This is a genomic window from Photobacterium sp. 1_MG-2023 (assembly GCF_030547945.1).
Taxonomy (GTDB): Bacteria; Pseudomonadota; Gammaproteobacteria; order Enterobacterales; family Vibrionaceae; genus Photobacterium.
The window spans coordinates 115,343-212,530 of record NZ_JAUORR010000006.1; the positions used below are offsets into that span (position 1 = coordinate 115,343).

General features: G+C 49.8%; 78 protein-coding genes and 2 pseudogenes (1 of these 80 running past the window's edge). 26 read left to right on the forward strand and 54 right to left on the reverse strand.

Annotation, left to right across the window (positions count from 1 at the left end; genetic code table 11):
• From Q4579_RS07775 to Q4579_RS07785, 3 genes are all read right to left on the reverse strand, one after another.
• Positions 1-5,319, reverse strand: partial view of a beta-ketoacyl synthase N-terminal-like domain-containing protein gene (locus tag Q4579_RS07775; protein ID WP_303563015.1) — the 5' portion only. The gene continues 708 nt to the left of window position 1, outside the view; only the first 5,319 of its 6,027 coding nucleotides appear in the window; its start codon is at positions 5,317-5,319; the stop codon falls past the left edge of the window.
• Between the two features lie 40 nt (positions 5,320-5,359).
• Complete coding sequence (locus Q4579_RS07780; protein ID WP_303563016.1) at positions 5,360-21,994, reverse strand: SDR family NAD(P)-dependent oxidoreductase; 16,635 nt, start codon at positions 21,992-21,994, stop codon at positions 5,360-5,362.
• A 1,579-nt stretch (positions 21,995-23,573) separates the two neighbouring features.
• A complete protein-coding gene (locus tag Q4579_RS07785) occupies positions 23,574-24,815 on the reverse strand; it encodes an MFS transporter (RefSeq protein WP_303563019.1) in 1,242 nt (413 codons plus the stop codon).
• A gap of 114 nt (positions 24,816-24,929) precedes the next feature.
• Here Q4579_RS07785 and Q4579_RS07790 point away from each other — a divergent pair, with 114 nt between their 5' ends.
• On the forward strand, positions 24,930-25,823 hold the full coding sequence (locus Q4579_RS07790; RefSeq protein WP_303563020.1) for a LysR family transcriptional regulator: 894 nt from the start codon (positions 24,930-24,932) through the stop codon (positions 25,821-25,823).
• Positions 25,824-26,264: 441 nt separating this feature from the next.
• Here the strand turns inward: Q4579_RS07790 and Q4579_RS07795 are convergent, their stop codons facing one another.
• The 5 genes from Q4579_RS07795 to Q4579_RS07815 form a co-directional block, all read right to left on the reverse strand.
• Positions 26,265-27,194: an isoaspartyl peptidase/L-asparaginase family protein gene (locus tag Q4579_RS07795; protein ID WP_303563022.1), complete on the reverse strand. Its 930-nt coding sequence runs from the start codon at positions 27,192-27,194 to the stop codon at positions 26,265-26,267.
• Between the two features lie 8 nt (positions 27,195-27,202).
• Positions 27,203-27,931: an amino acid ABC transporter ATP-binding protein gene (locus tag Q4579_RS07800; RefSeq protein WP_303563143.1), complete on the reverse strand. Its 729-nt coding sequence runs from the start codon at positions 27,929-27,931 to the stop codon at positions 27,203-27,205.
• A gap of 23 nt (positions 27,932-27,954) precedes the next feature.
• Positions 27,955-29,046, reverse strand: coding sequence for an amino acid ABC transporter permease (locus tag Q4579_RS07805; protein WP_303563024.1), 1,092 nt, complete (start codon positions 29,044-29,046; stop codon positions 27,955-27,957).
• Between the two features lie 3 nt (positions 29,047-29,049).
• Positions 29,050-30,198 (reverse strand): amino acid ABC transporter permease, encoded by a 1,149-nt coding sequence (locus Q4579_RS07810; protein WP_303563025.1) that lies wholly within the window; start codon positions 30,196-30,198, stop codon positions 29,050-29,052.
• Positions 30,199-30,271: 73 nt separating this feature from the next.
• Positions 30,272-31,348 (reverse strand): amino acid ABC transporter substrate-binding protein, encoded by a 1,077-nt coding sequence (locus Q4579_RS07815; protein WP_303563027.1) that lies wholly within the window; start codon positions 31,346-31,348, stop codon positions 30,272-30,274.
• 106 nt (positions 31,349-31,454) lie between these two features.
• Here Q4579_RS07815 and Q4579_RS07820 point away from each other — a divergent pair, with 106 nt between their 5' ends.
• Positions 31,455-32,351 carry a LysR family transcriptional regulator gene (locus Q4579_RS07820; protein ID WP_303563029.1) on the forward strand — a complete coding sequence of 299 codons (897 nt, stop codon included), beginning with the start codon at positions 31,455-31,457 and terminating at the stop codon, positions 32,349-32,351.
• Between the two features lie 105 nt (positions 32,352-32,456).
• Here the strand turns inward: Q4579_RS07820 and Q4579_RS07825 are convergent, their stop codons facing one another.
• On the reverse strand, positions 32,457-33,107 hold the full coding sequence (locus Q4579_RS07825) for a hypothetical protein (protein WP_303563031.1): 651 nt from the start codon (positions 33,105-33,107) through the stop codon (positions 32,457-32,459).
• 488 nt (positions 33,108-33,595) lie between these two features.
• Here Q4579_RS07825 and Q4579_RS07830 point away from each other — a divergent pair, with 488 nt between their 5' ends.
• Positions 33,596-35,335, forward strand: coding sequence for an ABC-F family ATP-binding cassette domain-containing protein (locus Q4579_RS07830; RefSeq protein ID WP_303563032.1), 1,740 nt, complete (start codon positions 33,596-33,598; stop codon positions 35,333-35,335).
• An 80-nt stretch (positions 35,336-35,415) separates the two neighbouring features.
• On the opposite strand, the gene Q4579_RS07835 is transcribed toward Q4579_RS07830, so the two are convergent.
• Positions 35,416-36,186: a hypothetical protein gene (locus Q4579_RS07835; RefSeq protein ID WP_303563033.1), complete on the reverse strand. Its 771-nt coding sequence runs from the start codon at positions 36,184-36,186 to the stop codon at positions 35,416-35,418.
• Between the two features lie 289 nt (positions 36,187-36,475).
• On the opposite strand from Q4579_RS07835, the gene Q4579_RS07840 reads away from it, so the two are divergent.
• The 3 genes from Q4579_RS07840 to Q4579_RS07850 all read left to right on the forward strand — a co-directional run bounded on the left by Q4579_RS07840 (position 36,476) and on the right by Q4579_RS07850 (position 40,252).
• Positions 36,476-37,465: a GTP-binding protein gene (locus Q4579_RS07840; RefSeq protein ID WP_303563034.1), complete on the forward strand. Its 990-nt coding sequence runs from the start codon at positions 36,476-36,478 to the stop codon at positions 37,463-37,465.
• A gap of 64 nt (positions 37,466-37,529) precedes the next feature.
• Positions 37,530-38,912, forward strand: a complete 1,383-nt coding sequence (locus tag Q4579_RS07845; RefSeq protein ID WP_303563036.1) for a TldD/PmbA family protein — start codon at positions 37,530-37,532, stop codon at positions 38,910-38,912.
• Entirely contained in the window at positions 38,912-40,252 is a 1,341-nt protein-coding gene (locus tag Q4579_RS07850; RefSeq protein WP_303563037.1) for a TldD/PmbA family protein, read from the forward strand. The genes Q4579_RS07845 and Q4579_RS07850 overlap by 1 nt, the downstream gene beginning before the upstream one ends.
• 148 nt (positions 40,253-40,400) lie before the next feature.
• Here Q4579_RS07850 and Q4579_RS07855 read toward each other — a convergent pair whose 3' ends face one another.
• From Q4579_RS07855 to Q4579_RS07985, 27 genes and pseudogenes are all read right to left on the reverse strand, one after another.
• Complete coding sequence (locus Q4579_RS07855; protein WP_303563039.1) at positions 40,401-41,027, reverse strand: LysE family translocator; 627 nt, start codon at positions 41,025-41,027, stop codon at positions 40,401-40,403.
• 30 nt (positions 41,028-41,057) lie between these two features.
• Positions 41,058-41,249 carry a hypothetical protein gene (locus tag Q4579_RS07860; protein WP_303563040.1) on the reverse strand — a complete coding sequence of 64 codons (192 nt, stop codon included), beginning with the start codon at positions 41,247-41,249 and terminating at the stop codon, positions 41,058-41,060.
• A gap of 33 nt (positions 41,250-41,282) precedes the next feature.
• A pseudogene (locus Q4579_RS07865) lies at positions 41,283-42,047 on the reverse strand (ornithine cyclodeaminase family protein).
• A gap of 457 nt (positions 42,048-42,504) precedes the next feature.
• Positions 42,505-44,868, reverse strand: a complete 2,364-nt coding sequence (locus tag Q4579_RS07870) for a Lon protease family protein (protein ID WP_303563042.1) — start codon at positions 44,866-44,868, stop codon at positions 42,505-42,507.
• Between the two features lie 764 nt (positions 44,869-45,632).
• Positions 45,633-45,806, reverse strand: a complete 174-nt coding sequence (locus Q4579_RS07875; RefSeq protein ID WP_303563044.1) for a hypothetical protein — start codon at positions 45,804-45,806, stop codon at positions 45,633-45,635.
• A 2-nt stretch (positions 45,807-45,808) separates the two neighbouring features.
• The gene (locus Q4579_RS07880; protein WP_303563046.1) at positions 45,809-47,428 is read right to left on the reverse strand and encodes a hypothetical protein; all 1,620 of its coding nucleotides are present in this window, start codon (positions 47,426-47,428) and stop codon (positions 45,809-45,811) included.
• Complete coding sequence (locus Q4579_RS07885) at positions 47,425-47,910, reverse strand: DNA-binding protein (RefSeq protein WP_303563048.1); 486 nt, start codon at positions 47,908-47,910, stop codon at positions 47,425-47,427. Before Q4579_RS07885 ends, Q4579_RS07880 begins: the two co-directional genes overlap by 4 nt.
• Positions 47,904-48,794 carry a hypothetical protein gene (locus Q4579_RS07890; protein ID WP_303563050.1) on the reverse strand — a complete coding sequence of 297 codons (891 nt, stop codon included), beginning with the start codon at positions 48,792-48,794 and terminating at the stop codon, positions 47,904-47,906. Before Q4579_RS07890 ends, Q4579_RS07885 begins: the two co-directional genes overlap by 7 nt.
• Before the next feature lie 6 nt (positions 48,795-48,800).
• On the reverse strand, positions 48,801-49,382 hold the full coding sequence (locus Q4579_RS07895; protein ID WP_303563051.1) for a hypothetical protein: 582 nt from the start codon (positions 49,380-49,382) through the stop codon (positions 48,801-48,803).
• Positions 49,379-51,364, reverse strand: coding sequence for a phage tail protein (locus tag Q4579_RS07900; RefSeq protein WP_303563053.1), 1,986 nt, complete (start codon positions 51,362-51,364; stop codon positions 49,379-49,381). Before Q4579_RS07900 ends, Q4579_RS07895 begins: the two co-directional genes overlap by 4 nt.
• Positions 51,361-51,996 carry a phage tail protein gene (locus Q4579_RS07905; protein ID WP_303563054.1) on the reverse strand — a complete coding sequence of 212 codons (636 nt, stop codon included), beginning with the start codon at positions 51,994-51,996 and terminating at the stop codon, positions 51,361-51,363. Before Q4579_RS07905 ends, Q4579_RS07900 begins: the two co-directional genes overlap by 4 nt.
• On the reverse strand, positions 51,993-53,198 hold the full coding sequence (locus tag Q4579_RS07910) for a baseplate J/gp47 family protein (RefSeq protein ID WP_303563056.1): 1,206 nt from the start codon (positions 53,196-53,198) through the stop codon (positions 51,993-51,995). The genes Q4579_RS07905 and Q4579_RS07910 overlap by 4 nt, the downstream gene beginning before the upstream one ends.
• Complete coding sequence (locus Q4579_RS07915) at positions 53,195-53,533, reverse strand: DUF2590 family protein (RefSeq protein WP_303563058.1); 339 nt, start codon at positions 53,531-53,533, stop codon at positions 53,195-53,197. The genes Q4579_RS07910 and Q4579_RS07915 overlap by 4 nt, the downstream gene beginning before the upstream one ends.
• Positions 53,523-55,391: a phage tail tape measure protein gene (locus Q4579_RS07920; RefSeq protein ID WP_303563060.1), complete on the reverse strand. Its 1,869-nt coding sequence runs from the start codon at positions 55,389-55,391 to the stop codon at positions 53,523-53,525. Before Q4579_RS07920 ends, Q4579_RS07915 begins: the two co-directional genes overlap by 11 nt.
• Positions 55,392-55,572: 181 nt before the next feature.
• Positions 55,573-55,842, reverse strand: coding sequence for a putative phage tail assembly chaperone (locus tag Q4579_RS07925; protein WP_303563062.1), 270 nt, complete (start codon positions 55,840-55,842; stop codon positions 55,573-55,575).
• Positions 55,839-56,123 (reverse strand): hypothetical protein, encoded by a 285-nt coding sequence (locus Q4579_RS07930; protein ID WP_303563063.1) that lies wholly within the window; start codon positions 56,121-56,123, stop codon positions 55,839-55,841. Before Q4579_RS07930 ends, Q4579_RS07925 begins: the two co-directional genes overlap by 4 nt.
• Complete coding sequence (locus Q4579_RS07935; protein WP_303563064.1) at positions 56,124-56,708, reverse strand: 3TM-type holin; 585 nt, start codon at positions 56,706-56,708, stop codon at positions 56,124-56,126.
• A 5-nt stretch (positions 56,709-56,713) separates the two neighbouring features.
• Positions 56,714-57,136, reverse strand: a complete 423-nt coding sequence (locus Q4579_RS07940; protein ID WP_303563066.1) for a DUF5675 family protein — start codon at positions 57,134-57,136, stop codon at positions 56,714-56,716.
• Positions 57,133-57,354 (reverse strand): TraR/DksA C4-type zinc finger protein, encoded by a 222-nt coding sequence (locus Q4579_RS07945; RefSeq protein ID WP_303563144.1) that lies wholly within the window; start codon positions 57,352-57,354, stop codon positions 57,133-57,135. Before Q4579_RS07945 ends, Q4579_RS07940 begins: the two co-directional genes overlap by 4 nt.
• Complete coding sequence (locus tag Q4579_RS07950) at positions 57,351-57,806, reverse strand: phage protein (RefSeq protein ID WP_161455963.1); 456 nt, start codon at positions 57,804-57,806, stop codon at positions 57,351-57,353. The genes Q4579_RS07945 and Q4579_RS07950 overlap by 4 nt, the downstream gene beginning before the upstream one ends.
• A complete protein-coding gene (locus tag Q4579_RS07955; protein WP_303563069.1) occupies positions 57,803-58,915 on the reverse strand; it encodes a DUF2586 domain-containing protein in 1,113 nt (370 codons plus the stop codon). The genes Q4579_RS07950 and Q4579_RS07955 overlap by 4 nt, the downstream gene beginning before the upstream one ends.
• Position 58,916: 1 nt before the next feature.
• On the reverse strand, positions 58,917-59,576 hold the full coding sequence (locus tag Q4579_RS07960; RefSeq protein WP_303563071.1) for a phage virion morphogenesis protein: 660 nt from the start codon (positions 59,574-59,576) through the stop codon (positions 58,917-58,919).
• Positions 59,573-60,055 (reverse strand): phage tail protein, encoded by a 483-nt coding sequence (locus Q4579_RS07965; RefSeq protein ID WP_303563073.1) that lies wholly within the window; start codon positions 60,053-60,055, stop codon positions 59,573-59,575. The genes Q4579_RS07960 and Q4579_RS07965 overlap by 4 nt, the downstream gene beginning before the upstream one ends.
• The gene (locus tag Q4579_RS07970; RefSeq protein ID WP_303563074.1) at positions 60,052-60,513 is read right to left on the reverse strand and encodes a head completion/stabilization protein; all 462 of its coding nucleotides are present in this window, start codon (positions 60,511-60,513) and stop codon (positions 60,052-60,054) included. Before Q4579_RS07970 ends, Q4579_RS07965 begins: the two co-directional genes overlap by 4 nt.
• A gap of 105 nt (positions 60,514-60,618) precedes the next feature.
• Positions 60,619-61,329 (reverse strand): phage terminase small subunit, encoded by a 711-nt coding sequence (gpM, locus tag Q4579_RS07975; protein ID WP_303563075.1) that lies wholly within the window; start codon positions 61,327-61,329, stop codon positions 60,619-60,621.
• Between the two features lie 9 nt (positions 61,330-61,338).
• Complete coding sequence (locus Q4579_RS07980; RefSeq protein WP_303563077.1) at positions 61,339-62,346, reverse strand: phage major capsid protein, P2 family; 1,008 nt, start codon at positions 62,344-62,346, stop codon at positions 61,339-61,341.
• Entirely contained in the window at positions 62,347-63,249 is a 903-nt protein-coding gene (locus tag Q4579_RS07985; protein WP_303563078.1) for a GPO family capsid scaffolding protein, read from the reverse strand.
• Between the two features lie 179 nt (positions 63,250-63,428).
• Here Q4579_RS07985 and Q4579_RS07990 point away from each other — a divergent pair, with 179 nt between their 5' ends.
• Positions 63,429-65,219, forward strand: coding sequence for a terminase family protein (locus Q4579_RS07990; protein ID WP_303563079.1), 1,791 nt, complete (start codon positions 63,429-63,431; stop codon positions 65,217-65,219).
• A complete protein-coding gene (locus Q4579_RS07995) occupies positions 65,216-66,271 on the forward strand; it encodes a phage portal protein (RefSeq protein WP_303563080.1) in 1,056 nt (351 codons plus the stop codon). Before Q4579_RS07990 ends, Q4579_RS07995 begins: the two co-directional genes overlap by 4 nt.
• A 28-nt stretch (positions 66,272-66,299) precedes the next feature.
• Here the strand turns inward: Q4579_RS07995 and Q4579_RS08000 are convergent, their stop codons facing one another.
• The 3 genes from Q4579_RS08000 to Q4579_RS08010 form a co-directional block, all read right to left on the reverse strand.
• Complete coding sequence (locus tag Q4579_RS08000; protein ID WP_303563082.1) at positions 66,300-66,509, reverse strand: hypothetical protein; 210 nt, start codon at positions 66,507-66,509, stop codon at positions 66,300-66,302.
• 363 nt (positions 66,510-66,872) lie between these two features.
• Positions 66,873-67,358: a hypothetical protein gene (locus Q4579_RS08005; RefSeq protein WP_303563084.1), complete on the reverse strand. Its 486-nt coding sequence runs from the start codon at positions 67,356-67,358 to the stop codon at positions 66,873-66,875.
• Entirely contained in the window at positions 67,309-67,647 is a 339-nt protein-coding gene (locus Q4579_RS08010) for a hypothetical protein (RefSeq protein ID WP_303563086.1), read from the reverse strand. Before Q4579_RS08010 ends, Q4579_RS08005 begins: the two co-directional genes overlap by 50 nt.
• 206 nt (positions 67,648-67,853) lie before the next feature.
• Here Q4579_RS08010 and Q4579_RS08015 point away from each other — a divergent pair.
• Positions 67,854-67,988 (forward strand): annotated as a pseudogene (locus tag Q4579_RS08015) (ogr/Delta-like zinc finger family protein); the annotation flags it as partial.
• 69 nt (positions 67,989-68,057) lie between these two features.
• On the forward strand, positions 68,058-68,294 hold the full coding sequence (locus Q4579_RS08020) for an ogr/Delta-like zinc finger family protein (protein ID WP_303563145.1): 237 nt from the start codon (positions 68,058-68,060) through the stop codon (positions 68,292-68,294).
• Here Q4579_RS08020 and Q4579_RS08025 read toward each other — a convergent pair.
• A complete protein-coding gene (locus tag Q4579_RS08025; RefSeq protein ID WP_303563088.1) occupies positions 68,291-68,557 on the reverse strand; it encodes a hypothetical protein in 267 nt (88 codons plus the stop codon). The genes Q4579_RS08020 and Q4579_RS08025 overlap by 4 nt on opposite strands.
• Before the next feature lie 284 nt (positions 68,558-68,841).
• Here Q4579_RS08025 and Q4579_RS08030 point away from each other — a divergent pair, with 284 nt between their 5' ends.
• Entirely contained in the window at positions 68,842-69,186 is a 345-nt protein-coding gene (locus Q4579_RS08030) for a hypothetical protein (RefSeq protein WP_303563090.1), read from the forward strand.
• A 193-nt stretch (positions 69,187-69,379) separates the two neighbouring features.
• On the opposite strand, the gene Q4579_RS08035 is transcribed toward Q4579_RS08030, so the two are convergent.
• The 8 genes from Q4579_RS08035 to Q4579_RS08070 form a co-directional block, all read right to left on the reverse strand.
• A complete protein-coding gene (locus tag Q4579_RS08035; protein WP_303563092.1) occupies positions 69,380-71,893 on the reverse strand; it encodes a replication endonuclease in 2,514 nt (837 codons plus the stop codon).
• Positions 71,893-72,117 carry a hypothetical protein gene (locus Q4579_RS08040; RefSeq protein ID WP_303563094.1) on the reverse strand — a complete coding sequence of 75 codons (225 nt, stop codon included), beginning with the start codon at positions 72,115-72,117 and terminating at the stop codon, positions 71,893-71,895. Before Q4579_RS08040 ends, Q4579_RS08035 begins: the two co-directional genes overlap by 1 nt.
• Positions 72,114-72,656 carry a DNA methyltransferase gene (locus tag Q4579_RS08045; protein WP_303563095.1) on the reverse strand — a complete coding sequence of 181 codons (543 nt, stop codon included), beginning with the start codon at positions 72,654-72,656 and terminating at the stop codon, positions 72,114-72,116. The genes Q4579_RS08040 and Q4579_RS08045 overlap by 4 nt, the downstream gene beginning before the upstream one ends.
• Positions 72,653-73,105, reverse strand: a complete 453-nt coding sequence (locus tag Q4579_RS08050) for a DUF3850 domain-containing protein (RefSeq protein WP_303563097.1) — start codon at positions 73,103-73,105, stop codon at positions 72,653-72,655. The genes Q4579_RS08045 and Q4579_RS08050 overlap by 4 nt, the downstream gene beginning before the upstream one ends.
• Positions 73,102-73,416: a hypothetical protein gene (locus Q4579_RS08055; protein ID WP_303563099.1), complete on the reverse strand. Its 315-nt coding sequence runs from the start codon at positions 73,414-73,416 to the stop codon at positions 73,102-73,104. The genes Q4579_RS08050 and Q4579_RS08055 overlap by 4 nt, the downstream gene beginning before the upstream one ends.
• Before the next feature lie 61 nt (positions 73,417-73,477).
• Positions 73,478-73,879: a hypothetical protein gene (locus Q4579_RS08060; protein ID WP_303563101.1), complete on the reverse strand. Its 402-nt coding sequence runs from the start codon at positions 73,877-73,879 to the stop codon at positions 73,478-73,480.
• Positions 73,880-73,889: 10 nt separating this feature from the next.
• Positions 73,890-74,432, reverse strand: coding sequence for a phage regulatory CII family protein (locus Q4579_RS08065; protein WP_303563103.1), 543 nt, complete (start codon positions 74,430-74,432; stop codon positions 73,890-73,892).
• A 111-nt stretch (positions 74,433-74,543) separates the two neighbouring features.
• Positions 74,544-74,756, reverse strand: a complete 213-nt coding sequence (locus Q4579_RS08070; protein WP_303563105.1) for a hypothetical protein — start codon at positions 74,754-74,756, stop codon at positions 74,544-74,546.
• 152 nt (positions 74,757-74,908) lie between these two features.
• Between Q4579_RS08070 and Q4579_RS08075 the strand changes: the two genes are divergently transcribed.
• The 5 genes from Q4579_RS08075 to Q4579_RS08095 all read left to right on the forward strand — a co-directional run bounded on the left by Q4579_RS08075 (position 74,909) and on the right by Q4579_RS08095 (position 80,899).
• Positions 74,909-75,571, forward strand: coding sequence for a phage repressor protein CI (locus Q4579_RS08075; protein ID WP_303563107.1), 663 nt, complete (start codon positions 74,909-74,911; stop codon positions 75,569-75,571).
• A 174-nt stretch (positions 75,572-75,745) separates the two neighbouring features.
• Positions 75,746-76,645 (forward strand): HNH endonuclease, encoded by a 900-nt coding sequence (locus Q4579_RS08080; protein WP_303563109.1) that lies wholly within the window; start codon positions 75,746-75,748, stop codon positions 76,643-76,645.
• Positions 76,646-76,654: 9 nt separating this feature from the next.
• Positions 76,655-77,932: a hypothetical protein gene (locus Q4579_RS08085; RefSeq protein WP_303563111.1), complete on the forward strand. Its 1,278-nt coding sequence runs from the start codon at positions 76,655-76,657 to the stop codon at positions 77,930-77,932.
• Positions 77,933-77,973: 41 nt separating this feature from the next.
• Positions 77,974-79,398 carry a P-loop NTPase fold protein gene (locus tag Q4579_RS08090; RefSeq protein WP_303563113.1) on the forward strand — a complete coding sequence of 475 codons (1,425 nt, stop codon included), beginning with the start codon at positions 77,974-77,976 and terminating at the stop codon, positions 79,396-79,398.
• 478 nt (positions 79,399-79,876) lie between these two features.
• The gene (locus Q4579_RS08095; RefSeq protein ID WP_303563115.1) at positions 79,877-80,899 is read left to right on the forward strand and encodes a tyrosine-type recombinase/integrase; all 1,023 of its coding nucleotides are present in this window, start codon (positions 79,877-79,879) and stop codon (positions 80,897-80,899) included.
• Positions 80,900-81,015: 116 nt separating this feature from the next.
• On the opposite strand, the gene Q4579_RS08100 is transcribed toward Q4579_RS08095, so the two are convergent.
• Positions 81,016-81,204 carry an AAA family ATPase gene (locus Q4579_RS08100; protein WP_303563116.1) on the reverse strand — a complete coding sequence of 63 codons (189 nt, stop codon included), beginning with the start codon at positions 81,202-81,204 and terminating at the stop codon, positions 81,016-81,018.
• A gap of 216 nt (positions 81,205-81,420) precedes the next feature.
• The gene (locus Q4579_RS08105) at positions 81,421-81,876 is read right to left on the reverse strand and encodes a DUF3850 domain-containing protein (RefSeq protein ID WP_303563117.1); all 456 of its coding nucleotides are present in this window, start codon (positions 81,874-81,876) and stop codon (positions 81,421-81,423) included.
• Between the two features lie 298 nt (positions 81,877-82,174).
• On the opposite strand from Q4579_RS08105, the gene Q4579_RS08110 reads away from it, so the two are divergent.
• The 7 genes from Q4579_RS08110 (at position 82,175) to Q4579_RS08140 (ending at position 89,237) form a co-directional block, all read left to right on the forward strand.
• Positions 82,175-82,861, forward strand: a complete 687-nt coding sequence (locus Q4579_RS08110) for a helix-turn-helix domain-containing protein (RefSeq protein WP_303563118.1) — start codon at positions 82,175-82,177, stop codon at positions 82,859-82,861.
• 415 nt (positions 82,862-83,276) lie between these two features.
• Complete coding sequence (locus Q4579_RS08115) at positions 83,277-84,380, forward strand: ABC transporter substrate-binding protein (protein WP_303563120.1); 1,104 nt, start codon at positions 83,277-83,279, stop codon at positions 84,378-84,380.
• Positions 84,381-84,383: 3 nt separating this feature from the next.
• Positions 84,384-85,451, forward strand: coding sequence for an iron ABC transporter permease (locus tag Q4579_RS08120; protein WP_303563121.1), 1,068 nt, complete (start codon positions 84,384-84,386; stop codon positions 85,449-85,451).
• Positions 85,448-86,221, forward strand: coding sequence for an ABC transporter ATP-binding protein (locus Q4579_RS08125; protein WP_303563123.1), 774 nt, complete (start codon positions 85,448-85,450; stop codon positions 86,219-86,221). The genes Q4579_RS08120 and Q4579_RS08125 overlap by 4 nt, the downstream gene beginning before the upstream one ends.
• Positions 86,218-87,030 (forward strand): nicotianamine synthase family protein, encoded by an 813-nt coding sequence (locus Q4579_RS08130; protein ID WP_303563125.1) that lies wholly within the window; start codon positions 86,218-86,220, stop codon positions 87,028-87,030. The genes Q4579_RS08125 and Q4579_RS08130 overlap by 4 nt, the downstream gene beginning before the upstream one ends.
• A complete protein-coding gene (locus tag Q4579_RS08135) occupies positions 87,020-88,336 on the forward strand; it encodes an opine metallophore biosynthesis dehydrogenase (RefSeq protein ID WP_303563127.1) in 1,317 nt (438 codons plus the stop codon). The genes Q4579_RS08130 and Q4579_RS08135 overlap by 11 nt, the downstream gene beginning before the upstream one ends.
• Positions 88,329-89,237, forward strand: coding sequence for a DMT family transporter (locus Q4579_RS08140; RefSeq protein WP_368501971.1), 909 nt, complete (start codon positions 88,329-88,331; stop codon positions 89,235-89,237). Before Q4579_RS08135 ends, Q4579_RS08140 begins: the two co-directional genes overlap by 8 nt.
• Positions 89,238-89,303: 66 nt before the next feature.
• Here the strand turns inward: Q4579_RS08140 and Q4579_RS08145 are convergent, their stop codons facing one another.
• The 3 genes from Q4579_RS08145 to Q4579_RS08155 form a co-directional block, all read right to left on the reverse strand.
• Positions 89,304-89,672, reverse strand: coding sequence for a GFA family protein (locus tag Q4579_RS08145; RefSeq protein ID WP_303563130.1), 369 nt, complete (start codon positions 89,670-89,672; stop codon positions 89,304-89,306).
• Positions 89,673-89,834: 162 nt separating this feature from the next.
• Entirely contained in the window at positions 89,835-91,412 is a 1,578-nt protein-coding gene (locus tag Q4579_RS08150; protein WP_303563131.1) for an ATP-binding cassette domain-containing protein, read from the reverse strand.
• 342 nt (positions 91,413-91,754) lie between these two features.
• A complete protein-coding gene (locus tag Q4579_RS08155) occupies positions 91,755-91,907 on the reverse strand; it encodes a hypothetical protein (RefSeq protein WP_303563134.1) in 153 nt (50 codons plus the stop codon).
• 161 nt (positions 91,908-92,068) lie between these two features.
• On the opposite strand from Q4579_RS08155, the gene Q4579_RS08160 reads away from it, so the two are divergent.
• From Q4579_RS08160 to lhgO, 3 genes are all read left to right on the forward strand, one after another.
• Positions 92,069-93,082, forward strand: a complete 1,014-nt coding sequence (locus Q4579_RS08160; protein WP_303563136.1) for a TAXI family TRAP transporter solute-binding subunit — start codon at positions 92,069-92,071, stop codon at positions 93,080-93,082.
• Positions 93,083-93,154: 72 nt separating this feature from the next.
• Complete coding sequence (locus tag Q4579_RS08165) at positions 93,155-95,314, forward strand: TRAP transporter permease (RefSeq protein WP_303563138.1); 2,160 nt, start codon at positions 93,155-93,157, stop codon at positions 95,312-95,314.
• Complete coding sequence (gene lhgO, locus Q4579_RS08170) at positions 95,311-96,543, forward strand: L-2-hydroxyglutarate oxidase (protein WP_303563140.1); 1,233 nt, start codon at positions 95,311-95,313, stop codon at positions 96,541-96,543. The genes Q4579_RS08165 and lhgO overlap by 4 nt, the downstream gene beginning before the upstream one ends.
• The last annotated feature ends 645 nt before the right edge of the window (positions 96,544-97,188 follow it).

Sequence of the window (97,188 nt, forward strand, 5' to 3'; positions counted from 1 at the left end):
ATAGAACGGACTATCGTTAAGATTGATATGTTCATTTTCTTCTTCAGCATTCAGAGACGGTGGAATTTGCTGATGAGCAAAACTTAACAATACCTTGATTAGGCTCGTGATCCCGGCAGCCATGGTCGTATGCCCGACATTGCCTTTCACTGACCCAATTGCACAAAAATGACGGCGCGAGGTAAATTCGGCAAATGCTTTGCGCAAAGCATTGATTTCGATCGGGTCACCAAGGGCGGTGCCAGTGCCATGCGCTTCTACCAATGAGATGGTGTCAGGATCAATCCCTGATTTATTGTAAACATCAATTTCCAGCTGCTTTTGAGCATTGACGCTTGGAGCCGTAATGCCGTTGGTCGCCCCATCCTGATTTACGCCGCTTCCTTTAATAACGCCATAAATGTGGTCTTTATCAGCGATTGCCTGAGTCAGTCGTTTCAACAGCACAACGCCCACACCTTCGCTAACTACAATGCCATCGGCACCGGCGCCAAATGGCCTGCACTTTCCTGTCGGTGACAGCATGTTCGACTGGCTTCCCTGAATGTGCATTCGAGGTGAGTGCATCATATACACCCCGCCGGCCAGAGCCATATCGCAGTCGCCGTTAAGAATACTCTGACATCCTGAATGGACTGCCACCGAGGAAGAAGAACACGCAGTATCAATGGCCAGGCAGGGACCTTTAAGGTTCAGATGGTATGCTGTTCTTGCCGCTAATATGGAGGGCGCCAGACCGGTAAAAGCGTGAGAAGTTCGATCCAGTGAAACCGATGTCAGTACCTCGTCATAGTCACTGAAAGTGGCACCTACGTAGACTCCGCAGCGGGAGCCTGCTAAATCCGTGTCGCTGTACCCTGCATCCTCGAAGGTTTTATAAGCTTCCTGTAAGAATAGCCTTTGCTGAGGGTCCATGATTTCACCCTCCAAGGGTGAAATATTAAAGAACTCGTGGTCGAACTGCCCGGGGTTATTGAGAAAACCACCCCATTTGCTATAACTCTGCCCATCTGCGTGAGTGTCTTCATTAAAGGTTTCACGATAGTCCCATCGACTAATCGGTACTTCCGTGATACTGGCTGTACCGGCAGCAAGGTTGCTCCAAAATTCTTCTGTGTTGTTCGCTCCAGGAAACTGGCCCGACATCCCGATAATGGCAATATCATTTGAGTGTTGTTTCGAAACCTGGATTGGGTCAATGGATTGTTCCGAAGATGAAGATTTACCTGTCGGTCTTAGCCTGACCCTTGTCGCCTTCGGAGCCTCGACAAACTGTATCGTATCCCCTTTCTTTCGTTTTTCCCTCAACCGAATAGAGCCGGAGGTGGCGCTTTTCTGCAGCGTCACAATTTCTTTCGCAATATTTTCTTTTTTTGATACCTCATTCTTGATGTCAATATGCAGTGCTTCTTGAATACCTTTCACTTTTACAGGCGGCTCTACAGCGATTTCAGAAGCTACGGATGGCAAGACATCAAGGACGTACTGAGCCAATTTCGAAATACTTGGATAGTCATATAAAGACGTCACCTCCAAATTTGCATTCAGATGTTTATTCAAATCCCGAATGATTTCGACTCCGGAAATTGAGTCTACACCCAGACTAGAGAAATTCTCTTCAAGATCTTCCTGCCGAATGTTTTCATGCAATATTCGACTGACAATTTCCGTGATCTGTTCAGTAAACACATGCAGATCGGCAAGCTTCCGATCAGCTTTAGGTTCTGCGTTACGGTTTTTCTGTTCCAACGCTTCTTTCGAATCGTTTCGTTTTATCGGGGAAAAGGCAGACAATAAATGTTCTGTTAGCTTATCTAGCGTTGGGTAGTCATATAACGCTGTCACCTCCAACTGGGTCTGCAACGTTTTATTGATATCGCGTATGATTTCAACCCCGTTAATGGAGTCCATTCCCAAAGAATGGAAATTCTCATACAAATCGTCGTCACTGATCGAGACCTGAATAATACGTTCGACTATCTCGCCAAGTTGCTTGATCAGATGATCCTTATCTCTCTCGACAAAGACTGTCGGACGTTTTTTTGAGGCGGGTTCCTGATGGGACAATATGTCATGGGGCCGCAACTCAAAGGGGTTGATAGGACTGGCAAGCTCGCCGTTAGAAGAATGGCTATCAGAATTTGAGGCTGACATTGAAGCGCTTAACGGTTGCTGTCTATCTCCCTGGTTAAACTTATTCAAGCTTTCAAAGTGCGCCTGCAGACGGGCTTTTACCTCTGATTGAGAAAAGGTCTTTTGGTGCATTTCAAGTTCATAATCAATCACCTCTGGGAGTTGAGCGTTCATCTCTCTGGTTAAACCCTGCTTCAGTGTTTCCAGAGTTAACTGCGGTTTGTCAGCAATCTGAGCCGCAATCGCTAGCGCTTCAGGCAGCACTTTTTCCGATGAAAAGTACAACAGTTCGGGAGCCATGAACCTTAACTCTTCCCCCCGATAGGCGCTAGCCGTATACATCATCCGGGTTGATAGGTTCTCACCAAATCGCCGTTTCAGAATGAGTGTCGCCCCCATTCCAGGTGTGAAACCGTATTTAGTAAAGTTCGCGCTGTAGACCCCCTGCTCGGCCAGAATCACGATATCGCCATACAAACCGAATGCTAAGCCTCCGCCGGACGCATGCCCTTGCATGGCAGAAATGACCGGTACCTTACAGTCCAGCAGGCCTCGATAGACAAAAGCATTATCTGCAAAGGTGCCTTTATTCTCTGACAAATCGTTGAGCATTTCCGCAGTGCCGCCCATACAAAACACATTATCGTAGCCTGTCAGCACAACCACTTTAACGTTGCTACTTTGATTGATCTGTTGAAATATATGGCGTAATCCCGCCAATAGGTTATCGGTTAGCATGTTGCGATTGGCTCGATCATGCATTTTTACCAAGGCAATACCGTGAGAACTGATCTCTACCGATACCTCATCGCTTTGGAAATCAACCATCAGCTTAGCTGCTTTATTTTCCGACCGTCTCGATGGCCCAGAATGAACGGCATGGGCTTCTGAATTCTCTTCAGAACTTGTTGTGAGCAGTTGATCATACCAGTGACGCTTACGTTCAAAAGGATAAGTCGGTAACGAAATCGTGCATGCCCCCCCTGCCGCATACCAACGATTCCATGCGGTTGAATCGTGGCCCTGCTCAAAACAGGCGGCGAGCCATTGAAGACGGACAATTTCCTCATCATCGCCAGTCTCAGCATTGCCAATCAACAACTGCAGTTCTCTCTCCATAGCAATCTGCACATCCCCACCTTCTTGCGCCCCGCTCGGCAAGATGTCAGAGCGGGATACGAGATCCTGCACAGGGACAGTCAATGGCCCAGACTGAAGAACATCAGATAGCTTCTGCCTAAGTTCGGAAATGCTGCTCACGACCATTCCGAAGCGTTTCTTGAAGTGTTGTCGTCCCACCATCAAGGTATAGGCAATATCGATCAGCCTGTTTTGATCACCATTGCCTTCCAACCATTGATGTAAATTCCTGATGGCTGCCATTAATGCTGTGTCTGTTCTGGCAGACAGCACGATCACCTGCGGTCTATTGACCATGGGGTTGTCTGTTGGCGTTCGGTCCGGTGCTTCATCAATCACCACGTGAGCGTTAGTTCCGCTAAAACCGAAGCTGCTGATAGCTGCCCTCCTCACTGCATTTTTCTGGGGATGCCAGGGGGCCAGTGTGGTATTGACATAGAAAGGCGTTGAGTCAAAATCGATTTCGGGATTCGCGTGCGCAAAGTTCAGGGAAGGGGGCAGCGCTTTATGCTTTAATGCCATCAAGACTTTAAGCACCCCTGCAATTCCAGCAGCGGTTACCGTATGACCGATATTGGTTTTGACTGAACCAATCGGGCATATCCCTGACTGGCCATGCATCCCATAGCTTTGGTTTAATGCATCGATTTCGATGGGATCGCCCAGCTTGGTTCCCGTGCCGTGAGTTTCGATATAGTTGATTGATCCGGGAAAAATATCAAATTGTCGATATAATCCCTTTTGCAGCTCAGCTTGTGATTTTACGCTGGGCGCCGTAATGCCATTGGTTCTGCCATCCTGGTTTGTGGCGGATCCTTTGATGACACCATGGATGTTATCTCTGTCAGCGATAGCCTGCTCCAACGGCTTAAGCATGATCACCCCAACGGCCTCTCCTGGAGTGAACCCATCAGCCCGCGCATCGAACGCATAGCTACCACCGGTCGGCGAAAGCATATTGGCCTTACTGGCATAGATATAAAAGTCTGGTAACGTGCGAATAAATACGCCACCGGCTAATGCATAATCACTTTCGCCACTCCAGATACTCTGGCAGGCTAGGTGCACAGCAACCAAGGAAGACGAACAAGCCGTGTCCACAGCCAGACAGGGGCCTTTCAGGTCCAAGAGGTATGCAACTCTGGAAGCGAGAATAGCATTCTCATTTCCCATAAATGCCTGAGCTGCATGACTTATATCTGCCTGATGCATTTGCCCCTGATAATCACCATGACCAACTCCGGCAAATACTCCGCAGCGGCGATTGCCAATGCGGTGACTGGCATAGCCAGCATCTTCCATGGCTTCCCAGGCCTGCTCAAGAAACAAGCGTTGCTGAGGATCGGTCAGTTTGGCTTCCTTTCCAGAAATATTGAAAAATCGCTCATCAAACTGATCAATCCTGTCGAGAAAAGCGCCCCACCGGCTATAGCTTTTGTTTTCGACACTGTGGTCAGCGTCAAAATATTCTTCTGTATTCCAGCGGACAGAGGGTACTTCTCCGATCATACCGGTTCCAGATGCAAGCATGTCCCAGAATTCATGGACACTATCTGCGCCGGGAAATCGGCCAGACATACCTATGACGGCAATATCACCAGCACGTTGAGAAGCGACGGCGGTTATTGCACTATCTCTTGAAGGCTGTTGAAGACTGGACAGATCAGCCTGATTTGCAACATATGATGCAAGTGTTTCAATAGAGGGGTAGTCGAATAGCCTGTTGGGCTTCAGGTTGACCGAAAATACTTGATTAATGACCTCAACCAATTGGACGAGAATCATAGAATCAACGCCCAACTCGGCAAAGGATTTATCCAATTCCTCTGCCGTTAGCTTTCTTTGCAGAACCTTCTCGAAACAAGCTTTCAGATGATATTTAGCCTGTTCACGCTTGTCTTTTGCGCTTTCTTTATCTTGGCCATCGACTTCTTTGAGTGTTTGTCGTGCCAACGCCTTTAACTGTAAAGCAGCTTGTTGCTGATCAAGTTTCTTTGACTTAACCAGCTTCAGTACATCCTGTGCACTCAGGTGATTGCCAGCCATTCTTCCCTTCCTTTTTATTCCGTAACTTAATTCAACCGACTTAATCAATAACCAATGTGTCGAGCTTAGATAACGCATCCTCTACAGACAGTTCATCGTTACCCAGTTCGGTCAGAAGGCGAATCAATTGAGAATCTTTTGCGGCGAACTCTGGTGAAGTGGCCTCTCCCGCGCGACTTTCTGCCGCAATAAATTCAGGGACTCTGGCTTGCGTAAAAGAACCATCCTGCTCAAAATTACCGCCAGGCCAGTATTCTCTTCCGTTAAATGGGTAGCCGGGCAACACTATTTTTTCAGGTACACCCGCAGAATAAAGTTTGTGCCAGTCAACGGTGGCGCCCTCCAGCCATCGGGTAGCAACCTCGAGAAGGTGCCTTTCTCCCAAATGCATCATGGCATCCTGATTCACCCTTGCCCCCTTAACCATCACGTCACTGTTTTGGCCGTTGACATAAGCAGTGAGTGCTTTCTCCAGCTGATCTGCAGAAGAAACGATCACTGCAATCCTCTCCAGCATCGGCTGACGGTTCACCTGTAGGGTATAAGCCAAGCTATCCAACCAAAATTCCCGCGCATTATCCTTTGCAGAGTGAACATAATTGGCAATGCTTTTCGCCTGTTGCTTCAACTGCATTTGGCTTCTGGCCGACAGGACAATTAAATGCCGAGACCGCGCTTGATATCTGCTTCTTGATTTTGCCTCATACTGCTCCAATACAAGGTGCGCATTACTACCATTGAATCCGAATGCGCTGACTGCCGCTCTTCTGGGGAAGCCGGATTTAGGTTCCCAATCCCTTAACTCTTGATTAACCGAAAATGGACTGTCTGCGAAATCAATAAGCTCACTTGCATCGTTGTAATGTATCGAGGGAGGAAGCTGACGGTGCTCCATTGCCAATAAGACTTTGACGAAACTGGCCATGCCTGCAGCAATGGCTGCATGTCCGATATTGCTTTTTACCGAGCCGATTAAGCAGTTTCCCGGAGGAACATCAGCAAAGGCCGAACTCAGCGCCTCGACTTCCAGAGAATCTCCAAAGCGGGTACCCGCACCATGGGTTTCCACATATCCGATTGTGGCTGGGTTAATATTGTGTCTGGCATAGACTGAGGCCAGCAAGTCGGCCTGAGCTTTAGCGTTCGGCGCCGTTATGCCGTTTGAACGGCCATTCTGATTTAATCCACTGCCCTTGATCACGGCAATAATTCTGTCACCGTCCGCAATCGCCTGCGACTTTCGCTTCAGTACGACAGCACCCACACCCTCACTGGGTACAAAACCATCCGCACTCTTGTCGAACGGACGGCATTTCCCCTGCTTTGACAATAGCCCTGCAGCGTCACACTTTTCATAAAACTCACCAGTATGGGTAAGAAATACACCTCCGGCGATCGACATGTCGCATTGGCCGTTCAGAATACTTTGACAGGCAAGATGAATAGCCGCCAACGAAGAAGCACAAGCCACGTCTATTGCCAAACAGGGACCTGAGAGGTTCAGGTGGTAAGCGATACGAGACGGCGCGACCGATGTCTCGTTCCCCCAGAAAGAGGCGGCTGACATCGATTCTGTTTCGACTTTCAGGAGATCGTCATAATCACCGCCCGTTATCCCTACGAACACGCCGCAGGAAAGAGCCTCTTCAGCTGTCTTGGCATATCCGGCCTGCTCCAGTGCCAGATAAGACTGTTGCAGGAACAGTCTTTGCTGTGGGTCAGTCTGCACTGCATCCTGTGGAGAAAGATTGAAAAAGTCAGCATCGAAAATCGCAGCATTATCAATCAATCCGCCATATCTGACATCGGGAGCAACAAGAGATCCCTGACGCCAACATTTGATCGCACGAACTGAATCAACACCCTCCGCCAGATTTTCCCAAAACTGCTCAGCATCCTGAGCTCCGGGAAACTGGCAAGCGACGCCTATCACCGCGACATCATCGTTGCCTGATACTTCTGAAACACTGGCAGTATCGCTAGACTCAGTCATAAGTTGAGCTGGTACAGGTTGACATCGGACGACCACCTTGCCAATGTTCTCCCTATTTTCAAGATAGTGATATGCCTGTTGAATCTGTTCGAATTCAAACACCCGGCTAATGGTTGGGCTGATCCTGTTCTCCCTCAGATATTGCGACATTTCATTCAGATATCGGGGGATTGAAGCTGAATTCCTAAGCAACATTTTCCGAAGATCGATGCTATGAAATGACTGGTTATCATTCATCTTCGACAAATCAATCGATGTTGCCCCTTTAAGGCCAGTCATAGCGATTTCGACATACCGGCCACCATATGCCAGGCAGTCGATACCCTTCTGAATGGCATCTCCTGCCAAAGTGTTTATGACGATGTCGACCCCTTTCCCATCAGTCATCTCCATCACCTGTTCGGCAAAGTCTGTTTCACGGTAGTGAATCACCCGTGAAACTCCCATTTCTTTGAGATAGTCTAATTTTGCGACCGAGCCAGCAGAGGCAAATACCTCCAGGCCTGCCTGTAACGCGAGCTGTACGGCAATTAAACCGGTACCTCCTGTCGCCGTTTGGATAAGGATTTTCTCTCCTGGATTCATCATCACGGATTTGAATATGTGATGCATGGTTAAAAACACCACAGGGAAAGCACAGGCGTCCTCGAACGGCACTTCTTCCGGTTTAGGGACCACAAGCGAAGCCGGGCAGTTAACGAAGTGAGCGTGTCCACCTAGTTCACTTCCAGTTAACGCGATAACCGCATCGCCAATTGTTACATTGGATACATTTTTGCCAATCTTACGGACCACTCCAGCGACTTCGAAGCCTGGTGTGAAAGGATAATCCGGCATCGTAGGATACAAGCCCCTAACACACAGCAGATCGCCAAAATTCAATGAAAATGCTCTGACTTCTATCTGTACCTCTTGTGGCCCTGGGTCGCCGATGGACAGCCTTGCTAGTGAAATACTGTCGATATTCCCCGGTCGGGCGATCAGAACCCTACTGTTTCCATTCACCGGCAGAAACTTCTCCCCCTGTATTGTTTCAACATCAGCCCGTACCGATGCGTTTTGGGGGATGGCGGAAGCAGTCGCGGCTGCCTGAGCTGCAGTCTGAAGGACCTTCATTGGCCTAGATGTTTCTGGTAGCTTGAGTGGTGTCGTTTCCTCTATGCTTTGCAGGTGGGCAGCCAGTCTACGAATGTCGGGATAATCAAATATTGCGGTGGTTTTTAGGGTTACCCCAAATGCATCATTGACCCGGTTCACCAGCTCGACACCGGTTATTGAATCAACACCATAGTCCGCGAACCCTTTATCTTCCGATACATCTTGTACCGACATTTCCATTGCAGTAGAGACCAGCTCTTTCAGCTTCTGAACTATTGCCTGAGAATCTACCGCCGATAACGCCTTTTCCCCTGCGGTTGCCTCATCAGACAGAGCGAATGTCACAATTTTCTCGGACACCAGAAAATTCGCCAGTCCGCGGATATTGGGGTAATCGAAAATGACTGTGGTCTTCAGGTTGATCCCAAAGGCATCATTGATCTGATTGACTAATTCAACTCCGGTAATTGAATCAACGCCGTAGTCCGCAAACCCCTTGTCATCGGAGAGGTCTCTTTTATTCAACTCCAGCACAGAGGCAGTAACCTGTTTCAATCGAGCAACTACATCGCTCGTGTCAGCTCCGGCGTTGGCCGTTGTAGTACGACCACCAGTTGCAGGTGCTGCGTCCTGGATTGTTGGTCGATCACTGATTGCAATACTCTCGTTTTCAGCAATGATGACGTTTTGGCCAAGATCTTCGCCACCGGTGAAAAATTGCTGCAAGACGACAGAGTCTTTGAAGCCCGCTAACTCAAGTTGAGTTTGCCATCCGGAGCAACTCAATAATGGTGAACCAGGTATCCTCGCCGACTTGTCATCAAACACCCACCAGCCCGGCAAAAGACCGAAAGTTAGGGTATATGGACTTTGTGCTGCGGTGAGTTCATTGAGTATCAGCCAGCCGTCACTCTGCAGTAATGACTTGATATGGCCAAGTGAACGGCCGATATAAGGAGTGGCATGTATCACATTGGTAGCTAAAACCAAGTCTATCGTTCCGAGTTCGATGCCCTGCCCGTCCACCGCTTGATCGACATTAAACAGAGAAAACTCAACAAAGGGATACTGTTCCCCGAATGACTGACGGCCATGTTTGGTAAACGCCAACGAGATATCGGTATAGAGATATTGAATAGACTCTCTAAAGGGCGAAATGGCTTCCAAGACTGGCCCGCTTGTACCACCGGTGCCGGCACCAATTTCCATAATTCTTATTTTTTGCCGATTGTCCTGACTCGCTAACCTGGCTTTCAAATAACGAACGATGGATTCAGCAACCAGGCTATTGCAGTGATCAGCCTGACGATTCCCGTTATAAATTCCCTCGACCAGATGGAGAGATGCATTGGGGAACATGACATCGCTAGCCGATATCTTACCGGATAAAATACTCGGGTATTGTGAAAGGCAATGTTTGAGCAATTTAACGTGCGGGGCCAAGTCTGGATAACGCATCAGAAGCTTATCCAGATCGGTGACATCAACCTTACGAAGGCTACTGTCGGCCACTGAAGCAGAAGTGATGAAACCTCCAGCGTTCTTTTCAAGGTAACCGCCCTGAACAAGTATCTTCAGTAATTCACCGAATAACTGTTCATGTTCAGGTTCAAGTTCCAGCTTCTGTGTTAACTCGACCATTGACCATGCCTCTTCAGCCATCTGGAATACCCCCAGCGACTGAAAAATGCTCAATAATACCGGAGGTAAGGCAGAAGCCAGGGCTCTATCCTGCTCGGTCTGACGTTGCAGAAACAACGTATCAGCCTTGTGTGTCAATAAATCCGGTGACAGTGAACGCAGCAGCGACGGCCCCTTCGATATAATATTTGGCTCCCGAACAGAGACACTGGATACTTCGCCCAAGCCAGTCACTAACGGGCTTAAGAATTTCTCGGTCGCATGAATCGCCACAATCTGGCTGTGCTCGCTAGCCAATACTCTGGCGATGGCTCGAATGCCATCCGGTGTATTGATGGAGAGAATTCCCTGAGCAGCTAATCGATCACGGTATGCCTGGGTGGACACGATTCCCACTTCACCCCAGTATCCCCAATTGATGACTTTGGCGGGATAAGGTTCCAAATCGTTCAGGTAGTCGCTATATGCGTCTTTAAAGGCACACCCAGCCGCATAATTACTCTGCCCGGCATTGCCCCAGAATGACTGGGCGGAAGAAAAGACAAGCATAAAGTCCAACGGATGCGCGGCCAGTGCGTGATGAAGGATCCCCAACCCTTTCACCTTGGGATCCAGAGCTGAAGTGAACTGTTCTTCGTCCATACTGAGCACAGCGCTATCCTGCAAAACAATAGCCGAGTGCACTGCACCATCGATATTCCCAAAACGACCTGTCGCTTTTGCCACAGCAGCTTTCATACTGTGTTCATCACATGCATCAGCCTGTAGATACAGGACCTCTGCACCCAATTTTTCCAACGCCGTAACCGCTTCCTGTTTCGCTCCTGATAAGGAGGAGCGCCCTATCAGTATCAGTCGTGCGGAAAAATGTTGCGCCAAATATCGGCTAAAGGCCAGTCCGATCCCGCCGAGTCCTCCCAAGATCAGGTACACCCCTTTGTGCTTGTAGTGGGGCATCTCACTGGAGTCATCAGGCAGTGGTGATGGAATCAAGTGTTGCTCGAGCTTAGTCCCCTGGCGGATCGCAACAAGTTTTCCTGAGTATGCCTTTTCTTTTTTGACCAAGCGTGCAATGTCTTCTACATCATCCCCCTCCAAATCTGCGTCGATGATGCTGAGGTGCCATCTTGGAAATTCTCGACTTAGGCTACGGGCAAATCCGTGGCAACTCGCACCATAGGGGCTCACACTGGATTCTTCCGCGACTTTCATTGAATTGCCGGTAATCACTTTCAGAGAAAGTGGCATCTGCGAGTAATGCCGTCCCAAATGTCCAGCGATTCTATACAGCATGCGAACGCCGAAGCGCTGGCTCAGTTCAATTTTCTCTACTTCATTCAAAGTCTCTTTCGGACAGTTCCAACACCCGCCCAGAAAATAGATTGTCTCGGGGTTATCGATTTCGCTGAACAGCCGTTTCAAGGCTACTGGATCGTCGACACCCAGTAACCAAGCCTTGTCATCTAAACGACTCGACTGATCTGACAGCTGAATCCTCAATATATTATCGTCTTGATGCTGTCGGGCTATCGATTCCGCGAGGTCTGCAGCATTCTCCGGATAGATAAGCCATACATTTTGGGTCGAGGCAGCCAGGTTCCCGATGTTAGTCGCTTCCGACAGCAGTGCTGCCGGCCTCCATTGCGGGGCATAGAAAAAATTAGTCAACTTGTCTTTGGGTTTTCGTAAACAAATATCAGAAATTCGCACACACAATTGACCATCGTCGTCAAACAGGGAGGCACTGTACTGGCCGCTGTCTTCTTCACGAACATAGCCGATACAGCTTGAATTCAGGGGTTTGAATTGCTCAATACTGCCTATTGAAAATGGCAGTAATGGACCTGTCTGTTGCTCCTGTATACCTGCAATCATCTGGAGAGCACCATCCAGCAAGGATGGCGACAATTGATAATCCAGGGAATGACCTTGTGCATTTGCAGGCACCGCTAATACAGCCAGAGCTTCTTTATCAGAAGAAATAAGGCTTTCAACCGTGGTAAATAACGGTCCGTATTCCACTCCGTTTGAAGCAAACTGCTGATATAAAAGACTTGGTTCCGTCACGTTCGACAGTCTCTCACGAATTTTTTCGATATCAACAGGGGGAGTGTCAGGCACATTGAAGATATTCGTCTGAAGCTTGCCCTGGCTATGCAATACCTTTTCCGCGCCCTCGTAAGCGTATAACTGGAAACTTCCTTCACTGCCGCTGAAGTCCAGCGCGATATGCACGACAGCGTTATCGTCATGAACAACCAGAGGGCGTAACCATATCATCTGGGAAATACGGTACGCCGATGCCATCTCCATCTTGGTTAATGCTTCAGCAACCATCTCGACCTGCGCGGTCCCTGCCAGCATGAACTCACCACCGACACGGTGATCCCGAATGACAGGTAAATCCACTGACAAATACTTATCAAACACGATCCCATGATTCATACTTTGAGTTGGATTCATGCTGTCCAGCAATGGGTATCGAACTTGTCTGACGTTTTCTGCTTCTGGTTGTGACTGGCTAATCCAATAATGGTCACGAGCGAACGGATAGAGCGGCAGAGCGGTTTTCGCATATTGCTTGCCCTGATGCAGAGCACGCCATTCAACAGGCTCACCTATGATCCATTTCTGTGCGATTTCCCACAAGACTGTTTCTTGAGAGGAACGATTGTGCTTGGATAGCCGTGTTGTGCTCCCTCCGATTTTTCCCGCCAAATAGTTCCCGGTATCCTGCAGTGTTCGATTCAGATAGCCGTTAAGCTCAGTCAACAATTGATCCACGCTTTCTGCCACAACTGCCAGGCGGCAATCTAACTCAGGGCGTCCAGACTGAAAGTTATACGCCAGTTGTGCGACCTTTTGCGGAGACGCAAATGCGCCTGCGCTGGCTGTAATAAAGTCACAAATATTCCTGACGTATTCATCAAGCTGAGCCTCCCTTAACGCAGAGAAGACAAATAATTGTGTCGTTGGCAGAAACACCTGACTTTCGAGCTGAATACCAGCTTTCGGGATATATTCTTCGATGATCAAATGGGCATTAGCTCCACCGGCACCAAACGAGCTGATGGCAGCTCTTCTCGGGTAGGAAGAATCAGAAGAGTACCCGCCATTTTGAATCTGTTCTGCAGTATGCCAAGGCCCTAGAACCTGCTGGGGTTTAAATCGGGTTTTCTGCCAGTCAATATTGTTATTCAGTTCTGTAGAGTGGAGAGAAGGAACTATTTTTTTGTGCTTCAGTTGCAACAGCACTTTTGTGAGCGCCGCCATACCGGCAGCAGACTCCAAATGACCAATGTTGGATTTCACCGACCCAATTGGAACAGGTTTTTCTTGTTGATGCGCTTTGCCCTGAGCTTCTCGGGAAAATGCTCTATCCAGCCCATTTATTTCTATTGGATCACCCAGAGCCGTTCCTGTTCCGTGAGCTTCCACATAACTGATGGACGATGCCGGTACGCCCGCCTTGTCCAAAGCGGCAGAAATCAGTTGTCCCTGAGCGACGGGATTCGGCACTGTAAATCCATTGGTCTTACCGCCGTGATTGACTGCACTGCCTTTGATCACAGCGTGTATCTGATCCCGGTCTTCAATCGCTTTTCTTAGGGGCTTTAACAACACCGCACCGACACCCTCACCCGGTACATAACCATCACCTCCTGTGCCGAAACTCCGGCAGCGGCCATCACTGGATATGAATCGGTCTTTGGTCAGTAACTGATATTTCCAGGGATGAAGGGAGAGATTTACACCTCCGGCCAGAGCGATGTCGCAATCCCCCATAGCAATACTATTACAGGCAAGATGAATGGCACTGAGCGAGGACGAACACATACTGTCCAGCGTCATGCTGGGACCACTAAAGTTATAGTGATATGAAACTCGATTAGCGATAGCGGCAAAAAAAGCTCCGCCACGCTGGGATTTTTCATTCTCGAACAACTGATAGTGACTGTACATCGCACCGACGTACACCCCGACCACTTGGTCATTCAGACTTTGTTTTGTATAACCGCTGTCCTGAAGGGTATGCTCTGCTATCTGCAGAAATAACCGCTCCTGAGGGTCTATATAACGGGCTTCCTTGGGCGAAATATTGAAGAAAAGCGGATCAAAACAATCCACGTCATCAATAAATCCGCCCCACTTACAAATACTACGCTGTTGTTGCTCGCTTGGATTATCATAATCCCGCCAGTCCCAACGCTGCCGGGGGATTTCGATGATGGAATCCCGGCCATTACACAAGTTATCCCAAAACTGATCTAAATTTTCTGCATCCGGATAGCGGCCGCTCACACCGATAATAGCGATGTCAGTCAGTTCAGATATATCTGGGGACGCTCCTGATTCGTCGAAATTTACGCTTACCCGAGATACTTCTTGATTGACTTCGAGATGACTGATGTCTTCCTGGCCAGAGTCACTTCCCAAAAGCTTTGCCAATGCATGGTCATGTTTTTTCGTGACATACTCCGCCAATTCCTGCAAGGAACGGTACTCAAAAAACAACGTCTTTGACATCGGTCCAAGATCAGACTCTAGCTGTCGGTTCAAGTCCGTTATCATGATCGAATCGATGCCGTATTCGTCAAAACTGGCATTAACCCTGATACTATCCAAAGGCAGCTTGGTCACACTGGCAAGCTGTTTCTTTAGATATTCCAGTGCGGCACTTCTTAAGGTTTGGCTGGACTTCATCGATTCACTTTCCTTGTTTGTGGCAACGCTGCTATCAGCGTATTCATCGAAGCTATCAGGTAGTAGGGTGTTGACTAATGACCCGTGATCCAAGCTTGTGCTAAAAGCCTTCTGCAGCTTGTTTTCGCTGGCATTGAATAACAAATAATGGCCGGGCTCATGGGTGAGCAAACCACCAAAAGCAGCGAGTCCCTGAGGTGTTGTCAGAGGTGTCATTCCCAACCAATCATCAAGATAAGCGAGAACATTGGTGGCCACTTGCATCCCACCTTCTGCCCACAACGGCCAGCCTATTGAATAGGTTTTGCCCTGACGTTGATCTTTTTGTCTTAGCTGTTCCCGATAAGTGCAGAAATGATCAATAAAATGATTTGCATAGGCGTAATCTGTTTGCCCTGTATTCCCGAGTACGCCAACAAAAGAGGAAAAGCAGATAAAAAATGCCAGCGGATCTTGCTGTGTATGAAAGTCCAGCCACTGTGTACCGGCGATTTTAGGGGCGAGTACTTGTTTTGAATCCTCTCGAGATTTGTTGATCAGAAAAGCATCCCGATTCAATCCAGCCGCATGAACCACGCCTTCAATATCGCCATATTTCTGTCGAACCATCTGCAAGGTTTCGCGAACAGAATCACGGTCTGAAATATCGCAACAACAATATGCGACTCTGATGCCTTGTTTTTGTCGTTCGTCAAGCAGCCGGCTTTTATCTCCTGTTAAAGGAGAACGCCCAAGCAAGACAACTGTTCCTTTCGAACGACCTGAAAAATACTTCAGGAAGATCTGTCCTAAGCCGCCCAGCCCACCAGTCAGGAGGATGACACCGGTGGTAGAAAGCAAACTGCGATCGGATGCAGCGTCATCGCCAATGGATAAAAATGGATGGTTGTCCTCGGTCGTGCCACTGACGGCATGCAAGAAGCTTACTTCTCTCTGAGCTTGACGATATCTTACTTCAAACTCCCACTGTTCCTTGCCTCCAAGTTCAGTTGACAACCATTGCGCGATTCTGCCAGCTCCCACTTCATCCGGGGCAGCAACAGCAACCGTTTTCAACAACTGTCCTGGATTTTCATTGTACAAAGCGCGGCCAAATCCGCTGAGGGAGGAGAAATAGCACGACGCCAAAGATGGACTGTGCTCATACAAAAATAACGTCTTGCAGGTATTTTCTGCAGGATGTGCCAGTCGACTCTTAAACCACAACATGATCGGATAAAAGCTTTGTTCCAATCTGGAAGTGATTGCTTCTTCCCTCAATTCTTGACTGGCAGAGTTTGGTGAAGATGAAGTTATTGACGGGCTGAATATGGCCAGGTCAGGCAATAGACTTGTGTCTCTAAGCTCATCAACCAGTCGGAAAACATGAGACGCATTGCTCATATCAAGTGTAAAACGATCTTCACTGACCCGGATATACTCGTTTCCTGGAACCACCACCACATGACGCTTCACTCTGCTGGCCAGCTCTGCCACGGCATCAAGGAAAGGCTTAGCCGTTGACGGCTCCATAAACGTCAGCAATACCTGACTACCAAGTTCATCGCCATTCATTCCTTCCCCATTTAAGGAGACCTCTCTTTGGCCATGCCACCGGACCTGATGGAAGCTAGATGAGCCTGCTAAAGGCAGCTGATCCTTCGGCATTTCCTTCGGGTTTTCTCTCAGGCAAACGGTAAGACGATTGAGGCTTACCAGAATCCGTCCTTGCCGGTCAGTCATATCAACATCAAACCGCTTCAATCTGGCATTGCCATTGTTTTCCGGTATAAGCCTTATATTGACCAGGCATTCAGCTGAAAGCGGTTGAAAAAGTACAATGTCTTCTATCAGGTATGGGAGGTATTGATCGTTTGTCTGCTGACCTTCAATCAGAAGACAAGCTTGCAAAGCACCATCAATTAACGCAGGAGGAAGACCCATTGAGGGATTGATGCTGAACTGCAAGTCCTCAGGCAAAGTAAGCAGAGCAATGCCCTCCTCGTCTCCAAGTCTTAAATGATCGATAGGACGAAGCTTTTCACCATAAGAAAAGCCTTTCCGTTGTAGTCTTTGATAGCAATCACTGGAAGAAAGGAGCTTCGGGCAGCGCTTGCGGATTGTATCCAGATCAAGGACTTCAAGATCTCTATTGGGAGACTTGTGGAACTCTATCCTTCCCTCAGCAAAGCGGTCTTCCCCATTTGAGAATACAAAATCCAGTGGATTGGGTAAGTCACCGCTAATGTTGAAGTGGAGTATCTGCTGAGCGTTATCCGCGATATAAGGTTTTAGCCACCTGACTCCACGAAGGGAGATCTCGCCAACACCAGACATGATCATTGCCTGTTGAGCAATGATGCTCATGTAAGCCGCTGCCGGAAGCACTTTCCTGCCCGAAACGACATGATCCTTCAGGTAATATTCGGCTCCACTAAATTTCAGTTCATATTGCCTTGTTCGATCTTTATCTGCGCCAATAAACTGAAGCGGCCAGTGTCTGGCTGATGAAGTTTCTGAATCGATTCTATATGTAGGACCTTCGGACTGAGGACCACCGCCCTGGTCTGCCGTAAACCAGTAAGATGATTGATCGAATTGATACTTGGGAATATCTACGAATATCCCACGACCATTCATCAGGGTCTGCCAATTAACATCGACACCAGACTGATAGAACTCCGCTACCAGACTGTACAGTTGCCAGCTCTCAGCATCATCCGGTTGCGACGGGTTATTGCCTGCAAATGTATTAAAAGAGCGTAGCTCATGCAAACGCGGGGGAACGCCTAAAGAAAGACAATGCGTATAAGTCGACGCCGACCAATTCCTTTTTGGATTACTCAGTGTCAGCCATTGCTCTGATGAACTAGCCAGATTCACCCAAAATACCTGCTCTTGAGGATAATCGGCAGTATTCAACTCGATCTGATGTTGATGAAACGAAACCTTATGCAATACCTCTAGATAAGAACAGTTCTCCGATAGCAGCTCGTTGTGATCAAGCATTTCGCCTAACTCGCAGACCAAGTCCAGCGTATCCTCCAAACCGATAACCCCGGCAGCATTAGCCGCTGCGAACCAACCTAAACCTTCCGCCTGAATGCCTTGGGGAATAATTCCCAGTTTCTTGAACAGGGCAAACAATGCCATCTGGACACTGCACCAGGCCGGGAATCGATATGAGTTATCTGACATCAGCGACTGATTGTCGCCCCATAGCGCCTGAGTTAATGGAACCTCAAACCAATCTTTAAGGTATTGTGCACATCGGTCCAGAGACCGTTTGAATTCAGGGTGGTTGTCGTAAAGATTTTTTCCCGGAAACGGTATTGAACGGGATGTCGGGACCGATTCAAAAAAGCATTGAAGTTGTATGATGGAATCCCGGAAATCAACCGAATCAGTTAACTTCAGTTTTGAAATCAGCTCTTCGCGAGAAGAACCATGAAAACAACGGCGATATTCAAAATCAGCCCTGTTAACAGCTGCACTAAAGCAAATATCCGCGAGGTCCATAGACCTGCTCTCTTTTCCGGTGAGAACGACCTGATATTCCTGTATCAACCGATTTAAACTTTTAGGTGTCTTGGCTGACAGTTTAAGGAGATAGCCTCCTGCTGGTCGACTGATCCTATCGTCGCTCTTACGTTTGACTCTAGGCGCTTCCTCTACGATCACGTGTACGTTAGTACCGCTAAACCCAAACGAACTGATACCTGCCATCAACTTCTTTTCCTCCCAGAGACAAGCATCTTTACCCAATATGCTCAGCCCGGTCAGAGGCGAAATCTGTTCATTTCGGGTGTGATAGTGGATCTGAGGGGGGAGCTCCCGATGCTGCATGGCCATAACGACTTTGATTAATCCAGCGAGTCCGGCAACAGCTTCCGTATGACCTATATTGGCTTTAACCGAGCCAATATACATATCTTTGGTTCGACGGGCGCCTTTGGTCTCTCCGTATACCTCGTTCAATGCCTCGATTTCGATGGGATCGCCCAGTCTCGTACCGGTCCCATGCATTTCCACATAGGAAACCTGATGGGGCTCTACCTCGGCAGCGGTCAAAGCAGATTGAATGACTTGTCTTTGGGCAAGGCCATTTGGTGAGGTCAACCCGTTACTTCTACCATCCTGATTCACGGCACTACCGCGAATCACCGCCAAAATATTATCCCCATCCTTTTGGGCCTGGGATAACCTTTTCAGTACAATAACGGCGCAACCTTCGCTACGCACATAACCATCCGCTTGATGATCGAAGACTTTACAGCGACCGTCTTTGGCCAGCATGCCAGCGCTGGCAAAAGCGTTTGTCAGTTCGGGGGACAATATAAGATTGACACCGCTCACCAATGCGACTTCACACTCATCATTTTTAAGGCTTTGGCAGGCTAAATGAACTGCTGTCATGGATGAAGAGCATGCTGTATCCACCGATAGTGTTGGCCCCATAAAACCAAATGTATATGCAATCCGCCCCGCAGCTGTTGAGGAAGAATTCCCGGTCGCGTAATAAATCCCACCTCCGGGATTGCCTGAATAGCGGTTTTGCAACAGCTCATAGTCATGAGTGAAGATGCCTGTAAACACTCCAATGGGGCGTTTTTTAAGATTTTCAGGAACGATGCCCGCATCTTCCAATGCCAGCCATGTCTGTTCCAGTAGCAAGCGTTGCTGAGGATCTAGATATTCAGCTTCCCGTGGCGTCACCTGAAAGAAAGCACCATCAAACAGATCAACCTGATCCAGGAAGCCGCCATGAAGGTTTGTCAGTGTGTTATTTGATATATATCGTCTTGCAACCCCGTCAGGAGCATAACCAATGGCATCCCCACCTTCTGACAGAAGTTGCCATAGCCGTTGAGGGCTATCGACTTGCCCGGGGAAGCGGCAGGACATCCCAATGATTGCGACAGGCTCAGCTTCAGAATCTACCTTTTTTTTGACCGAGCTTTCGGAGGATGAAGCAGATCTGGCAAGGTTTTCTACGATTTCGTCTACGGAACCATGCTTGAAAAAAAATGTCGGAGGAATGTTGCTTCCGATCACTTTGTTGATACGGTTTCTTAGCTGCATCAGAGCCATGGAGTCAATCCCCATATCTTTTAACGGTCTGGAATGGCTGTAGCCAGTGCCGGTCTGATTTCCCGTTAGCGCCAATACCTGAGACTTGATCAATTCAGCTAAAGCTGCAGCATCCAGATTCACGACTTCTTCAGCATACTGAGGGGTGTCTTTTCTGCTCAACGCCAGTAAGTCGTATTCAATGAGGACCCCGATTCCCAAATTCTGCTTATCTTCAGGTCTGAACCCTTTCACGATTCCACGAACTTGCGCGCCGTGTCCCCGGTGAAAGGTGACCAGTGGATCAACACTTTCGCCCTCAGACATGACATAGCGTTCCATTTGTGTTTCGTTACTGCCGGTAAATTCGGTACACCGGGTAACAGCACACACTTTGTCAATCCTGTCATCGGACATGGAAATTAGCAGTGCTCCAGAGAGAAGAGTGTCGCCAATCCCCATTTCCCGATATTGGGGGAGCACATTGAGCGCGATCAATTGAGTTGTCGGTGCCCCGTTGCGATGAATCCTATAGGCATTGATGTAGTCTCCCTGATAAACATCATCCGGAGACTCAATTCTTTGAGAGTACACAACTCCCGCGATTTTATTATCAATTGATAGCAGCCAATTGCCTTCCCTGCAGTAGGAAAGCCTCTGCAACAGATCGTGCCGCGTAACCTGTAAGTGTTCAGCCCAACACAGTTGTTCCAGTTGATACAGTTCATCCAAGTCTTCCAGTGTGGCCAGGCGAACTGCGTAAGGCGCATTGTGGAAATGACAAACGGCCTGCGAGGTTATACGGCTGTCTTCCGGATAACCCCGCCAAATCTCTCTGTCACAAAACATTTGTTGCTGCGCAGCAGTAACAAGAAGATCCCAAGCCGATAATGAATGTTGACGCTCAAGTGCATCAATCGTATTCACTCGACTTAAAACAGACTGCAGCTTGGCGTATTGTAGCGAAGCACTGTCGAGAGTTTGTTTGGCTGAAAAGGATGCGACACAAATTACACCATGGCGCCCCCCGACAGCTTTCCATTGTTCCACCCGTCTCTTGTAGTCAAAACAAACACGGCTATAACCAGGCAAGTGATCGATGAACAGGACCTCGTCTTCCTGATATAGATTTCTTGATTCAAGCGCCTGCTTTATGCTTAATAAGTTGTCTCCTGATGACTTTAGCAGGAGGTGATCAATACCCTGCTGCGTTAGCAAAGCGCCAGCTCTCTCAAGCTCTTCCGGATTATTGTTAACACCAACCAGCAGCGGCAGATTTTCAGATTCTGAACTGTTTTCTTCAAGGACACTTGCAACCCAGGCTAATAATGAGCCGTTGCCACAAAGACAATCAACAATGACTCGCGGGCCCGGAGCTTTTCCGTCTTTTTGGGTTGATCTGAGTGCTTCGCCCAATGCATTTAGTGCATGCTCTGTATTGAAGTGCGGATTCTGTATGTTCTCGGGAAAAATCGGTAGCTGATTCGAGGGCTTGACCTGCCCACTATCATTTTTCAGAAGTTGGTCGATGAAAAGGTATCGGTGAGCAAGCTCAATTTCCTCCTCTCCTGCGGAAATATGTTGATATAGAGCGATACCGGATTCGGTCATTATCAAGTTGTTCTCATCCAGTTTTGCCCACCCCAAGCAGAGAATCAGCCTTTCCAAGAGAGCTTTATATTCAGGTTGAATCGGTCCGATAGATATGTGGTGTATTTGATTATCTGAAACCTGCACCCATTTCCGGCCGATAAAACAAAACAGAGGAAGCAACAGCGCTGCATGACTATAGCCACCATTATCTACTGACTTATTCTCAAGCTCTGTCAAAACTTGCGAAGCAAATGAAAACACGACATCACGGTCATCAGACTGTCTTTGGTCAGATGAAAGTACGGCATCAAAGTCGATACGGTAAAGCGTTATCCAATCCTCAAGTTCAGTGACTCTCTCAGGGCTGAGGCGAAGGATAAGATTGTTATTGTCATCGGATTCAATCAATCCCAGTGTTTTCAGATAGTCGGTCAGTTGATCCAAGCGGAAAAGATCAAGGCCCAGCTCAGTGGCAAGCATGGTCGTCGTATATTTAGCTGAGGATAAAAGATGTTCAATAACCCGCAGACGAAAAAGGGCGCTCACAACGGGGACAACGCCATACCCAACTACATATTCAGACATCTTGTGTTTCATACTTATCATCTCCATCCCTGAATGTCTAAAACCGCCATCTGGCTGTCCGCCCGAGACGAGAACCATCATGATCTGGGCATCCGTTAAACCCCGAACGCTGACAGAACATGCGCTCGATGAACTTCCCGTGCATGGTCCAAGCCTTTTTGCACGATGTGACTCAATTAACTTTCGTCGCTTTTCATCAAGATGTTATTCAGTCTGTTACACTCAATGAAAACGGCAGATAAGCCAAACGATTGCCACTCAAACCAAACTTGATGAACCGCTGTAAAATAGAACCATCTATTGAATAGACATTTTCTGCGCTGCATTCTTAGAAGAGTATTTGGGCACTTGGTAATTGATAAACTACATTTTTAATAAAACATTTTGCGCGATAACAGGCGAACGTAAAATAATACAACCCATGATTCATGGTGATGCCAGAGATTGATTGACTCCCTCAGAGCAATGATTCAAGCGATAAGTATTTATTGGTCTGGCTCAACCTCCCAATGAGTACGCCTATGTAAATGGAACCTGACACAAACAGAATCACAACACTTAACAAGACTTAAAATTCAGTATCTTAACAACAAGATCTCAAGTTCAACATCTCCACACCTCTACACATGGAGGCACTGACTGTGGTGTTTTGAATCTGAATTTCGGACTGAATTTCAAACTTTTTCCTTCATCATTCTGTCACCTAATCTATCAATAGCTGAATTCACGGTAACTATGCTTAAGAGGTCTGATTCACTATGCCATTGCACTAGCCTACGAAGTCATCATCATTTTTCATTATTTAGTGGTTTTTCCGAGTTACATCTCATATAAAAATGCCCACACAACATTAAATTGCAGAGTGAGTTGCATTCATGCAGTTATATTAACGTCAGCTGAACAACATATTTTTATACGAGGCTGACTCCATCGACTAACCGTAAGTTCACTGCACAAGATTCCAAGATGCCTAAAGTCATAGAGAGCAATGAAACTGGCGGTGGACCATGAGAAATCAGAAGTGATTGAGGAAGAGAAGCTCAACATGATATCCCGGACGATGACGTATGGACATTCAATACAAAACAATCGCTGATGGATTATCAACTGATTAATTTATAAAAAATCCAGATTGGGAGTTCAAATGAACTATCACGCTGATTTCCTCAAGAAAGGCCATTTTAAATTAGGGTAAACATTTAAAATTGGCATGCTTTGAAGACTGCTGTAAATATTTCTATCCCCAATTCTTTTATTTCAGGTATCAAAACCCGAATTGCTGCTCCTGATAATGCTCCAATTGACATTCTGGCTACTCTCTCTGCAGAATATTAAGTATCACTCAAATCTTACCGCCTAAGGCTTTAGGCTCAGATTTGAACCATCCCTGATGAGGATGGGGGAGACAACAAAGTGGCCGGCAATCAGGGAAAGTTATTTAGTCAGAGAACAGCAGGCCTCTGCATTGAATAGCCTTGTTCGAAAAATAAACTGGCAGTTTTGAGTTCGTTCCTGGCGCACATACGCTGCTGCTGAGATTCACTCCAAACAAAGCGGGACAGACCCACTGAATGAAAGATATCCCCATAAATCACCGACTCCGCCTCAAAGAAACCACAACCTGAGCCAGCCCCACCAAGACAGCCGATATCAGAAACGTGATCCCAAAGGCGGTTGCCGGTTGATTCTCAGTTGCCGGAAACAGTGTCGATGTGAAAAAGTAGAGCCATCCCATGACCGAAGCGCCAGCCATCAGGCCGAGATTCCGGGAAAACTGAAGTAACGCCGACGTCACCCCTTTTTGCCCTTCCTGAACATCTGTCATCACGGCTGTATTATTGGCCGCCTGAAACATAGCATAGCCCGCGGTCACCAGAATGAGAGCAAAGAGATAAACGGGTACAGAAGTCCACAATGCGCTGGCAGAAATCAGGACGCAACCCAAGAGCATGACCCAGAGGCTGACACGGACCACAGCGCCTGACCCCAGATGATCCGTGAGCTTTCCGGCAGGCGCGCCAGTCAGGGCAGAAACAATCGGTCCAACCGACAAAATAGAGCCAATTTGCGCGGGTGAAAGCTGCAAGCCATCCGTGAAGTAAAAGGGACTCACAACCATGGTTGACATAATGATGGCCGAAACGCAGACATTCGCCGTCAGGCTGCCTGCCAACGCCGGATTTTCAGAGATCTGCGCCAGAAACCGACCTGACTTCGCCGATTTTAGGGGCACAGGCGGATTATCTGGCAACTGCCGGGCCAGTAACAAGAGCGCAAACAGTCCAAAGGGGACGCTGACATAGAACAGCGCATGCCAGTCATAATGCGAGATCAAATAGCCGCCCAAGACCGGCCCGAGTGCCGTCCCGATTGCAGAGGTCGTGCCTAAAACCCCCATCGCTGTCCCGGTTTTGGTCGCAGGAATGAAGTCTCCGACAAAGGTCATCGCCAGGCTGATAAAAATCGCGGCCCCAATCCCCTGAACCAAACGCGCCGCGATGAGCTGTGTCAGGCTTTCCGACACAATACAGGCAATGGTCCCACAGAAAAAGATGCCGATACCAAAAAGAAACAGTCGCTTCCGGCCATAGCGATCCCCCCATATCCCCGCCATTGGCATCAGGCATGTCATCGCCAGCAGATAAACCACAACCAGCCATTGCACCTCAGACATAGACACTGAAAAACTGCTGGCCAGCCTGGGCAAGGCCACATTGACGATACTGATATTGAACGAAGAAAGCAGCACAGCAACGGCTAACCCCAGCAGTGAGAACCAGTTGGTCATCGACAGATTCTCTGCCTTTTCTGCCTGTGAAATTTCCGCTTTCATGAATCACACTCCAATTTGAGACCCGAGATAAAAGCCATCTTAAAATCCGGCCTTGTTTTGCGGAAGACGCATCATCTACACTGATTTAATGCATGAAACGCCATAGGTGGACAAATGAAAGCAATCGACTTGAATCTGATTCCGGCTCTGAATGTCCTGTTAGAAGAACGGAACGTTGCCCGCGCAGCGAAACGGATGAATTTAAGTCAGTCTGCAATGAGCAGAACGCTGGCCCGATTGCGCGTCACCATGGACGATCCGGTATTAGTCCGGGCCGGACGTCATCTGGTTCCTTCTCCCAGAGCACTGGAAATTCAGGCGCAGGTCAGCCAGCTGACCATGGACGCCAGAGCCATTCTGACCCCTGCTGTCCCCGTCAACATTGCCAGCCTGGCGCGAACGTTTACGCTGTTCGCCAGTGATGGATTTGTGGAAAGTCTGGGTGGGGCGCTGGTGAAGCGTATGACAGAAGAAGCACCACGGAGCCGTGTTCGTTTTATCAGCCAGTCTTCACCACAAGGCGCAGGGCTGCGGGATGGCAGCGTCGATATCGAAATCGGAAAACTGAGGGAAACCACCCATCCGGAACTCAAAGTACGTCGATTATTTGAAGATCACTTCATCGGTGTGGTGTCCGCTCAACACCCGCTCAGCCAACATCTGGTGTCCGCTGAGCAATACTTCAGCGCCGACCATATTGGTATCACCAGAGTTGAGGAAGGCAAAAGCCACCTCGAAAGCCTGCTGAGCGAATCCGGACAACGGCTCAACATCCGTGCCTCCGTCGGCAGTTACACCAGTGCTGTCACCTTAGCCAGCGCCACCACCTTAGTGGCCACGGTCCCCGCCAAACACACACAAAGTTTCCGGCTGGGGATGCATTGTTTTCCACTGCCTTTCACCGTGCCGCCGATCCCCATTTCCATGCTCTGGCATCCCAGGATGAATGCCGATCAGGCCCACTGCTGGCTGAGAAAAACCATCGTCGACATCAGTCGTGAACTCTGAATCGAGCACCATCACCACGCTGCCTACACCTCATTCAGATCAAAGCGGTATTTGTACGCCAGAGCCGGCATCCCGGTGCCAGTGGTAGAACAACACAGGCACCCCGTCATGACATAGCCTTTCACTGACGTGCCCAGATCGATTTCTTTCTGATTGTTCTGCAGCTCCTGCTGGACGAATTAGAGTTCAGTCCTGCGACGACAAGGAAGGCATCCGGGCGTTATTGCCATCCAGTATCCTGCTGTCCCCGAAAGTAAGGCTGTTGGTGGCGTTTTGAGTGGCGGAGTTGAGTGAAAGGCCCTGAATTCATGGTGGTTGATTCATTTCATTATTCATGCCCTGGCTAACGGTTTCAGGTGCGCCACCAGCGATCTTATCTGCTTGGTAACTCAGTGCAGGTATCAATTGCTGGTGACGTTGAATCACAAAAGATGAATTTAATCAGGTATAAATTTTTGATTCTGCAGGCTGTTGATCGCTCCCCCACCCCCGATACATTCCCTCGGTATTAAATGGAAGAGTGATGTTTCCTTGATTATCGACTGCAATCAGTCCGCCACTGCCTCCAGTGCTCGGTAAATCTTCAAAAATCACTGCATGAGCGGCTCGCTCAAGCGTTTGCTTGCCCCATTGCATTCGCGCTGAAACATTGTGCGCAACCACATGCCGTAGAAAGTGCTCGCCATGGCCGGTTGCAGAAACGGCACAGGTTACATTATTAGCATAAGTCCCTGCGCCAATGACCGGACTATCACCGATACGGCCATATTGTTTGTTGGTGATTCCACCCGTTGAGGTCGCTGCTGCAACATTACCATACCTATCTTTCGCAACAGCACCGACTGTACCGTATTTAAAATCATTTTGTGTCGGCTCAAGAGTAACACCCTGTCCTTGTTGAGCAGTCTGTAACTGTTGGTAACGCATTGCTGTTGAGAAGTAGTCATTGCTGACTTGTGGTAACTGTTGATCGCGGGCAAAGGCTTCTGCTCCAGCGCCACCCAGATAGACATGGCTTGAATGATCCATCACAGCTCGGGCAAGATGAATCGGATTCGGACTGAAGCGAACGCCGGACACAGCCCCGGCATCCAGAGTTGCACCACACATAATTGAAGCATCCAACTCATGACTGCCCTGATGATTGAAGACAGCTCCTTTACCAGCATTAAACCAAGGACAATCTTCAAGGCGAACGACTGCCTCTTGGACGATGTCTAATGCATTGCCGCCATTCTTAAGGGCCGCAAGGCCTTCCTCTACAATTGATTTCAGCACAGCTGTAATTTCTTCTTCCTGAGCTGAAGTCAGTTTACCCTTCGACATTGCTCCCGCTCCGCCGTGGATCGCAATACTGTATTCGTTAGCCATCTTCGTCCTTAATGTTGAATCAATTGATCTAAAAACTTACGTGTACGCGGCGACTCAGGATTGGAAAAGAAAACCTCTGGGTGGTTCTCTTCAATAATCTGTCCCTGATCCATAAAAATCACCCGGTCTGCAACTTTTCGCGCAAACCCCATTTCATGCGTCACACAAATCATTGTCATGCCTTCACGCGCCAAGTCCGTCATGACATCAAGCACTTCGGCAATCATCTCAGGGTCAAGTGCGGATGTTGGTTCATCAAAAAGCATAATTTTGGGTTTCATACTCAATGCCCGGGCGATTGCAACGCGTTGTTGCTGCCCTCCGGATAATTGGTTTGGATACTTGTTTGCCTGTTCCTGAATTTTGACCTTCTCAAGCAAAGAGAGTGCTGTTTCGATGGCCGCATCTTCACTCATCCCCAAATTTGTGGTTTGTGGCAAAACACAGTTTTCCAGCACAGTTAAATGCGGAAATAGATTAAATGACTGAAAACACATACCGACCTGTTTACGCAACGCCAGCAAAGATTTAGGGGTATCGTCCACCTGTTCACCAAACACCATCAGTGAGCCTGACTGATGTTTTTCCAATTGGTTGATACAGCGAATTAATGTCGATTTACCAGAGCCCGAAGGGCCACAGATGACGATACGTTCACCTTTTTTGACAGTCAGATGAATATCACGTAACGCATGGTAGGAGTCATACCACTTGTTCAACGCCTGAACTTTAATCATTTCCATGTTGTAAAGCCTCCCGATTACGCTTGTTTATGCTGGCGCTCAAGGCGAGCGGCATATTGTGATAAAGAAAAGCAGCAAATAAAAAAGAACAAGGCTAGAAAGGCATACATTTCATGTTCTAAGCCAACCCATTTAGCATCTGAAATAGTACTGGAAGCGATCCCGACAACATCAAGCACACCGACGATCATCACCAGTGTGGTTTCTTTCAAAATGCCAACAAAATGATTCAACAGTGATGGAATCGTATTACGAAGCACCTGCGGCATGATGATTTGCCCCATCATGCGCCAATAGCTAAAACCCAGTGCTTTCGCAGCTTCAAATTGTCCCTTTGGAATCGACTGTAATCCGCCTCGGATCGTCTCAGCCATATATGCCGCCGTAAATAAGGTGAGTACGGCGACGACTCTCAGCAATACATCAAATTCCTGCCCGGGCGGCAAAAACAACTGAATCATTAACGAAGCCATAAAGAGCAGCGTGATCACAGGCACAGAGCGAACTAGCTCAATATAACCGACGCTCAGCCAGTGGATCACCGGTCGCTCAGAGCGACGTCCAAGCGCCAGTAAAATGCCCAGAGGCAACGCAAACACCATGCCAAAAACCGCCAGAAACAATGTCAGCATGATACCGGCGAACTTAGTGGTCGAAATACTCTCCAGCCCCAGAGATCCACCCTTTAGAATCAACCACATCGCAAACGGCAAAATAGTGATATACATCAACATGGTGGCTTTACTAAAGCGCTTCATATAGAGCATCGGAATTGCAAGAGCCGCTAGCCCAAATGCGAAATTGACCCGCCACTGCTCTCCTTCGGGATACATACCATAGATAAAGAGTTCTATCCGGTTGACAACGGGTAACCAACATGCCCCGCCAGAGAGACAATCAGCCTGGCTTTCTCCGATAAAAGTGGCATCAACAATCAGCCAGTTCAGCAGGCTTGGGATCAGCCAGAGCAGGATCAGCACACCACTCAACGTCAGTACTGTATGAAAAACTGATGAGAATAAATTCTCTCTGCACCAGGTCATCCAATCTTTCCTGATAACAGGGGCTGGCCTAGATGCAATCAAGCAAATACTTTGTTCTGCAGACATATTCTATTTCCCTATCGCCACGTGAGCGTTGTACCAGTTCATCAACAAGGAAGTGATTAAGCTAAACGTACAGTAAGTTGCCATGACAATGACGATACATTCGATGGCCTGACCTGTATTGTTCAGGGTTGTTCCTCCGGTTGAAGAAACCAGCTCCATAAAACCGATCACAACGCCAAGAGAAGAGTTTTTAATGATATTGAGATAAACACTCGTGATTTGTGGCACCATTGGATAAACAGCTTGTGGAACAATGATGCTCCACATCAGTCTGGATGCTGGAAAACCCAACGCCTTAGCGGCTTCATGCTGTCCGGTTGGAACGGATTGAATACAACCCCGGACAATCTCAGCGATATAACTCGCACTATAAACAGACAATGCCAACCAGAGCGCTACCAGTTCAGGAATCACGGTAAACCCGCCACGGAAATTAAACCCTTTTAGTTCTGGATAACTGATACTCCCCACATCCTTTACGAGCAGGAAAGTCAGCAGACAAGCTCCGGGAAAAAATACAATCGCCAGCATTCTTGGCCATAAAACCGGATAGAATCCTTTCCACTGTGCACGACCGGATATCACTCGGCGATAAATTAAAGCGATGACAACAGACAGAGCAAATACCACAAATAATGTGGCGCCCCAGCCATTGAATGTGACCTGAGGCAGAGCCAATCCACGATTTGATAAGTAAAAATGTTCGCCAAAACTGATACTTTGTCGTACTGGCGGTAGCGCAAGAAACAGCGCATACCACCATATAAGCTGCACAACCAGTGGCACATTGCGAACTACTTCAACAAAAGCCCGAGTAAGTCGGCTGATTAACCAATTGCTTGAGACTCGTCCAATGCCAATGATGAACCCCAAAACAGTTGCCAATACAATACTCAGAAAAGAAACCAACAGTGTATTCAATACTCCGACCCAATAGGCTCGAAGATAAGTGTCATCCTGGGTGTATTCAATTAACGAAAATGTAATGTCATACCCGGCCCGTTCATGCAAAAAGTCAAATCCGCTTTCAATTCCAAGGCTGGCAATATTATCGGAAGCATTAACGCCAAAATAAAGAAATAAGACAGTGACAGCGGTCAGCAATGAGAGTTGCTGCCCCCAGTCAATCAACTTCCCTTTGGTTATATTCATGGTTTTCTCCTTCCTTTCCTGCAGGGACAGCCTGAGCTCGGCTCTCCCTGCATTTCAACTTCAAACGATTGGATTAACGGAAAGGTGGCGCATACATCAGACCACCGTCACGATGCAATGCATTGACACCTCGTTCAAATTTTAACGAAGAAGCTGAGCCCACATTCCGTGCATACAGCTCGCCATAATTTCCGGTCGCTTGAATTGCTTTGGCAGCCCAATTTGCTGATAGACCAAGTGATTGACCCAGATCGCCTTCAGTCCCCAGCAGGCGCTTGACATTAATATTTTTGGAGTGAGTTGCAAGCTGCGCTGCCGTGTCCTGAGTGACATTTAACTCTTCACCTTCAATCAGTGCATAACCAACCATAGTGACAATGTCTCGCCACTGGTTGTCCCCTTGTTTTACATAAGCACCCAAAGGCTCTTTGGAGATCACTTCCGGCAAGAGCACATGCTGCTCTGGATTCTGGAACAATGTTCGGCGTGCCGCCAGACCGGTGACATCATTAGTCAGGGCATCACATCGCCCCTTTTGGTAAGCGGCATAAAGCTCTTCAGTTTTCTCAAACACAACCGATCGATAACTCAGGCCCAAAGCAGAAAAATAATCTGCCAAGTTGTGTTCTGATGTAGTCCCGGGGTTGAGACAGAATGTCGCACCATCCAGCTCTTTCGCAGAGGTAATGCCTAGTTTTTTATGCGTCATAAAACCCTGACCGTCATAAAACCAAACTGCTGTGAAATCAGCACCCAGCTTCGCATCGCGTCCGACAGTCCAGGTTGTGGAACGGGACAAAATATCAATTTCACCCGAAGCGAGTGAAGTAAATCGGTTTTTAGATGTCGTGACCACATACTCAACTTTAGATGGATCGCCGATCACGGCCGCAGCGACAGCACGACAAAGGTCAACATCCATACCAGCCCACTGTCCATCATCATTGATGTAGGAAAAGCCCATTTTGTTACTGGAAACACCACATTTCAGGGTCCCACGCTTAATCACATCATCCTTAATTCCTGCATAACCATAATTTGAGAAGGTGCCGACCAACAGTGCTGCGAGAACAAACCCGTTCATCTTCATTTTCATAGCGATTCCTTTGCTTGTAAGCATTTGTGGGGTAATGTTACTAAAATGTTTCATGATATTTATTCAGTTTTTCGGCAAAAACTAAAGAAATTCATGTCCTGAATTTTGCATGGCTTATGCAAATATCCGATAGACTAATAAAAACAAAGGGATTGAAAGTGTGAACACACGTTGGTTAAAAGATTTTCTGATTCTGGCAGATTGCCGTAAATTCACTCTGGCGGCTCAGTTGAGTGCCTCATCGCAGGCAGCATTCAGTCGCCGCATCCAACAATTAGAGCAACATCTAAAAAGCGAACTATTTGACCGTACGCAAAGCCCAATCAAATTAACAACCGAAGGAAAACGCTTGTATCCGATTGCAATGGAAATGGTCCAAATTGCTGACCGGTGTGAAGAGATGGTACAGGTCAAACAGAATCCGCTGATGATAGCCTCATTGCATACTCTCGCCTGTAATTTTTTCCCCCGCTGGTATGCTGAAATTCTCCAGAATACAGGGGCTGAGTTAACCACCAGTATTGATTCAGGTGTTCGCTCGGTCTCTGGTTATCAAGCTGCATTGCATTCGCAACGAGCCGACTGCGTCTTATTTTATCAGAGCTCACTGACGCCCCATTATTTTGACAGCGATGAATATGAAGTTCTGAAGCTGGCTAATGATGCATTAATTTGGGTACACGGCCGCGACCTCTTCCCGCAAGCACTTGAACAAGACTCACTGCCTCACCTGGCTTACGCACCTTCGTCCCAATTACTGGAATTATCCAAGCCTTTACTCGATTCAACACCACAAGCCAAGCGGCTGGACATGGTATTTCAGTCAACGATTTCTGAATCATTATTACCAATGGCTGAGCAAGGTATTGGAATCGCCTGTATTCCTCATTCTGTAGCAAAACCCGCCATACAGGCAGGGCGCCTCATTCATCTGTGGCCAGAACATCAGTCTCATCTGGAAGTTGTACTGATCCGGTTGAAGCATGCAAAACATATACATCCCGATCTCACATTACTATTCGAGAATGCAAAACAACTCAGTGAGCAACCAAACTGAAAGGGAAATATCGATCAGATCATTGGTTGCCTACCATCAGCGACGTCAGTGGACTTGGATTTGCAATAGCAGCAGCCGAAACTGCATCCCAAAGCTGACGATGAATCACAAGTTCAGATCAAAGCGGTATTTATACGCCATCACCACATTGTGGCCCTGAAAGTCGTGACTTTTTTCGCTGAGTATCGGGCTGAAGTTATAGAGCTGGAACTGATGCGGCCCCTTGTTGGCTTCCAGATAGACATTGATGGCCATGCCAAAGCCACCGAAGTTCACATCACGGGTTTCACCCCGCTGTTCTGCAACATGAGTGATTTGATAATGACCTTTCAGATCCAGATAGCCTGCGCCAAAACCGATACCAACTTTGGTATTCCAGTCAGCGCCGGCATCCCGGTGCCAGTGGTAGAACAACACAGGCACCGCTGTCATGGCATAGCCTTTCACCGACGTGCCCAGATCAACTTTTTCCCGGCTGTTCTGCAGTTCCTGCTGGCCCGCCTTGAAAAATGACCAATCGAGCTGAAACTGCACGCCAAAGTTTGAGTCTTCCGCAAAATAATACGGCGATGAGACCAGAGAAGCCGTTGGGAGTATATGGAAACCACTGGTCATCACAGCGACATCTTTGTCCCCATGTTCCGGGTCCTGAATTTCAATATTGGTGAAGGTACTTTGTAATCCAACGGCCAGTTCAACTGCCTGGCTGGCAGCAGGAAAAGCAAAGGACAAAATCGGTAAAAGAACGCGATACATCAGCAAATTGAGCCTGTCATCAGAGAAAAACGAATCCTAACAGTGGCTTAGATTTTGAGCAACGAGAATCATCCGACGCCAGATGTTTGCGTTCAAAGCGATGCCCTCATCGAAACAGCACCCGCCTGATACGCTGGGGAAAACTGCCATTTTCTTTGATCAACCCGACGCTTTGCGCATGTGAAGAGTCATTTTTGTGTACAGGACTGCATATCGCTTTAAGATGATGCCACCGATTCACCGAAAGTGAATGCACTTTCCCCAACACAAACAAAGGAGGATATTTATGTCGCAGTGGTGTTCAATCAACCCACGCTTTTTTGGTATTGATGTCCGCTCAAGAGTTTTTGATATCGCGCTGCGATAATCTCGACTTGAGCGAAAGATTCATCTCCGACCAAATGCGTCCACCCGAGTTTTCCTCATGCTCGAAGAATTATTGTCAGCTTTGACAACGGCTTTTTACGCCCAAAATTCTTGAGTTTGATATGAGTACTTTTTTAACTGCACAATCCCTGACACTCTCTTATACGTCTTCGTCTTTGTTCACGGATCTGAACTTTACGATCCATCACGGCGATAAAATTGGCCTGATTGGCCATAACGGCTGTGGCAAAAGTTCTTTGCTGAAACTCTTAGCCGGCCAACTGGAAGCCAGTTCAGGACGTATTGCCAAAGCCCAGTCCTGCCTGATGCGCTATGTTGAGCAATATATTCCGCATGCCTTGCAAAGCACAACCGTGCTGTCCGCACTGGCCGAGACACTGGCTGATGATGAGCGCTGGCGTGCTGAATTACTGCTGGACGAATTAGGGTTCAGTCCGGCGGATCGGCACATGCAGGTTGCCAACTGCAGCGGCGGCCAGCAAATGCGCTTATTACTGGCCCGGGCCATCATCCATCAGCCGGATTTATTGCTGCTGGATGAACCAAGTAACCACCTGGATCTCCCCGCCTTGCTCTGGCTGGAGCAATTTCTGTCGAACTGGAAAGGAGCGTTTGTGCTCGTCTCCCATGACCAGACGTTACTCGATGCGGTGACCAACACGACCTGGATCATGCGCGATCGGGCCCTGCATCATTTTTCACTCCCCTGCAGTGCCGCCCGGCTGGCGCTGCAAGAGAAAGATGAAACCGACCAGCTTCGGCATGCCAGCGAGCAGAAAGAAATCGACCGGATCGAGAAAAGTGCCAAGCGTCTCGCCATCTGGGGCAAAGTGTACGACAACGAAAATCTGGCCCGGAAAGCGAAAACCATGTTCGCCAGAAAGGAACGATTGGAAGAAACACAAACGGAACTGAGTGAAGGTGCTCCCTGGTCACTCACGCTTCAGGGAGAATCCCTGCCAGCGAACCGACTGCTGGAAATCACGCCTTTTTCAGTGAAACCGGCCACACATGCCAGTCCCTTGTTCGAGATGACTGACATGCGTGTCCGAAGCGGTGATCGCATCGCGGTGCTCGGCAGCAACGGCTGCGGCAAATCAACCTTGCTCAACCTGTTGTATCAAACGTACCAGACTTCAGCGCTGCCTGCGGTGACATTTCACGATCGCTGCCGATTGGGCTATTACGATCAGTCTCAGCAGCAACTGCGTGATCAGGATGCCCTGACAGATGCATTACTGTCTTTCGCTTCGATCAGCAGTGAACAGTGTAAACGGGCGCTGATCAGTGCCGGGTTTGAATACGCCAGACACAACCAGCCTGTCGCCTCACTCAGCGGTGGCGAACGGGCCCGGCTGTTATTTGTCGGACTCACACTGGCCCGCTACCACCTTCTGTTTCTGGACGAGCCGACCAACCACCTTGATTTAGACGGCAAAGAAGAGCTCGGGGAAACCCTGAATCGCTTTGAAGGCGCAGCGTTACTGGTCAGCCATGACCGCAGCCTGATTGAGCAAAGCTGTAACCGGTTCTGGTTGATCCACGACGGGAAGATTACGGAACATCTGACGGCGGAAGCTGTGTATGCGCAAATGACGGCTCAGACGGCCCGGCACCTGAATCAATCCGGTTCTGAGGCTGATCTGCTCCCGGACCAGCCAGCCGAAACACACAACCGTTCGGCGCGAAGTGATGACGAACAGCTGCTGGCGCGTTTAATTTCGCTGGAAACCCTACTGGACGACGATCTGAGGCGACGACCGAAGCATCAGAAACCCAGCCTGCAACGCGCATGGCGGGCGGAAATCGCCCAAATTACGGCACAGCTTGAACTCAGTTAATTAACGCTTAGTCCCCGAGGCAGCCGGAGGGTTGTCTCGGGATTCTCCCTGATGACACCATGCATTCGACGCCATAAAACTTAATCCATGCCGTTGCGCAGATCAACCATCGCCTGCTGGCTGACCTTGATCAATCCGCTTTGCGGCCGGTTCAGATCAACCACCAGCGTGACGAGTACCGCGAACGCAAGCAGCAGCGGGATCACCGCAATCAGCCGTCGCTTACCGGAGTAGCCCACCTGCGTGCCCAGCGCAATCATCGCGAGCGCGGTAATGGCCGCCAGCGCAACCCAGATGCTGGCAGGAATCCGGCTCCGCAATGCCCCGGTCACTCTTTTTTCATGCATATCGATCAGATCATTAGTTGCCTGAACCATCAGCGACGTCAGTGGGCTTGGATGGGCAATGGCAGCAGTTGAAACTGCATCCCAAAGCTGGCGATGGATCTCGAGTGACTCCCTCAATGCTTCATTGATATCACCGCCGTTGGCCGCGTCGAGTCGGATATCAACATAAGATTTGAGCAACGCTTTCACCATCCTTTCAGAGGAGGCATCCAGCAGATCTGCCCGCAGATAAGCGGTGCCGATCACGTTCGCTTCTTCAAGCACATTACCCCGTCGAACTTCGTGCTGAGAAGAGGCAATGGAAAACGTAAACGCGAGCACAAACGCCAGCATCCCCAACAACCCGCCCACCATGGATCCAAGCGGTCCGGGAACGTCTTTATCTTTGCGGGCAAAAGCATAACGACCAAACTGAAAGCCAATTTCGCAGAACAGCAACATCAGCAAAGCAATGCCGACAAAGATCAGAGCGATCGGCAGGGATTCAAACAACTCGCCATTCATGGGCCACTCCTGATGCGGGTGCGACTGAATTCCGCAGCCGGGGCAACAGAATCTGCCACCAGCGATTTATCATGATTGATTAAGCATATGCCGCAAATTCAAAAGGCAGCAAAAGGAATTCATCCGGTATCGCTGGCTTACAAACGCACTGAACGACCTGTCATTTTTGCTTCACTGAGCAGACAGGATTGACGCAAGGTATCAGAAACCCGCACAGTTTCCTTCAATTCACGACCTGCCATGCAGTATGATGAGCAGCAACGAAGTATTATGCTAAAACGGATTCTTCATGACCATCAGCAAACCTATCCCAACCAATATCATCACCGGCTTTCTGGGCGCCGGCAAAACAACTGCGATTCTGTCGCTGCTGGCGCGCAAACCCGCCGATGAAAAGTGGGCCATTCTCATCAACGAGTTCGGTAACGTTGGCGTTGATGGCGCTATGCTGGATCAGCAAGGTGCCATCGTCAAAGAAGTACCGGGTGGCTGTATGTGCTGTGTCGCCGGATTGCCCATGTCTGTAGGGATCAATGCCCTGCTTGCCCAGAAGCCGGATCGCCTGTTACTGGAACCAACCGGGCTGGGCCATCCGAAAGAAATCATCCATAAACTGACTTCAGACAGCTACGCGGCCTATATTGACCTGAAAGCAACCATTACGCTGGTTGATCCGCGACAGTTTTCCGACAGCCTGTATACCGACAACCAGAACTTTCAGGATCAAATCGCGCTGGCAGATGTACTGGTCGCTAACAAAATTGATGCCTGTTCTGATTACGATTTGCTGATGTTTGAGCAATACGCCAACGCGTGCGACCCTGCCAAACAAAAGATTGCACAGGTTGAACAGGGCCAACTGGATCTGACCTTACTGGAAGAACCCCGCATTGAACGCAAGGCGGCTCACAGCCACCACCATCATCATTCGGACGACGCGGCCCCCCTGCCTGGCCTGGAGCTGGCACCGGGTGAAACCTTCATCCGCAAGGAAAACCATGGTCAGGGCTATCACAGCTGTGGCTGGTTTTTTTCGACGGATCTCAAGTTCGATTTTTCGCAGCTGTTTACCCTCTTCTCCAACCTGAATGCACAACGGGTTAAAGCTGTGGTCAACACTGAACGCGGCTGTTTTGCGTTTAACGTGGTCAACCGGGTCGTCTCCGTCAATGAACTGACGCTGGAAGGATTCGAATCCCGGGTCGAAGTGATCGATAAAGATCTTCTGCCGTGGGACGAACTGGAAGGCATCCTGCTTTCGTTAGCCCAAACGGCCTGACAACGACTATGATTTATCAATGTTTTGGGAACACTTGCCACCTGAATTTTCGCAAGGAGCAATTATGCTAAACCCATCCACGGCGAAAGCCGTTATCGACCATGCGCTGTTTCTCGGCGCAGATTTTGCCGAGCTGTTCGTGGAACACCATCAGTCCGGTTCTGTTGAATTCAATGCCGGCGACGTCGACAAAATTAACGGCGGGATCGATTTTGGTATCGGAATCCGCTTATTCTTCGGCCACAAGGTACTGTACGGTTACACCAACAGCACGGAAGAAGAAGAACTCAAACGCGTCACCAGTCTGCTGGCCGCCAAAGACAGCCGCGACCAGATTGTGCAGGCGACGGCACTGAACCTGACCCACCAGAACGATCGCCATCCGGTCCGCCAGCCGCTGTCTCTGGATGCCAATCTGGAAGCAAAAATTGCTTTCCTGCGTGCCACCGATCAGGCTGCACGTGCTGAGAACGAGAAAATTGCTCAGTTTATCGGCCGAATTTTGCAGCGTCAGCAACAGGTCGAAATTTTTAACTCCAATGGCCTGCACATCGGCGATACCCGTCATTACACCCGCATTGCGGCAACCGCAGTCGCGCAAGATGGCAGCGAGCAGTCGACCGGCTTTGAAGCACCGGGCGCACTGACTGGCTGGGAATTTAACACCCGCATCGATCCGACCTCACTGGGCCAGCAAGTGGCAAAACAGGCGATGATCAAGCTGACGGCCGATAACTGCCCGTCGGGCGAAATGCCCGTGATTATCGGCAATGGCTTTGGCGGTGTGATTTTCCACGAAGCCTGCGGCCACTTACTGGAAACAACTTCGGTTGCCAAAAAGGCATCCGTCTTCCACGACCAGATGGGCGAGATGATCGCTAACCCGGTTGTGAGTGCGGTCGACGATGGCACCATGGCGAACGAATGGGGCTCCATCAACATTGACGATGAAGGCATGGAAACCCAGCGCACCCAGTTGATCAAAGACGGCAGACTCACCAGCTTTATGGTCGATCAGATGGGCGCGAAGAAAACCGGCTTTGCACCCACGGGCTCCGGCCGTCGCGAATCTTATAAGTATGCGCCCACTTCGCGGATGCGAAACACCTTCATTGAAGCCGGTGACAGCAGCCTCGATGAAATGATCGCCAGCGTCGACAAAGGTATCTTCGCCAAGAAAATGGGCGGCGGCTCAGTCCAGCCCGGCACCGGTGAGTTCAACTTTGCTGTGCAGGAAGCGTATCTGATTGAAAACGGTAAAATTACCCGCCCGCTGAAATCAGCCACCCTGATCAGTACCGGACCAAAAGTCCTGAAAGAAATCAGCATGGTCGGCAAAGACTTTGCACTGGCCGCCGGCATGTGCGGGTCAGTCAGCGGCTCAGTACCAACGACAGTCGGTCAGCCGGCGCTGAAAGTGGACAATATTCTGGTGGGAGGTAACTAATGGCGGATCAACAAACCCTGCAACACGCCATGGAACAGGTGCTGGAAATGGCCAGCGCAGCAGGCGCAGAAGCCGATGTACTTGCCAGCAGCAGCCATAACCTGTCACTCAAAGCCAATCAAGGCGAACTGGACGAATACAAGGTCACGTCGGGCCAGGTCATCGGTGTACGCGTTGTCAAAGACGACAAAGTCGCGACCAGTTATTCGGAATCCCTTCAGGCAGACAGTCTGAAACTCATGGTGGAGCAAGCACTGCAAAGCGCACAATTCACTAAAGCTGATACGCATCAGCGGATTCAGGCAGCAAACAGCCAATTGCGTACCGAGCAGCCTGAAGTGTATCAGGCCGATGACACAACCATTGAAGCCAAAATCGCTCTGGCGCTGTCTTTAGAACAGGGTGCGCTGGATAAAGGCGCGAAAAGTGTGCCTTACAATGGCTTCGGTGAATCCGACAGCCTGAGCATGCTGGCCAATACTCAGGGCAGCCTGTGCGTACATAAGGAACGTTCCACTTATTGCTATGCTTTCGCGCTGATTGATCAGGAGGGTAAACAGGCGATGCATGGCGGTATGTCTTCCGGACGCCGTTTCGCCGAGTTGGATCCGCAATACTGCATCAATCACGGTGTTGAAACCGCGATGGCGCTGCTCGACGGCGGACCGGTGAATACCGGCAAGTACGCGGTGATTTTCAACCTGAGCGAACTCAGCAGCCTGTTCGGTGCGTTTGGCATGTGTCTGTCCGGTCAGTCGGCGATGAAAGGCATCAACCCGTGGCGGGATTCGCTGCATCAATCCGTTGCCAGCCCGCTGCTGACCGTCAGCGATATGGCTTATGTGTCAGGCGGATCCGCCATCAAGGCATTCGACAGCGAAGGTTTTGCCACTCAGGATACGATTCTGATTGGTGAAGGTCAGTTGCAGAGCCTACTGCATAACAGCCACACCGCCAGCTACTTCAACATTGCCAATACCGCGAATGCCTCGCGCTCTGCGAAAGGCGGACTGGGTGTCTCTTCCCGCCATCTGGTGATTGCCGAAGGCCAGAGCAATGATGCCGAAGTCACTGCAGGTGAATACCTGGAACTGGTTGAGCTGCAAGGCGTTCACTCAGGCGCAGATGCCATCAGCGGCGACTTTTCTTTCGGCGCCAGTGGCTTTCTGTGCCGCGACGGCAAGCGTATCCAGCCGGTACGCGGCATCACAGTTGCCGGTAACTTTTACCAGATGATCAAAGCGATTGATGCGGTCGGTAATCAGCTTGAAAATGACTACGAGCGCGATTTCTTCGCACCCAAAATTCGTTTCAGCGGATTGAGTATTGCGGGTAAATAATCAGGCTGGCAAACACCACCTGCATACTCCGGCTTCATCCCTTTCAGCGAAGACAGTGATCGTTTGACAAGCCAGAAACAGTCGCCTTATCAGAATGACCTCATCAGATTGATGGGGTCATTCTTTATGCGCGAACAAGGGCTGCGCTTCAGACCATGCGTGCCGCCATACTGACAGCGGCCAAAAACATAATGACTCCCGCCCCCTTAAACAGCCAGGTCTGTGCCTGAGAGCTGGCGAGAAAACGCCGGATTTTCAGCGCACCAACAATAAATACCGCGCCGACAAAGACAAGAACCAATACAGTCAGCGGCACTAAAAGCAGCCCCCAGGTTTGGAAAGACACCGTGTCCAACGTGATAACCAGCGGCAGAATGGCCAGGTAGAAAGCGATGGTTTTCGGGTTACCCAGAGTAATCGTTAAGCCGGATAGCCAGGCTGCCGTCAATTCCCGCTTGTTCGTCTGTTTATCTATATTGATGGCTTCCGGATTGTGATTCCAGAATTGCCAGGATAACCACGCTAGATAGAGAGAGGCACACCAACTGACTGCAGTGAACAACCCGCTGTAACTATGGGCAACAACAGCAAGGCCAAACACGGCAAAAGACAGGTAAATTAAATCCCCCAGAATTAACCCGCTGAGCATGGTAAATCCGGTCACCGCACCGCCACGTACGCTGTGCGCTACCAAGGCTGTCATGCCGGGGCCAGGGATCGCTGCCGCCAGCATCAGCGCTGACATGTATGCAAGGATTTGCGTTGTCTCTAACATAAAATACCCTTTATAATCAATTTCTTGTGTTTATTCAGTTTCAGATCTCTGCATATCGCGCCTTTCTGGCTGATTTAATTCACGATGTCGGTGCACTACCTCTCGGGCAAAAACCAAATCAAGCACCGCAAGTCCCACCGATTTAAACAGCGTTCTCTGATGAGATGATTTCCAGCCACCATCAACATGAATTTCACCAATTTCTTTACCTGCCTGGTCCAATGCTATTACGCCTTTTTCTCTGGCTTCTCTCAGTCATTGAGATGCGTTCCACGCCGCATCACGGCCATCAAGAAACCAATCGCTGACGGCATACACATCCGGACTCAACTCCTGAAACCCGAGTGCAGAGGCCCCCACAGCATTGATGTGACAGCATTCAGGCAACATATGCGGATATAGAATAGGTGCTCTGGAAGCTGTCACAGTGCACACAATCTCAGCATTCTGAACAGCCTGTGCAGGCGTGGCTGCAACACGGACCAATATACCGGTCTCTTACCGACACCACTTGGCAAACTGCTCCGCATGTTCATGAGCCCGGCTCCAGACTGCGACTTCTTGAATCGGCCGGATATTCAGCATGGCTTGCAAATGACGCCTGGCCTGTACACCAGTCCCTAAAATCGCCAGCTTGCTGGCTGATTCCGGAGCCAGCAAGTGAGTTGCCCAAGCTGAAGCGGCAGCCGTCCGAAGTTCAGTGATGATTCCTGCATCCACACTGACCATGCCGTGATTAACTTTCGAATCATAAAGCAACACACAACCTTCATGTGACTGCCGGTCCGACGCACGTGTGAAATCCACCAGAACGGATTTCACACCAAAACCTTCGTATCGGCCTTCTGAGATAAACGCAGGCATATTACCCATGATCCGGCCGTCATCTGAACGAATGAGATCACGAAGCGATTGCTGCACCTGCCCCGCACTTTGTAACGCAAAAGCCGTCCCGCATAACTCCAGACATAAAGATAAAGGTAATGCACTTTCAACTGACGCCCGATCAAAAAATTGCATCTCAGTACTCCTTGTCTGTCAGGACACGTTCATAAATTCCGGTTCGATCTGTGACCCGCCAGGCTGTTCAACAGCGTAGACATCGTTTTCTGAGATACACCTAAAATGATATCCAACATGTTCTGTTTGGTATAACCTGCCCGCAGAAAATCCATTGCTGCCGACTGCGGGATGATACCCTGAGCCTTCGCCACTACTTGAGTAAAACGGTGAATAGCCCGCAGCTTTTCCGGCAAAGAATCAGGATTCGTTTCCAACTGAGTTAGTGGATCAGATCACACGCAGAACATGCGTCCGCATTCACACTGCCTAAAACCACTACTTTATTCATCACGTTATCCTGGCCAATATTCATCCACTAAAACTCTTGTATTGTCCCTCCCCCTTTTCAAGGGAGAGGTTCGGTGGGGGGGTTATCTGGCACAAATATTACAGCTCATGCCCGACACAGAAATGATCACTTACGCATCGCATTCAACTTGTTTTGCGCAATTCCCAGCACAGACTCCGCAGCATAGCCGCCATCCTGCCACTCCCCGGTATCTTTCCCTGTCAGCAAACTGATCGCTTCGCTAACATGGTCAATCGCCCAGATGTGAAAATCACCTTTCTCAACAGCAGCCAGTACATCTTTCCGCAGCATCAGGTTATGCGCATTAGAGCGAGGGATAATCACCCCCTGCCCGGCTACCCGTCCCTTGATGCTGCAAACGTCGTAGAAGCCTTCGATTTTCTCGTTCACCCCACCAATGGGCTGTGCCTGACCAAACTGATTCATTGAACCGGTAATCGCAATGGACTGATGGATCGGACAACCCGAAAACGCCGAAATAATCGCACACAACTCGGCCATGGAAGCACTATCACCATCAACGCCGCCATAAGACTGTTCAAACGTCAGATGGGTCGTCAGCGGGATCTTGGCACTCTTGCCAAACAGGGAAGAGAGGTACGCCGTCAGAATCATCACGCCTTTGGAGTGGATACGCCCGCCCAGTTTGACACTGCGCTCAATATCCATCACTTCCCCTTCGCCCCACGACGTTGTTGCCGTAATACGGTTGGGAATACCAAATCGGTGATCTGAAGTTGAAATGACCGACAGCGCATTGATCTGCCCGATGACTTCACCTGCCGTATCAATCAGCGTGGTGCCATTTTTGAAGGTGTACAGCATTTGGTCCTGCAATCGGCTCACCCGCTTTTCCTGCCGCTGCAGTGCCTGCTCCACATGTGCCACCCGGATCATAGTCGCATTGGCCGCTTTTGCGGTGTAATTGGTCTCTCGCAACAAATTGGCGATATCGGCAGAATGCAGAGACAGCTTGTTCTGATCTTCCGCCTGACGGGAGCTGTATTCAATAATTCGGGCAATCGCTTTACGGTCACAATGGAGCATGCCATTGTCATGCACAATGCTGGAGATAAAGCGGGCGTACTGTGCTTCTGACTCCTCTGTCCGATCCATCTCATCTTCAAAATCTGCTGTCACCCGAAAGAGTTCACTGAAATCCGGATCATAATTCACCAGCAACTGATAGGTTTGATAATCCCCGAACAAAATAATTTTCACATCCAGTGGGATCGGTTCCGGTTCAAGAGAAATCGTGCCCGAAAGCGTGACTTCCCGCTCCAGAGAGATCAGGTTAAGTTTTCTTGAGCGCAGTGCCCGCTTTAAGCCGTCCCATACATAGGGGCGCTCCAGTACTTTCACGGCATCCATCAGCAACACCCCACCATTGGCGCGATGCAGGCTGCCGGAACGAATCAGTGAGAAGTCGGTAAAAACAGTGCCTTTGTAGGTCGCATTCTCGATATAACCGAAAATGGTGTGATAATTCGGGCTTTCTTCAACGACGATCGGAAAACGCTCACTGCTTTGACTGACCAGCACATTTACCTGATAGCGTCGCGGCATTTTCTTGTCCAGTGCCGCATAAGCCAAAGCAACCTGATCTTCGCTTTCCTCTAGGAAAATATCGAGATTTTCCAGAATATCTTTCTGCATCGCAGTCAGATAATCCTTAATCTCGCTATGCCCGCGATACTCTTTTTTCAAAGGTTTGATGAAGTGCGAAACCACATCCAGCGCCACTTCTTCATTCAGCTTCTGGATTTTGTCGGAAAACTCTTCTTCCCAGTTGGTCAACTGACGCGCAATACCCCGTAGCTTCACTTCCAACGCACTGATCATCGCTTCAAATTTCTCTTGCTCTTCCTGCGGAAGCGCATCGAAGCTTTCTTCGGTATGGGGTTCCTCACCATTCATGGCAATGAGCTGATAGTCCCCTTGCGTCGTCAGGGTCAGGCTGACACTTTGTTCCTTCGCTTCCGTCGTCAGGCTGCCCAGTGCAGACTGCTGCTTTTCCGCCAATTGATTTTTCAGCTGTTCAGCGCGGGAATAATACATTTCATTGTCAAACGCCAGAGGCAAGGCTTTCACCAGCCGCAGCATCAGCTTTTCAATATCTTTTTTGAATGGTGCCCCTGTCCCCGGTTTCAGTTTCAAGACCTTCGGGGTCCTTGGCTCATCGAAATTGGCAACATAACACCAGTCATACAAGGGCGATGCATCACCATTGGGATCATGCCGATTCAGATAGCGCAGCACCATGGTCCGCTTACCGAGCCCGTTCCGGCCAATGGCATAAATGTTGTACCCCTTCTCCTTCATCGACATCGCAAACTCAACCGCCAGCTGGGCACGCTCCTGGCCGACGATTTCGTCCAGAGGCTCCAACCCCTTGGTTGATGAAAATGGAAAATTATCTTGATTTACATATAGATATAAATCTTTAGGATGTAGTTCTTGAACTGCCATAATGCATCCTTTTCATTGTTATTATCATCCAAGCCGCCCCAAAAAAATGACGCTTCAAACATGCCGAATGGCGACAAAGTGGCGACAGGTAAATTTTCAAGCTCAGCTTTGCAGGTTCATACCACAGTGTCTCTCAGCGGTCGCTATGCCAATCTTTTCAGTTCAGTGTAAAGTGCTTATCAATCACAGAATTTGATGAAATCTTGAATTACGTAAATTACGAGAGGATTTATTTTCCTATTCCTCTTTCTGCATTCTCTGTGATCAAAACTGAAAAAACCCATTTATGATAAATAGTTGATTTATCAGAGGTTATCAAGGATATGGAGATCATCCCTAGATCGTAACCTTTCAGCCACCTCACACGCAAAGTGAATCTTTCCATTTAAAAACAATCACTTAACAACCAACAAAGATCCATAAGATCGTATATGTTTTTTCATTTCCCTGAAAAGAATCACACTTTTTGAAATTTCATATACCTATATGAGAGCACCAACTGATGCCATTTATGTTTGACTGAGCCCTGATACTGCGGGCTTCAAACTATGGCGAGTTACAACCTTACTGTACAGAATTTCAGTAATCCAAAACTGCAAAAAAACTACCGCAAAAACCTCGCAGGCGGGTGTAGAGGAGCGCGGATTACGTGCCCCGTTTGTTCCTTTACGTGATCCTCTGGGTGTATGTGTCGCGGCGTACACCAGGCAAAAGAAAACGCACCCGATTGGGTGCGTGGTTTAATGCTGCGTGTTGGTGTGCTGTCAGCTGACCTTAGTGCCGGATACTTCCGCGTTCTGGGTGATTTCGTCCACCACGGCATTGGCGATGGCTTCTGCCATCTTGGCGGCCATAGCAAACTCGCCACTCATCTCAAAGCCTTGGGCCTGCAGTTCGACTTCAAGTCTGACTTTCAATGATTCCTTATTGAGTGCCATGGTTACTTCCCTGCAAATACGGTGGTTGATACATCAACGTGCGGCTTGCCTGTGAACGGGCAGATGGTGGCACCGGTGCAGACACCTTTGCCGCCGTTGAGTTTGATAGTGTCGGCATCCTCGATGATATTTTTCGCCTTGATGATGAGGTCTTTGCTGATGGTCAGTTGGTCATTGCCTTCAATGGTATGGATGCGGTCTTTCATCACCGTCAGTTTGTCATCGAGGGCAATCACCACATCACGTAACTGGCCGATGACCTGAACCAGATCGCCTGCGGTAGCAATTTGCATATTCCCCAAACTGCCGAGCACCAGATCATCCCCGGCCAGCAAGTTTATGGCGCCCAAGGCTTCAATCAGCTTTTTGCCCGTGATTGCTTCGGTGCTGTGTTCATCAATGGTCAGGTGGTGCTGGCCGAACTGGCCCTGAAAGCTTTCCGCCTGGTCATTGAGTTTGAATGCATTGCGGGTGTACTGCTGGTCAGTCCTATCGATGATATTGCCTGCGACATCGATGCGACGATTGACGCCTTCCCGTTGCTGTTGCAGCTGCTCACCAGGCTCAATCTTTGGCAATGCGTAATCCCGGCCATAAATTCCGCGGATGATAGGCCTGTCATTACGGCCATAGGCAAAGGCGATTTCAACAACCGTGCCTTCTAATGGATAAGCCATCAACCCGGATTCATGTCCGTTCATGTGCACCGGCAACGGGACCGAGCGGTAAACGGGCACTGCGCTGTCTGGCTGCATGTTTTCATCCAGCATCTGAACATCAACCGCATAGCGGGGCCGGAATGGGTCTGCGGGCTGTCCGGACTGGCTGTTGTCACGCACCGCCTCCACCCGGCCAAACATCGGCAAATGGTAACCTGCCGCCAGTTCCGGGAACTGGTTCAGGGTCTCGCGCTTTTTCGGCGAAATCGGGCTTTCCGTGGCTTGCCAGTAGGCGGTCATTTCATCCCCGTGCAACTCCAGCCGGGAGATGCGTTTTCCATTCACCCTGGCGCCTGGACGAAACACAGGAAACGGTGAAAACGTTATGCTGTCGGCCATCTGCCGCTGTGACAGCTCCGGCGGTACCGAGAATGCCCGCAGACCAAAATGGCAATCTGCCCAGCTCCCCACATACACGGTGCCATCGGTTTGCTGGTACCAGACAAAATCAGGTACCTCGAATGCTCGCCCCAGGGATGCCATTAACTGATAGCCGTCGCCCTGGCTGACGAAATTGGGGATTTTGCGGTCGGTGTATGCCACATTCTCAGGCAGAGAAAAAATCAGCCCAGTCAGTTGCGTGAGTTTTTCAATGACGTCGCGTAAGCTTGGATGCTCCAGGCTCACCGCCCAGCGTTGACTCAAGATCCCCGCATTTTCCTTCACCATGATTTTGTGATGGCCGTTTTCAGCCGGTTGTACCTTCTCGATATAGCCATCAAACCAGCGACTGAGTTTGCCGTTATAGCCCACATCAAAGGCAACTGGCTGTCGGGCTTCTGGCGGCTGTTCAGCACTGAAGACGAAAATCGCCCGGCCACCCAGTGACAGCTTAAGGCTGACTTTATGATCGGCCAGTTTCACTTCCTGCTGATTGACGAATAGCCGTGTTTGCAGCTTCACTGGTTCACCTCCTCAGATTGCGCCAGCGCCTGCTGGAATTGGGTCTGGTCCGTTTTCGGGGCTTGCGGTTTGCTGCCTGACTGCTGCTTTTCACGTTGCTCCCGTTGTTCGGCCACAGAGTGATGCTCCCGCAGGCTGAAACTGACAATCCATGCCATTTGCGATTCATGTTCACGGGCGCTAATTCGGCCAGAAAATTTGACCTGGCGGATTTTCAGCGCACGGGCGATATCATTGCCAACCCGGTAGATATGACGCTGGCCGTTGTCGTTTTTGGTTCCGGCAAACTGATAAATCTGGGTTAAGGTCAGGGCGTCTTTGAAAGGGACCAACCCGGTAAAGGTGAGCTGCTTGCCCTTGTCTCCCTGCTCGGCGGTGTCGGTCGCTGAGCTTTGCCCGCTCATGTCCTTGTCTTTCAGCTCCATTTGCATTTCAACCCGCATTTCATGCATGCGGATCACCACGCCATCGAGACTCAGCATAATAGTTCCTCAAAAAACGTCAGCGGCTGGTCACTCAGCAACAGGCTGGCAATGGTATACGGATGATTGCCGGGCACGGTGGATGCAGCCAGCATGGTTGCCATGGAATGCGGGTGGCCGGAAAGCGACATGCTCCAGACACTGCCTTGTAATGATTTCAGGGCGTTTAACTGGTCACTCACTCCAGCTAGGCGCTGTGCGCGTTTGGTGGCTAAAGTGGCGAGTTTGCCGATCACCGTCGTCTTATCGTCAGCCAGTGACTCCAGTGTTGCCAACTGAGTTCCCATGGAAGAGGACGCAACCCGTAACGGCTGTGCATTCAGCGCCGCTGCAGGCTTAAACCTGGGCTGAACAATGGCCGCAGGTTGATGCAATTTGGTTTGCTCATTGGTGGTCAGGGCGGTCGTGAACCGGGCCACCTGACACCAGTCAGGTAAATTGAATACACTGGTAAGCTCGGTCAAACGTTGCGCGAATTCTGATAACTGGCTGGCGGTGAGCATCACCGCGATACCATACAATTCACCGTTTGGCCGATGAGCATCAACCTGATCACGCAACTTGCCCGCTAAATGGTTTACCGCCTGCTGTGGGTTCAGGTAACGGCCGGACTGCAGTTCACTGCCAATCTGATGCATGTATTGCGACACCGTCAGCACCGTTCCCGACTGCAGCAATGCATCCAGCTCCGCACGCAAACCGAGCAAGGCTTCTGCTTCAGTACTGAGCGGGTGACGCTGAAAAGTGACTTTCCCGGCGACGGCATCAAGCTGCCCAGCCGCTTGAGCGGCTGCATTACCAACTTCAGCGGTGACCGTTTCTGCCTGAGTTTGAATACTGGCCGCAGAATGCGGCCAGGTAAGTGATGATAGTTGCCACGTCATGGGCGATTACTCGACTAAAGGCGCAGGGGGCCAGGGGTTGTCCTGCTTAATCTTCATGTACCACTCCTGCGCCTGTTGCTCGTTCTTGTCCGCACCGGCATCATCTCCCAACATGCGCTGCATCCGGGCCTCGTTCATCAGTGGATCAACGATTTGGGCATACTGCTGACGACGGAGGTTATTAATGGCCTGCACTTCAGATTCGAACTTGGCTTGCTCGTCGGTTTGCCAGCCGGAGTCGATCCAAATGTCCCAGCGGGAGGTTGGTTTTTCAGTTGTATAGCCGTCGGTGACTTCAGATGCATCATCAAACTGTTTTGACTTGGTGCAGTCTGATTTTAGCCAGGCCGTGATGGGGTGCTGTTCTTTCCTGATTTCCCAGGCACCATCCTGCCAACGCCTCGGCGGCTTACTGTTTTCATCAAGATACGCAAAATATTCCCCATCTTGTAGCCAGGATGGGTCTGGTAATCGATCTGGCGTGTGGTAGCCGGGAATCAGCATCTCTCCCGGATTCATTTGATCAGCCTGAGCATTGGCAGACCGAATATAGCGACCATCGGTTAATGAATACGCGAGCACTATCATGCGGCTTCTCCATGATAAATATAAACATGAGTCATCAGGGTTTTAGGGCGTGTTTCATCATCAAAATTCCCTTTCCGCTGACCTGCTGCCTCTTGTCCGACATCAGCGGTCACCACGGCTATCCCACCGGGCAAGACAAAGTTGTAATGATCCACCGCAACCCATACATTATCTGGGACACCGTATGACACGGCCGTGCTTGTGTTAGATGCTGATGTTGGCAAACCGTGATTATGGTATTCCACTGCAGATTCAAGTGTGGATGCGAACACTTCATCAGCTTCGGCTCCCCGCCGATAATGGCCCAGATGATAGTCAGGGGTTGTGAATGTGGAAACACCATCTCCCGTTCCATAGTGCCCCGCATATAATTGCGGACTGGCATCAATGACGGCTTGTTCAGTCAGATTTGATGCATCCTGAACAACTGCCCACAACTTCGGATAAGCCAGTCGTGACAGCTCTACACGCTGTGCCTTGACGTAACCGGTACGGGGTTTATCTGTAGAAAACTCAACGATGCTGCCGACAAGTGAATCAACAGGTAGTTTTGCGTTCAGCGCTTCAGGCAGGCCATCAATATTACCAACCACAGGCGGAAAATTTTTTGAGTAAAACTGATTTCCCTTTGCGTCCTGCGGATTGTGCGTATTGAGCGGGACGATCGTGTCAAATACTTCTGGGTTAGACGCAGGCGCTGATGGTGTCGACGATGCAAACGAGATGACTTTAAACTGAAGATGTTTATCGTATGTGGGCTCATTTAACTCTCGCTCACCAAGGAATGTGACATGAGCATCTTGAGAATTGAACCATTCCGCATTGGTGTCATATAGAGCCAGCCATTTTTGCCCCTCATATTCCAGGGCACAGAACTCCAGTCGCCACCCCCGGCGATAAACCATCATGGTGAAAGACGTTTCGTTGTAAGAGCTTTTCACTGAAATTTCAAAATCACCCAACCGCTCTGAAAAATCTTTAGAGCCTCGCGCCATCGTCAGACGACCTGTCACAAATGATTCTTCAAACCGTGTAGAAAGCTCCGCATACGGGACCAGTAAGATTGCAATACGCTGAAAATGATTAGAAAAATGAAATTTTTCCTTTTTACCGTATTGGGGGTGCGGATCCACTGCCGTCAAATGTGCAGGCAGGCCGCCAATCTTACGCCTGTCCACCACACTCCCATCAGCAGCTATATCAGCAATCTTCGCGACGTAATGAAAGCGTCCCTGGCTGTCGGTGTAATCAGATTTCGCGGAACCCGATGCGATGATGCTAACGTGGTTTACCCACTTCGACAGTGACGTGCCGTCACGGTACACATCCAGCCAAAGTGCGTTCGGTTTGGTTGAGACGGTTTGTAGAACGTCATTGGCCAGTACGGCACGCAAGCCGCCGACGTAGGCAACGCCAGAAGTGACGCTGTACTTATTGGGATCGGCCTGCTGAATCACATCAAAGCCACGAATAAATCCGACCTGGCCGTAATTATCCAGGCAGGCTAAGCGGTGGTCTTCATCCATACCCAACAATCGGGCTGAGAAGTCAATCTGCCAGGTACCCGCATCGACGGTCACACCTGCCAGTGCCGCAGCGCCGTTGTATTCCATCACCAGAGTGCGGGTCAGGGCGGAGCCGAGTTCTTTGGTTTCCTGCGCCTTGTGAACCACAAAACCGCACGAACCCGCCACCGATTTGTCACGCAGGAAAATGGCATTGAAGGTAAACGCGGGCTGGCTGCCGGAGATCACCACGGAATACGCCAGGGCGTTGTCGCCCATTTTGCCGAGCTGGTCGATATCCTGCCGGTGCACCCACTGACTGGACGGCGGCAGCCCCTGATTTCGGTCAATCGGCTGACTGGCATTCAGCCCCGGAATGTAGGCAAAAATCATCTCGTTCATGTCCGGGCCTTTGCCCGCACTGATCTGGCTTTGCAGGTAACGTTCAAACTCGAACGGTATTGCAGTCTGACTCATGGGTTGTTTCCTATGCTGGCAACAAAGATGTCCTGGCTGTGATTCATCTGGCTAGGGTTCACAGCCACTGTCTGTGTGTATTCATCACGGGCCCGGTACAGCGCGTGACTGTGGCTGAATTCCCCGTGATGGAGGTTGACGATCACGGGGTAACTCACCTCGAACCGGTAGCGGCGGCAGGTGCGGCCGTATTGCTCAATCAGGGTTTGCATCAGTCGTGAGTTCTGCGACATGGCTGAATCGCGCACCTCAATGGTGATAACATCCCACAGGTCCGGATCTTCCCGTTCTTTAAAAGCCACAATGCCAATATCCAGCCGCTCAAAAATGGCTTTGAATCCGGCCACACTGCCGGAGTCTTTGGCGTTAATGGCCGCGAACTTCACCCGCTTGCGGTAAAGTTCCAGCGGCTCCCCATCAAAGCGTTGAATATCCCGGTCCCACGCCATCAGGTTCAACAGGGTCTCTGTGCAGGTCAGCGGGTCGAACTGTTCCAGCGGCCACTGCAACCATTGCTGCACTTTCTGCATGAAGGCGTACACGCCTTGAGTCAGGTAATGCGGCTCTCGCAAGGCTTCGCTGATGGTGCTGCCATCCTGCCACCACGGGATGTTTATTTTGGGCAGCTTCACGAATCCTCCTCTGGTTCAACGGACAATGACGCCAAACGAGGCTGTTCAATGGCCGCGCTAATGTCTTCCTGAACCAATCCATTTACCCAAATTTTCACCGACTCGACCGTGCTCATGGCCTGGTGAATTTCACTGGCCATCCTCGACACACTGAACCGGCTTTGTGGCCGGGCCCGGCTCATCTCAGCATGGGCTTCGGTTTCCCGAAAGGCGGCACGTACCCGGCTTTCCACTTCATCCAGTGTGGTGGCGGTTTGCTCTGGCGTCAGGTTCTTCACCAGAAGCGCTCTGACGGTGATAGTCACAGGCAAATCCGGGATAGCCGTGCAGGTCAGCACATCCCCGTGCCCGTGATAGCCCTGGTTCATGATGTGTTCATTGAGCTGGCTGATCACTGCGGCGGGCGTAGGGCCAACCTCCATCAGAATGTAAGCCGTCGCGGTGCCCGGTTGGATATGCCCGGTGTTCTCAAAGAAAATATTGTCACTGCGAATCCCTGCCACACTGGCAATGATGGAGCGGTACGCATCGTCAATGTGCCAGCTGCCAGAACTGGTAAACGCGTTCTGGCAACGCAGGGCCAGTTCTTCATCGGTTTCTTCATTGGCGCCCAATCGTGTGAGCCAGTCCGGCTCATTCTCTGCCGAAACAATGCCGGGGATTTCCTGCGGCAACAGGTTGTAATACCCGGCAGGTAAATTAAACGCAGCCCCGGCTTCTGATGCCTCAACAGGTACTCGGCCACTGCCTGTGCCTGCGGGGATCACGGTTTCCGCAGTGACCCTCACCTGATACACGGTGCCATCAATGGGCGCGGTCTGAATCACGGCAGCTTGCGCGATTGTGGTCGCATCGTTCGGGTTCGCCTTGGTCAGGGTGATTTCTCCCTGCGCTTTCACCGCGGCTTTCGGCGTCAGGTTCAGTTCCCAGGCTTTCAGTTCCAGCGCCCAGCGCGACGCCGTTGCCACAAACATATTAGGCAGCACATGGGTTGCCAGCAGCACATTGACCAGCCAGTGAACCGGCGTGACCACTGCCGCCCGCACCCAGCGCCAGAAAGGCGACATGTCGGAATCGTTGGAGACCTTGCTGCCCGCGGCAACCACGGCGGTTTTCAGCTCGGCCTCGATGGCCGCTTCTGTGACAGGCAAGCCTTCATCTTCCATCAGGCGGACAAAATCGACTTCAGGACGTTGGTTCATGCCATCACCTCAATCGTGATATCACCGGTGGGGCCATACTCATACGCCTCAGCACTCAGGGTGATGTAGTCCGGGTTGACTTCAGTGGCCGTGGCCGTGCCGGGGATCACCCGAATATCGCGCTCGGCTTCTTGCTCGATGCGGACCAGCACATCGGCCCGCAGTGCCGGGTTGCGCTCGGCCTGCAGTTCACGCGCCAATCCCTTTTCCATAATGGCGTGCTTGATGTCCTGTGCGATGCTGTATAAATCGCTGGTCGCTTCCGGCTGCTGGCCTGCATCCATCTGCCAGCCGCCGTCGATCACTTTGATGTCGATATATCGTTTATCCGGCATTGAGTTCATCCCATTCGGCTAATTGGTCCGGGGTCATTCCGTTCGGCGCATCAATGTACACATCGCCATACTGACGAATGTTGCTGGTCTGCGACGGTGTCGGGCTGGTCATGGTCTGAACCATGCTTGGTGGCACGGATGGCGTGTTTTCCGGGCGCTTGTACTGAATGGCTGTCGGCATATCGTCAGCAGAGACCTGCTCTGGCAATGGGGCTGCCGTCATCGCCGGGTGCTGCGCCTGATAGGTTGCCGCATCTGGCAAAGTTGCAATAGCAGGCGGGGCAGCTTTTTCAACTTGCTCTACCGCTTTCATGGCAGGGGCTTCAGGCATCTCTCCGGCACGCCATTCAATGTCGATACCGGGGATCATATTCAGTTTGTCGATCACCCAGTCGATGGTGTCAGCCAGGAACTTGAACACAGCGGTATCACCAAACGCGGCTTTCAGGTCATCCCACCAGTAAATCATGGCGCCCACAGCCGCCACCAAAGCGACGATTCCGGCAATCACCCAGGTGATCGGGTTGGCCCACAGCGCCGCATTCATCAGCCATGTGGCTGCGGTCATCGCCATCGTATTGATACGCAACAACTTCAGCACCCCGTTCAGGGTGCCCGTTGTGACCGCCCAGCCAGCTGACATCATGCGGGCAATGCCCATCACCAAAGACAGCGAGGCCACTACGCCACCTAGTGCCAGCGCGCCAATCGCCACATAGCCCAATACTTGCGTGAGGAAAGGAAATTCCTCAGTCCAGCCCGTTAGGTAAACCATGCCATCAGCCATGCTGCCCACAACCGCATTGATTGAAGGCAGGATTGCCCCGAACACCGCCGCCCGAACCGCAAACCAGCTGGCCTCCAGCCGTTCCCACTGGTCTGTCATGGCCCCGGCCATTTCCTCGGCTTTGGTCATGCCTTTCACCTGGCCCAGTGCTTCAATACTGCCTGCCAGCCCTTGGGTATCCGCCATCAGCAGCTTGATTAAGCTGACAGCCTCCTCTGAGCCAAACGCTTTTTTCAGCGCATCGGATTCCGTGACTTCCAGGGTGTCGCCAAACTTGCCTTTCAGTTTGTCGAGAATATCGAGCATCGGCAGCATGTTGCCCTGGGCATCGGTAAACTTCAGGTTGAGTTTATCCTGTGCGGTTCCGACCCCGGCCAGAAATGCCTTGTACTTGGTGCCCGCTTCACTGCCGCTCATGGTGGCCTGCAGGGTGCCAAGAATTGCCATCTGCTCAGACATCGCGATCCCTGCCGACGTCGCGTTCGCACCCACACTGGTGAATGCTGCGCTCATCTCGTTACCCGTGGTTTTGAACATCTGCACCGCACTGGCGGTCATGCCTGCAACCTGCTCAACCCATTCGCCTTTGCCCATCTCTTCAGCCTGATTTTTGAAGATGCCGTACATGGTGCCCATGTAACTGGTGATGGTTGAGGTATCGGCTTTGGTGGCCGCAGCCAAGACGCCGGATGCTTTGGTGAACTGGGACAACTCATTGCCATCGAGTCCAGCAATCGCCGACTGGATATCATAGGAAGCCGCCACAAAATCTGTGGCGGATTTGCCATACTCGGATGAAAATTCAAACGCGGTTTGCGTTAACTGCTTCAGGGCATCGTCGGTGACTCCGAGTGATTTCACTTCCCCGATTTTCCGATCCATTTCAATGGCAGGCATCAGCGCTTCCTGAATAGCAAACCCTGATGCCACCAAACCTGCACCACCCACCGCCATATCCTGCATGCCTTGTTTGCCTGCATTCATGGTGGATTGCACCTGTTTAGTGATGCCCTGTAAGGGCTTGGTGATCTGGTCATTCAGACCAATCTGCATCAGGAGTTTTTCAATCATCGGCTAAACAACCTTGCTATCGCTGCCATCACGGCAATTTCTGTGCGTTCTTTTTCGTGCTTATCCAGCCACAGGGCGCGGGCTAAGTTCTGCGGCTCATCACTTTCACCGGGAAAGTACAAACGCCGCAGGGTGAGCGCCTGTTCCAGACCGTTCTGGTCGATGCGCTCCGCCCGCTCGGTCAGTTTTTTAGGGTGATTTTGATGCCGCCTTTTGAGGCTTCATGCACGGTGCCGAACACTTCCATGGTCAGGCCCGGCACGGTGTTCATCAGCTCAACCAGCTCAGCTTTCTGCTCAGGCTTTACGGTGCGTTCCAGATAGGTGCGGGCCGGTTCGACTTTCTTATCCAGGGTGACACTGTTGCTGTAGTTGTTGGCATCGGTCACAGTTGGGGTGAACTCAAAGTCAGTTTCACCAATGGTCACGACGACAGGTTTAGTTTTAGTCATGCGGTTTCTCGCTCTTTGTCTAATTTCGATTCCAGACGGTCGAACCGTCCGTTGATTGATAATTTCAGGTCGTCCACGGCTTCGCGCAGTTCATGCTTCGTGGCGTACTTCTCAGCCACGTCACCGCGCAGCCGTTCTGTTGCCAGCTCGTTAGCATGGATACGGCGGTCGTGATCACGGGCTGTCGCCTGGCCTTTATCTGTTCGTCCGAATATCAAGGCAATCAGGCTGAACACCACGGCCAGCAAAGCCACACCTGCCGATACCCAAGCTGGTTCCATCTAGCCCCCTTTTACGGCTTGCCGGATACCGCCGAGCACACCTACAGGCTTCACTCCGGCAGTGATCTGTTTATCTAATGATCGTTTGTGGATGTTTACCCCCAGAACTGCCAGCGCAATAGAGATAAGCGGGGTCAGTGCGACAATGGCATTGACCACATTCGCCGCTTCCTGGGGCTGGAAAGTCATCACAAAGAACAGGCCAAAGAACATCAGCGCCCAACTCAGGCACAGGGTGTATCCCCAAGTTGGCCGCCATCGGCGCACAAACGGATCGCTGCTAGCCATTTCGGCCTGCATGGTGGCTGCCTGCTGGGTTATCGCGAGCTGGCGCTCTCCACTTTCCAGCTTTGCATGCTGGAACATCAATTCCTGAAGGCGAATGCGCTCATCGGATTCCAGTTGCTTGATTTTCAACAGCGCCTCAGGGTTTACCCTCAGCTCCGCTTCAATTGCAGCAGCCGTGTTTTCAACACCCAGTGCACTGGCGACCAGTCCGCCGACTGCTCCCCCTGCGGGCCCACCAATCAACGTGCCAACCATGGGGGCTGCAGTGCCGATCAGTTTTTTCACTTCTTCCCACATGCTTGCTAATCCTTTTGAATGGTCAGAACAGCAGGCGCGCCGGCCAGCTCATCCATCAGGTTGTGAAATGCTGCCGTTGAGTTCAAAACCGCCCACTCATTACCGACAAAACCAAAATCAACACCGGGAGCCAGACACCCTTGCAGTTGCGACGGGTGGTTTGCCTTATGGATCAGAATGTGCGTCCGCTGGCTTGGCCCGTAACGGGTGACACCCAAACTTTCAGCTTCCAGTGCGTAGCAGTTGCCAAACTTCGGGCTTTGATGCGGATAGAGGGTGTAGGTGCCTTCGGGCACACAAGATTCCCTCTTTTTGTTATTCAGAAAAGGACGCTCGACCATGCAGCAAACCTGGCTGCCATCTTCGCGATGGAGCGTTCCATAGGTGCCGTGTTCAAAGTAACGGCGTTTCAGAATGAAATTCTTCACAGTTTCCCCTTGTCGGCGAGTTCCTGGCATGGGGTGCAGTACTGGCACCCCGGTATGTGTTGGCGGCGTTTTTCCGGGATGGCGTCGCCGCATTCCGTGCACTCTGTCGCGCTGGTCTGGTTGCCCGTCTGACGGGACGCGGCATCCAGCTGTCGGGCCAGCGCCATTTCGGTGAATTGGGTTTCAATGCCACTGGCATGATCTAGCCAGTCCATCAGCTCAGCAGCCCGCGGGTATCGTTTTTATCCAGATACGGCGTGCCGTTGATATTCACGAACAGCGGACTGGTGACAAATCCTTTAATTTTGCGGGTCGACAAATCTGCGCTTTCCGGATCAATCCCGACAATATCGGCCAGCACCCACTTCACGCCGAACAACTCCACTTTGTCTTCATCCACGCCGTTATTGGCATAAAACAGAAGGTCATCTGGCTTGATACCGCGGTAACTGCCTGCACTTTTCGCGGCTTTGTGAATCTTCCTGAACTGGTTTAAATCCAGCTCGATTTCTACATCGCAGCTGACTTTGCCGTCGGTGTATCCATCGGTGACACCTCGGGTAAACGCAGCCGCGGATTCATCGTTGATCGTGGCGGTCGCGTTCTTCACGTGGACGAACTCACCAAATAAGGTGGTATCGAAACTGCGTCCTGAGAAACGTGCTGTCATTGCGTCGCTCCCTGTTTAATCGCAATAGCGATGGTGATTTTGACCGGGCATTCATAGGGCTGAACGGCAAGATAGATTTCAACTTCTTCACGGGTGACCCACTTGATCTGAATGTCGTCTTCTTCCGGCGGCAGAATTTCGCCCGGTACTCCGGTTTGCGCCATGGTGCGCAGGTCCTGGGTAAAGTAGAGCTTGGCCTGGGCCATGCTTCCGGGTGTTGAGTTAAGTGTCCGATCGGCAATGCGGGCAATGGCCCGAATACGCACTTTACGGGCGGCCTTCATGGCGACACGGATATGGCGAATGTCCTGATAATCACCGCCAGGCACATCCAGTGTGCGGCCAGTGGTCCAGTATTGGCCGGGATAATCCGGATACCACATGGGCACGGCCAGGCGGTTTTGCTCCAGCGTTTTCAGGATCGCCAGCTCAAGCGGCTTGCCGTTCTTGTCGGTCAACAGCTCAGTGCTGCCGAGTACGCTGCCCGTTTTCACCCGCGCCGGGGAGTCAGCCAGCGACACTTCCTGATTGGCAAGGCGGCCGCAGTATTTGCCGAGCGTCGAGCCGTCGGCGTGTACCCGTGGCACCACGGTGATGTATTCGCTGGCGACGTCTTTCGGAATCGCCACCGTGCTGGCAAGCCAGCTGGCCCAGTCCTGACCGCTCCCCGAATCATTGTTGATTTCCGGCAGGCAGCACACAGCAAAGACTTCACGGCCCAGACTGCTTTTCAGTTCAGTACGCAGGGCAATGGCACTTTCCAGCAGTGATTTTTCGGTGGCCGGAAAATCGAGCACAAAGGCTTCAAAGCTTGATGTTTCGTTGGCCTTCCTGATGGCATCCTGCCAGTTATCGCCGGGGTCAATCACCATCACCCCGGCAGTCCATTCGCTCTTGCCGTTGAGCTGTGCGGCTTTCACCGTCGCCAGCAGTGAAGCATCTGCCTTGCTCAGGGCTTCATCCAGATCACTGGTTGCATCAACCATCAGCAACTGGCGTTCCGTGCCGGTCACCTGGCCGTAGCCCACGAAAAGAAAGTGGTGCTCAACCCCGGCAATGGGGCCGTTCATCAGGTTCAGAATTTTGATAATAACGGTGGGCCATGCCATGTTATTTGCTCCTGTTTCGCTTCAACTCGCGTTTAATCATCATTGCGGTACGTTTTGGGCTGACACCAATCAGGTGACGTTCCGGCCTGCCAATTTCCCAGCTTCGGGCAGGGACTTTGTTTTCCAGTGACTGGATGGTCTTCGCCGCTTCGCCCACCTTCATGTTGTCCATAATCCACTTGAGGGTCGGTTTCTTGCCTCGTTTCTGCCGCCCCTGCGGCTCAAAGCGATAATCCAGATCACGCAGTGCCTTCGCTTGCTCTCGGGTCGCCGGATCATCCGGTTTCGGCTCTTTCTGTTTCTTTGCCTGTCGTTTCCGTGCTGTAAGGCCACTGCTTTGCGACAAACCGTGGTGATGCTGATAAGCCACCGAACCTCGCGCCGACGGCCACCCCACGAACAAGTCAAAACTGTTGTTTCGCTGGAAATGCTTCAGCTTTTTGGTAAAGCCCCGCAACATCTTTCCGCGGCCACGCTGCCGTTGTTTCCACTGCTGGCCATCCGGTCCACGCTGAGCACGAATATTCTTTCGGGTCGTTTTGGCAATCTGGGTGCCGACTTTGCGCAATATCCGCTGGCGTGCTTTCTTATCCAGCGCCAGCAGCTCCAGCGACTCTTTTACCCGCAGGTAACTTTGCTTATCCGCCTTAACTTCAATCACCGGATCACCACATCACGCAGTCGCTCAGCCACCCAGACTTCATACTCAGCAATGCGCCAGCGCTTGCCCTGCCAGAACACCCCGCCGTTGTCGTCTTCAATCAGGTTGATGGGCTCTTCGAACATCACTTCGATGATGACTTCAGCGCTGTGCTCGTCTTCCATCACCACATCAATGCTGGGGTCGCCCTGCTCCTGTCGATGCTGATCACGCTCTGAGTCGTTATCCATCAGCCAGGCGGCAACGTTGGCAAACAGCACCGCCGGGTCATATTTGCGAAACGGGAAACGGTCGAAATAGAATTCTGCCGTGTAGCGCTGGTAGGCCAGCACAACCCCGTGCCCCATATGGCGCGGTGACAATTCCAGCTCGATATTGCTCATTTCAGCGCTGAGGTGTTTTGCAATCGGCTCACCCACGCACTGGCTGATATGGGCTTTCAAATCCCGCAACTTGTAACCGGCCTGATACTGGGTCATAGCAAATCCACCGTTGAGCGGTTGTGGCCGAGCAGGTTACGAAGAATGCGCACGCTTTCGGCCAGCAGTTCGTTTTTAGTTTCCAGGCTGCGCTCTGCTAGGTGATCACCGTCTTTCTTCTGGTGAACCGTGGCGAAGTCCGGCAACAAATCCGCTTTCGCACGGGCAAAGACAGCCGCTTCATACTGAATCACTACCCGGTTTTTCCCGTTGATAGCCGGGAAAGCTTCAAGATCGGCGGCTTTCACAATGCCCTCAGCCAGATAACGGGCTTTCAGGCGTTCAAGCTCCAGATTGACCGAGGCCATTGCATTAGCCACGGCATAGGCAATGCGTTCATCATCCTGTGCGGCTGGCGTACCGCGGCGACGCTCAAATGCCCCGGCATCCACATCTGGCCAGAATCCATCGTTCTGGATCAGGGTTTGCTGATAACTGGCTGCTGTACCTGTGAACATGGCCTTTCCTCAATTGGTGCGCCTCTGCCCACTGGGTCGACGGATACAGACGAGTGAAACACTGTCTTATCCTCGCCAGCCGAGGCGCGGCGGGGTTAGGAGCCGTTATAAATTCTTGCCGTCCTTCAGGGCGTTGATACGCTGAGGGATACGGTCTAACACGCTTTTCACACCAATCTTGTCGTAAAACTCGTGTGCCTTTTGCAGCAGTGCCTGCGCTTTTTCCAGGGTGTCGATATCACCCACAGCCGCCGGGCGAGGCTTGCCTTCGTCATCGCGCAGCAGGTAATAACCGGCGAACTTGAACCACTTGGCGCTGACCTTTTCGTGCAGCCGCCAGCCATGCATCACCTTCTCAAACACCTGGCTGAAGTAAGGTTCAATGCTGTGACCGCGTTCGGCTTCGCGCTCGGCCCATTCCAGAACGTGATCGGCACAGAAGGTCGGCCAGTCGCGCTTGATGTTCTCCGGTGTCGGTAAGTCCATTTCAATGGCTTTCAGGCACCAGGCAATTGCGGTTTCCAGATCACCGATATCAAACAGCCACAGTGTGAGGGTGGTGAAAATCGGGTTTTCGTAATGCTCACCAGCAGCCAGATAGGCTTCCGCCACTGCACGGTACTTAGGCACCAGCACATCGCGTTTATGGACGATGCGGTCAGCAATGGCGTTGAAGTTCTTCAATGCCTTCTTGTCGTTTTCAAACTCAATCAGGCGCAGGTGCAGGCTGTCGGTGTTCACCGTGGCGGCTTGCGCCACGGATTGTGTGCCCGACTGCAGTAACTGGTCTCGCTGACGTTTTAACGGGCTAACCATGATTCACTCCTACGGCGCAGGCTGAGGGTCAGCCACCGTGACTTCTTCAATGGCCGCGAACTTGTTCAGGTTGCCCACCGCATACCCTTCCATGCGGATGTGGTTGTTTTCAAAACGCAGGCGGTCTTCATTGTTTTCCTGCTTCCGCCACTGTGTGCCTTCCTGCGTCAGGATCTGCAGGTTTTTCAGATTGGTGACCCAAATCATTTTTGGCGGGAAGAAAGGCGGCGTGTAAGCCTTTTTACCTGCGATGGTCTTCGCCAGTTGCTGCGCCGCTTTGTGCTCGGTGGGCGTGTCTGCCGCTTCCAGCAGACGGTGCTGCTCGGCGGCAACCAGATCAGAGCCGACAATCACAACCAGGTCCGGGTCCTGACGGTGCTCCGGGGCAATGGTGGTGTTAATCAGGTCTTGCGTGAGTGAATCAAGGTTTTTGTAGGAATCTGCTGCTGCGCCCGTCGGGTCAAGGATTGCTGCAGCCAGTACCTGCCCAGCTTTCTTTTCCTTCACGATGGTCAGCCAGCCTTTGTTGACGTCCTGACCTAACGGGTTCGCAACCGGATCGGTGATTGCGGCAATAGAGGTACCATTGAAACCGACCCGCAGCATGTCCAGTGCAAAGCGGCGTGAGATGGCGTTTTTCATCATCTTCAGCCAGTCGCCTTTCGAGCCCGAGTTCGCCCACTGGGTCATGGTTTCCCAGAGAATATGCGCACCGGAATCGGTTTTGGTCAGTTCGTAGGTGTTGCCGCTTTGTCCGACTTCAACACTGAACCGGCCTTCAGCACGGCCCGTTGACAGGCCATCGTTGCCAACATCGATCACCTGGCCTTTGATTTGCTGAACCGGCAGCAGTGCAATCATCCCCAGGAAGGCATCCGACTGCATGATGGCCTGGCGTAGTTTGGTTTCCATCGGCGGTGTGATGTTAAACATCCGGGTGCCAGCCGCAGCACCAGCACTTTCAACGGTGGCGTTGCAGAACTCGTGCAGAAATTGAGTAGAAACAGCATTCAGCATTTAAAACACCTCCATTTTGTCGGCGTCTGAACCTTCACCCGCAGGGCGCTGGCCGTCGGCTTCGACATTCAGGGCGGCAAACTTCTGCTCAAGGCCATCCACTTTGTCGGTCAGTGGTTTCAGGCCGTCCTGCAGGGCTTTGGTGAAGCTTTCGGCAGAGAAGTTCTGAATTTCAGTCAGGTTATCTTTCCCCGCATCGTCCCCTTCAGCAGCTTCATCAACCTGCTGATTCTGGGAAAACTTGGCTGTCAGACTTTCTTCCAGCTCCGTTTTCAGTTCGGTTTTCATGGTGCTGAACTGTTCTTTCAGCGCCGCTTTCAGTTGCTCTGGAGTCACGTCGGTGTCCTCTGATTCCGGTTCGGGTTGTGTTTCTGATGTGGGATTGCCAGATTGGAAATGAGTAAACAGTGTTGAAATAGCTTGCACTAAGGCGTTTGGCTGACATTCAGCAAAATCCAACTCTTCAAGTTGATCACATTCAATGGCTTTGACTTGTCCGCTCTGCTCTGAAAACTCAAGCCTCGACGTGCCTGTTGATGCTGGGGAGTCAGTGACAGCCAACCCTCTCAGGTAGCATCGTCCTTCGCCTTTGTAATCTGGGTTTATTTCGATTGAGGTGAAAAGTTTCTGCCCAAGCTTATTGGCTGTCAGAAGGTATTGGTTTGGCTTAATCTTTGCGAACAAGCGCATTTTTCCGTTCAGTTCTTCAGCTTTAACAGCTTCAACCGTTCCCCAGTTATCGCCGAAACCACCGAATCGAAAATGTTCCGGCCAAATCATGGCTGTATACTCCTGAGTGGAATACTGCTCGGCCATTTCTTTAAACCACTGGCGTAGAAGTTTGCGGCCATCAACTGTGGCACCTTCTGTCGCTATAATTTTCCAATCACTGGTTTTCGCCATCTTTCTACCGTTATTCAGTTCGCGAAATCGCTGTTTACGTATCAGGTCACGGCAAAGATACGACTTTAAAAGCCAGTGTTCATGCTGGTTCGTTCTTGAAAATTCGGATTTCAGCCGTTTCAGAATGCATCCGAACGGTAAGCGGATTTTTTCGCAGTAAACGCCAGTAAACTGCGGGCATGGCATACTCATCTGAAATTCGCGAGGCGGCAAAACGCCTCTACCTCCGGCGCTATACGCCGGATGAAATCCGCATGGAACTCGACCTTCCGAATGCCCGCATCATTTACCACTGGGCAGATAAACACGGCTGGCGCGACATGCTGCGGGAAGAAGAGGTGGACGAAGCAATCGCCCGCCGCATTGTGCTGCTGACCGATCAGGCCGAGAAAACACCCGGCCAGCTGAAAGAACTGGACATGCTGATTGAAAAGCATGTGAAGCTGAAAAAGCAGCGGGCTCAGTCGGTGAAGCAAAATGAACCACAGCAAAGCTCAGGGAATGAGAGGACACCTGAACAAAAGGCTTATCTGAAAGCAGCAGGTGACAAAGCTGGCGCCAACAGTAAAAAGCGCGGCAAGAAAACAAAGAACGACATCAGCGAAATCGGGGAAGCCGACTTTGCAGAGCTGCATGACAGCCTGTTCAAATACCAGCTCACGATGCGGGACAACCTGCATCAGCGTATCCGCAACATTCTGAAAAGCCGCCAGATCGGCGCAACCTACTATTTCGCCGCCGAAGCACTGGAAGACGCCATTCTCACTGGCGACAACCAGATTTTCCTTTCTGCCTCCCGTGCTCAGGCTGAGGTGTTCCGCAGCTACATCATCCAGATTGCGCAGGAATTTCTGGGCATTGAGTTAAGCGGCAACCCAATCATCCTCAGTAACGGGGCAGAACTGCGATTTCTCTCGACCAACAGCAAAACCGCCCAGAGTTATCACGGCCATGTGTATATCGACGAATATTTCTGGATCCCGAAATTCGACGAGCTGAACAAACTGGCCTCGGCCATGGCGACGCACAAGAAATGGCGGAAAACCTATTTCTCGACGCCGTCATCCAAAACCCATCAGGCGTATCCGTTCTGGACCGGGGATGCCTGGAAGAAAGGCAAAGACACCCGGCAGAAAATTGAATTTCCCGGCTTTGATGAATTCCGCGACGGTGGCCGCCTGTGTCCCGATCGGCAATGGCGTTATGTGGTCACCATTGAAGATGCAGCAGCAGGCGGCTGTGACCTGTTCGACATCGACGAACTGCGCGACGAATACAGCGGCGATGACTTTGCCAACCTGTTCATGTGTGTATTCGTGGACGGCAGCAACAGCGTGTTTAAGTTCACCAAGCTAGAAAAAGCCATGGTGGATGCCGCCCACTGGCAGGACTTCAAACCGCACAACAAACGGCCGTTCGGTAACCGTGAGGTCTGGCTGGGATATGACCCCAGCCGGACACGGGACAATGCTTGCCTGGTTGTGGTCGCACCGCCAGCGGTTGTGTTGGAGAAATTCCGGATCCTGGAAAAACACTACTGGAAAGGACTGAACTTTCAGCACCATGTGGCGGAAATTGAGAAAGTATTCGAGCGCTACAACGTGACTTATCTGGGCGTTGATACCACGGGCATTGGCGCTGGCGTGTGGGACTTGGTCACTGCCAAACACCCCCGCGAGGCTCATGCGATTCACTATTCGACCGAGAATAAAAACCGCCTGGTACTGAAGATGATCGACATTGTGGATGCCGACCGTCTGCAGTTCGATGCGGAACACAAAGACATCGCCATGGCCTTCATGGCGATTAAGCGCGAAAGCACCAAAAGCGGCAACGCGATGACCTTCAAAGCCGAGCGCAGCGAAACCACAGGCCATGCCGACGCTTTCTGGGCTATCAGCCACGCCATCATCAATGAACCGCTCGACCATAACAGCAAACGCAAATCAACCTGGGCTACCGCAGCATGACAGAAGCACTGATCACCACCGCCACCAATGACGAACACCTGCCGGGCATTCCGTCCAGTAGCTATTCCATTGGCTCGGATATTGAAGTTGTCGACAGCAACAGCTGGCTGACGCAATACACGGATTTGTTCTACAACGATGGCGAGGATTACTGGGAGCCGCCCATTAACCCTGAAGGGCTGGCACAGCTGGCCCATGCCAACGCCTATCACGGCAGTATGCTGATCGCCCGTGGAAATTATGTCGCCGGCCGTTTCAAAAGTGGCGGGAACATCCGCCGCCGGCACATGGCTCAATTCTGCCGTGATTACTTTCAGTTCGGGCAAGGCGCCTTGCTGAAGTTACGCAACCGCGCTGGCGGTGTGATGGGATATTACCCATTACCCGCGATGTTCATGCGCAAACGTAAAAACGGCGATTTCTGGCTGTTAGAGCGGGAAGACCAAAAGCGGCTCTACAAAGCAAAAGATGTGATCTGGCTGCCCCAGTACGACCCGAAACAGCAGGTGTACGGATTGCCCGATTACGTGGGGGGCATGCAGTCGTCCCTGCTGAACAAAGACGCCACGTTGTTTCGTCGCCGGTATTACAAGAACGGTGCGCACATGGGCTTCATTTTCTACGCGACCGACCCGAACCTGAGCGCAGAAGACGAGGAAATGATGAAATCCAAGATCGCCAGCAGTAAGGGGGTCGGAAATTTCCGCAGCATGTTTGTGAATATCCCGAACGGGAAAGAGAAAGGCATTCAGCTGATCCCGGTGGGCGACATTGCCACTAAAGATGAGTTCGAACGCATCAAGAACATTACGGCGCAGGATGTGCTGGTTTCACACCGGTTTCCGCCAGGCAAAGGCGGCATCGTGCCCACCAATGCGGCAGGCTTTGGCGACATCGAGAAAGTCAGTAGGGAGTATGCCCGGGATGAGGTAATTCCGGTCTGTGAGCTGATTATGGATGAAGTGAACAACGACCCGGAGATCGCGCCGTACCGGGATTTGCATTTGCGGTTTGATTTGGCGTTGCCAGGGGATGGCGTGGCAACAGCTTGAAAAAAGGGGGGGACATCCCCCATAAAATTTAATCCTCACCTTCCACGGATACTTCATACTTCAGTCTAAATTGATCACACTCTGCTTGAAACAGGCAACCATCACCATAGGTATGAAATTCAAAAGTACGAGCTCCAAGTGATGCAGCTTGCCCATCATCAATAATTTCTTTCAATCGTTTCCATTGATAGCCCTTCGGCTCATCAAGAAGACGAATTTGCATCGCTAAATCAGACATTGTTTCACCTTTTATTACATTTGGTTATGGATATGTGTCGAATTGGAGTGATACAAGCAAAAAAATTCACCCAAGAGCATAGGCACTCAGTTACATTGTAGTTCTGAGTGACACAATAACAATTGATCCTAAATCGCAGTTTACCCCGGCCGAAAACCGGGGGATTTTTTTACCTACCGCCACAACCCGTGCGACATCAGCGAGCGGTAGTTTCTGCTCAGGTTCATCAGCTCATCAATCATTTTTTCTATCTGCGCCTGCTGCATTTGCAGCCTGCCCTGAAAAGACATGAAATCATCTTCGTTAACCAAAGAAAAAGCCCCAGAGATTATCCGGGGCCTTTGAAAATACAGAAAGGAACATTTACTCAGAAATGAGTTTGTCTCGCAGCGACATTGAGTCAAACGGATAGTAGAAATCATCCGATAAAGACAACCGATTGATTTCTTCTTCCGGCAGTGATTTCACAATGCTTTGTGCTTTGCCATCAATTGGACTATTCAGCGAAATCCAATCTTTCAGGCTGTCCAGATCACCGGTTTCTCCGGCCTGTTTCACGAGAGCCCAAGAGTATTTTTCTCTCTTTTCTAATGTGCAGCGGTCCATAGCCCTTTTGGACAGTTCAAAAAGAACCGCTCGTTTCTGATCAGAACTGAGCGAATCAAACCAGGTATCCTGAATCGTATCGACTGGCCGATTTTTCATTTTCAGGCAACGTGCTGTTTGCTGATTAACTTCCTGATGAGCTTCTTCAAGCGTATAGCCTGCATTCGCAACAAGAGGCAGCAGCAGCAAAGAACTAGCGGCTAGCTTTTTCAACGCACGACCAAAATTGTCTTTCTTTTCCATTACTTTCAAACGCCCTGCTTTCAGCAATCATGTTAATACGGTTTCGGGTAATTGTTGGCACTGCAAGCAGTGCATTGGCGAACGTATCCCAATCATAATCATTGATAGTTTCAATCCGCTTGTGAGGTTTCATTTTCTGGGAAAAAATCTCTACAAACGGGAACGCTACCACCATGGTAGCCAGTAAATCGCCAAGCTCTAGCTTGTCATTTATGATCTGGATGTCTCTGACGCTTTCAGCAGACAGCTCTAACCCATCAATCTTGCAGTATTTGGTAAATGACGACATAGAATCCTCTCAAAAAAATAAAATGATATCAATCATTTATATTGCTTAACAGATGTAGAATCAGCACTTTCCACTGTCATAATGTGTTATTTGACCGTCATTTTAACTAGAAAACTTACCAACCAAATTATCACCCAGACACCTGTATAAACATCCAGCCCAGCTGATATACTCACAGCAAGAAATCAACATATCAGGTCAAAAATATGCGGGTTTATTGCCAATGCGGATCGGCGTCTTCTATCAGCCGCTCTGTTGCCCTTTCTGCTGATACAGCAGCGCTTTACTGTTCATGCCGGGACCCGGAATGCGGACACTCGTTTGTGTCTGAGATGGGATTTAAACACACACTGGAACTGCCTAAAAAAGTACAAGAAACGCAGCCGAGCGGATACGCTCAGGGTGGCAGGGTGTATTGCGGTTGCGGGAACGCGGCTGTGATCAATAAAACGAACCGGTTCTCTCATAATGTGGCGGATGTGTACTGCAGTTGCCAGCACTGCGGGCATCGCTTTGTGATGGCGCTGGCCTATGCACACACGCTAAGTCCTTCGGCCAAAACCACTCATGAACTGGCTATTTCACTCATTAAGGCCTTACCACCAGAGGCGCGGCAAGGCCTTAATCAACAACTCTCCATGTTTTAATACCGAAAACAATCACTCCCTTCAACTTCGGCAGCCATTTCTATAATACTCAGGATGGCTGCCTGTTTTTTGGCATCTAACTGCCCTTTCATATCAGCCATGATCAAGCCAGCGATGTAAGCACCAGCCTGCCTGGTTCTTGATGAAGACTGGCTACTCACTACCCCGTCAATCACGATCTCCAGCGCTGCCAGCGTAATATCGTCCTGTTTTTGTGTCTGGTCCATCTTGCACTGGCCCGTTATCTCTTCCGCTACAGACATTTACGCCTCCCAACCGACTAACAACTGTATATTAATACAGTACTTTTCAGTGTTAAACCTATTTCTTGATTTCCTTTCCTGGAGTGATAGGACGATCAAGGATCATAAACTCTTGATTGAAGTGCATCCTATGTGCATATAGGTAAACATGTTAGAAGACAAAAATTAGCGGTTAACAATTAAACAACCATAAGATTGAGTTAATTATTCTGACTCAGATGTATTGAAAGTTAGACATCTCGCCTTGATATAGTAAGTGTATACAACAGAAAGGAATGATAGGAATGAGTTACGAACTAAAGTGCAGTGGATGCTTCAGCCTGGAAGGCACGGTCAAATCTGAAGATGGTGAAGATATCGAAGTAGATATCTATGTAGATGACTTTGAACAAAGCTCTCTTAAACTGATAAGCGAGCGTTCACACAAAAGCGATAATGAGACTTGGCTTGTGGTCTTCACAGGCCATTCTGATGATGGTGAAGTAGTAATTGAAGTAACCTATTCACAAGGTTTAGGAGATCCTGAAGTAGAGGATGAAAGAGTTGTTACATACCCATTCCAAGATGAACTTGATTACTTAGAGTCACCAAGCTTCGAATTCGAAGAAACTGAAGACGAGCATTATTAATAATTAAGCCAGAAAGTGCGGTTTCCGCAGAAACACCAAGCCGCACTTTTTATTGAAAAAACAAATATTTAAATCAAAAAATCACTATCGAATTGTTTTTTCGATTTGATCCCCCCTTACGTTTATTCTCTCGAATTTGTCTCTGAATCGCCTTCAGCTCTGCTGCGTTAAAACACATCTTGGTTTCTCCTCATCAAATCAACGGCCAGTCGTCATCGCTCTGCCAGCTGGCAGGGAATCGCAAATCAGGCTGGTCCTTATCGGGTTTATGCTTGGGTGATGTCGGCTCCTTGGGGTCATCCCAACCATCCCAGCCGCCATAGGGCTGCGGTTTCGTGGTAAAGGTGGTCTCGATTTCGAGTGGTACTGAGCCGGAATGCCGGTTCAATGGCCCGGAACGCAAGCGATAACGGGCGCCATCACTGGTAAACAACGTCTGGCCAGCCAGTAATCGGCTGAGATTGTTGTCTGTGTCGGCCAGCGGGCCGATGGTTTTACGGATCGCCGCTTTCAGATCATCGACAAACCTGTCCGGCTGAGCACCCGTACAGTTATTGACAGAACTCCGAGAGGCGGCAGAGCCGCCAAGATCAAGAGCGCTCTCTCCGGCAGCGGCGTCGGTTGCCGATTTCTTGCGTATGGTCCAATTCCGGACACGCGTAATCTTGGTTTCCGTGGACTCTCCATTGAAGATGTCGACACCTTTCACGCGGCGGACAGCCTCGCCGTATTCGTTCCCGAATGGCGTGACTTCGTAATGTGTTGAGATTGGGTGTTCTTTCCGCTTCGCAAATGGCCCGCCCTGCCCCATCACGTAGCCTTGCCAGTTACCTGTATCTGCCGCCTGCAGCGTTTCAGAAATCTGATTGTCCAGTTGGGATTTTGGCTGATAGCCATCAATCAAGCGCTGACGAATCTCTTTCCCTTTCATCAGGCGTGCAGGCATGTGCGGGCCGACGTAATCGCGGTTTCTGTCGGTCCAGAGCTGGTTCAATTCCTTACGTTTCAGCTCAAACAGGTACTTTGCAAAGCTGTTGCGATCGAGGTTTGCCAGTCGGCGCAGCTCTCGCCATACCGTCACCGGTGCGCCACCAAAAAACTGAAACTGGCGGATACCCCAGCGTGACGCCCAGGCCGTGACGTTTTTCGCCATGTCCTGCACGGGTTGCCCGGTTTCTTTACTGATGACATCGTCCATCGCGTAGCCGTCGATGTTTTTACTGATGTATTTCGCGATGTAGCCAGTAGCCGTGCCTTTTTCCGGGTCGATGGTTTTCACATCGCAACGGGCACGGTGCAGCAGTTTACCCGTGCGTTTAGAAATGAGTTCGTCGCGGTCTTCTTCCACCGCGTAATCAATAAAAATGGCCTTCGCGGCCTTCACATCTTCTGGTTTTAACCACAGCAAAATGTGCCAGTGCGGCGTGCCATCGTGATGCGGTTCGGCAACGCGAATACCAAACCAGCGGATTTCTGCCCGGGCCATTTCTGCACGAATCTTGGCCCAGGTGCGGCACAGGTACTGCTGCGTATCTCGCGGGCTGGCACCGTTCCAGTGCTCAACAAAGGTATTTCTGGCACCTTTTTTCCGGCGCTTGCGGCTGTTGTGGTATTTACTTGGCGCGGTGAGGGTGTAGAACTGTCCGGCCAGTTCCATATTAGCGGCTAAGTCTTCACAGCCACGGACACGGGTCATCAGCTCATGACGGCGAATAGCCGGGTTAGCGACCGACTTCAGTACCATGTCTTCAAGCTGCGCCGTTTCTTCTGTGTCTTCATCGAACAACTCATGATTGCTGATCATGTCCCAGTTGCGTTTGCGCTGGGCCTTATGTTCTTCCAGGCAATCGCGGCTGCAGTAGGGTGTCGCGATTTTAGAGACCGCCCCCATAGCAATCGCCAGATGCTCCCGCATGATGTTGCGGGCGCGCCAAAGTTTGTTCTTCCACCACTTTTCTTTGATCAGTTTGCCAGTGCCGCATTCCGCTTCTTCCAGCAAATTACTTTGCTTTGGATAAGGGGGAACAATGCCGAATTTTCTGCACATCTCTGAGAGTTGCTCGAAGGTTTGAATCATGCGGTTTTCATAGGGCTCTTTCGGGCTACACGAATCAATGAATTCATGAAACTGCTTTTCAAACAGATCAGCTACCTGAGCAGCAAGGCTGCGGATTTCTTCTTTATCCAGTTCGGCCAGAATGCGCACGCGTCGCGTTTTGCTGCGCTTTTGCATCATTTTGTCGAGGGTGCCTTTTCTGGCTTTTTGAGTGCGCTGAAAATCGCTCTGATCAACTTCATCGTTCATCACAGCAATTTTCTGAATGGTTGGCAGGTGCCTGTAGCGGTGGCGCACCATGCTGATGCGGTGGTGCAGGTCTTCACCCATGTAGGTACGCAAAAAGATGTTGGCTGCAGCGCGGCCTTCCGCTTCAAAAATGCGGATATACCGATCGGCAAAATAGCGCGCCAGGTAATCCGGCAGATCACCGAAATACTGACGGCGCCATTCATGGTCGGCAGGGTTGACCTTATAAAGCCGACGCTCGCTGATGGTCATGTCATCTGGCGTGCGATCGGATTCTACTTTGGCGGGAATTAATGCAATGGGCTGTGGCTCAGCAAAATCTAACGTCTGCTGAGCCCAGTTTTGACAGGCAATGGAAGCTGCACGTTGTTGTTCTGTGGTGAATGTCAATTGTTCAGCCATTAAGACTTAACACCTTCAGGAGTCCAACAATGAATATCACGTTGCGTACCAAGCGCTTCGGCATTGGTTTCTCCTGCTAGCAAGCCTTCAATTGTGCTTTGGCAATACAAGCAACCGCAGAAATCGCCACCACATTCGCACTGTTCTTCGCTGTTGTGGCGAGCGTCGGTATAAGGCTTCAGCTTTAGGCAGTCTTGGCAAAGGACATGTTTTGGATTACTCATGCTGCCACCTCATGACCAATTGAAACGATATGGCTCAACCCTTTAGGGATATCGAACCGATTCCCCTTATCCCAAATAAACCAGGCATATTCACACGAATCTGAACCACCGCCCACGAAGCGAGGCCGAGGCACAATGATTGGGCACTTGGGCGGGAAACCAATTTCAAACCAGAAAGGCAGCCGTTTTTTCGAACCGAGATAGTTCACTCTTTGTAAATAAGCCATGGTTCCATCTGGAGCCAACTCGCTCAGGCTTTTACGAATGAATTCCTCAGTAAGTGAGAATGGTGGGTTAGTAATGATCACATCCTGGGAACCAAAGTCAGTAGCGAGGTAATCAATACCCTTCTCGATTTCTGCGAACGACTTTTGATTTTCTGGTAATACTATCTTGTCGAAGATCGAACCTGTACCAAGACACGGCTCTAAAAACTTATCCGTTGAACGAAGCGTTAACTTCGCCAATAGAGCGTCAACAACTTCCGGTGGTGTCGGATAAAGTTCGCGTGATTGCACTTTTCCATTGGTCGAACTCATGCCACCACCTCCCCAAACTTGTTCAGGAAGTGATTGGCTTCATCTACCCAGCAGCGGCCCGCGTCAACGGTGCGTTTCGCATCGTCGGTGGTGCAGCCAGCTTTTTCGATGAGCGGGTAAGCCGCTTCGGTGCAATCGCAGTTTTCCTGCAGGCGGTCGCGCAGATAACCGATCAGACGAATCCCCTGCAATGGCGTGGTATTCGCCAACGACAACACACACCAACCATCCGCGAGGCCGTACTGGCCGCCTTCAAGTACGTGGGTAATTTGCGAATTCATTTCCTGCCCGGTGTAATCGCCGTTTTCGTCGATTTCCTGCAGGTTCAGGACATCACCAACCTGATAATTGCGGTCGTTCAGGCGTACTTCATGGGTTTTACGTCCAGCAAGGATTTCGGTGAAGTGAACGGACTGGATTTTCACTTCGTGGAGGGTGAAATTGCTCATGCCTGCACCTCCGCGTTGTCGCGGGCTTCGGCAACCAGCTCAGTAAGTTGGTCTTCAATTGATAGCAATGAGCTAATCGAATCGCGTGAGAAGTAAAACGTCTTACTCAACAGACGTTCACCTGCATTCTCTGTTCCGTGTTGTACCGACGATGGATACACAAACACATCGAGAGCATCGACATGAGGTGCGTATTCAGTGAATACATGCAGTACATCCTTACTTTCCATTGCCAACGCCATGATGCTGAGCGCAACCTGATGTACCGAACAAGTTTTGCTGTGTTCTGCGGTTAACGTGATAGTTTCCATGGTTTTCTCCTAACCAGGTGACAAAAAAAGCCCGCGCCAGGCGGGCAAAGGGCGACAACAATTAGCGGTAAAAACTTGCGGGTTTCAGGTGGCTGACAGGGCCAGCCATGTTTTCAAAGCGAGTAACCACACCCGCCATCATCTTCAGGCCCGTGGCAATTTGGGCGGCTTCTTCCTGAGTGAAATCGTCGAAACTCATGCTGACATGCTGCTGCTTCAGGCCAGCACAAAAACAAAGCATCCGGCGCTGTTCTTCAGCCAGCGAGCAATAAACCAGTTTCAGCTTGTTGCGCTTGTGCTCGTGGCTGAACAGGCTTTTCGCTGCAGCGATAGATTCCAGTGCCGACTTCTTCGGGGCATTGGTTGTCACCACATGCACATCGGCCACACTCTTTGGCTGGCCGCGCAGGAACGGGCGTACTTCAGCGGAGTGCGTTTGTGGTTTCAGAGCGGGTTGGCTCATGGTTGTCTCCTTACGAAAGTCCGGGAATGGGGGCACCGTTTGCCAGAAAATCCGAGCCGAATTGCATGAGCGGCTGAAAGGCGGTGGTGCGGTTTTCCAAATCGTTGATTAAAAGCACAAGGTTGCTGATGGCAGCCTGCGCTTTGGCTAAGGTTTTTCGCTTCTGGCTGCGAGGCAAACGGTCTGCGCTGCACAAGCGCATTGCATCGCTAGACAGTTCGCCAGACAGCGAGCTGTTGAGTAAGGTGCGTTCCAGCAGGTTCTTGTCTTCTTCTTCAGTGGGCAGCGGCACAGTCACCACACCCAGATCGGCAAACAGCGTATTCAGAATGGTGAAGTCGCCCGATTCTTTGCACAGCAACGCCAAATCAACCGGGCACAGTTTGTGGGGCTGTTCCGGATTCAGCTTGTTGCGCAGCATGCCGCCGCTTTTCAAACCAATGCGTTCGGCGAGCTGTTCCATGTTGTGGTTCACGGCAAAATCACAACAAACAGCGTTGTAATCTCGTTGTTTGCGCTCACGTAATCTGTACATAGCGATTTGATCGTCCATGAAAGACACTGTTTAAAGACAAATCGGAACAAGAATGACGACCCAGGCAACGACATCCAGCCATAGCGGGCAGTATTCTTTTGTGGGTAACAGGGAGGACATGTGCATGACTTAGCCCAACAACTCTTTTGCTTCACGCGCGGCCATTTCGTGCATGGCATACATGTTCAGCAAAGGCTTCTCGTAAGGCTTTTCTTTCTTCTTGATGATGTACACACCATTCGAGACTTTATGCTTAATGGTGCCTAGGGGTTCGCCACTTAAACGCGAAAATTCTTCATAGCGCATATATGGGACGAGCGGGGGTGTATTAAAGGAAAACATGGTGCTATGCTCCTGAGTTGGTTTGCTTTTTTATCGGGTTTCTTTTGCTTTGGTCGGCAAGATACCCAAGGACAGAACGATGATAGATCGCCAATAAAAATAACTCAATATTTCTTTTGGCGATCAACTTCAAATATTCAACTGTTGGCGATATGGGAAAAGAGAAAATCTTACCTTTTGATTACATAAAAGGTCATGAGTTTACTGAGATGCTGAAGGAAGTAACCGGATGCAAAACATTCCTGGAAATGGCGGATTTGTTTGACGTTCCCAAAGCAACGTTCAGTACTTGGAACTTACACAACCGCACTTCTCATGAGTTGATGGTTCGTTTACACCTTGCGAAAGGTATTCCGATTCGCAAACTTGCACTGGGTGAAGAAGGTGATATTGATAACCTTGATGTCACTCCAGCTTTAGCCGGTGCTATGGCTGATAAGTTACGGGACGAAGAGCAGAAAGAAACAACACAGCTTTCAACGGTTGTGCTGAAAAGCTATTGCCTGGCAAACGGACAACTCATCGAGACCGGGGAAATCCCCTACCCCGTTCGCCGGATGAACAGCTTTAACCTGAACGCTGAACACACCATTGAAGTGGAAACGAATGAAGCGATCTACTTGGTGGATAAGTCTTCAACTGATGCTGTTTCAGGTGTGTACCTGATCGATGTGGATGGCCTGCTATCGTTCAACCGCATCCAGCGTTTTCCAGGTAAAAAACTGGCTATCGCTTTTGGCGAGAGCACAATTGAAGCGAAACCAGAAGATATCAAGGTAATTGGCCGGGTGGCGGTTACTTTGAGGAAGGATTGATTTTTTAACTCACTGCAATATCAAGATGAATTTGTACGAAATCAGCATTGCAATCGTGCTATATCCTATTGCTCTATCAATCAGTCCTGGAAGATATGTCAAATCTTGAATACTTCCGAATTATATTAGAAAACTGACTTTTATTTTTAGTTAGGTAACAAAGGTTGGAAGGTTATGAGCTTCTATTGGGTAAACATCGGTCGCAGTAAAGATTTTGTACGCAAAGAGAGTTTTTTATGGGCTCCAGAATACGGTATAAGCAAAAAAGGTAAACAATTCGTTAACGAAGGCTGGGCGCAGGTACCGACTATAAAAAATGGGGATACAATTTTTTGCTGCCATGATCAAAAAATTGTGTTTGTTGCTGTTGCAAGTAGTAATGCATTCAAGTACCAAAGGCCTGATGATCCCATCTTTGATAGCTGGGAAAACGACGGTTACCGCATTAATGTTGTTCTTGTTGAACTTGCTGCACCATTCGAAATACAAGCTCTAAAACCAACTCTTTACAAATACCATAATGACCGCTGCTCTCCAAAACTACTAACCAATACTGGCCTCAGACAAAACTTTTTAACTCTTCTTGGTGATTCTGCGGCGAATTACATTCTCAACGAACTGGGTGAAGATGCTTACGTTGTTCAAAACGCTATTGATTCAAACCTTTCATTATCTCCCAAACGAAAAGGTTCTGTGAAACAAATATTAAGCAAAGTCAGAAAAGGACAGCAACAATTCAGGAAAGATGTACTCGCCTTTTGGAACAACACTTGCCCAGTAACCAAAATACAAGTACCAGAACTACTGAATGCTTCACACATACTCCCTTGGTATCTTTCTAATGCTTATGAAAAAGTTGATAAGTTCAACGGATTTCCGTTCAGCCCCAATGTGGATAAGTTGTTTGATAAAGGACTAATCACATTCTCTGACGAAGGTAAATTGTTAATACACCCATCATTAGATAGCAATTTACTGAAGCAATTTGGCATTGATTCAAATGTTCAAATCGAACTAAAGGGAAGTAACGCAAGTTACCTTAAGCGCCATCGAGAAATTTTTGGGTTTGAGTAAGGGTTTGTTTTGAATTTAAATAAAAAATTAACCATGGATGACATATTTAAACAATTTAAAGAAACAAATATAGATGAAGAGTGCATTTTTTCATTTGATAAAATCACTTGTGCTTTTCTTAAAAGAAATCCGTTAGTCACAGACGAACTAATTCCTAAGATTGCATCCTCTTTTAATTGTAATAAATTTCAATTGAGTATATTGAATATTTTAAATGCAGAACGTGACTCACAAAAAAAGAAACTACTAGAAAAAATTCAAAACTTAGAAATATCAAACCATGGATGTGATAATTACAAATACGAGTTTAATTCAATTGAAAAACAAGAAATACGTACTTTCAATGATGTTTTGAATTATTATTATGAAAAGCTTGAGCTTGACCCTGAAAAATTAAATCGCTATAGCGAATATTACTTATCAATACATAAAAAAGAAGATAGAGAATACATAATTTCCAATTACATATATTTAGAAATAGGGCGGTTGTTATATGATAATTACATGACCAAAGATGAATCAACAACACATTTATCCAACATATTAAGCAACAAGAATAAATCATATGTTTATAACGAGTATCAAAAAATTGGCATTGACTTAAACCACACCGACAGTCAATTCTCAAAGTATAATTTATTAAGCCTAAACAACAACATTGAAATACATAACAATAAAGAGTCACGAACGTTGTTTGACAAAAGAATTGGGATGTACTTTGAGATTAAAATACCAAAGAAAGTTCTTACTTCAATTAAAGTTCTCATAGATAGTGAATTAATCTCTGATATCTCATTTAATATAATATCAGTGACTGATTCAATTCCTGCATTGGAAGAGATAGAGTTTGGCTCCCCATTGAACTTTGAAGTGTCAGATTTACCAAAGATTTCCAAATTTTATTCAGTTGATAATTTTGGAGACAATCTTTGGGTTCACCATAACAAAGAAAAGAAAAGTTTAACGTTCGAAGAAATTTTAGAAGATTTTCATTCTGCGGATGACAAAGTTGTAACGCAAGTAGTTCATTTAGAATATTTCGAATTAAATGAAGAGATATTTATTAATCATTTGGATCATGAATATATAGCATACTCCTTTGACGAATACATTGATAAATTAACCTCCCCCAATAAGAAAGGGAATAAAAAAGTCAAATTATTTAAAATTGACAATGCTAGAATACCATTCCACATTAAATTTAATGGCGAGTACTTTTTATTTCAGGTTCTAGACTCCATTTTAAAGAAAAATGAATTGGTGTCAGAATATTTTTCGAAAGTATAGTAAGAACTTATCAAAAAATAACAACTCTCTAAGGAATCATTGTGAAATCATCCGTAGTCGACCCAGAAGAACTATTCTCAAAATACCCAATCATTCAGCGAGAGAGCTTTGCACAGCACCTCACGCAGTTTCTGAATACCAAAGCTGATGATGGCTACGTGCTCAACCTAAACGCTGAGTGGGGAGCAGGCAAAACCACATTCCTCAAATGCTGGTACAACATGCTCAAAGAAGATCACCCCGTGGTCTACTTTGATGCCTGGAAGTCTGACTTCACGCATGATGCTATGCTGGCGCTGCTGGACACGTTTCATGATCAGCTGATGTCCCCGCTTACTGCGAATAAAGAACTAACTCAAAAGCTCCTTGAGAAAGGAAGTCACTTCGTCAAAACCGCAATTCCGAGCCTACTTGTCGGTTACTTGAAGCACAAAACGGGTGTCCCTCAAAATGAATCGCTACTGGGTGAAGTATCAGAACATTTCGGTTTAGACTTCGCCGAAAAAGAACTAGGCGATGCCATCAAAGAAACAATGAAAGCGATGCTTGAACAACGGAATAAAGTTGAAGGCATCAAAGAGTTTCAAAATACTCTCGTCGAACTCAGCAAAAAATACTTAGATGTTTTCAATACGAAGAAAGCACCTATCTATGTTCTTATCGATGAGTTAGACCGATGTCGCCCAAACTATGCCATCGAAGTCATTGAGTGTGTGAAACACTTCTTTGATACCAAAGATTTTGTTTTTGTTCTTTCTACTGATACTGAGCAACTACAGCATTCTATCAAGGCAGTTTATGGAGAGGGCTTTGATTCGCATTCATATTTGAGTCGATTTTTTGATAGGACAGTTACTATACCCACACCAACACTTAGAGAATATTCTCAATCAGTGTTAAATTCATACTTGAACTTTGAACACGTTCCTGATGAAATTCCAGATATTGGTGAATTGTTTGAAAAAATTTTTGCTTGGCACGATATTAATTCAATAAGAGAAATAAAAAAAATTTTCAGTGATTTAGATGTGGCAAAATCGATAAATATGAGATTTGAAATTTTACCTTTACTGCTATTATCAATTTTAAAAAGGAACCATTTGCACCATTTCAAAAAATTTAAGAAAAGTAACACCTGTCCATATTTGCGGAATAGATCATCTAATTATGAAGAAAATATACGGCATGTGACAAACTCCAGTAATATCAATAAATTCAAATTAACCTCAAGTTCATCTGTATCATTTGATGAAGTCATATATTGCATAGCACAATGTATAAACAGACCATCAGTAGAAAGTTATAGCAATTACTGGGGCGTAAATTTGAGCGATTCTTTCGGAAGCTCAAAGATAATAGATGTAGTGAAAGCCCTTTCATCTGACTTATCAATCAACCGTGCTCTACCTGAAGCTAGTCGTGAAGATTATTTTAATCTAATTGACTTGGTAGGCCATTTCGAATAGAAATCCATTTGTTGAAATAGGGATAAAAAATGAGCCCTATGCTTAAGAAGATAAAAGGTTTTTTATTATATTTGCCCCCAAAAGATGACCAGTTAATGACTGTAAGGTCACCATAAACTCTGAAGCCAATGGATTATTTGTAACTACAAGAAAAAAGCACATGGCCGCTAATATTATTAGCACTAGGAATGGAATCGGAAAATATTTGCTCATAAAAACCCCACGTCAAATCTAGAGAGCCATGGCATACATGGCAACATTTCTACTAAATTTCCAGCTTTTCATCTGGTCGACGCACAGATTCTTCACATTAAAAGATTCCGATAATCTAAGAAAAAACACTAACAGAAGATTGCAAATGTGGTCAACTAAAAACGTTCGCTAAGTTACACATTGTATTTCTTCGTCTATATCAAACATTGTTTCGCCGCTCGCCTCAATTTATACTGTACTTATATACAGTATAAAGTGATTTTCCATGTCTACCCGAAACCTCAAAGATGGCTCCAAGAATCCGTGGATTTGTGAGTGCTACCCAAACGGCCGTAACGGTAAGCGGGTGCGTAAACGCTTCAGTACCAAAGGCGAAGCCGTTGCCTATGAACGCTACATCATGCGGGAAGTGGACGATAAGCCCTGGCTGGGTGAAAAGCCGGATCACCGTCGCCTGGCTGACTTAATTGAGCTGTGGTTTCAACTGCATGGCAAGAAACTCAGTTCTGGCCACAGGGCACAAACACGTATGCTGGCGGTGTGTAACGACCTGAATAACCCGATTGCCAGTCACATTACCACCAAAGAGCTGGCGCATTACTTTTCTGACCGTCCGAACCGAGGCCAGGGCCGTACCGACAAAGCGCTGGCAAACAATACCATTGTGAACGACATCGCCAACCTTCGGGGCATGTTCAATCAACTGACCAAGTTAGACGAGTGGGAATTTCCCAATCCGTTTAATGGGCTGAATTCAGTTCGTCGCTCTGAACCCGAACTCACCTTCCTGACGGAAGCACAAATACTTCACCTGTTTGAAACCATCAAACAGAGCGACTGTTACGAAGAACTGAGGAAGATATTCAAGATTTGCCTGGCAACCGGTGCCCGAATCAACGAATCTGTGTTGCTGAAAGGTTCGCACGTATTCGACTGCAAGATCACCTTTGTGAACACCAAAGGGAAGCGAAACCGAACTATCCCTATTTCTGAAGCGCTTTATCAGGAAATCAAACCCACACACAGCGGTCGGCTGTTTACCTGCGGTTATCAAACGGCCTATAAATGGTTGAACCGCGCCCTGCCCGAATTACCTTATGGTCAGGCGACACACGTGTTACGACATACCTTTGCTACTGAGTTTATGCGCGGTGGGGGGAACATTCTGGATTTGCAGCATGCGCTGGGCCATAAAAACATCAAACATACGATGATTTACGCCCACTTCTCGCCCGATCATTTATCCTCTGTCGTCCGGCTGAATCCGCTCAATCGCGTCGCCATTTAGTGGCGACAAAATGGCGACAGAACTCAGAAATTCTCGGTTTTTATCGGTATTTGTCAGATCCGGTGATTTTTCTAACCCCTTGTTATCCCTGTGATAGCAAGGGATTCCGGGCTTTCTCAGGCAGGGTGAATATGATACCCCTTCTCCTTCATCGACATCGCAAACTCAACCGCCAGCTGGGCACGCTCCTGGCCGACGATTTCGTCCAGAGGCTCCAACCCCTTGGTTGATGAATACTCGGTATCCAACCCTGTTAAAACACTGGCGCGATACAGGGTATCTGCTTTTAATGATTGAATTGTCATACCCTTTCCCTTTCCTTCACTGATAATGTTTTCAGTGTAGTCAGCAAACAGTTACTTTTTAGTGACTTAGCTTTGTTTTAGGGTAAAAACCGCTCAACTGGATGTTTTTTACTCAAACCTGATTTCAGATCCAACGTTTCAACTTTTTGAAACGTTGCCTGTGACTGTTCGAAATAACATGAATACTGTTGTTCTGGAAATGATGACATACAAAAATCATGACATCTCCGCCATCGGAAACTTCTTCAGAAAATGGGTTGCCTCATCCACCCAACAGCGCCCAGCCTGAACAGCCCTTTCTGCATCCGTTGTGGTATGTCCTTTCCGTTGAAGCTGCGGAACCTGAGTTTCAATATAATCACAATGTTCCTGTAATCGATCGCGTAAATAGCCAATCATCCGAATGCCTTGTAACGGTGTCGTATTCGACAGCGAGAGGACGCACCACCCTTCTGCAAGACCAAACGAGCCGCCTTGCAGCACATGCGTGATCTGCGAATTCATTTCCTGACCAGTCATCTCACCTTGTTCGTCGATTTCAAACAACATGAGGACATCACCCACCTGATACTGATGATCGTCGAGGCATAATTGATGTGTTTTTCTGCCCGAAAGGATTTCTGTAAATTCGGCAGCGTGAATAATCAGTTCATGAAGTTTCATCTGACGCATGAGGACACCTCCTGAGCGTGTGTTTCGACTGAGACCACTCGTTGCCTGCCGTGTGAATACCGATTGATTTGCCACAACAAAACAGCTTTTGTGGCGCAGCGCAAATCAATTGCTATTTGAATGCTTGCCATGAGTGGTATCCTTACCCATTGGTTTTGCGTAACTTTTCCCGCGAGATACGCGACTTATTGAATACACTCGATGTTAGTCCTCAATTGAATCCAGTCAATGACTTTTAACGACATTAAGTCGCTCATGACGATTAAACTCGAGTTTGATCACACTCAATGGACTCTGAATGCGTAAAAAAATTGCAACTTTTGACTACTTGAAAGGCCATGATTTCACCACTAATCTCCGCGAACGCACTCATTGTGCTTCATTCGGTGAAATGGCCGATGTATTTGACGTCCCTAAAACAACCTTCAGCACGTGGAATACGCATAACCGGACCTCGCATGAGTTAGTGGTTCGCACTCATTTACGAACAGGCATTCCTGTTTACAAGCTCATTTTACCCAGCGATTTCTCCGCAGATGAACTGCATCACTCCTTTGCCACCGAGGATCCGCAAGCCAGTTCAGACGCCATTGCAGAAACGGCCAATGAGTACAACAGCAAACCACATGTCGCTGAACGCTCCAGCACCGATATCGTCATCCTCGAAAGTTACACTCTGATCAATGGTCAATTGATGAGCACGGGCTCGATCCCTTACGCCAGGCGCATTTTTCAGAACTGGCGTTTGGATGAAAGCGCCATCATTGAAGTCGAAACGCAAGACGCTCGCTGCCTGATCGATCAAAACCAGTGCGACGCTGTGAGTGGCGAGTATCTGATTGATTTAAATGGCCATCGCTCGATCCATCACATTCAACGCCTCCCCCACGCACTTTCCGTGCTCTTTGGCAGTTCAACGGTTGAAGTCAGCGAAGACGATCTCAAAGTCATGGGGAAAGTTGTTGTCGTTCTGGCCTTAGGCTGATTGACTGCTCCCCTGCAGGGTGCCATCGTTTAGTTGGCACAAGATAGGTGATAAGAGATTGAATTGACATGATAAATCCGCCATCCCCGCGGCTGCGGGGAACCCGCGAGATTAAAAAAATCCATACCGCACTTCGGGGTAACTCAGATCTGAAACAAAAAAGACAAGCCTAAACATCCATTGAATTGTTGTACGAAAGAAGCAACAGCATACGTCCAAAAAGATCACAACTTCCCTAAGGCCATTTCATTCACTTTCAGCAAAATCAGATTCACCTCGAACATCTTTCCCCAGACATAAAATTCTCTGACAGTATTGTTATTTCAACGCGTTAAATTCACTTGAAATATGCCTCTGACTGCATTAGTGTAGAACACAAATTGTTATGTTATAACATTATAAACATGGAGGTTTCATGCGTTTCCATATCGTGCTGTTTTTCATCCTGGGGTGTTTTGGTGCCATCCAAAGTGCCCATGCAACTATCCGTATATCGGATGTGCTCAACCGCCAGATCACACTGACACAACCGGCTCAGCGTATCTTTCTAGGGTTTTATTTTGAGGATTATCTGGCCATTGCGGGCCCGGATGCCTACCAGAAAGTCGCCATCTTTCCACGCAAATCCTGGGAAGATTATCGCCAGTCTCAGTGGACGGTTTATACCAAGGCCCTGCCTGAAATTCTGACCATCGCAGATTCCGGTTCGATCTATACCGGTACTTTCCAGTTCGAAAAATTACTACTCGCGAAACCGGATGTCGCCTTGCTGGCAGCCTGGCAATACAAATCACTGGCAGACAAAATCCCGCTGCTGGAACAGGCTGGCATCCAAGTCGTCGTGGTTGACTTCAATGCTCAGACTCTGGAAAAGCACCTGCTCAGCATTCGGGTGATCGGTCAGGTGATGGGGACAGAAGCCCGCGCTCACGCGATTGCGAATGAGTACGAGCAAAGCGTGAAAGACGTGGAAACTCGAGTCACGCAATATCTGAAAACCCATCCCAAACGTCGCGTTTACGTTGAAATTGGCACAGGTGGTTCGGCAGAGTTCGGCAAAAGTTATTCAAACACCATGTGGGGAAACCTACTGGCCGTTGCCGGGGCCAATAATATTGCGTCCGGTCAGTTTCAGGGCTCTGCACACCTCAGTCCGGAATATGTGCTCAGCCGAAATCCTGAAGTTATTTTTATTACAGGCGCACACTGGAGTAAACATACACACAGCGCGCTTATGGGACACGGGACGTCAAAAACTGAATCCATGGCACGTTACACCCCCTATCTGAAACGCCAGGGTTGGTCGCATTTGGATGCCGTCAAAAATAATGCAGTCTACGGCATGTACCATTCCGGGACACGAACCCTGTATGACTACATTTTCCTGCAATTTCTGGCGAAATCCATCTATCCCGAAGCATTCAGCGACCTTGAGCCCGAGCAAAACCTGCACCGATTCTTTCAGCAATACATGCCCGTGGCACTTAATGGTACGTTCATGATGCAGGTCGAGGGGTAATCTATGACTGAGCGTTCTCTGATCGCTTCCCGCCCAGCCAGTCCGCCCATCGGGATATACAGCCAGCTCAGTGGACGACGAAAGCGTCTTCTCTGGCTCGGGCTGATCGGGCTTTTTCTCACAGGCTTTGTGGATGTTTCAACAGGCAGCTCCCCCCTGCCTTTCGGCGAGTTGCTGCAAACCTTGCTGGCCGGTCCGGGGGGTAACGCGCTCAATACCACCATTGTCTGGCAACTTCGATTACCTGTGACGCTCACCTGCTTCGTGGTTGGTGCTTCCCTGGGACTGGCAGGCGGATTAATGCAGACCTTGCTGGCCAACCCTCTCGCCAGTCCTTACACCCTGGGCGTTTCTGCTGCGGCAGGGTTTGGGGCTGGATTTGCCCTGCTGACCGGATTCTCAGTCGCGGGCATACACTGGCTCGGCATTCCGGTCGCCGCCTTTGTCACTGCAGGCCTTGCGAGCCTGGGCATCTGGCAGATTGGCCGCCTGCAACACATGAATGCCCGCTCACTGATTCTTGCCGGAATCGTGGTGTTGTTTTTCTTTCAGGCCTTGCAATCGCTGGTACAGTATCTGGCTGCTCCCGAAGTGCTGCAACAAATCGTCTTCTGGCTGTTTGGCAGCCTGCTCAAAGCAAACTGGACGTCCTTTTGGGTGTCTGGTTTGATTTTTATCTGCGTCTTTCTGGCTGTGATTCCACGTGTGTGGAAACTGACGGCTTTATCGGTTGGCGACGACAAAGCTCAGGCGCTGGGGATCAAAACCAGTCGACTGCGATTGGAAATCTTTCTGTTGTGTTCGCTGCTCACCGCAGGTGCCGTCTCTTTTGTCGGCACCATAGGTTTTGTGGGTCTGGTTGCCCCGCATCTAGCCCGGATGCTGGTTGGTGAAGATCAGCGATTCTTTCTGCCACTGTCAGCGTTAATGGGCGCATTGATTCTGACCGCAGCGTCACTGGTGTCAAAACTGATTGTTCCAGGCACCATCATTCCTATCGGCATTGTGACTTCACTGGTAGGTGTGCCATTTCTCCTCTATTTTCTGATCCGTGAAGGAGGCCGGTCATGAAAGGCATTTCCGTTCAGCAACTCGATTTAACATTGGGGGGCCGCGAAATCTTATCGGGAATCAACGCGACCTTTCACTGCGGAGAACTGACCACCTTGCTCGGGCCCAATGGCACTGGGAAAACCACATTGCTCAAAGCCATGATGGGACAATACCCCTATGCCGGTCAGATCCAGGCGATTCAAGGCCAGGCAGATGTCAAAAAACACCGGTTTTCTTATCTGTGCCAGCTGGCATCCTCCGCCAGCCAGCTCACGGTCATCGAAGTTGTTTTGCTGGGACTGGTTCATGAGCTCGGTCTGCGTATTACATCCGAGCAGGAATATCAGGCGGAAACCATTCTGACCGAGCTCGGGCTGTCTGCACTGGCAACCCGGCGATTTCATACGTTAAGTGGCGGCCAGCAACAACTGGTGTCGCTGGCACAAACACTCATTTCCAAACCTGAAGTGCTCTTGCTTGATGAGCCCACCAGCGCACTGGATTTACGTCACCAGATTCAGGTGCTGGAGCTGGCGAAAGACTACACCCGCACCCAGAACGCAGTGACCATTGCCGTATTACACGATTTGTCACTGGCTGCCCGCTACAGCGATCAGCTGGTGTTACTGCATCAGGGAAAAGTGCGATGCAGCGGGGTGCCGGAAGACGTGTGCCTGCCGGAGGTGCTGTCTGATGTTTATCAGGTCGGCATTGATGTGGGCTATTGCCAGCAAGGTCATTTACATATCACGCCCGTTCATTTGGCGGAGGGAACCGTTCAATCATGATCATCGACGCACCAATTACGCAACTGAACGATAAATACAAACTCCTGACATCGCTGATCGCATACGAAGCACAGTTGGACGCTCTGGTAGATTACAGTCTGGCCGACTGTGAATGTTACAGCCTGCTGCAACAAAAGCTGGATGAGCTCTGCAATCTGATTGCCGATCCGGACAACTTACGGATCTGGCACTCGTTTGCACAATGTGCAGAAATCGACCGTCAGATCAAAACCCTTCGGGAAACCGCGATGAAATCATTGTGTTTACTGGAAAAACATCAGTCCCGCTGTGCTATCAATCACGCGCTCAGTTTCACCCATTATCTGGATGGACTCAACCACAGTGCCAGCTGTGAGATTGAAGCTGCACAGATCCACAGAGACAGCCGGGTGCTCTTTATCGGTTCCGGTGCCTATCCACTTTCGGCCATCACCATCGCGACACTGACACAAGCAACAGTCAAAGGGCTGGATATCGATCCGGATGCTGTCCGGCAAGCCAGACAACTCGACACCGCACAGCTTCGGATTTCTTTTGAACATACGGAGCTGACGCTTTGCCTGGCACAGTTTCAACCCACACACATTGTGATTGCTTCTCTGGTTGAGCATAAGTGGGAAGTGCTGTCGACCCTGCGCCCGTCTCTGACCGACTCACAGAAAGTTCTGGTCCGCTATGGCAACGGACTCAAGTCTGCGTTCAATTACCCGTTTAATGCATCCCTGTCGCTGGGTTGGCGAAGTCAGCCAGTCCATAGTGGCTCCTCGCTTTACGATGTGGTCCTGATGGAGAAAGCCCATGACAACTGAGACTGAAAATATCTTGCTCTTCGGTGCAGGTCCGGCTGCCATGCAACTGGCCGTTTGGCTGAAACAATCCAATCACATCTTGCTGGGGATCACCAATCGTGCTTCTGAAAACTGGCAACGATGGCAGCGCGACTATGCTGAACGCGGCCAGATCCAGTGCGACGTTGCCAAACCGGCACTGTCCGCACTGGCCGGACAGGCCAGACTTGACCGGATTGAGCCCGATCCCGCATCCGTTTGCCCCATTTGGCACACGCTGATTCTGGTCGTACCGTCCAATGCCTATCTGGCTGCTTTAGAACTGTTGCCCGAAACCGTACTGACACAGCTAAAGCGTATCATTCTGCTCTCTCCGGCTTTCGGTTCACAGCAAATCCTCTGCAACTGGCGTCAGTCGAAAGGCCTGTCATTGCATGTTTTAGGCTGCTCGACCTACTTCGCAGCCACAAAATGCCAGCACAGTGAAACTGGTCATCTCATTCCAACCCAGGTTCTGACCAAAGCCAGAAAGCGGAAAATTTATCTGTCATCTTCCCTTCATAACGATCCGGCTTTAGCCATCTGGCAAACGCGGCTGGAAAACATCGGCGTGTCTGCCGAACCTTTGTCAGACGGTTTCAGTGTCGAAGCCAGAAACATCACAACCTATGTTCATCCGGCATTATTTATCAATAACTTCTCACTCAATGTCATTCTGCAGCCCCCCAAAACCCCGGTGTTTCTGTATAAACTGTTCCCGGAAGGCCCCATTACTCCGGAAATCATCCGTCGTTATGTCGCTTTATGGCGAGATATCTCAGCCATTGTCAGCTATTTCGGCGGAAAACCGATCAACTTGCTGCAATTTTTGAATGACGACAATTATCCGGTTCGTCCTGAAACCATTGCCCGGCAAAAAATCGAACAATTCTGCACACTCAGCCTAACAGAACAGGAATATCTGATTTACGTGCGTTACTGCGCGATTCTCATTGACCCCTTTTCCGTCCCGGATCAACACGGCCGCTATTTTAATTTTTCAGCGGTGCCCTATCCAAAAGCTCAGTTGAAGCAGGGGCAATGGCATCTGCCCCGCATTCCCGGCGAAGATATTCAGGCGCTGTACCGGCTGCATGAAATTGCCAGACGCGCCAATATTGACGTCCCCGCAATCCGGGAACTGATCGGCCTGTTTGAACACTGGCTCAGCAACAACGATGCCGTTTCCATCCGTTCAGCGCAGTACATACAAGCCGCCGCTCAGGAAATTGACATCCTGTTTTCCTCTCAATTCTTTACCGCTCCGGAGCTTACCCATGATGCATAATGGCGTATTGCTGGCCATTTTTTCTGCGTTCATTTTCAGTGTCATGAACGCCCTGATCAAAGCAGCCAGCGAGACCATCCCCACGGCTGAGATCGTTTTTTTCCGCAGTCTGATCGGAACCGTGCTGATTCTGATGCTCATGCGTCAGGCCCGTGTGCGTTTTTCAACCGCAGGCATTCCCTTGCTGGTGCTGCGTGGGGTATTTGGTGCTTTATACCTGCTGGCTTTTGTGTACACCATCGCCAATATTCCCATTGCAGATGCCATTATTCTCGCTTACCTGTCGCCGTTTTTTGTCATTCTGTTGTCGCACTTTGTGCTCAAAGAATCACTTCCGCGAGGTGCGGCATTATGGCTCGCCGTTGTGCTGCTTGGTGCTGCGATGATTATTAACCCGCTGAAATATGAGTCGTTTAATCTGTATGCGATTGCCGGGATCGCCAGTGCTGCTTTTGCTGCCTGCGCGTCGATCACCATTAAGAAACTGAGCAAACATCATCATACCTATGAGATCGTCTTTTATTTCCTGTTCATCGCAACCCTGATCTCTGCCTACCTGATGCAAGATAGCTTCGTGATGCCGCAAGGCATTGCCTGGCTGTATCTGTTCGCAATTGGCGCGGTCTCTTTGCTCGGACAAATCTTTCTGACGAAAGCATTCACCCATGAAAATGCAGCTGTGGTTGCCGTAACCCGCTACATCGGGATCGTGTTCAACATCTTGTGGGGCGTGTTGTTCTGGCAGGAGATTCCTGAGGCACTCACCCTGATGGGTGGCGTCATGATTGTGGTTGCATCCATGGCACTGGGTCGCAAAAACAAATCTGCTTCACGGAGTGATTCCGACACCCAATCCGGACAAACACCAGAAGCAGCGCAGGAAAGTACATCGGCCAGATAAAACAACCCCGGGTTGTTCTCATAGCCCGGGGTTAGCTGATGCTGCTGCTCAAGTGTTCATGTCAACTTAAGGTGCATACTGAGCAAAGACTTCTTCTTCGGTCAGATTTTGAGTCTCATTACTGAATGCGTAGTAAGTCGGCTTCTTATCGATAAAAATCTGCTGAGTCAATTCCAGTTGCTGTTCCTGATCCAAAAGTCCAGCCGGAACAATGTATTGCCCGGTCGGTTTCAGATGGTAGAACAAGTGTGTCCCGCAGTTTTTACAAAAGCCACGTTCGCCCCAGTCAGACGATGAATAGCGGGTGATCCATTCTTCGCCGCTAAAGGTCACTTCCGTGCCTGCCGCAACAGCCAGATAAGGGCCACCACTCCATTTACGGCACATCCCACAGTGGCAGACTTCAGCATGCAAAGTGCCGCTGCTCGATTTCATTCCGACCTTTCCGCACAAACAATGGCCGCTGATCGGCTGTCTCGGTTGTGATGGCTGTGACATGGGATGCTCCTTATTGAAATGCCTCCGAGAGCATAGTGCGATTCAAATTGCCTTTCAAATCTCGTAAACAGTCCTGTGCCTGAAATCACTTTTCTCTGATCAAACATTGAAACTCCAATGTTGATTCACACCACAATCTGAGACAAATCCAGGATCATGACTCACCAGAATGAAACTGCCACGATACAGTCTCAGCGCCTGTGCCATCATGAGTTTTCCCTCCAAATCCAGATGGTTATCAGGCTCATCCAATAACAGTGTCCCCTCCTGGTCCTGATGACTGACCACCAGCATAGCCAACCGCATGCGCTCCCCGCCACTCAGTGATCCCATCTGCTGAGTCGCGCGCTCACCACGAAAACCAATACAGGCAGCCCGAGTTCGCAGTTCAGCAACGGTGTATGACGGGCAAAGCCGATGCAAATTGTCCAGCACCGTCTCGTTCGGTTCAAACAAAGAAAAGTGCTGATCCAGATAGCAAAGCGGGCTGTGCCGCAGGATTTCACCGGATTGGGCAGGCAGTGCACCCAGCAGAGTTTTCAGCAACGTCGATTTTCCGATCCCATTGTTTCCCTGCAGGTGAATTTTGTCACCAAACCAGACACACCGGCTGATTGGATCAAATCGTCCATATTGCAAGCGAAGCTCTGTGAGTGTCAGCAATCTGGCCTGTCGCTTTTGAACATCTTCGGTTGTAAAACGCAACGGTTTTGCCGGATCCATCTTTGCCTGTAACGTCTGAAACTCTGTCTTCGCCCGCGCCATTTGCTGAGACTGCTGCTGTTTTCGCGCAGACCCTGCACTTTCTGCACTGTTTTTCTGATAATCCAGCAACAACTTCGACTGGCTGCCATGATGTCTGTCTCGCTGGCCGGCAGCCGCCCTTTTCTGAGCTTTTTCTTCATTGCGTTGGTGCTGACGTGCCAAGCTGGCAACCTGCTGCTTTGCTCTGGCAACATCATGGGCTAACGCCTCTGCCTCCCGCTGTTTCTGACTGCGGTAATCCGAAAAATCCCCCCCGTAGCACACCAGTCCCTGATGACTCATCTCATAAATACAGTTAGCCAGCGACAGCAATTGCTGATCATGACTGATCAGAAAAATCCCGCCGCGAAATTGAGTGATCTGATGCATGAGCCACTGCCTGCCTTCAGCATCCAGATGATTCGAGGGTTCATCCAGGATCAGTAGATCCGCTTCCTGCTGAAAACAGCGCCAAAGCCGTAAACGACTCAGTTCACCGCCACTGAGTGACAGACAGCGCTGCCAGAGATCGTCCGGTAACCCCAGCATCGCCAGTTGATGCGACAATTGTTCCGGCAGTTCCCATTGATCGTTCACCGCTTCAAAATCGGCCGGATCACAACTCCCCGCTTCAATGCGAGCCATTGCATTCAAACAGGCGGCGACGCCCAATGCATCCGCCACGGTACCGAGCGACTGACGTTCCTGAAAATCCGCCATCTGGGGCAGAAAACCCACCCGACCCGCTGCCACGACGGTTCCTTCATCGGGTTGCCGCTGCCCGCTCAATACAGCAGCCAGTACAGATTTACCGCTGCCGTTACGGCCAACCACAGCCGTGACTTCGCGATGCAGCGCCAGATGAAGCCCAGAAAATAGTGTGTCTCCCTGCGGGAGAAAAATTGAAATTGCGTGTGCTTGCAGTAATGTCATAGCGACCTCCGGTGCAAGTGCAGGGAAAGTCGTAACCGTCAAAAATGCAGATGTCTGAACGAAAATCCTGATCACGGCCAGGAAAAACAAGCAATGCGGCTATACAAACCACGGCTTGACGACAGTCGGAAGACTGAACAGACGAAGACGGTGAACGCCCACTAACCCTGCGGATCCAAAAGAAAAAAGTTTAAGGATGTCAGGGGTTAGTGATTCATGTTGGCGTTCGCTCCAAAAGAAATGATGGTGGGATTAAATCATCCCGGTCCGAGATTCGCAAGACTTTCGGCCTTGCGCATGTTCACAAATTGAGCCTCTCAAATGCAATATGTTGCAACATCATCAGTAGGATGCCTGAACCCCGTACAGGGGAAGCAGGTGGTCAACATCCACCAACACAACCTCAATCCCTGCTTTTTTCAAGCCGTCCAGATAACGTTCGGGAATGGCTTTGTCGGTGATCACTTTATGCACCTTGCCTGGTTCAAGAATCATCTGCAGGCAGATCCGCTTCACAAAGCAAAGAATCAATAAACACGAAAATCAGCGAATTAATTAGGATTGGCTATGATTAATCATGGAATTCAAGATCTTAACCCGTTCATTCGGCACGGCAGTTTCTTGTGCCTGTATACTGATTTCAGGAGTTTTACAGGATGTTTAAACGCACGATCACATCGCTTCTTGCTTCCGCGGCGCTCAGTGTCTGCCTCACGACAGGCGCGCAAGCGGCAGACAATCGAAATTATATTCTTGCCACCGCTTCGACTGGCGGCACTTACTATCCGGTGGGTGTCGCGTTGGCGACCCTCAGTAAGGTCAAACTTGAACCCGCGCACAACTTTTCACTGTCGGCCATCAGTTCTGCGGGGTCGAGTGAAAACGTAAAACTGATGAATGAAAATGAAGCCCAATTTGCCATACTGCAGGGCTTATACGGTGCCTGGGCATGGAACGGAGAAGGCCAGTTTGCCAGCAGCGGTCGTCAGGAAAAGCTGCGCTCTGTGACCATGTTGTGGCAGAACGTGGAACATTTTGTGGTCCGCGCGGATCTGGTGAAAACCGGCACGGTCGACGATCTGGCAAATCTCAAGGGTAAGAAATTCTCCATTGGCAGCAAAAACTCCGGCACGGAAGGCTCGGGACGTCAGATCATGAAAGGGCTGGGGGTCGACCCGGACAACTTCAATCTGGCTTATCTGGGGTATGGTGCCAGTGCGGATGCCATGCAAAACGGAACCGTGGATGGGATGAACACGCCAGCCGGTGTCCCTGTGAGTGCGGTGACCCGTGCTTATGCCGCGCTGGGAGATAAAATTATCGTATTGTCGTTTACCGACGAGCAGGTGAAAAAAGCCAATCAGAATTACGACTTGTGGACCCCCTATACTATTCCGGCAGAAACCTATCCGGGCCAGAAAAAAGAGATTCGCACCATTGCACAACCGAACTTTCTGGCGGTCCGTGATGATATTTCAGAGCAGGATGTTTATCTGCTGACCAAAACCGTCTACGAAAACCTGTCTTTCCTGAACAGCATCCATGCGGCAACCAAAGCGATGGCCATTGAAAAAGCCATTGCTGGCCTGCCGATCCCACTCCATCCCGGCGCAGCCAAATACTACCGAGAAATTGGCATTGAAATTCCCCAACAGTTAATTGCCAAGTAACTGTTGTCGGCCAGCCCTGAACGGGCTGGTTCGTTTGTTTGCCAAATACCCAATCTTTTTTGAGAGTACAGGATGACTCAACATGCCAATCCTTCGCCTGAGCAGCCACCTGAACAGGCCAAACCGGAAGCCCTCCAGCAATTCGAACTGACCACACGCACCGAATTTCCCTGGCTGATTCACTTCGTTACTTTTTTTGCCGTGGCTCTGTCTGTGATCCACATTTGGTTTAACACCCTATCAACGCTACCGGAACTCTGGATTTCAGCCACTCACTTTGCTGGTTTCGCCGTGATTTGTGCTTTGCTGTATCCCGCCCATGGCAGCCTGAAGCACAGTAAGATCGCTTTAGCAGGTGACCTGCTGATTGCGTTCGCAGCGCTGGCCTGCCTGATCTACATTCCTTTAGCAGAAGATGCGCTCTACGCACGGGGCGTCAAATTTGTCGCCAGCGACTGGTTCTTTTCTCTGCTCGCCATTGCGATTGCACTGGAGCTGATTCGCCGGACCATCGGTCTGTTTATTCCGGTCCTGATTGTGATCTGTCTGACCTACGTGGTGCTTTGGGGGAAATGGATCCCCGGTATGTTCCAGTTTCCCGGCCTCAGCATGGAAACCCTGCTCTACCGCAGCTTTTACAGTGCCGACGGCATGTTCGGCCCAATCGCCCGGATTAGTTGGAGCTATGTCTTCATGTTCATCCTGTTTGGTGCTTTTCTGGTCCGTTCTGGTGTGGGCGATTTCATTATTGATCTTTCCAAAGCTGCCGCCGGGAAGATCATCGGCGGCCCCGGTTTTATTGCCGTTCTGGGATCGGGCTTAATGGGATCTGTGTCTGGCTCCAGTGTTGCCAATACAGTGTCCACTGGGGTCATTACCATTCCCATGATGCGCAAAGCCGGATTTCCGGCCCGGTTTGCTGCCGGTGTTGAAGCAGCGGCCTCCACGGGCGGACAGTTGATGCCCCCGGTGATGGGCGCCGGGGCATTTATCATGGCCTCATACACGCAAGTGCCTTATGTCGACATCGTGGCTGTGTCCGTGGTCCCCGCTTTGATCTATTTTCTGTCGGTCGCTTTTTTTGTCCGCATTGAAGCCAAACGCAGTGGCGTCCATAAAGTTGAAAGCGACAGCCAGCCTTTTCTCAAAGTGTTGCTCAGTGGCTGGCACAACCTGATCCCCATTGCCGTACTGGTCGTTTTGCTGGTGAAAGGATTCACGCCAACCTATGCCGCAGGCATTTCAATCCTGTCGGTGATTGTCGCTTCCTGGATTTCTCTCAATAAAATGGGCCCCAAAGCCATCATCGAAGCCCTCTCGCTGGGCGGCAGAAATATGGCGACCACGGCGGTATTGCTGGTGGGCATTGGCCTGGTGATTAATGTCATCAGCACCACGGGGATTGGCAACACCTTCTCACTGATGATCAACGACTGGTCAGGCGGCAATCTGATGGTGATGTTGCTGCTGATTGCACTGGCTTCTCTGATCCTCGGGATGGGCCTGCCCGTGACCGCCGCTTACATTGTTCTGGGCACTTTATCTGCCCCGGCGCTCTATCAGCTGATTGCAGAAAGTCAGCTCGTCGATTTACTGGTTCAGGGCCAGTTACCAGAACAGGCCAAAGCGATTTTCATGCTGGCAGCACCGGATCAGCTTGCGGCTCTGAATCAGCCGATGTCGCCTGATCAAGCCTTGTCTCTGCTGGCACTGGTGCCCGCCGATTTCAAAGCCACCCTGCTGGAACAAAGCCTTGGCGCCAGCGCCATCACACTGGCGCTTCTATCCGCCCACTTGATCATTTTCTGGCTGTCGCAGGACAGCAATGTCACTCCGCCGGTGTGTCTGACGGCCTTTGCGGCCGCAACCATTGCCGGAACACCACCGATGCGCACCGGCCTCATGGCATGGAAAATCGCCAAGGGCCTGTATCTGGTGCCGCTGCTCCTCGCTTATACCGCTTTGATCAGCCATGACTGGGGGGAGGTGTTGCTCATCGGCGGTTTTGCGATCATTGGCACTTACGCACTGGTGGCCACCATTGAAGGCTATCTGGAGGGGTATCTGAATCCACTGTACCGAATCGTGCTGGCCATCGTCTCTGTGGTGCTGCTCTGGCCGGATCTGGACTGGTGGTGGCGTGTGCTTGCTACCCTCATCTTTCTGTTGCTGTTTATCCTCTCGGGCCGGAAACACCGCACCGATCAGAAACATCAAAAGGCATTTCCATGACAGAACAGTACGATTTTCTGGTGATCGGCGGGGGAATCGTCGGTGTAGCCACAGCATGTGAACTTCAGCGACGTTATCCGGATCAAAGCATCCTGCTGATTGAGAAAGAGCCGGCACTTGCCCGCCATCAGACCGGGCACAACAGTGGCGTGATCCACGCAGGCGTTTATTACCAGCCCGGCAGCCTGAAAGCGCAATTCTGCAAAGCTGGCGTGGAGCGCACGCTGGCCTTTTGTCAGCAGCACCAGATTCCGGTTGAGAACTGTGGCAAGCTTCTGGTGGCGACTAACGCGGTGGAGCTCAGCCGGATGGCCGCCTTATTCGAACGGTGCGCAGCAAATGGTATTGAAGCCGAACAACTGGATCAGGCACAACTCCGCGAACGCGAACCCAATATCACAGGTCTGGGTGCTATTTTTGTCCCTGCAACCAGTATTGTGGATTATTGTTTAGTCACCGAAGCGATGGCGCAATCGTTCCTGCAACAGGGGGGACAGATTGCTCTGCATACCCTCGTGACTGGCCTGACAGAAACCGAACAGGAAATTCGGGTGCAATGCCAACAACAGGAGCCCACCGAACCCCGTTCCTTTTCCGTCAGCGGGAAGTTTCTGGTGTGCTGTGGCGGCTTGATGGCCGACAGGCTGACGCAGATGCTTAACCTGAAAACAGACTTTCAGATTATTCCTTACCGCGGGGAGTATTACCGGCTGCCAGCCCGGCACAACCGGATTGTGAACCACCTGATTTATCCGATTCCGGATCCTGACTTACCCTTTCTGGGGGTGCATCTGACCCGCATGATTGACGGCTCCGTGACGGTTGGTCCCAATGCCGTTCAGGGATGGAAGCGAGAAGGCTATGGCCGGTTCAATTTCAGCTGGAAAGACAGTCTGGGGATGCTGGCTTTCCCCGGTTTTTGGCAGGTCACCGCGAAACATCTGAAAACCGGCCTGATGGAACTGCGGGATGCGTGGTGGAAGGCCGGGTATCTGAAGCGGGTCCAGAAATATTGTCCGAGCCTGACGCTGGCAGATCTTGAACCTTATCCGGCAGGTGTCCGGGCGCAAGCCGTCCTGAAAGACGGAACGTTAGTACATGATTTTCTGTTCGCAAGCAGCCCGCGCAGCTTACATGTCTGTAATGCTCCGTCACCTGCTGCAACTTCCGCTATGCCCATCGCGGATTATATCTGCGATAAAATTGCGGCACAGCAGCAAAGCGAATGAGTGGATTCGACAGAAAGACTGAATGTGCTGCGATTTGATCGGTTCCATGATGTTGTGAACGCGCTTAGAGCCCGGCGTCCTATGGATTCCCGCCTGCGCGGGAATGACGGTAATCGCATGAATTATATAAGTTTTGTCGTTCCCGCGCAGGCGGGAACCCAGTGACGTTGATGCGCCGGATCCTCGCCTGAGCGCTGTGAATAATGCGACAGAATGACTGAATGTGCTGCGATTCTATCTGTTCCATGGTGTTTTGAACGCGCTTAGAGCCCGGCGATTTATGGATTCCCGCCTGCGCGGGAATGACGGTAATTGCATGAATTATATGAGTTTTGTCGTTCCCGCGAAGGCGGGAACCCAGTGACGTTGATGCGCCGGAGCCTCGCCTGAGCGCTGTGAACAATGCTATAGAATGACTGAACTGTGCTGCGGTTTGATCGGTTCCATGATGTTGTGAACGCGCTTAGAGCCGGCGTCCTATGGATTCCCGCCTGCGCGAGAATGACGGTAATTGCATGAATTATATGATTTTTGTCGTTCCCGCGAAGGCGGAAACCCAGTGACGTTGATGCGCCGGAGCCTCGCCTGAGCGCTGTGAATAATGCGACAGAATGACTGAATGTGCTGCGATTCTATCTGTTCCAT

Excerpts from the sequence above, each read along its gene's own strand:
- Q4579_RS07780 (WP_303563016.1), bottom strand. The coding sequence starts at position 21,994 with ATGAAACACAAGATGTCTGAATATGTAGTTGGGTATGGCGTTGTCCCC.
- Q4579_RS07785 (WP_303563019.1), bottom strand. The coding sequence starts at position 24,815 with ATGAAAGCGGAAATTTCACAGGCAGAAAAGGCAGAGAATCTGTCGATG.
- Q4579_RS07790 (WP_303563020.1), top strand. The coding sequence starts at position 24,930 with ATGAAAGCAATCGACTTGAATCTGATTCCGGCTCTGAATGTCCTGTTA.
- Q4579_RS07795 (WP_303563022.1), bottom strand. The coding sequence starts at position 27,194 with ATGGCTAACGAATACAGTATTGCGATCCACGGCGGAGCGGGAGCAATG.
- Q4579_RS07800 (WP_303563143.1), bottom strand. The coding sequence starts at position 27,931 with ATGATTAAAGTTCAGGCGTTGAACAAGTGGTATGACTCCTACCATGCG.
- Q4579_RS07805 (WP_303563024.1), bottom strand. The coding sequence starts at position 29,046 with ATGTCTGCAGAACAAAGTATTTGCTTGATTGCATCTAGGCCAGCCCCT.
- Q4579_RS07810 (WP_303563025.1), bottom strand. The coding sequence starts at position 30,198 with ATGAATATAACCAAAGGGAAGTTGATTGACTGGGGGCAGCAACTCTCA.
- Q4579_RS07815 (WP_303563027.1), bottom strand. The coding sequence starts at position 31,348 with ATGAAACATTTTAGTAACATTACCCCACAAATGCTTACAAGCAAAGGA.
- Q4579_RS07825 (WP_303563031.1), bottom strand. The coding sequence starts at position 33,107 with ATGTATCGCGTTCTTTTACCGATTTTGTCCTTTGCTTTTCCTGCTGCC.
- Q4579_RS07830 (WP_303563032.1), top strand. The coding sequence starts at position 33,596 with ATGAGTACTTTTTTAACTGCACAATCCCTGACACTCTCTTATACGTCT.
- Q4579_RS07835 (WP_303563033.1), bottom strand. The coding sequence starts at position 36,186 with ATGAATGGCGAGTTGTTTGAATCCCTGCCGATCGCTCTGATCTTTGTC.
- Q4579_RS07840 (WP_303563034.1), top strand. The coding sequence starts at position 36,476 with ATGACCATCAGCAAACCTATCCCAACCAATATCATCACCGGCTTTCTG.
- Q4579_RS07845 (WP_303563036.1), top strand. The coding sequence starts at position 37,530 with ATGCTAAACCCATCCACGGCGAAAGCCGTTATCGACCATGCGCTGTTT.
- Q4579_RS07850 (WP_303563037.1), top strand. The coding sequence starts at position 38,912 with ATGGCGGATCAACAAACCCTGCAACACGCCATGGAACAGGTGCTGGAA.
- Q4579_RS07855 (WP_303563039.1), bottom strand. The coding sequence starts at position 41,027 with ATGTTAGAGACAACGCAAATCCTTGCATACATGTCAGCGCTGATGCTG.
- Q4579_RS07870 (WP_303563042.1), bottom strand. The coding sequence starts at position 44,868 with ATGGCAGTTCAAGAACTACATCCTAAAGATTTATATCTATATGTAAAT.
- Q4579_RS07875 (WP_303563044.1), bottom strand. The coding sequence starts at position 45,806 with ATGGCACTCAATAAGGAATCATTGAAAGTCAGACTTGAAGTCGAACTG.
- Q4579_RS07885 (WP_303563048.1), bottom strand. The coding sequence starts at position 47,910 with ATGCTGAGTCTCGATGGCGTGGTGATCCGCATGCATGAAATGCGGGTT.
- Q4579_RS07890 (WP_303563050.1), bottom strand. The coding sequence starts at position 48,794 with ATGACGTGGCAACTATCATCACTTACCTGGCCGCATTCTGCGGCCAGT.
- Q4579_RS07895 (WP_303563051.1), bottom strand. The coding sequence starts at position 49,382 with ATGATAGTGCTCGCGTATTCATTAACCGATGGTCGCTATATTCGGTCT.
- Q4579_RS07900 (WP_303563053.1), bottom strand. The coding sequence starts at position 51,364 with ATGAGTCAGACTGCAATACCGTTCGAGTTTGAACGTTACCTGCAAAGC.
- Q4579_RS07910 (WP_303563056.1), bottom strand. The coding sequence starts at position 53,198 with ATGAACCAACGTCCTGAAGTCGATTTTGTCCGCCTGATGGAAGATGAA.
- Q4579_RS07915 (WP_303563058.1), bottom strand. The coding sequence starts at position 53,533 with ATGCCGGATAAACGATATATCGACATCAAAGTGATCGACGGCGGCTGG.
- Q4579_RS07920 (WP_303563060.1), bottom strand. The coding sequence starts at position 55,391 with ATGATTGAAAAACTCCTGATGCAGATTGGTCTGAATGACCAGATCACC.
- Q4579_RS07925 (WP_303563062.1), bottom strand. The coding sequence starts at position 55,842 with ATGACTAAAACTAAACCTGTCGTCGTGACCATTGGTGAAACTGACTTT.
- Q4579_RS07930 (WP_303563063.1), bottom strand. The coding sequence starts at position 56,123 with ATGGAACCAGCTTGGGTATCGGCAGGTGTGGCTTTGCTGGCCGTGGTG.
- Q4579_RS07935 (WP_303563064.1), bottom strand. The coding sequence starts at position 56,708 with ATGTGGGAAGAAGTGAAAAAACTGATCGGCACTGCAGCCCCCATGGTT.
- Q4579_RS07950 (WP_161455963.1), bottom strand. The coding sequence starts at position 57,806 with ATGACAGCACGTTTCTCAGGACGCAGTTTCGATACCACCTTATTTGGT.
- Q4579_RS07955 (WP_303563069.1), bottom strand. The coding sequence starts at position 58,915 with ATGGCATGGCCCACCGTTATTATCAAAATTCTGAACCTGATGAACGGC.
- Q4579_RS07965 (WP_303563073.1), bottom strand. The coding sequence starts at position 60,055 with ATGACCCAGTATCAGGCCGGTTACAAGTTGCGGGATTTGAAAGCCCAT.
- Q4579_RS07970 (WP_303563074.1), bottom strand. The coding sequence starts at position 60,513 with ATGTTCACAGGTACAGCAGCCAGTTATCAGCAAACCCTGATCCAGAAC.
- gpM (WP_303563075.1), bottom strand. The coding sequence starts at position 61,329 with ATGGTTAGCCCGTTAAAACGTCAGCGAGACCAGTTACTGCAGTCGGGC.
- Q4579_RS07980 (WP_303563077.1), bottom strand. The coding sequence starts at position 62,346 with ATGCTGAATGCTGTTTCTACTCAATTTCTGCACGAGTTCTGCAACGCC.
- Q4579_RS07985 (WP_303563078.1), bottom strand. The coding sequence starts at position 63,249 with ATGGCGAAAACCAGTGATTGGAAAATTATAGCGACAGAAGGTGCCACA.
- Q4579_RS07990 (WP_303563079.1), top strand. The coding sequence starts at position 63,429 with ATGGCATACTCATCTGAAATTCGCGAGGCGGCAAAACGCCTCTACCTC.
- Q4579_RS07995 (WP_303563080.1), top strand. The coding sequence starts at position 65,216 with ATGACAGAAGCACTGATCACCACCGCCACCAATGACGAACACCTGCCG.
- Q4579_RS08000 (WP_303563082.1), bottom strand. The coding sequence starts at position 66,509 with ATGTCTGATTTAGCGATGCAAATTCGTCTTCTTGATGAGCCGAAGGGC.
- Q4579_RS08005 (WP_303563084.1), bottom strand. The coding sequence starts at position 67,358 with ATGGAAAAGAAAGACAATTTTGGTCGTGCGTTGAAAAAGCTAGCCGCT.
- Q4579_RS08010 (WP_303563086.1), bottom strand. The coding sequence starts at position 67,647 with ATGTCGTCATTTACCAAATACTGCAAGATTGATGGGTTAGAGCTGTCT.
- Q4579_RS08025 (WP_303563088.1), bottom strand. The coding sequence starts at position 68,557 with ATGTCTGTAGCGGAAGAGATAACGGGCCAGTGCAAGATGGACCAGACA.
- Q4579_RS08030 (WP_303563090.1), top strand. The coding sequence starts at position 68,842 with ATGAGTTACGAACTAAAGTGCAGTGGATGCTTCAGCCTGGAAGGCACG.
- Q4579_RS08035 (WP_303563092.1), bottom strand. The coding sequence starts at position 71,893 with ATGGCTGAACAATTGACATTCACCACAGAACAACAACGTGCAGCTTCC.
- Q4579_RS08040 (WP_303563094.1), bottom strand. The coding sequence starts at position 72,117 with ATGAGTAATCCAAAACATGTCCTTTGCCAAGACTGCCTAAAGCTGAAG.
- Q4579_RS08045 (WP_303563095.1), bottom strand. The coding sequence starts at position 72,656 with ATGAGTTCGACCAATGGAAAAGTGCAATCACGCGAACTTTATCCGACA.
- Q4579_RS08050 (WP_303563097.1), bottom strand. The coding sequence starts at position 73,105 with ATGAGCAATTTCACCCTCCACGAAGTGAAAATCCAGTCCGTTCACTTC.
- Q4579_RS08055 (WP_303563099.1), bottom strand. The coding sequence starts at position 73,416 with ATGGAAACTATCACGTTAACCGCAGAACACAGCAAAACTTGTTCGGTA.
- Q4579_RS08060 (WP_303563101.1), bottom strand. The coding sequence starts at position 73,879 with ATGAGCCAACCCGCTCTGAAACCACAAACGCACTCCGCTGAAGTACGC.
- Q4579_RS08065 (WP_303563103.1), bottom strand. The coding sequence starts at position 74,432 with ATGGACGATCAAATCGCTATGTACAGATTACGTGAGCGCAAACAACGA.
- Q4579_RS08070 (WP_303563105.1), bottom strand. The coding sequence starts at position 74,756 with ATGTTTTCCTTTAATACACCCCCGCTCGTCCCATATATGCGCTATGAA.
- Q4579_RS08075 (WP_303563107.1), top strand. The coding sequence starts at position 74,909 with ATGGGAAAAGAGAAAATCTTACCTTTTGATTACATAAAAGGTCATGAG.
- Q4579_RS08080 (WP_303563109.1), top strand. The coding sequence starts at position 75,746 with ATGAGCTTCTATTGGGTAAACATCGGTCGCAGTAAAGATTTTGTACGC.
- Q4579_RS08095 (WP_303563115.1), top strand. The coding sequence starts at position 79,877 with ATGTCTACCCGAAACCTCAAAGATGGCTCCAAGAATCCGTGGATTTGT.
- Q4579_RS08100 (WP_303563116.1), bottom strand. The coding sequence starts at position 81,204 with ATGACAATTCAATCATTAAAAGCAGATACCCTGTATCGCGCCAGTGTT.
- Q4579_RS08105 (WP_303563117.1), bottom strand. The coding sequence starts at position 81,876 with ATGCGTCAGATGAAACTTCATGAACTGATTATTCACGCTGCCGAATTT.
- Q4579_RS08110 (WP_303563118.1), top strand. The coding sequence starts at position 82,175 with ATGCGTAAAAAAATTGCAACTTTTGACTACTTGAAAGGCCATGATTTC.
- Q4579_RS08115 (WP_303563120.1), top strand. The coding sequence starts at position 83,277 with ATGCGTTTCCATATCGTGCTGTTTTTCATCCTGGGGTGTTTTGGTGCC.
- Q4579_RS08120 (WP_303563121.1), top strand. The coding sequence starts at position 84,384 with ATGACTGAGCGTTCTCTGATCGCTTCCCGCCCAGCCAGTCCGCCCATC.
- Q4579_RS08125 (WP_303563123.1), top strand. The coding sequence starts at position 85,448 with ATGAAAGGCATTTCCGTTCAGCAACTCGATTTAACATTGGGGGGCCGC.
- Q4579_RS08130 (WP_303563125.1), top strand. The coding sequence starts at position 86,218 with ATGATCATCGACGCACCAATTACGCAACTGAACGATAAATACAAACTC.
- Q4579_RS08135 (WP_303563127.1), top strand. The coding sequence starts at position 87,020 with ATGACAACTGAGACTGAAAATATCTTGCTCTTCGGTGCAGGTCCGGCT.
- Q4579_RS08140 (WP_368501971.1), top strand. The coding sequence starts at position 88,329 with ATGCATAATGGCGTATTGCTGGCCATTTTTTCTGCGTTCATTTTCAGT.
- Q4579_RS08145 (WP_303563130.1), bottom strand. The coding sequence starts at position 89,672 with ATGAAATCGAGCAGCGGCACTTTGCATGCTGAAGTCTGCCACTGTGGG.
- Q4579_RS08150 (WP_303563131.1), bottom strand. The coding sequence starts at position 91,412 with ATGACATTACTGCAAGCACACGCAATTTCAATTTTTCTCCCGCAGGGA.
- Q4579_RS08155 (WP_303563134.1), bottom strand. The coding sequence starts at position 91,907 with ATGATTCTTGAACCAGGCAAGGTGCATAAAGTGATCACCGACAAAGCC.
- Q4579_RS08160 (WP_303563136.1), top strand. The coding sequence starts at position 92,069 with ATGTTTAAACGCACGATCACATCGCTTCTTGCTTCCGCGGCGCTCAGT.
- Q4579_RS08165 (WP_303563138.1), top strand. The coding sequence starts at position 93,155 with ATGACTCAACATGCCAATCCTTCGCCTGAGCAGCCACCTGAACAGGCC.
- lhgO (WP_303563140.1), top strand. The coding sequence starts at position 95,311 with ATGACAGAACAGTACGATTTTCTGGTGATCGGCGGGGGAATCGTCGGT.